The sequence below is a fragment of the Azospirillum sp. A29 genome (assembly GCF_042604625.1).
Classification (GTDB): domain Bacteria; phylum Pseudomonadota; class Alphaproteobacteria; order Azospirillales; family Azospirillaceae; genus Azospirillum; species Azospirillum palustre.
Genome location: NZ_CP170463.1, coordinates 135,001 through 250,343, shown reverse-complemented (window position 1 = coordinate 250,343; position 115,343 = coordinate 135,001). Strand labels below are relative to the sequence as shown.

Genomic DNA, 115,343 nt, shown 5'->3' with positions numbered 1-115,343 from the left:
GAGACATCGCTGGTCACCTTGGCCTTGGTGATCTGCTCTTCGAAACCGGGATTGCACCATCTTGCGATGTTGGCGCCGCCCGGACGCACCGCCCCGCAATTCAGGAGGAAATACAGGAAGTTGTCGGGATCGCCATTGTCGCCGGTCCAGCCGTAGAGCACCATGTCCTGCTCGCCCTGGGTCACCTGCCGGCGATAGTTGCCCCAGCTTTCGGTTTTCAGGGTCAGCTTGATCCCGACGCGTTCCAGATTCTCCCGGATCATCTCGGCGGCACGCTTGCCGTTGGGCAGGTAGGGGCGCGTCACCGGCGGGTACCACAGGTCAAGGGTGAAGCCTTCGGCATGCCCCGCCTCGACCAGCAGACGGCGCGCCTCGACCGGATCGAACGGGTGATCCTCGATGCTGTCATTGTAGGACCACATACCGGGCGGAATCGGGTTCTTGGCCGGCATCCCGCCATTCTGATAGACCGCATCGACCAGGGTGCGCTTGTCGATCGCCAGCGTGATCGCCCGCCTCACCCGCACATCGTCGAGCGGCGGCTTTTGGGTGTTGAGCGCCATATAGGCGACGTTCCGCCCGTCCTGCCGTTCCAGCACCAGATTCGGATCCTTCTCGATGTTCCCCAACTCGGCCGGGTTGGGGAATATCATCACGTGGCATTCGCCCGACCGCAGCTTGTTCAAGCGGACCGCAATATTCGGCGTGATCGAGTAGATCAGATTGTCCAGCGGCTGGCGCCCGCGCCAATAGCCGTCGAAGGCCTTGTAACGGATCGCCACATCCTTCTGGTAGGACACCAGCCGGAACGGTCCCGTTCCGATGGGCATCTCGTCGAACGACGTCTGCCGGCCTGACTTCATCAGGAAATCGGCATATTCGGCGGATTGGATCGACAGGAACGGCATCGCCAGATCGGCGAGGAAGGGCGCTTCCGGATGATCAAGGGTGATGCGGACTGTATGGTCATCCAACTTCACAACCGATTTCAACAGGCTCGGCAACCCCATATCCTTGAAGTAATCATAGGTTGCCGGCCCGACATTGTGATAGGGATGGCCGACGTTCCACTGCCGCTCGAAGGTAAACAGAACGTCATCGGCATTGAGCGGCCGGCTCGGGGTAAACAGTTCGTTGGAGTGGAAGTTGACATTCCGGCGAAGATGGAAATTATAGATCAGGCCGTCGGCCGAGATCGTGTAGGATTCGGCCAGCCCGCTGCCCGTGATTTGCCCATCCGCCCCCATTTCAACCAGATTGTTGAACAGCGGTGTGACCGCATTCACGGTGGTGCCGGAGGTCGAGAGCTGCGCATTGAAGCTCTGCGGATTTCCTTCGGTGCAGTAGACGAGAGACTTCTCCGCCATCGCCGCGCCGGGCATCGTCGCAAGTCCGAAAAGAACAGCCGCCCCCTTGGCAAGGATCCCCGTCAACGTCTTTGGCGGCAACGGCATTCACTGCTCCTGCGAGGCTGGCACTGCGGCGACCAACGTCATGTTATCAGTGGCAAATCTTCGTGGAAAGCGAATGGTGAACCGCACGCCTCTATCGGGAAGACTGTCCACCGCGATCTTTCCACCGAGCCGATTGACCACGAGGTTATAGACAATGTGCAGGCCGAGACCGGTGCTGCCCGCACCGCGTCGGGTAGTGAAGAACGGATCGAACACCCGCCCCAGATCGGCGGGGGCAATCCCGCGGCCATCGTCGGAGTAGACCAGCGTCACCATGTCGGCGCCCTGGGCCGCGGCGGCAATCAGCAGTTGCCCCCGCTGTCCTTCGCGATAGGCGTGAGTGATGGAGTTCATCACGAGATTGGTCAGGATCTGTGCCAGAACGCCCGGAAAACCGTCGATCTCGATGGTTTCCGGACAGTCCACCCGCAGGCTGTGGCCCGCCCGGCGCCAGGACGGGCTGAGGCTGGTCGCCAGGTCCTCCAGATAAGGCTTCAGCAGGAAAAGCCGCTCCTCGCCGCTGGTCTGGTCGGCGGCAACCTGCTTGAAGCTCTGCACCAGCTCGCAGGCCTGCTGGAGATTCAGCACCAGCAGCCGGGCAATCTCGTCCGCCGTCTCCTGGAACTCGGCGAAGTCGCTGCGGCGCAGATTGCCCCCGCTCGCCTGCCGCGCCAGGATCGCCAGCCGATCCTCCAGGTGGGTGGCTCCCATCAGGGCGTTGCCCAGCGGCGTGTTGATCTCGTGCGCCACGCCGGCAACCAGGCCACCCAGCGACGCCATCTTTTCCGCCTGGATCAGGTCGGCCTGGGTGCGGCGCAGATCTTCCAGGGCGCGGTCGGCGCGGTCCTTCGCCTGCCGGGCCGCCTGTTCGCGCAGGCCGATCTCACGGATGAAGAAGGCGGCGGCACGCGCCATCGCACCGAATTCGTCCTGGCGGCGCGTGCCGTCGATCGGGCCGGCCAGCGGGTCCTCGGCCAGCCGGGTCATCTGCTTTTGCAGGCGCAGCACCGGCCGGCTGATCGACCGCGCCACCACCGCCGCGGCACCGCCGCCCAGCAGCAGGCCGATGGTCGCCCCGATCACCAGGATACGGGTCAGCAGCTCGCCGATGCGCGCGGCTTCGTCCCGGAAGGTCTCGTCCAGCTGCCTTGCTGTTTCCACGAGCGCGCCGGCATCGCGGTCCATGGTGATCAGCAGCTGGTTGAGGCGGCGCAGCCCCTCGGCGGTGCGGCGCAGGCTGTCCCGCCAGTTGCGGATGGCCGACAGCACCTCGTCCTGCAACAGCGGCGACATGGGAAGGCCGCGCACCGTCTCCAGCAGGGCACCGGCATCGGCGACGATGCGGTCGGCCTCCTCCGCGTCACGCACCGCCACCGCGTCGGCGGCCCGCCGGCCGAGACGCAGGGCGACGACGGCGACGTTCTGCGTCTCCTGCTCGGTGTCGTTGGCCTGGATGGCGTAGGCGATCAACTGCACCACCTCGTCCTGGATCGCGGTGTAGCCGGTGGCCTTCACCATCAGGATGCGTGCGGTCAGCGCCTCGATGGCGGATGCCGCTTCCGCCCCGGCGCGCTGTGCAGCTTCGAGCGCCTGCTGGGCCGCGGCGGCCCGGGCCTGGACCCGGTAAAGCCCGTCCAGCGGCGCACGCAAGGACGGCAGCATGGAGGACAGGAAGGTCACGTCGGGCTGGCGGTTCAGCGTTCCGGTCAGCACCAGCGCCCGCACCACCGGCAGCGTGCGGATGACCTGCTCGGCCAGCATCCGCTCGCCCAGGGGACTGCTGATGGCCGGCCGCTCGGCATCGTCGCCCCCCGGCCCCGCTACAGCCTGCGCAGCCGTTTCGAAGCGGCTCAATGCCGCGTCGCGTTCGGCCTGGGCCGCACGCAGTTCGGCGACGGCGGCCTGCAATCCGTCCACCGTGGCGGCATAGCGGGCGGCAGACTGTTTCGCCGGATAGCGATCGACCAGCGGGTCGGTCCGATCCAAGGCCGACTGCAACCGGTCGGCGGTTCCAATCAGCCTGTCGATGGCGATGTGGAAATCGGCCAGGGTCAGGGGGCGACCACTGCCGAACAGCCCGACCCCGAACCCTAGGGCGGCGACATGCTGGGCCTCCGCCCGCTGCAAATCCAGCATCGCCTCGCGCAGCTCATGGGCGCTGTCGACCACGTCGCGGCTGTCCCGCAGGCGCCGGTCGGCCTCCGTCAGGGATCCGAGGGAATCGACGTTGGCGGCATGCTGGCGTTCGCGGGCGCGGTCGGTCAGCGCCATCAGGGTGGAGGCGTGAAGCCCCATGTCGGCCACCGCGGAGTCGTTCGCGGCGGTCACCTGGATGAAACTGCGCATCTGGTCGACATAGCGCGCCAGCACGGCGGTCGCACGCTCCACCTCCGCCCGGTGGGTGTTGGCCGATCCGGCCTTGTCCAGCTGGCGCAACTCGGCCGCCGCGGAGTCCGACATGCTCTCGAAACGGTCGGCGCGGCTGGCACGGTCGGCGGGAGCAACCTGAAGATAGTCGATGCGGGCTGCGGTCGCCGCCAGCACGTCGCGATAGACCGAACCCGCGAGCACCGCCGATTCGTAAACCCGCTCGCTGCGGGCCAGCAGCAGCCCGCCGGCCACCGCGATGACCGCCGCGACCATGACCGGCACGCCCCCGACGACCGCGATCCGCGAGCGAATCCTCATGCGCGTCCCGCCGCGCGATCACGCGCGCCGGCTGCCCGGTAAGAGTGCCGGGAGAGGGGCAGGCTCCCGGAAAAGGGTGAATGGCGATCCGCCACGAACGCTCCGCACTCAGGACCTAATGGGCCTTAGCAGAGCAATGGACTGTGGCAAAGGGATAAAGTCACCGGAAAGAAAGCGATAGGCCGGATGGGGCGAAACGCCGCTCCATCCCGCCCCATCCGATGCCCTTTACAACTTGGCCCGTTACGACTTGGTTGCGACGCCGAGCTTGGCCTGCACCGCAGCCAGACCGTCCTTGCCATCAATGGTGGTGACGCCCGACAGCCAGCTCTTCAAAACATCGGGATTCTTCTTCAGCCAGGCCTTGGCGGCGGCGTCCGGCTTCTTGTTGCCGTTCATGATGTCGTCCATCACGGCGTTTTCCATCGCCAGCGTGAAGGACAGGTTGGACAGCAGCTTGCCGACATTCGGGCATTCGGCGCCATAGCCCTTGCGGACGTTGGTGCTGACGGTTGCGCCGCCCAGGTTGGGGCCGAACCAGTCGTCGCCGCCCTCCAGATAGGTCAGCTCGAAGCTCTTGTTCATCGGGTGCGGTTCCCAGCCCAGGAAGACCACCCATCCCTTGTTGCGCGTCGCGCGCTTCACCTCGGCCAGCATGCCGGCCTCGCTGGACTCCACCAGCTTGAAGTCCTTCAGGCCGAAGGCGTCGGCCTTCAGCATCTTGTCGATGATCAGGTTGCCGTCGTTGCCGGCCTCGATGCCGTAGATCTTGCCGCTCAGCTTGTCCTTGAACTTCGCGATGTCGGCGAAGGTCTTCAACCCGGCCTCGGCGGCGTATTTCGGCACGGCCAACGTGTATTTGGCGCCTTCCAGATTGACGCGCGTCACCTCGACCGAGCCGTCTTCCAGCACCGGCTTCACGAAGGGCTCCATCGTCGGCATCCAGTTGCCGAGGAAGACGTCCAGCGACTTGGTCTTCAGGCCGGTGTAGACCAGCGGCACCGACGACATGGTGGTGGTCGGCTTATAGCCCAGCGCGTCAAGCGTGACGGAGGCGAGTGCCGTCGTCGCCGCGATGTCGGTCCAGCCGACGTCGCCGAAGCGCACCGCCTTGCAGGACGCCGGTTCGGCGGCCAGCGCCCCGCCGGCGCCCAGCGTCACGACCGCGGCGATGCCGGCACCCGCGATCCCCTTGGCCAGAGCCTTCCATCCGTTCATATCCTCAACTCCTCTTTCTTGTCGTTCGGGCTTGCTGTCTGGGCTTGTTGTTTGGGCTTTGCCGTCCGGTCCATCCGGTCTGCGTTACCGGGTCTGCCGATTTCGCCATCGACGGACCGGCGAAAATGGCGCATTTGTTGCGGTACAGGCCAAGGTGGCGGTGGAACCGCCTTGGCAAAACAGGACAGGAGACTGCCAGCCCCATGCCCAAAGTCGGAATGGAACCGATCCGCCGCCGCCAGTTGATCGACGCCACCATCACCTCGATGGGCGAGCATGGTCTGGCCGACACCACGGTCCAGACGATCAGCCGGGGGGCCGGCGTTTCGCCCGGCATCATCCACCATTATTTCGGCGGCAAGGACGAGCTGCTGTCCGCGACCATGCGCAGCATGCTGCAACAGCTGCGCGACGACGCGACCCAGCGGCTGGCGACCGCCGATTCGCCGCGCGCCCGGCTGGAGGCGATCGTCGACTGCAACTTCGCCCCCGGCCAGTTCGAGCCGCGGGTGGTCGCGGCCTGGCTCGGCTTCTGGGCGCAGGCGCCTCACAACCCGGCGCTGGCCCGGCTGCAACGGATCAATGCCCGCCGGCTGCATTCCAACCTGCTGCATGCCCTGCGCCCTCTGCTGCCGCCGGAACGGGCGGAGCGGGTGGCCGTCGGACTGGCGGCGATGATCGACGGGCTGTGGCTGCGCTTCGCCCTGACCGGCGCCATGGACGGCAGCGCGGCCCGGGCGGTGGCGCTGGGCTACCTCGATTCCGAACTGAACGCCTGACCTCACCGCCGCCACCAGCGCCGTCCGGCAGTCCCGGCGGTGGCCCGGCGGCGGCCGGCACCGCGACCGCTCACCCGGCCAAAGCTCTGCGTGATTCGGTCGAGCACGACGGCCAGCAGCACCACGGCCAAGCCGCTCTGCACGCCGAGGCCGATGTCCAGGCGCTGGATGCCCTGGAGCACCACGTTGCCCAGCCCCCCGGCGCCGATCATCGAGGCGACGACGATCATCGACAGCGCCATCATCATGGTCTGGTTCACCCCGGCCATGATCGACGGCAGGGCATTCGGCAGTTGAATCTTGAACAGGAGCTGATGGTCGCGGCAGCCGAAGGCGCGCCCGGCCTCGACCAGTTCCACCGGCACCTGCCGGATGCCGAGCGCCGTCAGCCGCACCGCCGGCGGCATGGCGAAGACCACCGTGGCGATGATGCCCGGCACACGTCCCAGACCGAAGAACAGCACCGCCGGGATCAGATAGACGAAGGCCGGCATGGTCTGCATCAGATCCAGCAGAGTCTTGCCCACCCCGTCGGCGATCTTGCTGCGCGCCATCCAGATGCCGAGCGGCACCCCGCCGATCAGGCTGAGCGCGGTGGAGGCGAGAACGAGCCCAAGCGTCGACACCGTCGGCTCCCACAGCCCCATCACGAAGATCCCGCCCAGCGACAGCAGGGTGAACAGGGCGAAGGCACGCCCGACCCGCCAGAGCGCGACCGCCGACAGCACCAGCGCCAGCAGCCAGGGCGGCACCCCCAGCAGCAGTCCGTCCAACGCCTCGCCCAACCCGTCCACCGTCGCGGCGATGAGCGTCAGCGCCGGCTGTCCATGGTCGAGGATCGTCGTCACCAGCCATTCGGCCCCGCGGGCGATGCCGCCGCCGATGGTCTCGTTCAGCCACTCGATATCCAGCAGCGCGATGTCAGCCATGCCGCACCTCGCGCCCGGCGGTCTCGCCGCGGTCGAGCGCCGCCAGCAGCGCCGCACGGGAAATCACGCCGACGAGCCGGCCGTCCGGCTCAACGACCGGCAGCGGACAAGGGGCTGCGGCAACCCGGCCGAGCAGGGCATGGATCGGTGTATCGGCCGCCACCGGCTCCAGCCCGAACAGGGCCGATGCGCCGTCGCCGGCCAGCACGCCGCGGAAACAGCCGGCCGCATCGGTGCGATAACGGAACCGTCCGGGCTCGCCCGCGGTCCCGTCGTCGGGCGGCCGGGCAAGGTCGCGGGCGCGCAGCACGCGCGAGGCATCGACGCCGCGGAAGAAGGCGCGGACATACTCGTCGGCCGGCGCGCGCAGGATGTCCGCCGGGGTGCCGATCTGGGCGATCCGGCCATCCTCCATCACCGCGATGCGGTCGGCGATCCGCATCGCTTCCTCGGCATCGTGGGAAATGAAGACGATGGTGCGGGCATCCTCGCGCTGGAGCCGCAGAAGCTCGTCCTGCATGTCGGTGCGGATCAGCGGGTCGAGCGCCGAGAAAGCCTCGTCCATCAGCATGATCGTCGGATTTTTCGCCAGAGCGCGGGCCAACCCCACCCGCTGCTGCATGCCGCCGGACAGCTCGTCCGGATAGCGGTCGGCATAATCCGCCAGACCGACTCGTTCCAGGGCGGCCAGCGCCGCCTTGCGCCGCTCGGCCCGCTTCACCCCGGCAACTTCCAGCCCGAAGGCGGCATTCTCCAGCGCGGTGCGGTTGGGCAGCAATGCGAAGGACTGGAAGACCATGCTCATGTCCCGCCGCAGCACCTCGACGAGGTCAGCGTAGGGAAGCGCGGTCAGGTCGCGCCCGTCGAGCCGGATTTCCCCCTCCGACGGTTCGATCAGGCGGTTCAGCAGCCGAATGATGGTCGACTTGCCCGACCCCGACAGACCCATGATGACGAATATCTCGCCCGCCCGGATGTCGAAGCTGGCCTCGGCGACGCCGACATTGACGTTCAGCCGCTGCAAGACCTCCGCCTTGGTCGCCCCGCGGCGCAGCATCTCCAGCGCCGGGCGGGGATCGTCGGCAAAGACCTTGCGCAGGCCGCGCACCGCCAGACGCACCTGTCCAATCGTCGCCGAAGACGAACCGGTGGGCGTGGGCAGAATCGTCGTCATGGGCAAGGCTTCCGGAACGCAACAGACCAGGGTTAAGGCAATCGGGCCGTAGATTGCCCCGAGACGAGGGGCGCGGTCGATAGCTGCGTTCACGAAACCTGCATTTTGATAGCGCCGTTGCGCAATTGGCCGCAGGGGGATGCCAATTTTATTTTGATTGATCGTTCAATGAAAAACCGGAGGAAAGCTTTTGGTACGGGCGAGCGATCCCGCCCGTACCTGCCCAAACCCTCAGACGCGCTCGAAGATGGCGGCGATGCCCTGGCCGCCGCCGATGCACATGGTCACCAGGGCATACCGGCCGCCGGTGCGGTGCAGTTCGTGGATCGCCTTCACCGTGATGATGGCGCCGGTCGCCCCCACCGGATGACCAAGCGAGATGCCGGAACCGTTGGGGTTCACCTTGGCCGGGTCGAAATCCAGCTCGCGGATCACCGCACAGGCCTGGGCCGCGAAAGCCTCGTTGGATTCGATGACGTCGAGGTCGCCGACCGACAGGCCGGTCCGCTCCAGCACCTTGCGGGTCGCCGGGATCGGGCCGATGCCCATGTAATCGGGCTCGACGCCGGCATGGGCATAGCCGACGAGACGGGCCAGCGGCTTCAGCCCCAGCGCCGCGGCGCGGCGGGCATCGGCCAGCACCACCGCGGCGGCGCCGTCATTCAGGCCGGAGGCGTTGCCGGCAGTTACCGATCCGTCCTTCTTGAAGACCGGCTTCATCTTCGCCAACCCTTCCGGGGTGACGTCGCCGCGGACATGCTCGTCGGTGTCGAAGACGATGGTGCCCTTGCGCGAGGCGATCTCCACCGGGACGATCTGGTCCTTGAAACGGCCCTCGGCGATGGCGTGGGCAGCACGGCGCTGGCTTTCCAGCGCCAGGACGTCCTGCGTCTCGCGGTCGATGCCGTAGCGGGCGGCGACATTCTCCGCCGTCACCCCCATGTGAATCTTCTGCCAGGGGTCGTGCAGGATGCCGTTCATGTAATCGACCAGCGCCCCGTCGCCCAAGCGGCTGCCCCAGCGGGCGCTCGGCACGAAATAGGGGCCGCGGCTCATCGATTCCGCACCGGCGCCGATGGCGACGTCGCAGTCGCCGAGCGCGATGGACTGCGCCGCCGAGACGATGGCCTGAAGGCCGGAGCCGCAGAGCCGGTTGACGTTGAAGGCGGGCGTACCGATGGGGATGCCGGCGTCGATGGCGGCGACGCGGCTGAGATAGGCGTCGTTGGTCTCGGTCGGGATGACGTTGCCCATCACCAGATGGCCGACGGAGTCGGGTGCGGCGCCGGACCGCTCCAGCGCCGCCTTGACCGCCACGGTGGCGAGCCGGGTCAGCGGTACATCCTTGAGGCTGCCGCCGAAGCCGCCGATGGCGGTGCGGGCGGCGCCGACGATGACGATGTCGTTCTGCATGGTTCGGTCCACTTCTCGGACAATGGGACGGTCAGCGGCCGGTGAAATCCGGCCTGCGCTTGGCGATGAAGGCGCTGACGCCTTCGATAAAGTCGCTGGTGGCGGCGGTGGCGAGGAAGCGGTCGCGCTCTGCGTCCAGCTGCCGGTCCAGCGTCCGGTCGAAGGACTGGCGCATCAGGTGGCGAACGCCGGCATAGGCGACGGTTGGTCCGGCGGCGAGCCGTTCGGCCAGCTTGGCCGTCTCCTCCGCCAGGGATGCCGCCGGCACCACCCGGTTGACCAGCCCGATCCGTAGCGCCTCCGCCGCGTCGATCACGTCGGACAGCATCGCCAGCTCCATGGCGCGGCGCAGACCGACGAGACGCGGCAGATGGAAGCTGCCCGACCCGTCGGGGGTGGCGCCGATGCGGGCATAGGCCATGGTGAATTTGGCATCGTCGGCGGCGATGCAGAGGTCGGCGGCGCTGGCGAGGCTCATCCCCGCCCCGGCCACCGGCCCATGGACGGAGGCCAGGACCGGCACGTCCAGCCGGTCGAGTACGCGTAGCGCCTCATGCAAATGGGCAATGATGGCGCCGGCCACCGCCGGTGCGGCGGCGGGATCTTCGGCGAAGCGGCCGACATCGCCGCCGGCCATGAAGCCGCGGCCATTGCCGGCGATCACCAGCACCCGCGTCGGCCCCGTCCCGCCCTCCTCCGCCACGCTGCGGCAGGCGTCGAGGAAGGCGGCGGCGGTCGGCTCGTCCAGCGCGTTCAGCACGCCGGGGCGGTTCAACCGGATCCAGGACACCGCCCCCTCGCGGACGAGTTGGACCGGCGATGGGGTGGCGGGCGCGGTGTCGGACATCCTGGCGTCTCCCGAATCTCTACCTGACGGAAGGTATGTTACTGATCGGTATGCCCTGTCAACGGTCCGGTTGACCCAACGGTCACTCACTCCTCCAGGTGCATCCCCGAGCGCATCTCTGCTCCCCGCCCCGGCGGCGGACCGAATCCATGGCTTGGCTGTTGGACCTTGCGACAGGTCGCATATCACCGCACGCAAACAGAGATTTGGAGCATCGCCATGCATCATCGGCCCCCAACCGGCCTTCCGGCCCTGACGCACTGACGGCGGCGGAGGATTTAGGGCATGCCACCGGTTGTGCGTTCGGTCGCCTCGCTTCTGCTGGGCGTCGCCTTTCTGATGCTGGCGAACGGAGCCATGTCGACCCTGATCGGGCTGAGGCTGTCGGCGACGGCGTCCGGTGCGACGGCGGTGGGGATGATCACCGCGGCCTATTATGGCGGGCTGACCCTGGGATCGCTCTATGCGCATCGGATCATCACCCGGGTCGGCCATATCCGGGCCTTCTCCGCCTTCGCCTCCGTCGTGTCGGTCGCAGCACTGTCGCACGCGCTGTTCGTCGATGCGCCGCTCTGGGCCCTGCTGCGCCTGACACAGGGGTTCTGCATGGCCGGTCTCTACATGTGCATCGAAAGCTGGCTCAACGGCACCGCCACCAACGAAAGCCGCGGGCAACTGCTGTCGGCCTACATGGTGACGCTCTATGGCGCCTCCGGCGTCGGGCAGCAGTTGCTGCGCCTGGACGACGAGACGGGCGTGCGGCTGTTCATGATCGTGTCGATCCTGCTGACGCTGGCGCTGGTGCCGGTGGCCCTGACGCGGACAACGCCGCCGCAATTGCCGAACGTCTCGTCCTTCGGCATCGGGCGGCTTTACCGAAGCTCGCCGCTGGGGGTGGCGGGGGTGTTCATCAGCGGGGCGATCACTGGGTCGATCTATGGGTTGGCCCCGGTGTTCGGCGCCTCCTCCAGCTTCGGCGTGTCGGGAACCGCACTGTTCATGTCGGCGCTGATCCTCGGCGGCATGGCGCTGCAATGGCCACTCGGCCGATTGTCGGACCGCTTCGACCGGCGCAGCGTCATCATCGCCCTGTCAGCCGCGTTGTCGCTGACCAGCCTGGGCATGATCGCCGCCGCCCGGCTGGACCAACCGCTGGCGCTGATGCTGGTGGCGCCGCTGTTCGGCGGACTGGCTTTCACGCTCTATCCGGTCTGTCTCGCCCACACCAACGATTACGTCCGGCGGGAGGACATGGTGTCGGCCAGCGGCGGCCTGATCCTGGCCAATTCCGTCGGCGCCATCATCGGCCCGCCGGTGGCGTCGGCATTGATGATCGCCACCGGGCCGGCCGGGCTCTTCAGCTTCGTCACCGGCGGCGCGATATGCGCCACCTTCTATGGCCTGTGGCGGACCCGCATGCGCCCGCCCCTGCCCGCCGAGGCGCAGGCCGCCTTCCGCCCCCTGCCGCAGACCACGCCCACCGTCTCACCCCTAGATCCAATGAGCGCGCTGAGAGCACGCTAAGAGCACACCCAAAGGACCAATGGCACACCGACGATTTTCGGGAATGCTCCGTTAAGAAGTTCAGGATAAGCTGCCGCCCGCAGGAATGCTGACTGGTGGTTGAATGCCGTTTTCGCGGGAGCCCCACGTGCCGGGGACGTTGGACAAGGACGGGGCAGGAAGGCCCGATGCCGACCAGTTCGGCGGGCTGGTCCATGCGGTGGCGCAGGATCGCGACCGCACGGCTTTCGCTGCGTTGTTCCGCCATTTCGCGCCGAAGATCCTGCACTATTGCCTGAAGCTCGGCGCCGACCGCAGCACGGCAGAGGAACTGGTCCAGGACGTGATGCTGACGGTCTGGCTGAAGGCCGCCAGCTTCGATCCGGCCCAGGCGACCGTCGGCACCTGGGTGTTCACCATTGCCCGCAACCGGCGCATCGACAGCCTGCGCAAGGAGATGCGCCCCGCCCCCGACCCGGACGATCCGGCGATGACCCCCGCCTCACTCGCCACCCCGGAGGAGAGCGCCCAGATGGTCCAGAGCAGCCGCCAGCTTCAGGATGCGATCGAAACTCTGGCGGCGAACCAATCCGAGGTGCTGCGCCGTTCGTATTTTCTCGAACAGACCCATGAGGAGATCGCCGAGGACACGGAGGTGCCCTTGGGAACGGTCAAGACCCGGCTGCGCCTCGCGCTCAGCCATCTGAAACGCAGCATGAGGGACAAGGCGTGACGGTGCCGTTCCACCATCCGGACGACCAGCTTCTGATCGGCTATGCCAGCGGGCAGGAGCGGGCCGGGAAGTCGCTGCTGGTGGCGACCCACCTCGCCTATTGCCCGGACTGCCGCCAGCGCGTCGCATCTTACGAAGCCTTGTGCGGGAACTGGTTCGAAGAGCTGCCCTGCGCGGGTCACGATGGGCTGGATGCACTGCTGGACCGCATGGACGGCCTGCTGACCGCCGCGCGGACGCCGTCGGAGTCCGCCCCCATCAAGCTGCTGACAGCCGGCCGGACATGCGGAAGTCTGGTGCCGGAACCGCTGCGCAGCTGGCTGCCGGACGCCATCGACACGCCGACCGATGACGGGTCCTGGCGGGAGATCTCCAAGGGGGTCTGGCTGTCGGGCTGGGAGCGCGCCCTGTCCGGCACGACGATCCGCCTTCTTCGCATGGCCTCGGGCGCCCCGGTTCCAGCGCACCGCCACACTGCGGACGAACTGCTGCTGGTCCTGCGCGGCGCCTTCCGCGACGAATATGGCAGCTACGGGCTTGGCGACGTCGCCCACTATGTCGCCGGCACCGACCATTACGCCCGCGGCGCCAGCGAGGAAGACTGCATCTGCCTCTTCCTGCTGGACGGCGATCTGATCTTCCTCGACGAGGATGGCAATCCGCTTTAGCCGACGAGGTCCTGATACTCCGAGTGGCGCTTGATGTAGGCCTCGATGAAGGTGCAGATCGGTAGCACCTTCATGCCCTGCGCCCGGATGTCGTCCAGCGTGCCCTTCGCCAGTTCCGACCCCACCCCCTGGCCGGTCAGGGCACCCGGCACCTCGGTGTGGGTCAATGCGATCTTGCCATCACGCATGTCATAGGTGACCAGAGCGGTCGAGCCGGCCACCGTCAGCTCATAACGGCCGAGTTCCTCGTTCTTCCGCACCTTCTCGTGCAAGCTCATGATGTCCTTCGCCTTGGTTGTTCGGTTTTGCGGTCGAGCCGCGGGATTGCGGATCGTCAGCCGACCATCAGGGATTCCGCCCCGTCGATCCAGACCGGAGTGCCGGTGATGTGCTTCGCGCGGTCCGACGCCAGGAACAGCGCAAGCTCCGCCACGTCGAAGCTGTCGCCGGACTTGCCGCCGGTCAGGGGCACCTTACCCTGCGGATACTCGATGGGGGTCTTCACCGATTCGATATTCCGCATCCTGGTGTTGTCGGGAATGTCCGTTTCGATGATGCCGGGGCAGATAGCGTTGACGCGGATGCGGCTCGGCGCCAGTTCCAGCGCCAGCATCTTCACCATGGCGAGCTGCGCCGCCTTGGTGCAGGAATAGGCGGTGGCGCCGGTGTTGCTGAACACCCGCGTGCCGTTGATCGATGCGGTGACAATCACCGAGCCGCCGCCGGCCTTCTTCAGGTGCGGAACCGCATGGTGCAGCGTCAGGTAGGTGCCGCGCAGGTTGGTGTTGATCGTACGGTCCCATTCGTCCGGCGTCAGGTCGTCGATGGGCGCCCAGACGCCGTTGATGCCGGCATTGGCGAAGACAATGTCGAGCCGCCCGAACTCCTCCACAAGCCGCTCGACCGCCTGCTGCATCGCCGCGTCGTCGCCGACATCCGCAGTCAGGGGAATCGCCTGTCCACGGGCGGCACGGATCTCCTCGGCGGTCTTCGCGATCTCGTCCGCGGTGTGGCTCAGCACGCCGACCGAGGCACCGGACTGGGCGAAGCGTATCGCCGACGCCTTGCCGATCCCGGACCCCGCACCGGTGACCAGCGCGACCTTCCCCGTCAAATCCATAACCCAACTCCAGCCAGTGACCTTCGACGCGAGTGCCAACCCGCGACCGCGCCGTTCGGTTCCCGCAGACGCCGTTTCGCCCAATAAATTCCGTATAGAGAAACTATATTCCGAAAACTTGATTCGGCTGGACTGTCTGCTAGACTGACGGTCCACCGGCCTCCGATCCCTCCTGCCGTCTGTGATCGGATCGGCCCGGACCTTTGGCTTTTCGGAGAGCGCCGATGCCGTCGCCGGCCCAGACTGAAGCGGTTCCGCCCAATCCTGTCCAGTATGCGCGCCAGGGACGCATCGGCGTCATCACCGTCGATTACCCGCCGGTGAACGCCGTCGGTCATGGCGTGCGCAGCGGGTTGGTTTCGGCATTGGACGCCGGGCTGGCTGACGACGGGGCGGAGGCACTGCTGATCGTCTGTGCCGGCCGCACCTACATGGCCGGCGCAGACATCCGGGAATTCGGCAAGCCCTCCGCCCCGCCGACCCTGCCGGAGGTGGTGGCGCGCCTCGATGCGGCCACCAAGCCGGTGATCGCCGCCATCCATGGCACGGCGCTGGGCGGCGGGCTGGAGGTGGCGCTGGCCTGCCATCACCGCGTCGCGTGGAAGTCGGCGAAGCTCGGCCTGCCGGAGGTCAAGCTGGGCCTGCTGCCGGGCGCCGGTGGTACGCAACGGCTACCGCGGCTGGTCGGGGCGGCCAGGGCGCTGGACTTGATCCTGTCCGGCGATCCGGTGGGTGCCGCAGAGGCGCTGGCCCTCGGCCTCGTCGATGCGGTGGAGGATGGCGCCTCCCCCCTGGAGGCCGGCCTGCGCGCCGCCGAGCGGCTTCTGTCCGACGGGAACCGCCCGCAGCCGGTCAGTGCCCGTACCGACCGCATCGCCGGCACCGATCCCGCCCTGTTCACGGCGAAGCGGGCCGAACTTGCCAAGCGCCTGCCGCACCTGTTCTCGCCCCACCGCATCGTCGACGCGGTCGAGGCCGCCGTCACCCTGCCCTTCGACGAGGGGACGGCGCGCGAGCGGGAGCTGTTCCTCGCCTGCATGGACTCGCCCCAGCGCGCCGGCCTGATCCACGCCTTCTTCGCCGAGCGCGAGGTGGCCAAGGTCCCCGGCCTGCCGGCCGGCACGCCGACGCGCGACATCCGCAAGGTCGGCGTGATCGGCGCCGGCACCATGGGCGGCGGCATCGCCATGTGCTTCGCCAATGCCGGCATTCCGGTGGTGCTGGTCGACAGCGCGCAGGAGGGGCTGGACCGCGGCATCGCCGCCATCTGCCGCAATTACGACTCCACCCTCCACAAGGGCCGCCTGACCGCGGCACAGCTGGACGAGCGGATGGCGCTGATCCACCCCACCCTGTCCTACGACGAACTGGCCGACGCCGATCTGGTGGTGGAGGCGGCCTTCGAGAGCATGGAGGTCAAGCAGGCGATCTTCCAGACGCTGGACCGGATCTGCAAGCCGGGGGCGATCCTCGCCACCAACACCTCGACGCTGGACGTGGACGCCATCGCCGCGGCGACCGGCCGGCCGCAGGACGTGCTCGGCATGCATTTCTTCAGTCCAGCCAACGTCATGCGCCTGCTGGAGGTGGTGCGCGGGGCCAGGACCTCCGACACGGTGCTGGCGACGGCGATGGGGCTGGCGCGCCGGATCGGCAAGGTCGGCGTGGCGGTGGGCGTCTGCTACGGCTTCGTCGGCAACCGCATCCTGCACCAGCGCGGCCGGGAGTCGATGGCCCTGGTCGAGGAAGGTGCCAGCCCGGAGCAGGTCGACCGCGTGCTGACCGAGTTCGGCTTTCCGCTCGGCCATTTCTCGATGACCGACCTTGCCGGGATCGATGTCGGCTGGCGCATCCGCGAGGAGCGGCGCAAGGCCGGCGATCCGGAGGCGCAGTCGCCCAACTGGCTCGACACCCTGGCGGAGCGTGGGCGCTACGGCCAGAAGACATCGGCCGGCGTCTACCGCTACGAGCCCGGCAGCCGTACCCCGATCCCCGATCCGGAGGTGGCGGCGGTGATCGAGGAGGACCGCCGCCGTCGCGGCATCGTCCCGCGTCCGGTCAGCGACGGGGAGGTCCGCGAACGCTGCCTCTATGCGATGGTGAACGAGGCGGCCAAAATCCTGGAGGAAGGCATCGCCGCCCGTCCGGTCGACATCGACGCCATCTGGGTGCACGGCTACGGCTTTCCGTCCTGGCGCGGCGGCCTGCTGTTCTGGGCCAACCAGGAAGGGCTGGGCAAGATCGCCGAGGCGGTCCTGCGTTACCACCGCGACATCGGCGGCCCGCAATGGCGGCCGTCGGCTTTGCTCCTGCAATGCGCCGCCGAAGGCCGGGCCCTCGGATGGTGAATCCGGAATGTGGATTTCAAACCGGAAACTAGTTTCCGTTACTGATTGTTAGGAATCTCCCCTATACTCTGTCCACAGGGATGCCCCGCTGCCCCCGACCGGCCCCCCAGCCGATGGGATCGACGGAGCGGACCTGACCCGAGGAAACCCGGACCACACCGAAGGGGAAAAGCATGAAGGACATGACCGTCGCAGCCACCGACTGGGGTCTCCACGCCGTCGCCTGCAGCGGCCTTCGTGACGTTCCTCCCTCCGTCTGGCTCGGGACGTTGCGCAACGCGCTGTCCGGTGCCGGCACCGGCCGCAATCTGTTCCTGGACCTGCGGGAGGTCGGCAATTCCCCCTTGCCGCCGTCCCATCTGGGAGCCCTGGCATCGGTCGTCGCACAGGCCGGTTACAGTGCGGTTCTGGTGTCGGACCTCCGGCTCGGCCATGCGCTGTGCGATGCGGTTCGCCGCAGCGGTTCGAATAGGGAAATGGCTGCCGGCCTGCGCGTGCTGTCAGCGGACGGACGCGACCGGGTCGCCATCGCCGCCGCCTACCAGTGGCTGTTGAACGGGCGGGAGCCTGCGGATGCCCTTCTGGTGTCCGACCGCCGCCCGTCTGTCCTGGTCTTCCCCGCAACCGTGGCGCACAGGCGGCCGACCTCCCCCGGTTCCGCCGATCTGCGCCACGCCTCGTAACCGTCCCTTCGTAACCGCTTTATTTCCGCAGTCGTCGTCGTCTCAACTGCCTTTTCGCCCCGGCCGGACCCGTCCCGCCGGGGCTTTTTATGTCGATCCGGATTTTTCCCGAAAAAACTGCGCCAGCTTTCGCCCGCCGTTCCGTGGATAGCCACAGAACGAACGGGGCGGCGCCAGCCCGCCGCCCATCCCGAAAAGCCATCGGCCTGAACCGCCGCGAAATCCCGCCCGGATTCCGCGAACGGGCCGCGATTGGGTGGAGAAGGCGATGCTGGTCGATTCCGTCAGCGCAACGACGTCAACGACGTCGACGAAGTCCACGTCGAGCAGCTCGTCAGCCACGAGCGCGACCGACAGCTATCAGACATTTCTGACACTGCTGATGAAGCAGCTCGAGGTCCAGGACCCGACCAACCCGGTCGACACGACCACCTTCACCACCCAGCTCGTCCAACTGTCCGGGCTGGAACAGCAGATGTCGATCAACGATAAGCTCGACGAGCTGAACAGCACGGTGTCCGACCTCAGCAGCACCCTGTCATCCTCCCTCGGGTCCGGCAGCGGCGCCGTCAATTACTACGGTAAGACGGTCGAGGCCGAGGGATCCACCACGCCATTGCAGGACGGCGAGGCGAGCTGGGAATACGATCTCGATTCCGCGGCGTCCTCGGTCAAGCTGACCATCACCGATTCAATCGGCAACACCGTCTACAGCGATGTCAGCTCCGCCACCGCCGCCGGCACGCACGAGGTGACCTGGGACGGCGTCGGCACCAACGGCAAGAGCTACAGCAGCGGCACCTACACCCTGTCGGTCGCCGCGCTCGACGCCAACGGCAAGGCCATCGATACCGCCACCCGCTTCAAGGGCACCGTGACCGCCGTGGACAGCTCGTCCGGCACGGCGGTGCTGAGCGTCGGCGGCGTCAGCCTGTCGGCCGACAAGGTGCTGACGGTTTCCTGACCCCTCCCCCGGACAATTCGAAAGACAGGTGCCGCCATGAGCCTCACCAGCGCAATGTACAGCGCCACGTCCGGGCTGACCGCCCAGAGCAAGGCGCTCGCCAGCATCTCCAGCAACATCGCCAATTCCAGCACCACCGGCTTCAAGGGGACGGTGACGGAGTTCACCTCCTACATCAACAAGACCACCACGGTGGACGAGCAGGTCGGCGGCGTCATCGCGTCCAACACCCGCAGCGTCAGCCGCCAGGGCGAAATCCAGTCCTCGGCGACCACCACCAACATGGCGGTCAACGGCGACGGCTTCTTCGTCGTGTCGGACAAGACGTCGAGCGGCGGCACTTACTTCACCCGCAACGGCTCCTTCTCCACCGATTCCAACGGCAATCTGGTCAATTCGGAGGGCTATTACCTCTATGGCTGGGCGGTGGGCGACGACGGCACCATCAAGGCCGGCAACAAGACCTCCACCGACAGCCTGCAGGCGACCAACCTGACCAGCATCAAGGGCACGCCCAAGGCGACCTCGACGCTCGACATCGAGGCCAACCTGCCGTCCGACGCCGCGACCGGCGACAGCTTCACCACCGACGTGGAACTGTTCGACGCCCTGGGCAACAGCCACTCGGTGACGATGACCTGGAGCAAGACGGCCGACAATGCATGGTCGCTCAGCGCGTCCGACCCGACCAGCTCGGCCGACGGCACGACCACGACCGGGACGATTTCCGGCTTCCCGATCTCCATCGCCTTCAACAGCGACGGCTCGCTCGCCAGCGCCACCCAGACCGACAGCAGCGGCGCCACCTCCAGCGTCGATCCCTCGGCGATCGGCTTTTCGGTCGGCGGCTGGACCACCGGCGCCGGCGACAGCACGGTGACGATGTCGCTCGGCAGCGCCAACAGCACGACCGGGCTGACGCAATACGCATCGGGCGAAAGCACCGCCGCCATCGGCGACTGGACCGCCACCGGCAACGGCTACGAGCCCGGCACCCTGACCGGGACCACCATCGACAGCAGCGGCGTGGTGCGCGCCAGCTTCGACAATGGCGAGACGCGGGCGATCTACCAGATCCCCATCGCGACCTTTGCCAATTCCAACGGGCTGGAGAGCGAGAGCGGAACCACCTTCACCCAGACCTACGAGTCCGGCAATTACCAGCTGCGCACCGCCGGCGACGGCAAGGCCGGCGAGATCGAAGCCAGCTCGCTCGAAAGCTCCACGGTGGAGCTGACCGACGAGTTCAGCCGGATGATCGTCGCCCAGCAGGCCTATTCCGCCGCGTCCAAGGTGATGACGACGGCGCAGGACATGATCGACACGCTGATTTCGATGAAGCGCTGACGCCATGGCCGCCGCACCCGACGAACGCTTCGCCTGCGCCGAGACCCTGCTGACGGAGCACCGGCGGCTGACGGTCCAGGCGCGGGCCTTGCTGGCGAGGACCGCCACGCAGGCCGAACGGCTGGCGATGGCCGACGATCTGATCGCGCTGATCGACGGGCTGGATGTGGAGAAGCGGGCGCTGGGAGCCCGGATCTACCGCGGCCGGGTCGCCAATACCGCGATGAGCGCCTATGGGCGGGCGATGGCGACGCGGCGGTAGGGGAAGCCGGCAACCGAAGCCGACGCTTCCTTCAAAAATCCCCGCCAGTTTTCGCACCACACGCCGTGGAAACAGAAATCCAGGAACCAGACATCCAATACCCGGAGCTATCGCCATGGCGCTCAAGCAGACCCTGCGCAAGCCGGCCCCGCCGAAGCCCGTTCTGACCAAGGTCCAGGCTCCCGTACAGCCCCCCGCCCAGTTCCCTGGCCAGACCGGCACGCCGGAAACCCCGACCATCTTCCTCCGCGTCGATGCGGTGGAGGTGCTGGAGGCCTTCGTCGCCGAACTGGACCGCGCTGCGACGCGCGCCGAGGCGGCGGTGCGCGAGGGACGGCCGCGCGATGCGCTGCTGGCGGCGGGCGACATGCAGACGCTGCTGCGGAGCTGGAAGGACCGGCTGACCGATGCGCTGGCGCAGACGCGCAGCAAGCGCGTTGCCCCTGCCGTGCGCGGCGCCGCCAAGGCCGCCGCTGACCGGGTCCTGCCGACGCTGGTCGCCCGCATGCGGGAGATGGAGGCGCAGATCAGGGTCCACCGCGCCCGCCAGAACGCCATCGGCGCCGCCCTGCGCGCCGCGTCCACCGCACCGGCCGGCGTCTATGGCGTCGCCTATGGCCCCGGCGCCCGTTATGGCGCGCGTGTGGCGATGCGCACCACCGGCCATGTCGTCGGCCTGACGGCCTGACCATTTGAGCGCGGAAAGCCGGAAAGGAGGCCCGCAATGTCGCTTCGCGTCGCCAGTTCCATCGCCTCATCGGCGCTGCGCACGTCCGAGGTCAGGATCGCCGTCGCCTCCTCCAACGTCGCCAATGCCGACACCGACGGCTACACCCGCAAGACCGCGTCCAACGTCACCCGCAACACCGGCGTCAACGTCGCCAGCGTCGACGTCACCGCGGTCAGCAGCAACGTCGACCGCTATCTGATGAAGACGCTCGTCTCGGCCCAGTCCGACCTCGGCTACACCGACACCCGCGACAGCTATCTCGACCGGATGCAGTCGGCCTTCGGCAGCGTCAGCGACGACGACAGCGGCGGTACCGACATCGGGTCGATGATCGACGCGCTGGCCGACACGCTGGGCACGCTGGCGACCTCCCCCGAAAGCGAGAGCGCCAAGGCCGCAACCGTGCAGGACCTGTCGGATCTGGCGGAGACGCTGCGCAACACCTCCTCGTCCATCCAGTCGCTGCGCGCCCAGGCCGACGACGAAATCGCCACCACCGTCGATACCATCAACGAGACGCTGAGCGGCATCGATTCCCTCAACGACCAGATCGTGAAGGGAAAGGCGCTGGGCCAGAACGTCACCGACCTGGAGGACCAGCGCAACACCGCGCTGAAGAGCCTGTCCAAGTCCATCGACGTCACCTATCAGGTCGACGACAGCGGGCTGATGCGCATCTCCACCGCATCCGGCAAGTCCCTGCTCGATACCAAGGTGCATGAGCTGTCCTACACGCCGGCCGCCTCGGTCAGCGCCAGCACCGTCTACAGTGCCGGCGGCAGCAGCGGCTTCGGCGGCATCATGCTGAACGGGGTGGACGCCACCGGCTCGTCGCTCGGCGGTTCGCTGGGCGCGCTGGTTCAGCTGCGCGACACCGACCTGCCGGCGCAGCAGGCCGGCCTGGACGAGCTGGCGACCACCCTGATGGACAGGCTGAACGCCATCCAGAACCAGGGCTCCTCCTACCCAGCCCCGCAAAGCCTGACCGGCACGGAGACCGTCTCGGCCAGCGACGCGCTGAAGGTGACCGGTGGCACGCTGCGCGTCGCGGTCACCGACAGTTCCGGCACGGCGGCGGAGGTTCTGGACATCGACCTGTCGACCAAATCGACCCTTCAGGACGTCGTCGATGCCATCAACACGATGAGCAGCGCCTCGGCCTCGATCTCCGCCGACGGCAAGCTGGTCATCGCCGCCACCGGCACCGGCAACGGCATCGCGTTGGGTGGTGACGCCAACGATGGCACGACCGGCGCCTTCTCCGACGCCTATGGCCTGAACGACCTGCTGACCGGTACCGGGGCCTCCGACATCAAGGTGGCGACCCGCATCGCCGGCGACAGCAACCTTCTCGCCACCGGCGCCCTGTCCTCCGCCAGCGGGCTGACCGCTGCCGGCACGGCGCTGACCAGTGGCGAGGGGTCGGTGGCGAAGGCGCTGTCGGCGGCCTTTTCCGCCAGCTACAACTTCGATGCCGCCGGGTCGTTGAGCGCCCGCAGCACGAGCTTCGCCGGCTATGCCGGTGCGGTGATCCAGGGGGCGGCGACGCTCGCCGACAAGGCATCCACCGCCTACGACAGCCAGAAAACCTACACCAGCAGCCTCGAATCGACCTTCTCGTCGCAGAGCGGCGTGAATGTCGACGAGGAGACCGCCGCGATCTCCACCCTGCAATCCGCCTACGAGGCCGCCGCCGCGGTCATGAAGACGTTGCAGGAGATGTTCAGCACGGCGCTCGACATGGTCCAGTAGAGGAGACCGCGATGGAACGGGTCGCGACCTACAACCATCAGAACACGCTCGTCCAATACATGATGAAGGCCGAGGCCAAGGTGGCCGCGGAACAGGTCCGCTCGGCGTCGGGGCTGAACTCCACCGACTACAAGGGCATCGCCTCAGACAGCGGCCGGCTGGTCAATCTCGAAAGCCATTACCGCCGGCTGGAACAGTATATCGACGAGGGCGAGGTGGTGAACGGCCGCATCCAGTCGATGTACGACGCCGTCGGCGGCATGTCGGACCTGACCTCCCGCCTCAGCGCGCTGATCACCGGCCTGCAAGGCAACAATGCGGCCGGCGTCGAAGGCGTGGTGGCGGAGGCCGGCCAGCTGATGGAGGAACTCGGCGGGCTGCTCAACACCCGGCAGGACGGCCGCTATCTGTTCGCCGGCGGGCGCACCGACCAGCCGGCGGTCGATCTCGACAGCTACAGCGCGGCGACCTATCCCTCCAGTGCCGACACCGGCTATTACCAGGGCGATTCCACCGTCGCCCATTTCCAGGCCGCCGACGATTTCGTGCTGTCCTACGGCGTCACCGCCGACCAGCCGGCTTTCGAAAAAGCCCTGCGCGCCTTCAGCCTGATCGCCAACATGTCGACCGATCCGGTCGACACCGATCTGCTGGCCGAGGCGACGCAGCTCGCTTCCGACGCCACCGACGGGCTGTCGATCGTGCAGGCCAAGCTGGGTGCCGCCAGCTCCTCGCTGGAGAACACCATCGACCGCCATGTGGACGAGCAGCTGGTGCTGCAAACCCAGGTGGAGGACATCCGCAGCGTCGATCTGGCCGAATCCACCACCAGACTGTCGCAGCTCCAGGCCTCGCTGGAGGCGACCATGAGCCTGATGAAGATCCTCGAAGAGAACAACCTGTCCAAATATCTGTGAGGGTCGGGACTCCGCAAAAAAGCGCTAACCCCATCGAAAAAGTCCGCCAGCTTTCGCCGCCTGCCCCGTGAGTCCCAGTGAGGGTCGCCGAAACGGCCCGGTTCGATCAGGAGACCACATCATGCCCGTCATCTCGACCAACACGGCTTCCAATTCGGCCCTTCGTTACCTCAACATCAACTCGACCAACCAGTCGGACTCGGTCTCGAAGATCGCCAGCGGTTCGCGCATCACCAAGGCGTCGGACGATGCCGCCGGTCTCGCCGTCGGCACCTCGCTGAAATCCGACGTCACGGTGCTGAACCAGGCGGCCACCAACGCCTCGCACGGATCGTCGATCCTCCAGACCGCCGATGGCGGCATGTCCAGCATCTCCGACATCGTGCAGCGCATGCGCTCGCTCGCCACGCAGTCGCTGTCCGGCTCGGTCACCGACAACGAGCGTTCCTACCTCGACGCCGAGTTCCAGCAGTTGCAGGATGAAATCGACGGCATCGCGTCCGGCACCCGCTTCAACGACGAATCCCTGCTCGACGGCGCGACCAATTGGTCCACCGGCGTTTCCTTCCGCGTCGGCACCACGTCGAACGACAACATTACGGTGCAGATCGCCGGCGTCACCACGACGGGGCTGGGCATCAACACGCTGGATGTCGGCACCTCCGCCACCGCCGCCGCCGCCCTGACGGCGCTCGACACCGCGGTCACCACCCTGTCGGACGCCCGCGCCGACGTCGGCGCGCTGATCTCGCGCTTCGAATTCCGCAGCGACATGATCGACACCACCATCGAGAACACCGAGGCCGCCCAGTCCAAGATCATGGACGTCGACGTGGCCGAGGAGCAGTCCAAACTGGCATCGGAGAAGGTCCTGACCCAGGCCGCCATCGCCGTACTGTCCCAAGCGAACCAGATGCCCGAGAATCTGCTCTCCCTTCTCCGCTGACGGTTCGCAAGGCCGCCGGGCAAGGGTGCCGCGTCCCGCACAGCCTCACACACTCGTGGGGCACGCCCCGCCGGCGGCCGTTTCCTTCCATCGTCAGCGCCGCAAAACCCAGCATCGCCGTGCCATCCGCCGCGCCCACCGCGGCCGGAACCGGGAGAGCCTTGCCATGACCACCGTCAGTTCCACCACCTCCAGCACGGCCGCGACGACGGGCTATTCGGCGCTGTCCTCCAGCGATTCCGGCACCGGGATCGACTATTCCCTGCTGATCGAGGCCAAGGTGAATGCCCGGCTGGCCAAGGCCGACCGCATCGACACCAAGATCACCGCCAACGAGGCGAAGATCACCGCCTACACCGACCTTCAGGACAAGCTGCAGGCGGTCAACGACGCCATCGACGGGCTGCGCAACCGCAGCGTCTCCACCGGCGCGTCCTCCAACCTGTTCGGTCAGCGGACCGCCTATGTCGGCGACGACGACGTGTTCAGCGCCACGGTGGACGACGATACGGAGGTCGGCACCTATTCGGTCGTGGTGCAGCAGCTCGCCACCAAGCACAAGATCGCGGCAGACGGCGTCGCCAGCAAGACAAACGCGCTCGGCTATTCCGGCAGCTTCACACTCCAGGCGACCGACGGCAGCGCCGTCACCATCGCGATGGACAGCGACGACAGCCTGACCGACCTGCGCGACGCCATCAACGCCAACAAATCGACCAGCGGCGTCACCGCCAGCATCGTGCAGGTCAGCGACAGCAGCTATCAGCTGATCCTGACCTCCAACAACACCGGCCAGACCATTTCCATGACCGACGGCGGCGATGGCGTCCTCTCGTCGCTCGGGCTGACCGACAGCGACGGCGCCATCAAGAACGAGCTGGTCGCCGTGCAGAAGGCAATCGTGAAGGTGGACGGCGTCACCATCACCCGCAGTTCCAACACCATCGACGACGCCATCGAAGGCGTGACGCTGACCCTCTACAGCGCCAGCCCGGACACGGCGATCCCGATGGAGGTGTCGACCGACCTGTCCTCCATCAAGTCGGCGATCACCGGCTTCGTCGATGCCTACAACGAATACCGCGACTTCGTGGTGACGCAGCAGGCGACGACCAGCGACGGCACCGCCTCCAGCGACGCCACGCTGTTTTCCGACAGCCTGCTGCGGCAGATCGTGCGGTCGGTGAACAGCGCGCTCAACACCTCCATCACCACCGTCGACGGCACGGTTCTGTCGATGGCCTCTCTGGGCATCAGCTTCAACAGTTCCAACGAGCTGGAGCTGGACGAGGACACGCTGAACAGCATCCTCAGCAGCGACATCAACGCGGTCAAGCAGTCGCTCGGCCTCAACATGACCTCGTCCTCCAGCCAGATGTCGCTGCTGCGCTACACCAGCAGCGCCTCGGCGCTGTCCTTCACGCTGGACATCGTACGCGGAGACGACGGGACGCTGGCCTCGGCATCGGTCGGCGGCGACAGCAGCCTGTTCACCGTCAGCGGCAACCGCATCATCGGTGCGACCGGTTCGGCCTATGAAGGCATCGTGCTGGTCTATTCCGGCAACAGCGGCAGCGTGGACATCGACTTCTCGAAGGGGCTGGCCGACAAGCTGTTCGGCGTCATCGACGATGCGTCGGCCACCTACGGCAGCGACCTCGCCACCGCCATCAACGATCTGGAAACCCGGGACACCGAGCTGGAAAGCCGGTCCACCGACATCAAGACCAAGGCCGAGACCTACCGCAGCACCCTGACCGCCTATTACGGCAGGCTGGAGGCGGCGGCGGAACAGGCGGCGCTGCTGCTGAAACAGCTGACCTACAAGGACAGCAGCAGCGACAGCTGACACCGGTCAAGGTCCATCCAACGATAAGGATTTGGCGCCATGCGCAATTCCGCCTATTCGAAGGCCCTGAACGCCTATGCCGTCGCCAACAGCGCGGTGCCGCCGCTGACGGCGGTGGTGCGGCTGTACGAGCGGGCGATGACCCATTTGCACGCCGCCCGCGACGCCGCCGCCGACCGCCGGTTCGAAGCGCACCACACCGCGATCCGAAACGCGGTCATGGTGTTCGCGGGCCTTGATTCCATTCTGGTTTTCGACAAAAATGAGGATGTCGCGCTGACGCTTCGCCGGTTCTACCACCGGCTGATCGCGCAGGCCGGCGCCGCCGCCAGCCGGACGGATCCGGTTGCGGCCTGTGACTCGCTCATCCGCCAGACGTCCTTCATGCTGAAGGCTTGGCAGGCCGTTGCCGCAGAACGCGGCGGGCCATCCACTGTCGTCGGTGCCACGGCCAAAGGGCCGCATGCATCCGTCGTCGGGAGAACGATGGATCATGCCAATGGCGGACTCTCGGCTTGACCGTCCTTGCGAGGATTCCGGTGCCGGGCGCTCCATGTCCGGGGATCTGAGCCGGGGGTCAACCTCAGGCGTCATCATCCCTGCGGACGAGGACAGCGACGAAGCGCTGATGGCGCAAATCCGCTCCGGCAGCCAGACGGCTTACCGGACGCTGGTTCATCGCCACCTGAAGCGCACCTACGCCCTGGCCCGTCGCCTGACCGGCAACGAGGCGGAGGCGGAGGATGTGGTGCAGGACGCCTTCCTCCAGGTCTGGCAGCGCCGCAGCCAATGGAGCGACGATGGCGGCGCCCGCTTTACCACCTGGCTCTACCGGGTGGTGGTGAACCGCTGCATCGACCACAAGCGCCGGCCGGTCGGCCAGGATCTGGAAACCGTGGCGGAGCCGTCGGACAGCGCGCCCGATGCGGTCAGCACCATCCATCGCCGGCAGGTCGCCGCCCGGCTGCTGGAGGCTCAGGACAGACTGACTCCGCAGCAGCGCGCGGCCGTGACCCTGTTTTATTACGAGAATTTAAGCAACGCCGACATCGCCAGCGTTATGCAAATCAGCATAGGTGCTGTAGAGTCGCTGTTGAAACGCGCGCGCCAGCAGCTCCGGCTGCTTCTGCGCGCCAGTGCGCAGGCGGCCAGGGATTCCTTCGATGACGGATGAGGAGTTTCGCGATCGGCTCGATCGTCATGGAGGCGACCTCGCCCTCTGGCCGACCGACGTGGCCAAGGACGCGCGGCGCCTTCTTCTGCGTTCGGTCAAGGCGCAGGCAATGCTGGACGAGATGGTGGCGATGGAACTGGCTCTGGGCCATTCCGAAGACCGCCCGCCGCCCGGTCTCGCCGACCGCATATTTGCCGCGGCTTTCCGCCTGCCGCCGTCCGACCGCGGCTTCGACGAGGATGGCGATCAGCCGCCCCGGTTGATGTAACCGGCTGATATAGCCGTCAGTTCGCCGCCACCCGACGCAGTTCCATTGCAATGCGCTCAAGCGCCTGTTCCAGCCCCTGGCCGCCCAGCGGCTGGAACAGGCGCATCGACGGGTACCAGGGCCGCCGGGCGGTGCCGAGCTGCGTCCAGTCGCGGTGACCGAAGCGCCAGACCGGCACACCCAGCGCACCGGCAAGCTCCGCCACCGAATTCGCCGGCGCGATGACGAGGTCGAGTGTCGAGACCAGTGCCGCCGTCTCTTCGAAATCGTCACGCAGGTCGAGCCCGGTCCAGCCATAGATCGGCTGCCCGAACCGGCGTTCCGCCGCCAGGATCTCGCGCTGGCACTCGTCATATTGCAAATTCACGAAGGTGACGCCGGGCACGGAGAAGACCGAGCCCCAGGCATCCAGCGGCAGATAGGCGTTGCGGCGGTCGGCGGTCATCACCTGGCTGCGCCAGCTGATGCCGACACGCAGGTCGTCGCCGGCGTCGTCCAGCCGCTCGCGCCAGTCGGCGACGCGGCCACCCTGGGCGAACAGCCAGCAGGACCGCGTCGGGAAGGCCGACAGCCGTTCCCGCAGCAGACGGGGGATCGAGCCGGCGGGGATGTGATAGTCGCAATCGACCGTCTCGGCTTCCATCAGCCCACAGGGCGGCTGCTCGGCCCGCAAGGTCGCCTTCGGGAAGGAGCGGGCGAACAGCGGCACCAGCCGGCGTTCGCATTCGATCACCACATGCCCCGCCATCTTGATCAGGTCGGGATAGCAGGACGCGAACAGGAACTCGTCGCCCACCCCCTGCTCGCGCCAGACGAACAGCCGCTTGCCGGCCAGCGGCTCGCCCGTCCATTCGGGAATGGTGAAGCGCCGTTCCGGGCGGACCCGGCCGGCCTTGAAGCGGAAGGCGTAGTCGGCCCAGCCGGCGCTCAGCGCGCCGCGCTCCAGCGACAGCAGGCCGCGGTTGAAGCGGGCCAGGGCATGGCCGGGGGTGGCGGCGACCGCACGCTCGAACCAGCGGCCGGCATCGGCACGGCCCTGCCGCTGCTCCGCCAGTCCCAGGGTGCAGAGCGGGTCGGCAAGCGACGGGGCCAGCGCCAGTGCCCGGCGACAGGCGGCATCGGCCTCGACCGGCCGTTGGGCGCCATTCAGCGCATAGGCCAGAACGGCATGCAAAGGCGCATGACCGGGCATCAACCGGATGGCACGGCGCACCTGCACGGTCGCTGGAGCAAAGGCTTCGCGGTCGGAGAGATCGGCGCCGAGATTGCCCAGCGCATCGGCAAAGGCGGGGTTGAGCGCCAACGCCCGCCTCCAGCAGGCTTCCGCCTCCACCGGACGCACCTGCGCCCTGCAGGCGTTGCCGAGATTGTTCCAGGCTTCCACCTGACCGGGGTCGCGGGCGATGGCACGGCGCTGCCAGCGCTCGGCACGGCCATACTCCCCGAGCGCGGCCTCCGCCAGCCCGAGATTGACGAGGGCCGGCACATGGCAGGGATCGAGCGCCAGTGCGGTCCGGAACCGCTCGCGCGCCTCTGCGTGACGGCCCAGCGCATGCAGCAGCAGACCCAGATTGTTGCGTGTCTCGGCGTGGTCGGGCTGGCGCCGCAAGGCTTCGCCATAGGCGCTTTCCGCCTCGGCCAGCCGGCCCGCTCCCTGGAGCGCGGCACCCAGATTGGCCCAGACCGATCCGGTGTCGGCCCCCAGCCCGATGGCTTCCCGATACGCGGCGGCGGCCTCGGCCACCGCGCCCCAGCGGCGCAATGCATTGGCCAGCGCGATCCGGGTGGCGGCATCCTGCGGCCGCAGCCTCGCCGCCAGACGGTAGCAGCCGATGGCGGCACCGGCCTGCCGCAGATCCTCCAGCGCGCGGCCCATGCCGAGCCGCGGCTCGGCCGCACCCGGCACCAGGCGGGCCGCCGCGCGGTAGCAGCGCAGGGCCTGCACCGACCGTGCCTGCCGGCCGGCGATGGCGCCCAGCAGGCACAGCGCATCGGCGTCGTCCGGGTTGACGGCGAGAGCCCGGCGGGCGCTGGCAAGCGCCGCGGTCACCCGCCCCTCCTCCATCAGCGCCTGCCCCAATGCCAGATGATAGGAGCCGACCAGCGCCTTGGAGCGTGCGGCGGTGTCGAACAGACGGGTGGCGTCGGTGCGCCGCCCATCCTGAAAGGCGATATGGCCCAGCAGATGGGCGGCGTCGCCATGCGTCGGGTCGATCCGCAGGATCTCGCGATAGAACCGCTCCGCCCGCTCGGTCTGTCCGGCATTGTGGTGCTGGACCGCAAGGCGCAGCAATCCGTCGGTACGCCGTGTCGCGTTCCCGTCCATGTCGTCGCCGTTCCGTCAAATGAACTGGTCAGCGGCATCCTGGGGCATCCGGGGCCGCGTCTGTTCCTTGTTACGGCGTCGTCACGGAACTCCTGCGCCGATCTGCAACTTTTCCGCTGTGCTGCCCGCCTCAATGTATCAGGCGAGTGAGGTGTGCGAGCAGACCCAAAGAACCCGCGCATCCCCCTCGCCACCCGAGATGCAGGCATGCCCCATGGCGCTGTCGAAATAGCAGGAATCGCCCTTGGACAGGGTCAGGGGCGTGTAGTAATCGCTGTGAACCGTCACCTCGCCTTCCAGCACATAGATGAACTCCTCGCCATCATGGCGGGAAAGCTCGCCGAATTGCTGGATGCTGCGTGCCTTGATCGTGGTCACCAGCGGCACGAACCGCTTGTCGGGCAGGTCGGCATTCACCGCCTCGTACCGGTACTGGTCGGTCTCGTGCACCGCGCCGCCACCGGCCCTGGTGACGCTGCGGCGGCCCAGCGGGGTCGGCTTCGCGACCTGACCGAACAGTACCCCCACCTCCACCCCCAGGCCGGAGGCCAGTGCGGCAATCTTCTCGTAGGTTGGCGACAGCTGTCCGTTCTCGATCTTCGACAGGGTCGATATCGAGACGCCTGACCGCTCACTCAGTTGCTGAAGCGTCAGCTGCGCGGCCGCCCGCAGGCGCTTCAGCGTCGGCGCAAGCATGCCCGCCGTACCGTTCGGCCCTGACCCATCCCGGCCGGTTCGCTGTGATGATCCGCCCACGCTGTCTTCCCGACTTGATGCAACCGGCTCGGCCGGCCAACAGAGTATAGCCAGCGGGAATTTTTCTTATACGAAAATTTTGTGGCGCATCGTCCGGGCTGCATATAGCGTGACGGTCCCTGACGCCCATCCGTCGCAAGGAGAGCACCGCCTTGACCACAGCCGCCCTGTCCATGCTGTCGCCCGCGGAAACGGCCGAACTCCTGCCTTTCGCTCCTCTGTGCGACGCCATCGCCGATGCTGCCCGCGACTATGCCGCCGGCCGGATCCACAGCCCGGAACGGCAGGTCCTGCCGCTGCCGCAGAACGGCGTCCTCCTGTCCATGCCGGCGACGGCCGGGGATGTCGGCATCCACAAACTGGTCAACGTCTGCCCTGGCAATGGAGCGCTCGGGCTGCCGACCATCCATGGCGTGGTTGCCGCCTATGACGGCGCCACCGGAGCCCCGCTGGCGATCCTCGACGGGCCGACGGTCACCGGCCGCCGCACCGCCGCCGTGTCGATGCTGGCGATCCGGACGCTCGCCCAGCGCCCTGCGCAGCATGTCGCGCTGTTCGGCACCGGCAAGCAGGCCGCGTATCATGTCGAGGCGCTGGCATCGCTCTACCCCGGCATCCGGGTCGACGTGCATGGCCGGCGGGAAGAGGCCTGCCAGTCCTTCTGCCGGACCTCCGGCGTGGCGGGGATCGATCTTCGTCCGGCCTCCGGGGTGGTGGACCCCGCCGTCGACGTCGTCATCACCCTGACGACCAGCCTCGTGCCGGTCTATGACGAAGCACCGCGGCCGGACCGGCTGCTGGTCGGCGTCGGCGCCTTCAAGCCGGAGATGGCCGAGTACGGTCCAACCTCCATCCATGGCAGCGACGTCTTCATCGACGACCCGGCCGGCGCGCGCCATGAGGCCGGCGACCTGATCCAGGCCGGCTTCGACTGGACGAGCGGACGCTCGCTGGCCGATGCGCTGGCCAACGCGCAGGACGGCACCGGCTTGACCGACAGGCCCCGCCTGTTCAAGAGCGTCGGCTGCGCCGCCTGGGACCTCGCCGCCGCGCGCTGTGCGCTGAGGAGCCGCGTTCAGGCGTGAGGCGCCGGCGCTATTTCTCGCCGATGAAGGCGCAGTAGGGAAAATTCTGGAAGTCGTAGCGGTGGATGCGCAGGTCGGGCCGATGGCGGCCCAACCAGTCCAGCACGGCCAGATGGGCCGTCTGGTCGAGCATCCACTGCGGCCGGCCCTCCAGCAGGAAATGGCCGATGTAGGCCGCCACCGTCGCCAGATACTGCCCGGCGAGTGGGGTGTCGTTGTAATAGACGAAACCGACGGGAACCTCGCGGAACGGCCCACGCCGGCGCCGGTCGTGCAGGACGCCGAGATCGAAGCCGGTCATATCGCTGGCAAGCAGCCGCAGATCGCTCCGGGTGGTGGCGTCCAGATCGACCAGGATCAGCGGCCGGCCAAGATGCCGGTGCCAGTGCTGGACGCGGATGAAACGCGCGCAGGCGTAATAGGTGACGCGCTGCGCGTGGGACCAGGCGGTGAAGTCCGGCTGCTCGGTCGACAATCCGATGGACAGCGGATACAGCCGCCGCCATTCGCCCAGCATCCCCAGCAGCGACGGCGTCGGCGAAACCACGTTCAGCACGACCGACGCGCCGGGACTGCGCTCGCCGATGGACCGGAAAAGGTCCGGTCCGAAACGGCGCACATAGGTCTCGTCGCCGCTCACCATGATGACCGGGCCGCGGCCCTCCGGCAGATCCGCCACGATGGTCATGTCCGGCAGCCGGGCGATGATGCTGTCCAGCGGGGGCAAGCGTTCGAAGAACGCATCGTCCGCCCGCAGCATCGACCAGGAGCCGAGTTCGCCGGCACCGTCCAGTTCCGCATCCGTAAAACGGGCGGCGAATCTCATCTGCAGCTTCGAGGCAAGGGTTAGGCGTCCCCGGCGATAGACGTGATAGCCCACAATCGAGGCGGCAAGGGCATCCGTTGGATCGCCGCGCAGGCGCCGCCACGCCGCCCGTGCCGCCCATGAAAGCCGCCGGTCGTCCAGAGCACCCAGTTGAAACAGGTCGAGCGCCAGCGCCAGCCACAGGCGCAGGCTGCCCGGTTCGTCGGGATGGACCGTCTGGACCCGGTGCAGATGATCGAAGGCCTTCACCGCCAGACCGAGATCGAGCGTCATCGCCTTGCCCGGCGTCCAGTCCAGCAGCCCGCTGCGGTACTGGAGCAGCCGGGCGAGGGCATCATGTCCGCGCACCGACTGCGGGTCGAGCGCCACAACACGGCGGGCGGCGACCTCCAATCGGCCGGCCTCCTTGCGGCGCAGAACCTCCAAATTGTTCCGCGCCTGCTTGTGGTCGGGCGCCACGGCCAGGATGCGCTGGTACCAGGCCGCCGACTCCAGGGGCGATCCGGTGCCGGCCGGCGGCGGGGCGGCGAGGAGATTCGCCAGATTGTAGGCTCCCGCCACATGGGCCGGCGCCAGTGCCAGGGCCCGCCGGCAGGTATATTCGGCATCCTCCGGCCGGCCGGCCCCGCGCAGCAGGGTGGCATAATTGGCCCACTGATCCGGGCTGTCGGGCTGGGCCGCCGCCACCTGACGGAAATGGTCGGCGGCCTCGGCGGGACGGCGGGTCTGCATCAGCAGCAGGCTCAGCATCTGGAGTGCCTGGAGATGGCCGGGCATGGCCGTCAGGAATGCGCGGTATCCCGCCTCCGCCTGTGTCAGGTCACCCTGCTGGTGACTGCGGATGATCTGACCGAGATCCATGCCCTCCCTTCCCCCCATTGCTCCGCGGCCTTTCACCGCCAAGCGGCGGTGATGGCGGTTTCGACCTGCGGGAAGGCATCGGGATCGATGCTCATCGTGCCGGCCGCCGGCGGAGCGAACCCTGCCATGGCCTGCACCAGCCGGTCCACCATGGAGTCCAGCAGCACGCTTCCGTCGGCTGTCTCGATGCTGTCCATATGATGCTCGGCACCGCTGTACCAGCCGGCGACGGTCACCTTGTCGGCCGTGCCGACCACCTGCACCTCCAGATCGGTGCCCGACTTTGTGAACCAGAGCTGATGGGCATCGATGCCGGCGTCGAACACCAGCCGGTCACGGTCGATGTCTCCGCTATTCTCGACGATGCGGTCGCGCCCGTCCCCGCGTCCGAACCGGTAGACATCGTCGCCCAGCCCGCCGACCAGCGTGTCGTCCCCGGCACCGCCGCTCAAGGTGTCGTCGTTGAGCACCGACCGGGCCACCATGACGCTGTAGGAGCCGAAACCGACGATGTCGGCGCTTCCATTGCCATCAACGTCCGCCAGTTCCCGCGGCATAGTGCTGTATGCGTTCCAGTAATCGTATCCAAACTCGTTACGACCGCGGAACACCCGACTGAAGGTTCCGTCCGCTTGACCCAGCGATACGTAATATCCAGACATATGGAAACCGACAATGTCCGCACGTCCATCGCCGTTGATGTCGGCAACTTGGCGAGGAACTTGGTTTGCATTCGGATAGTCCGCGTATCTGGAAAATGAGCCGTCGTTGGCAACGATTGCCGGGGCGAAGGTCCCGTCGGCCCGGCCCCGGGCGACATAGACCCGATTGTCCCCGAAACCGATGATATCGGTCATCCCATCGCCATCGACATCTCCCAGCTGGCGTGGATTATAAAATTCCTGCGACCAACCGGTGCCGATCGTGAAGCCGCCCTGGTAAGCGACCTGTGCACTGCCGAAGGTCCCATCGGCCTGTCCCAAGGCAGTCAGTACGGCGCCGCCAGAAAAACCGACGATGTCCGCCCGGCCATCGCCATTCACATCGCCGAGCAGGCGGGGATATTGCTCCGCACTGGTCCAGCCGCTGTTGTTGGTGAAGATACCGCTCAAGGCTGTTTTTGCCTGCGCAAAAGTGCCGTCCGCTTGGCCCAGGGCGATCAGCACCTCATTTTTTCCGAAACCGACGATGTCCGCCCGGCCGTCACCGTTCACGTCGGCCAGTTGACGCACGTTTTCGCTCTGGAGGCGCCAGCCGTAACTTTCCGTGAAGGATCCGTTATAGGCTTGCAGGGTCGGCCCGAAAGTGCCGTCACTCTGCCCAAGAGAGACTTGGACCGTGGTGCTGGAGAAACCGACGACATCGGCCCGGCCATCGCCATTCACATCCCCGAGCAGCCGGGGAGTGTAGCCGTCGATGCTCCATCCGAGGCTGCGGGTGTAGTTCTGGGTGAAGGCTGTCGTCGCAGGCTCGAACATGTCATAGGCGCCTCCCAACCCGGCATCGCCGATCAGGCTGTCGTTGCCGTCGCCGCCTTCCAGCACATCCCGACCGTTGCCTCCCACCAGCGTATCGGCGCCGGCGCCGCCGGTCAGCAGGTCATCGTCGTCATCTCCGGCAAGCACGTCGGCGCCGTCGCCGCCGTCCATGATGTCATTGCCGTCGCCGCCCGAGAGAGCGTCGCTGCCGTCGCCGCCCGACAGGCTGTCGTTGCCCTCACCGCCCGACAGGCTGTCGTTGCCGCCGCCGCCCAGCAGGGTGTCGTTGCCGCCTTCGCCATAGGCGATGTCGAAGTCGCCGGAACCGGCAACGTCGGCCCGGCTGTCCAGCAGATCGTCGCCATCGCCGCCATGCAGTTCGTCGCGGCCGGTGCCGCCGATCAGCGTGTCGTTGCCGGCATAGCCGGCCAGCACGTCGTTGCCGCCCTGTCCGTCGAGCAGGTCGCCGTTCGCATAGCCGAACAGCGCATCGTTGCCGGTGCCGCCGCTGAATTCCAGCCGCAGGGCGGGATCCGACAGCCGCACCTCCGTCCCGTCCTGGAAGCGGACAGTCTCCAGATAGTTGCTGCCATCGCCCCCACCGCTGAAGCGGTTGGAGATGACCACCTGCTCCGGCCGGTCGCGGAAGCTCAGCACCAGATTGTTGTCGAAACGCGCGATCTGAAGCTGGTCGGCCGCAAACCCCTCGCCGAACAGCAGCGTGTCGTTGCCGCCGCCGCCGATGATGGTGTCCCGGCCGCCGTCGTAGATCACCAGATCGTCGCCGGCGCCGCCGTCGATGTTGTCGTCGCCGGCACCGCCCTGGATGGTATCGTTGCCCGCCTCGCCATAGAGAAGGTCGTTGCCGGCACCGCCCTGGATGACGTCGTCCCCGTCGCCCCCCTGAATGCTGTCGTCGCCCGCCTCGCCATAGAGGAAATCGTTGCCGGCACCGCCGTTGAGCGTGTCGATGCCGTCGCCGCCATACAGTTCGTCGGAACTGTTGTTGCCCGCCAGTGCGTCGTTGCCGGTGCCGCCCAGCAGCGTGTCGGCGCCGTCGCCACCCGACAGGGCGTCGGTGCCGGCACCTCCGTCGAGCAGATCGTCGCCGGTGCCGCCGTAAAGGGTTTCGCCGCCGTCGCCGCCGCGCAGGGTGTCGTCGCCATCGTCGCCGGAAAGCGTGTCGTTTCCGTTGATGTCATCGCTGTTGTCGAGCAGGTCGTTGCCGGTGCCGCCGAACACCTGATCGCTTCCCGCCCCGCCATACAGGCTGTCGTCGCCGCCATAGCCATAGATGCTGTCGTTGCCACCACCGCCATGGATGGTGTCCGAAGCGGCATAGCCTTCCAGCGTGCGGGCCGCGGCATCGTCCCAGGTGTCGATGATGAGGCCCGGATTGCTCAGATCGACAGTCCTTCCATCGGCGAACAGCAGGGTTTGCAGGTAATTGGTGCCGTTGCCGGCACCGCTGAACCGGTTGGCGACGACGATCCGGTCGGTCTTGCTGTTGAAGCTGACATGCAGGTCGTTGCCGTAACGCTCGAACCGCAGATCGTCGCTGCTGTAGCCTTCACCGAAGGACAGCGTGTCGTTGCCGCCGCCGGTCACCGTGTCGGCGCCGCCCTGGTAAAGCACGAGGTCGTCGCCAGCCCCGGTGACGATCCAGTTGGCACCGGCACCGCCGGCCAGCGTGTCGTTGCCGTCCTCGCCGTAGAGTGAATCGGCATCGTCTCCGCCCGACAGGATGTCGGCACCGGCACCGCCATACAGCGTGTCGGCCCCCGCACCACCCAGAAGGCTGTCGTCTCCGGCGTCGCCATACAGGACGTCGTTGCCGTCGTCACCATACAGGGTGTCGTTGTCGGCGCCGCCATACACGGTGTCGACCCCAGCCCCGCCATGCAGGCTGTCCCTGCCGGCATCGCCCCGGATGAAGTCGTTCCCGGCATTCCCCTCGATCAGGTCGTCGCCGTCGCCGCCATAGAGCGCATCGTTGGCGGCGCCGCCATACAGCGTGTCGTTGCCCGCCTCGCCATAAGCGCTGTCGCCGCTGGCCGTGTCGTCCCGGCTGTCGATCAGGTCGTCGCCATCGCCGCCGTAAAGGGCATCGGCACCGGTGCCGCCATACAGCGTGTCGTTGCCGCCATAGCCATAGATCGCGTCGGTGCCGCCGTTGCCACGGATCACATCGCCGGCATTGTAGCCTTCCAGCACATGCCCAACGTCGCTGTCGCGCGTGGCGATGAACAGGTCGGTTCTGGACAGATCCACCGTTCCGCCATCGGCGAAGCGCAGGGTCTGCACATAGTTCGCCCCCTCGCCATTGCCGTTGAAGCGGTTGGCGACGACGATCCGCTTGCCGAGATCGTCGAAGACCAGATGGAGATCCTTGCCGTACCGCTCCAGCCGGAGGCCGGCCTGGCTGTAACCTTCGCCGAAGACCAACTCGTCACTGCCGCCGCCGCCGGTCACGGTATCGGCGCCGCCTTCGTAGACGATGCTGTCATTGCCGACACCGCCGTCGATGGTGTTGGCACCTGTCCCGCCAAACAGCGTGTCGTTGCCGGCACCGCCATTCAGGGTGTCGTTGTCGGCGCCACCGGACAGGCGGTCGTCGCCGTCCCCACCTTCGAGGGAATCGGCACCGGCGCCGCCGTCCAGCCGGTCGGCCCCAGTTCCGCCATACAGCGCATCGTTGCCGTCCCCGCCGATCAGCAGGTCGTCGCCGCCGTAGCCGTACAGGGTGTCGTTGCCGCCGGCACCGTCGATGGTGTCGTTGGCCCTGTAGCCGTAAATGGTTTCCGCGGTCGACTGCCCATAGGTTTCCATCACGATGGTCTGGGCGGACAGGTCGACGGTGCTTCCATCGGCGAACGTCACGGTCTGCACGAAATTCGCACCGTCGCCCTCGCCACTGAACCGGCCGGCCAGGACGATGCGGTCACCGGTATCGCGGAAGTTCAGATGCAGGTCGGTGCCGATGCGCGAGAGGTACATCCGCTCCCGGCTCAGCCCCGCCCCCAGCAGCAGCACATCGTTGCCGCCGCCGCCGGTGATGCTGTCCACACCGTCACCGGAGGTGAAGCGGATCACGTCGTCGCCGGCCCCGCCGTCGATGGTGTCGTTGCCGGCCCCGCCGTCCAGCGTATCGTTGCCGGCCTGACCGTAGAGGTAATCGGCACCGGCGCCACCGAAAATGGAATCGGCGCCGTCCTCGCCATAGAGATAGTCGGTGCCGCCGCCACCGTCGATCAGGTCGTCCCCCGCCCCGCCATAGGCCACGTCGACCCCGCCACCGCCATAGATGGTGTCGTTGCCGCTGCCGCCATAGGATGCGTCATTGATGCCGCCGGCGCTCGGATCGTCACGGTTGTCGATCAGGTCGTCGCCGGCACCGCCATGCATCTCGTCGGAACCGGAACCGCCCAGGATGGTGTCGTTGCCCGCTCCGCCGAGGATGGTGTCGTTGCCGCTGTCACCCGACAGCCGGTCGTCGCCCAGGCCGCCGCCCAGCGCGTCGTTGCCGTCGCCGCCGGTCAGGCTGTCATTGCCGGCGGGTTCGTTGGCCGATGGCGGCGGCGCGGCGGACCCGACACCCCACGTATAGCTGGCGCCCTCGGAAATCCAGCGAAGGGGCGTGGTTCCATCCGGATAGTACACGCCGTCGGTGCCAGGGAAAGGCACGCCGTTGATCTCAATCCCGGCGACAAAGACCCAAGCTCTGTCCTGAGGATTGTTGCCAGACTCCCGTGCAACGGAAATCGTAAGATTGGACACGGCAGACCGGTCCCGAAGCGTAAACACGAAATCGGAAACCTGACCTATGAACGGTCCGTCCGAGTAGGAGTAGGGGACAGTAATTCTCTGATAAAGAATCGTCGTTCCGTCGAGAGAGATCGTTGTCAGCGGCCATTTCTGCATGTAATGCGCACCCATTCGGATGCGGACGAGAACCACCTCGTTTCCGGTCGTCGAAATCTCGTCGCCCCACAGGCGATCCTCGCCGCTTCCACCGGAAACGCTGTCGTCGCCAGCGCCGCCATAGGCGAGATCGTTGCCGTCTCCACCATCGACGACGTCCTGGCCGGCACCGCCATGCAGATCGTCGTTGCCGGTTCCACCGGTCAGCGTGTCGTTGCCGCCATAGCCGTAGATCGCATCGTTGCCGCCCTGCCCATCGATGCTGTCATCGACGTTGTAGCCCTCCAGCTTCTCGCCTCCCGCCCCGCCGGTCGTCTGGATCACCAGATCCTTACGGGTCAAATCCTCCAGCGATCCGTCAGCGAAGCGCAGAGTCTGGGCATAGGCAGCACCGTCGGCGGCACCGTTGAAGCGGTCCTTGACGATGATCTGGTCGGTGCGGCCGGTGAAGCGCACATAGAGATCGTTGCTGAAGCGGGAGAAATAGAGCGCAGCCTTGTCGAAGGACGCATCCAGTTCGACGAGGTCGTTGCCGCCGGTGTTGTAGACGATGTCCTGACCGCCATCGAAGCGGATGACGTTGTTCCCGGTTCCGCCGTAAAGCGTGTTGTTGCCGGCCCCGCCGATCAGCGTGTCGTCACCGGCGTCGCCATGGAGCGTGTCGTCCCCCTCCCCGCCATCCAGCGTATCGAGCCCGTCACCGCCTTCCAGGCGGTCGGCACCGACCCCACCGCTCAACGTATCGTCGCCCGATCCGCCATAGAGCTGGTCGTTGCCGGCTCCACCCTCCAGCGTGTCGTTCCCGCCATAGCCGTAGATGCTGTCGTTGCCCTCGACGCCCTGGATAAGGTCGCCGACATTGTAGCCCTCCAGCTTTTCGGAACCGGCGGTCGCCAGCGTCTCCAGCTTCAGCGTTGGGTCGGTCAGGTCCGCCCGCTGCCCGTCGGCGAACAGCAGGGTCTGGACATAGCTCGCCCCATCCCCGGCGCCGTTGAAGCGGTTCTTCAGCACGATCTCGTCGGCCGCGCCGCGGAAGCGCAGATAGAGGTCGTTGCCGAAGCGGGCGTAATACAGGTCCTCCCGCCACAGGCCGCTGCGGATCTCCAGGACGTCGTTGCCGCCTTCGTTGGTGATGGTGTCCCGGCCGCCGGCATGGCGGATCACGTCGTCGCCCAGGCCGGTCAGGATGGTGTTGGTTCCCGCCTCGCCTTCCAGTGTGTCGGCGCCATCGCCGCCCTGGATGCTGTCGTCACCGGTACCGCCCGACAGGCTGTCGTCGCCGGCCCCGCCGGACAGCGTGTCGTTGCCGACCCCGCCCAGCAGGCTGTCGTTGCCCGCATTGCCCTCCAGCCAATCGTTGCCGGCGTTGCCCTCCAGCCGGTCGTCGCCATCCCCGCCGGAGAAGGTCTCGGCCGCGTCGCCGCCGAGGATGGTGTCATTGCCCGCTTCGCCATAGGCAACGTTCAGCGACGCCCCGGTGCCGGTATCGTCCCGGTTGTCGATCAGGTCGTTGCCGTCGCCGCCATAGAGCTGGTCGGCCCCCACGCCGCCGATCAGGGTGTCATCGCCGGCCCCGCCGGTCAGGCTGTCGTTGCCATCACCGCCTTGCAGCAGGTCGTCGCCATCGTCGCCGTTCAGCCGGTCGTCACCGGCCCCGCCGATCAGCGTGTCGTCACCCGATCCGCCGTAGATCTGGTCGTTGCCGGTCCCGCCATCCAGCGTGTCATTCCCGCCATAGCCATAGATCGTGTCGTTGCCGCCGACGCCCTGGATCAGGTCGCCGACATTGTAGCCCTCCAGCTTTTCGGAACCGGCGGTCGCCAGCGTCTCCAGCGTCAGCGTCGGGTCGGTCAGGTCCGCCCGCTGCCCGTCGGCGAACAGCAGGGTCTGGACATAGCTCGCCCCATCCCCGGCGCCGTTGAAGCGGTTCTTCAGCACGATCTCGTCGGCCGCGCCGCGGAAGCGCAGATAGAGATCATTACCGAAGCGGGCGTAATAGAGCTCCTCCCGCCGCAGGCCGCTGCGGATTTCCAGGACGTCGTTGCCGCCTTCGTTGGTGATGGTGTCCCGGCCGCCGGCATGGCGGATCACGTCGTCGCCCAGGCCGGTCAGGATGGTGTTGGCTCCCATCCCGCCTTCCAGCGTGTCGGCGCCGTCGCCGCCCGAAAGGAAGTCGTCGCCATCACCACCCTGGATGCTGTCGTTGCCGGCATCGCCATACAGCGTGTCGTTGCCGGTGTCGCCGGACAGGCGGTCGTCGCCCTCACCGCCTTCCATGTAGTCGGTCCCGGCCCCGCCGACGATCAGGTCGTTGCCCGCACCGCCATAATGGAGATCGGCATCGTCGCCGCCCTCCAGCGTGTCGTCGCCATCGCCACCTTCGAGCCGGTCGGCCCCGGCGCCGCCGAGCAGCCGGTCGTTGCCGGTGCCGCCGAGCAGAACGTCATTACCGGCCCCGCCATCCAGCAGATCGTCGCCGCCATAGCCGAGGATGGTGTCGGTGCCGCCAAGGCCGCTGATGGTGTCGTTGGCGTTATAGCCTTCCAGCGTTTCGTTGAACTCGGTCGCCACCGTTTCCAGAACCAGCGCGGGATCGGACAGGTCCGCCCGGTCGCCGTTGGCGAACAACACGGTCTGGACATAGCTCGCGCCGCCGCCGGCCTTGTCGAAGCGTCCGGTCAGAACCACCTCGTCGCTTCGGTTGCGGAAACGCAGATACAGGTCGTTGCCGAAGCGGGCGTAATATATGTCGGCCCGCGTCAGCCCGCCACCGATCTCCAGCGTGTCGGCGCCGGCTTCGTTGGTGATGGTCTCGCGCCCGCCGTCGAAGCGGATCGTGTCGTCGCCGGCTCCGGTGAACAGCCTGTCGGTGCCGCCGCCGCCAATCAGCGTGTCGTCGCCATCGCCGGCCAGCAGGCTGTCGTCGCCGTCGCCACCCTCCAGCAGGTCGTTGCCGCCCCCGCCATCCAGCGTGTCGGCCCCTGCCCCGCCGGACAGGCCGTCATTGCCGTCGCCCCCCGAAAGGAAGTCGGCGCCGTCGCCGCCGGACAGGGTATCGGTTCCCTCATCGCCATAGAGGCTGTCGTTGCCGCCGCCGCCCTCGATGCTGTCGTCGCCGGTTCCACCGGACAGGGCGTCGGAGCCACCGCCGCCGAGGATGGTGTCGTTGCCGGCCTCGCCGTAGGAGCGGTCGAAACGGCCATCGGTACCGGAATCGCCGCGGCTATCGATCAGGTCATTGCCGTCGCCGCCATACATCACCTCCCAGCCGGTATCGCCGATCAGCGTATCGTCGTCGCCATAGCCGAAGATGGTGTCGTCGCCGCCCCGACTGTTGATCCAGTCGCCGACATTGTACCCTTGCAAATACTCGCTGGCGTTGGTCGCATCGGTCTCCAGCGCGATATCGGTACGGGTCAGGTCGAAACCGGTGCCGTCGGCGAAGACCAGCCGCTCCACGAAGGACGCACCATCGCCTGCCCCGTTGAAGCGGCCGGTGACAACGATCTCGTCGGTGGACCGCCCGCGGAAGCGGATGTGGAGGTCGTTGCCGAAACGGGCGAAATAGAGATCGCCGCGGCCGATGCCGGGACCGAACTCGATGCGGTCGAGCCCGGCATTGTCTTGGACCGTATCGCGCCCGTCACCGACGCGGTAGACATAGACGTCGTCGCCGCCGCCGCCACGGATGGAGTCGGCACCGATCCCGCCGTCGATGGTGTCATCACCGTCCTCGCCGTCGATGCTGTCGTTGCCGTCGCCGCCCGACAGGCTGTCGTCGCCGGTACCGCCGAAGATAGCATCGGAACCGCCGCCACCCAGGACGGTGTCGTTGCCGTCGCGGCCCTGGATCACATCGCTCGCGCCGTCGGTGCCGGGGTCGTCGCGGCCGTCGATCAGATCGTCGCCCGTACCGCCATCGATGGAATCCGATCCGGTACCGCCGATCAGCGTGTCGTTCCCGGCATAGCCGAGGATCGTGTCGTTGCCGGCCGCCCCCTCGATCCGGTCGCCGACATTGTAGCCCTGGAGATACTCCGCCGCCGCGGTCGCCACCGTCTCCAGCGCGATGTCGGTGCGGGTCAGGTCGAAGCTGGTGCCGTCGGCGAAGGCCAGCCGCTCCACGAAGGAGGTGCCGTCGCCCGCCATGTTGAAGCGTCCGGTCACCACGATCTCGTCGGTCGGCCGGCCGCGGAAGCGGATGTAGAGGTCGTTGCCGAACCGCGCGAAATAGAGATCGCCGCGGCCGATGCCGGGACCGAACTCGATGCGGTCGAGCCCGGCGCTGTCCAGGATGTAATCGCGCCCGTCGCCGATGCGGTAGACGTAGACGTCGTTGCCGGTCCCGCCGTCCAGCGTGTCGTTGCCGATGCCGCCGATCAGCGTGTCGTTGCCGCCGCCGCCGCTCAGCCGGTCATCGCCGTCCTGGCCCAGCAGCAGGTCGTCGGTCGCCACCCCGGTCAGCAGGTCGCCGCCGGTGCCGCCCAGCATCGCCAGTTCGCCCAACGGCATGGTGGTGCCGTCGGCGAAGGTCAGCCCGGCCAGCCCACTGGTGCCGTCGCTGGCCGAGAAATGGTTGACGATGCGGATCTGCCGGCCGGTGGCGCGGACCTGCACGATCAGGTCGCCGCCGGACCGCGTCAGCACGACGTCCTTCCAGTCCAGCCCGTCGGGCAGGCCCACCGTGTCGCCGCTGCCGGGGAAGACGATCAGGTCGGTGTCGATGCTGCCGAAGCGGAAGACCGACGGGCCGTCGCCGCCGATGAAGACGTTGCCGGCCCCCAGCACCCACGGAATCCCAGCTGCGAAGTTGATCTCATCGAGCTGGTTCAGGAAATGGTTGAACACCAGCACGTTGATCGTGCCATCGGCCGAAACGATGCGCAGATCGTCATGCTCGCGCACCAGGCGCAGGTTGGCCGGCGGGATGCCGGCGCCGAAGACCAACCGGTTGTCGCCACCCGCCGGATGGATCGTCACCGGGCCGCTGGCGGAACCGACGCTGAAACTGTTGTTGCCGCGGCTGCCGATCAGAATCCCGTTGCCGGCAACCGCCCAGATCTGGCCGTCGTCGTAACGGACGGTGGACAGGCCGGACCCGCTGCCCGCCAACCCGGTGGGGCCGAAATGGTTGACCACCGTCAGGTCGACGCTGCCGTCGTCGGTGAAGATGTGCAGGTTGACGCCGTCGCGCTCCATCCGCACCAGCGCCGGGTCGATGCCGGGACCGAAATACAGCCGGTCGCTGCCGCCGCCGGGGAAGAGGTAGCGCTGGCCCTGGCCGGGCAGGATGGTGAAGTCGTCGGTTCCCTGCTGGCCGAACATCACGCTGTCGCCCTGCAGGTTGAGCGTCAGCCCGCCGGAGAAGGTGATGGCGTCCAACCCGCGCGCCAACCCATCGGTGGGAGCGGTGAAGTGGTTGACGACGCGCACGACACGTCCGCTGCCGATGAAGGCGACCACCAGATCGACGCCGTCCTGCCGCAGAGTCACGTCGCCTGGGGAAACATCCGGCCCAAAGACGATCTGGCTGCCGCCGCCCCCGGCATGGATGAACTGGGTGGCCGGACCGGTCTTGCCGATGGTGAAGCGGTCGCCGCCCCCGCCGCCGATCAGCGTGTAGGGCGAATTGAGGTCGAATACCCGCCCGTCGGAGAAGTCCAGCTGGCCGACGCCGCCGAAGTAGTTGAGGACGGTCACCACCTGCTGCGTGCGGTCGATGAAGACCTGCAGGTCGGACCCGGTACGGATCAGCCGCACCTCCGTGCTGTCGATGCCGTCGAACACCACGCGGTCGCCGCCTTCGGCATAGATGGTCTTCGACCCGCTGTCGGGACCGACCAGGAAGACCGTTCCGCCCTGGCCGCCGATCAACAGATTGTCACCGGTCAGCGGCAGCACCGAACCGTCGGGGCGCGTCAGCGAGTCCATCGGCGTGCCGGCGAAATGGTTGACGATGGTCAGCGCATCCGCCGTGCCGTCGATGGTGATGCGCAGATTGTCGCCGATGCGCGCCACCCGGATCTTGGATCCGTCCACCGTGTCGACGAAGCGCAGGGTGTCGTCGCCGGCGCTGTCGGGATAGACGATCACGTCGCCCATCCCGCGCTGGATCACGAACTGGTCGTGGCCGGTGCCGCCGATCAGCACCTTGCCGCCCTGGATGTTCCAGGTGGTGCCGTTGTTGAAGACCAGATCGCCGATGCCGTTCATGGCGAAGTGGTTGACGATGACCATCTCGTTCGGCTGGCCGACGATGGTCAGGTGCAGGTCGTTGCCGACGCGCACGATGCGGGTCTTGCCCGGATTGGCGTCGATGGCCAGATGCTGGCCGGGCGCGCCGGGATAGATGTACATCGGACCGGCGGGAATCGTCTCCGCTCCGCCGCCGCTGATGAAGATGTTGGTGCCGATGATCGGCCACACGACGCCGTTGGAGAAGACGATCTCGGGGATCGCCACCACGCCACCGGTGGCGAACTGGTTGACGATGGTCATGCTGTCGGCACCGGCGGTGACGCGCAGATCGTTGCCGACACGGGTCAGGCGGACGGTGGACGGGTCGATGCCGGGCGCCACCTCGATGCGGTCGCCACCGCCCTGACCGCCGCCGCCATAGACGACGACGGCGCCGGAGCCTGGCGACAGCAGGAACCGATCGGCGCCGTCCGTTCCGATGCGGGCGCCGGGGCCGCCGACCGTCCAGATCTTGCCGTCGGCGAAGGCGATGTCGCGCGCCTCGTTGTTCAGGAAGTGGTTCAGCACCTTGACCGTGTCGCTGCCGTCGCGCATGACGATCTCAAGGTCGTCGCCGACGCGGCGCACCAGCGTGTCCAGGCTGTCGAAGCCGGTCCCCAGCCGCAGGCGGTCGCTGCCGCCACCGGGGAAGAGCGACACATGGCCGATGCCCGGTGCGGCGGTGAAGGTGTCGGTGGCGCTGGTCCCCACCATGATGCTGGCGCCCCAGATGTTCCACGTGTCGCCGTCGATGAAGCGCAGCGTGTGCACGCCGCCGCTCGCTCCGCCGGAGAAGTGGTTCAGCACGGTCAGCTTGTCGGGCAGCGTGCGCAGGCCGATCACCAGATCGTCGCCCACCCGCTGCATGGTCACGCTCGCCTTGTCGATGCCGGGACCGATGACGATCTGGTCGTTGCCGCCGCCGGGCAGGATCGATTTGGCGCCGCCGCCGACCGTCAGGGTGTAGCTGTCGTCGCCGGCCCCGCCGATCAGCAGGGCGGGATCGGACAGGTTCCAGAAGCGCCCGCCGGCATAGACATTCTCAAGCAGCGACGCCCCCCAGCCGGTGGCGAAATGGTTCAGCACGGTGACCTTGTCCGTCGACCCCTTCACCGAAATGACCAGATCGTCGCCCTGGCGGGTGAAGCCCAGCTTGTCGGCGCCGATGGTGGACGCGACGTTCAGCGTGTCGATGCCCTTGCCGGCGAACAGCGTGACGGCCCTATCGCCCGGCTTGAAGGCGAAGACGTCGGCGGTGTCGCCGCCCATGCGGAATCCGGCCCCGCCGTCCAGCGGCCACACCGTCCCGTCGGCGAAGGTCAAGCTGCGCAGCACGCCGTTGCCGGCGCCCGCGTCGTTGAAGTGGTTGAGCACCACCACCCGGTCGTCGGCATTGCCGATCTGGATGACCAGCTTGTCGCCGTCCCGGCGCAGCGCCACCTGCGACGGAAGGATGCCGGCGCCCAGCACCAGCCCGTCGTGGCCGCCGCCGGTCGCGAGCACACGCTCACCCAGGCCCGCCGCCACCTCCACCCGCTCGTCGGCGGCTGTGCCGGCGATCAGGCGGGTGTTGTCGATGGACCATTCGGTGCCGTCGCCGAAGCGGATGGTCCGATAGCCGTCGGCATTGCCGTCGAACTGCTGCTTGATCAGCCAGGACGCGCCACTGCCGTCATAGGAGATGCGCAGGTCGTCACCCTCGCGGGTCAGCCGCATGCGGTCGGGGTCGATGTTCGACGCGAAGGCGATGGTATCGGCACCGGCGCTGCCGTAGAGAATCGTCTGCCCGCCATCGAGCCCGAAGACCATGCGGTCGTCGCCGCCGCTGCCGATGCGGATGTCGTTGCCGCGCACGCGCCAACTGCTGCCGTCGGCCAGTTCGATGGCCTCCACCCCGCCATTGCCGGCACCGGCCAGCGCCTCGGCCGAGAAATGGTTGAAGAGCAGGATCGAGCGGTCGGTGCCGGCGATGCGGATCTCCAGGTCGTCGCCCTTGCGCGACAGGCGCAGATCGTCGGCGCTCACGTCGGCGCCGAAGCGGATGACGTTCACACCGGCATTGGCATGCAGGCTGTGGCCGGCGAAGCCGGGCTCGATGGCGATGGTGTCGTCGCCGGTGCTGCCCAGCAGCAGGTCGTCGCCCCACACCGGCCAGACCACGCCGTCGGCGAACTGTATCTGACGGACGCTGCCGTCCCCCGCTCCGGCGGCACCGTTCGGGGCGAAATGGCCCATGATGGTGATGCGGTCGCGGGCATAGCCATCTTCCCCGGCCGGGCCGCCCTGCGCGTCGAACAGGATGTGCAGGTCGTCGTCGATCCGCACGAGATGCGCGATCTCATGCCGGAAGCCGGAACCGAGCCGCACCGTGTCGTTGCCGCCTTCGCCGAACACCACCACATGGCCGGCGCCCGACGGCGCGGTCAGGACGTCGTCCCCCGCGGTGCCGGTGACCACGAGGTCGCCGAACATCCGCACGCCGTCCTGCACATAGACCGTGGTCGCACCGCGGCTGTACAGGTTGTACAGCACGGAACCGACGGTCTGGCTGCCGCCGCGGCGCCAGCCGGACTCCTTGAAGGTCACCAGATCGTTGCGGTCGCCGGTGACGTAGAGCGGCGCCCCGCCGGTGTCGGCGACGATGCCCTGCTCGTTCAGGATCAGGGTCTGGCGGCCCGGATGGCCGAGGTCGATCATCTCGACGCCATGGACCCCGCCGGCATCGGCGCCGGTCACCACCAGCCGCTCGCCCTCGAAGCGCAGGGTGTCGAAGCCGCTGCCGCCGTCGATGCCGGCGAAGCCGTCGTCGAGCACCCGCAGCGTGTCGTCACCCGCCCCGCCGGACAGGCTGTCCGCACCGCCGCGGCCGTCCAGATAGTTGGCGGCGGCGTCGCCGGTCAGGCTGTCGGCACCGCCGGTGCCGATCAGGTTCTCCACACCGTCGAGCCGGTCGCCCTCGGCATGGCCGCCGCGACCGATGCCGGTGGCGAGATTGACCGACACCGCGGCATCCGACGCCGAATAGTCGGCGGTGTCGATCCCCGCCCCGCCGCTCAGGCTGTCGGCGCCGATCCCGCCGATCAGCGTGTCGTTGCCGCTGCCGCCGCGCAGGCGGTTGGCCCCGGCATCGCCGGTCAGTTGGTCGTCGGCGGCGGAACCGGTCAAATTCTCGATTCCCGACAGCACGTCGCCCGTGGCGTCGCCGCCGGCTGCAGTTCCATCGGCAAGGCTGACGGTCACCCCGGCGGCCGAGCCGGTGTAGTCGGCGTTGTCCGATCCGGCGCCGCCGATCAGTGTGTCGGCACCGGCGCCGCCGCGCAGGATGTTGTCCTGCGCATCGCCGGTCAGCAGGTCGGCACGGGTCGATCCGAACAGGTTCTCGACCCCGATCAGCACATCCCCCTCCGCCGTGCCACCGAGCCCGGTGCCCGCCGACAGATCGACCGTCACCGCCGCGCCGGACGCCGAATAGTCGGCGGTGTCGCTGCCGGCCCCGCCGATCAGCGTGTCGGACCCGGCCCCTCCCACCAGCGTGTCGTTGCCGCCGGCACCATCCAGGACGTTGGCTCCGCCGTCGCCGGTCAGCCGGTCGCCGAAGGCGGAGCCGGTCAGGTTTTCGATCCCGCTCAGCCGGTCGCCCTGGGCGTCGCCGCCGCTGCCGGTGCCGCTCGCCAGGCTGACGCTCACCGCGGCGGCGGAGGCCAGATACTCCGCGGTGTCGGTGCCGTCGCTGCCGATCAGCGTATCGGCGCCGCCCAGCCCGACGAGCGTGTCGTTGCCGCCGCGTCCGTCGAGCCGGTTGGCGGCCGCATCGCCGGTCAGCCGGTCGTCATGGTCGGAGCCGGACAGGTTCTCTATACCGGACAGCACGTCGCCCTCGGCGTCGCCACCCGAACCGGTGCCGCTGGCCAAGTTCACCGCGACACCACCGGCAGAGGCCGCATAATCGGCGCTGTCGATGCCGTCGCCGCCGATCAGCGTGTCGGCTCCGGCACCGGCGGACAGCCAGTCGTCCCCGGCACCGCCATCCAGCCGGTTGGCACCGGCATCGCCGGTCAGACGGTCGGCGCCGGCCGAGCCGGTGACATTCTCGATGCCGGACAGCAGGTCGCCTTCGGCATCGCCGCCAGCGCCTGTCCCTGCCGCCAGATCGACGGCGACACCGCCGGCCGATGCGGCATAGTCGGCGGTGTCCATCCCCTCGCCGCCGAGCAGCGTGTCGGAACCGGCGCCACCGGCCAGCAGATCGTCGCCCGTTCCGCCGTCGAGCAGGTTCGCGCCACCGTCGCCGGTCAGCGTGTCGTCATGGTCGGAGCCGGTCAGGTTCTCGATCCCGGACAGCACGTCGCCCTCGGCATCGCCGCCAAGCCCGGCACCGCTCGCCAGATCGACCGCCACACCCGCACCGGAGGCCGAATAGTCGGCGAGGTCGATGCCGTCGCCGCCGATCAGCGTGTCGGCGCCATCCAATCCGGCAAGCGTGTCGTCACCGCTGGCGCCGTCGAGGCGGTTGGCGCCGACATCGCCGGTAAGCCGGTCGCCGAAGGCGCTGCCGGTCAGATTCTCGATGTCGGACAGCCGGTCGCCGTCCGCGTCGCCGCCAATGCCGGTGCCGCTCGACAGATCGACGGTCACGCCGTCGGCCGATGCCGAATAGTCGGCAAGGTCGACGCCATCGCCGCCGATCAGCGTGTCCGCGCCGCCAAGCCCGATCAGCGTGTCGTTGCCGCCGCGGCCGTCGAGCAGGTTGCCGTTGGCATCGCCCACCAGCAGATCGTCGTGATCCGAGCCGGTCAGGTTCTCGATGTCCGAGAGAACGTCGCCCTCGGCATCACCGCCGGCCGCCGTGCCCGCCGCCAGATCGACGGACACCCCGGTGGCCGAAGCCGAGTAATCGGCGGTGTCGATGCCGTCGCCGCCGATCAGGCTGTCGCCGCCGCCGGCCCCCGCCAGCGTGTCGTCCCCGGCACCGCCATCCAGCACATTCGCCCCGCCGTCGCCGGTCAGCCGGTCATCCCGGGTCGAGCCGGTCAGGTTCTCGATGCCGGACAGGACATCTCCCTCGGCATCGCCACCCAGGCCGGTGCCGGCCGCGAGATCGACCGTCACGCCGGCTTCGGACGCGGAATAGTCCGCAGTGTCGGTCCCCTCGCCGCCGATCAGCGTGTCGGCGCCGCCGGCCCCGGCCAGCAGGTCGTCACCGTCGCCGCCCTCCAGGCGGTTGGCGGCAGCGTCGCCGGTCAACCGGTCGTCATGGGCGGAACTGACGACAGTCTCGATGCCGGTCAACCGGTCGCCCTCGGCATCGCCGCCGGCACCCGTGCCGGCCGCCAGATCGACGGTCACGCCCGCCCCGGACGCCGCATAGGTGGCGGTGTCGATGCCGTCCCCGCCGTCGAGCCAGTCGGCACCGCTGCCACCGTCCAGCAGGTCGTCCCCCGCTCCACCCGACAGGCTGTCGTCGCCGGCCCCGCCGGACAGGCTGTTGTCGCCGCCGTCGCCGGCCAGCGTGTCGGCACCGCCACCGGCCAGAATGGTCTCGATGCCCGACACGCGGTCGGCCATCCAGCCGCCGTGGCGCACCTCGCCGGTCGCAAGATCGATGGAGATCGCGCCGGTCTCGGCAGAGTAATCGGCGATGTCGATGCCGTCGCCGCCGTCGAGGACATCGTTGCCGCCGCCCCCCTTCAGCACGTCGTTGCCGGCGCCGCCCAGCAGGGTGTCGGCACCCAGCCCGCCGACCAGCGTATCGTTACCGTCGCCGCCATCCAGGTAATCGCCGGTATAGTCGGCGCCCACCGTCAGCCGGTCGTTGCCGGCCCCGCCGATCAGCGTGTCGCTGCCGAGGCCGCCGTCCAGCGTGTCGTTGCCCGCCCCGCCGTCGAAGCGGTCGTCGCTCCACACGCCGTCGCCGTCGCTGACCAGATCGTCACCGTCGCCGGCCAGCACGATGTCGCGGCCACCGCCGCCGATGATGGTGTCGTTGCCGCTGCCGCCCTCTATGCTGTCGTCGTTTTCGCCGCCGTCGATGCTGTCGTTGCCGGCGCCGCCGCTGATGACGTCGGCCCCGGTGCCGCCGCCGATGACGTCGTCGCCGCTGCCGCCGTCGAGCGTGTCGCTCACGTCGCCGCCCAGCAGCGTGTCGTTGCCGCTGCCGCCATAGAGCCGGTTGGCGTCGGTGCCGCCATCCAGCAGATCGTCGCCCATGCCGCCATAAAGCAGGTCGGCGCCGCTGCCGCCGGACAGGCTGTCGTTGCCGGTCCCGCCGTCCAGCGTGTCGTCCTCGCTGCCGCCGTCCAGCAGATCGTTCCCGGAGCCGCCGAACAGCCGGTCGCTCTGCGATCCGCCGCGCAGCGTGTCGGCACCCGATCCGCCGCGCAGGCTGTCTTCGCCCCAATCGCCGTTCAGCAGGTCATCGCCGGCCCCGCCCAGCAGCGTGCCGCCCCCACCGCCGCTGCCCAGCGTGTCGTTCCCGGCACCGCCATCGAGCGTCTCCGCCCGCCAGTCGCCCGTCAGCGCGTCGTTGCCGCCGACCTGCGCCTCGCCGGCCTCAAACGCCTGCTCGTCGGCCGGGGACAGCCCGTCGATGTCGGCGGCACCGTCGTTCCGGACCGCGGTGACGCCGATGTGGAAGACGCGATCGGTGCTGAGCCCCCCGGCATCGGTGACGCGGACGGTTACCGCATGGGCGGGAGCCTGTGCATAATCGAACTCTGCCCCGGCGGCGACGGACAACACCCCGGTCGCCGCATCGATCGCGAAGCGCCCGCCGGCATCGTCGGTCAGGCTGTAGGTCAGCGTGTCTCCATCGGGGTCGCTGCCGTGGGCGGTGCCGACGACGGTTCCGGCCGATGCATGCTCGGCAACGGCGACCCCGTCGAGCATCACGCCGGACGGAGCGTCGTTGACGCCGGCCAGCGTGACGGTGACCGTCTGGCTGGTTACCCCGCCCCGGCCGTCGGCCACATCGATGCGGAAGCTGTCGGTGCCGGCGTAGTCGGCATCGGCCCGGTAGGTGAAGCGGCCGTCGGCCTCCAGCACCAGCCGGCCATGGCCCGGCCCGGCGCCGACGCCATAGGTCAACGCGTCGCCGTCGGGATCGACCGCGCCGACCGAACCGGTGACCGGCGTATCCTCCGTCCCGCTCAACGCCTGATCGGCGGCGACCGGGGCCCGGTTGGGGGCCGCGACGACCATGCCGGCCAGATCGGCGACCGCCACCGTCCGGCCGTCCACCGTCACCTCGAGCACGTTCCAGTTGTTGGCGACAAGCCCGATCGCCTCACCGGTGAAGCTCTGGCCGTCGTCGCCATGGCGGCGGATAAAGTCCGCCAGTTGGACGAGATCGGCCGCGACGGCGGCGGTCACCTGACCGGCGGTCAGCGCCACCCGCAGCCGGTCATAGCCGGCACCGCCGTCCAGCGTGTCGTTGCCCGCCTGATCCGACAGGACATGGTCCAGCAGATCGTCGCCGCCGCCGGCCCGGACGAGGTCGGTCCCGGCGCCGTCGGCCAGCCGGTCGGCGCCCATCCCGCTGGTCAGCGTGTCGTCGCCGTCGCCGCCGTCGAGATAATCGCCGCTGTAATCGTCGCCGACGGTCAGCCGGTCGTTGCCCGCCCCGCCGATCAGGGTGTCGCTGCCGTATCCCCCCTCCAGCGTGTCGTTGCCGGCACCGCCGTCAAAGCGGTCGTCGCTCCACACCCCGGCGCCGTCCGTCACCAGATCGTCGCCGTCGCCGGCAGTCACCACGTCACGGCCGCCGCCGCCGACGATGGTGTCGTTGCCGCTGCCGCCGTCGATGCTGTCGTCGTTCTCCCCGCCATCAATGCTGTCGGCACCGTCGCCACCCCGGATCAGGTCGTTGCCGGTCCCGCCGGAGATCACATCGTTGCCGGCGCCGCCATCCAGCGTGTCGTTGTTGCTGCCGCCCAGCAGCGTGTCATTGCCGGCACCGCCGAACAGGCTGTTGTTGCCGGTTCCGCCATCCAGCCGGTCGTTGCCGTCGCCGCCATCCAGCCAATCGTTGCCGTCGCCGCCGATCAGGGTGTCGTTGCCGGCACCGCCGCTCAGCGTGTCGGCGCGCCAGTCACCGGTCAGCAGATCGTCGCCGTCGGTGGTCACGGTGCTGGTCATCGGCTTGTCCTCCGGAAATGTCGGCCCGGTTGCTCCGGGCCTCGCGGCTGGTGGGTCGGATCGGGAGAAAGGAAGTGAGCTTAGGATTTGATACTTAGGACCTGGGTCTTATCGCTCGCGCATCGCCTCGTGGATGTGGGCAAGCACCGGGGAGAGCAGGTAGTCGAGGACGCGGCGGCGGCCGGTCTTCACCTCCGCCGTCACTGCCATGCCGGGCGCCAGCGCGATGTCCTCGCCGGTCTCGCCGCGGATGGCGGTGCGCTCCAGCGCGATGCGGGCGGAGAATTTGGGGCCGTCCCGCTCGGCCGTGGCCACCGGCTCGGCCGCCCCGGTGCGTGCCGCCGCCCCGTCGGGCGGCAGGATCACATCGTGCGAAACCGACAGGACGGTGCCGGGAAGCAGCCCGTAACGGGTGAATGGGAAGGCATCGACCTTGATTTCCGCCGGCATGCCGGGATGGAGGAAGCCGATGTCCTTGTTTTCCACCTGCACTTCGACAATCAGGGTGCGGTTCGCCGGCACGATCACCATCAGCGGCTCCGCCGCTGTGACCACGCCGCCAACCGTGTGGACGGCAAGCTGCTGGATCATCCCGCCGACAGGCGCGGTCAGAAGCTGCCGCTCCCGCCGCCGTGCCGCCTTGGTCAGTTCCTGGCGCAAGGCGGCGGCACGCTTTTCGGCATCGGCGAGATCGGCCATCGCCTTGCCGTCGAACTCCGCGGTCACCCGCCGCCTCTCGTCCGCCAGCCCCTTCAGCGCCGCCTCGGCCTCGGCCTCGCGGTTCTTCGCGGCGACCGCGCCATATTCGACCTCGGCAAGCTCCTTCTCCAGCTCCAGCAGGTCGAAGCGTGGGCTGTAGCCGCGCTGGGACAGGTTCCGCTTGGCCTGCACCTGCTCCCGGATCAGCGGCAGGGTGGCGCCCAGCCGCGCCTTCTCGGCAGCCAATGCGGCGATTTCCGCCCGGCGCTGGCGTTCCTGGCTGCCGATGGCATCGAGCGCCGCGTCGCGGGCGGTCAGCTGGTTGACAAGGATCGAGCGCTGGAGCGCCACCAGCGCGGCGTCGGCGGCCGGCGGTGGGTCGAAGCTGCGCCGGTCGGCCAGCGCGGCCCGCAGGCGGGACGCCTCGGTCTCCGCCACCGCCAGTTCCCATTCGGCGCGTCCGGCGTCGGCCGCGCTGTCTGTGGGGTCGAGTTCCAGCAGGACCGCCCCCTGCTCCACCTGCTGCCCCTCGGTGACGCGGATGGCGCGGACGATGCCGGGCTCCAGCGTCTGCACCAGCTTGTTGCGATCGCTGGGAATGAGGCGCCCGCGGGTGACGGCGGTGATGTCGATGTGGCCGATCCAGGCCCAGGCAACGGCGATGACGGCGAAGGCGACGATCAGCAGCGACACCGCCCTGGCGAAGGGCGACGGCGGCGTGTCCATCGCCTCCAGTGCCGCCGGCAGGAATTCCAGCTCGTGCCCGCGGCGCGGGCGAGGGCGGGGCGGCACGGGAGGAGGTGCGGATGGTGGCTGTGGGGGCGATGCGACCGGAGCGCCGGGAGCCGGCGCCGCTTCGGCTGCGGTCTCAGGCGACGCCATGATCGACCTCCGCCTGTCCGCCCGCCTGCATCCACCACAGCGCCGCATAGCGTCCGCCGAGCCGGATCAGCTCGTCGTGGGTGCCCTGCTCGGCGATCCGCCCCTCCTCCACCGTGACGATGCGGTCGCAGCCGCGCACGGTGGACAGCCGGTGGGCGACGATCAGCACCGTGCGGTTGTCGCAGATGCGGCGCATGTTGGCCTGGATCGCCGCCTCGCTCTCGACGTCCAGCGCGCTGGTCGCCTCGTCGAAGATCAAAATGCGCGGATCGGTGGCGAGCGCGCGGGCGATGGCGACGCGCTGGCGCTGACCGCCCGACAGGCTGGAGCCGCGCTCGCCGATCACCGTGTCGTAGCCTTCCGGCAGGCCCAGGATGAAGCGGTCCGCCCCGGCCAGCCGCGCCGCCTCGACGATCCGCTCCATCGGCATGCCGGGATCGGCCAGCGCGATGTTGTCGCGGATCGAGCGGTTGAACAGCACATTCTCCTGGAGGACGACGCCGATCTGCCGCCGCAGCCACGCCACGTCCACCAGCGACAGATCCACGTCGTCGATCAGCACCCGGCCGGATTCCGGGACATAGAGCCGCTGCACCAGCTTGGTCAGCGTGCTTTTCCCCGATCCCGACGAGCCGACGATGCCGACCGTCTCCCCCGCCTCCACCGTCAGGTCGATGCCCTGCAAGGTGGGTGAGGCATCGGGGCGATAGCGGAAGCCGACCCGGTCGAAGCGGATGCGGCCGCGGATGGTGGGCAACGGCAGCCGGCCCGGCTTGGCCGCCGGCTCCGGTGTGGTGTTGAGGATGTCGGCCAGCCTTTCGACGGAGACGCGGGCCTGCTGGAAATCGTTCCACAGCTGGGCCAGCCGCAGCACCGGCGACGACACGCGGCCGGCCAGCATGTTCACCGCCACCAGCGCGCCGATGGTGAGCGCGCCGTCGATCACCTCCTGCGCACCGACATAGAGCAGGGCCGCCATGGTCAGCTTCGACACGAGTTGGACGCCCTGGCCGGCGACGACCCCCAGGCTGGTCGCGCGGAAGGCGGCGCCGACATAGGCGGCCAGCCTCTCCTCCCAATGGCGGCGCATCTCGGGTTCGACCGCCATCGCCTTCAGCGTCTCGATGCCGGAGATGCTCTCGACCAGAAAGGCCTGGTTCTCCGCCCCCAGGGCGAATTTGGCCTCCAGCCGTCGCCGCAGGACCGGGGTGACGGCAAGGCTGATCACGGCATAGACCGGCAGGGACGCCAGCACGATCCCGGTCAGGGCCGGGCTGTACCACCACATCACCGCCAGGAAGACGACAGTGAAGACCAGATCGATGACCAGGGTCAGGGCCGATCCGGTCAGGAAATCGCGGATCCGGTCCAGCTCGCGCACCCGCGCCACGTTGTCGCCGACCCGGCGCGCCTGGAAATAGGGCAGCGGCAGCGCCAGCAGATGGTCGAACAGCCGGGCGCCCAGCGTGACGTCGACCCGGCTGGTGGTGTGCGAGAACAGATAGCTGCGCAGTCCGCCCAGCACCGTTTCGAACAGCGAGACCACGACGAGGCCGACGACCAGGATGTCCAGCGTGGTCAGGCTGCGGTGGGCCAGCACCTTGTCGACGACGACCTGGAAGAACAGCGGGCTGATCAGCCCGAACACCTGCAGCATGAAGGAGGCGAGCAAGATTTCCGAAAACAGCCGCCGGTATTTCAGCAGCGCCGGCACGAACCAGCCGATGCCGAAACGGACCTGCGCCAGATCCAGCCCGGCCCGGCGCGCCATCAGCACCAGTTCGCCCGCCCAGGCCGGTTCGACCACCGCGCGCGGCAGGGCCAACGGCTTCGATTCGAGCGGGTCTTGGATCAGCACCCGGTCGCAGTCGATCTTGGCGATGATGAAGTAACGCCCGTCACGGCGCTTGGCGATGGCCGGCAACGGCGTGGCGGCCAGCCGATCCCAGCTTGTGGTGACGGATCGCGCCTTCAGGCCGAAGCGCTTCGCGGCACGCAGGATGTCCAGCGTCTCCATCGCCCGGCCACGAACGGCATGATCGTGACGGATCTGCTCCGGATCGGCGGGATGGCCCATCAGACGCAACATGAAGATAAGGCATGACAATCCGGTGTCGGGAGTCACGCTGTCCTCAACCAGACGCGGCATGCCTCGTTTCCTGATCTGGATACCGGCGCCGGCCCGAATCCGCGGACACGTCATGGGGAACGGACAACTCCGGAGGGATTGCCTGTTCGCTCACCCGATCTGCGCGCGCTTACTCGGTACGGAACGTCTTATTACGAGCGTATGAAACTTTAATACCACCAAATAGCAAAGCGGTTGCGTTGCAATCAAGATAAATTGCCGTTGCGGCGACCTTCTCTACCTAAGATGATATTCCCTTAATGGTATTAAGAGAATTTTACTAAAATTGCTTACGGCGACGCCCCGCCGTGCGTCCGGAAATGAGCTTCGAGCGCCTTTTTGGCGCGACCCTGATTGCGGGAGCCAGCCACATTCCGCTGAAAAATCCATTCATGTCGCGTTTATTCCCGCGGAATCGCGACAAGTTTCTACACAGTTGACCGCGCAACAGAATCATGTTCCCATATTTTCTAGTAGATTTATGGACATACGGGAGCATCGCCATGCGACAGTCAGGACGCCTCAACCGCCGTGCCTTAGCGGCGGTCGCCGCATCGGTGATGGGGCTGCTGGTGACGTCGGCCATCGCGACGCCCGCGGCCGCCGAAGGGCGCATCCGGATCGCCGAGCAATATGGCCTGGGCTATCTGCCGTTACATGTGCTGCGCCACAACCAGCTGATCGAGAAGCACGGCAAGGCTCTTGGCCTCGACGTCACGGTGGACTGGGTCCAGCTGTCCGGCGGCGCGGCGATGAACGATGCGCTGCTGTCCGGCAGCATCGATCTGGGGTCCGCCGGGGTCGGGCCGCTCCTGACCATCTGGGACCGCACCAAGGGCAGCGCCAACGTCAAGGCCATCGCGTCGTTGAACGACATGCCGCTGTTCCTGACCACCAACAACCCGAAGGTCAAGACGCTGAAGGACTTCACCGATGCGGACAAGATCGCGCTGCCGGCGGTGAAGGTCGGGGTGCAGGCCCGTGTCCTGCAAATGGCGGTGGAGAAGGAGCTTGGCGCCGGTAAGTTCGATGCGCTCGACAAGCTGACCGTGTCGATGCCGCATCCCGATGCCACGGCGGCACTGCTGTCGGGCAGCGGCGGCATCACCGCCCACCTCTCCGGCCCGCCCTTCCAATACCAGCAGCTCGACGATCCGAAGATCCACAAGGTCGTCAGCTCCTACGACGTGCTGGGCGGAGCGCACAGCTTCAACCTGATCTGGAGCAAGCAATCCTTCCGCGACGAGAACCCGAAGACCTACCGGGCCTTCCTCGATGCGCTCCGGGAAGCGATGGATCTGATCAACGCCAACCACGACGCGGCGGCGGACGCCTATCTGGCGCAGAACAAGGGCAGCCTGGACAAGGCCTACATCCTGCGCCTGCTGAACGACCCCGACATCCGCTTCACCGTCACGCCCAACCGGACGGAGGCCTTCGCCGATTTCATGCATAAGGTCGGCGCGATCAAGAACAAGCCGGCCTCGTGGAAGGATTACTTCTTCGACGATCTGCATGACGGCACCGGGAGCTGACGCGATGAACGCGCTGACCTACCCGCACAGCGTCGACAGCGACGGCCTGTCCGAACGGCCGCTGCTCGACGTGTCCGGCGTCACCCTGCAATACAAGACGCGCCGCCACCTCGTCACCGCGACCTACCGCGTCGATTTCCAGGTGTTCCAGTCCGAACGCTACGTCCTGCTGGGACCGTCGGGCTGCGGCAAATCCTCCCTGCTGAAGGCGGTCGGCGGCTTCCTCCAGCCGGTGGAGGGGGCGATCCGCCTGAACGGCCGCACGGTGACGAAGCCCGGCCCCGACCGCATGATGGTCTTCCAGGAATTCGACCAGCTTCCGCCCTGGAAGACGGTCAAGGAGAACGTCATGTTCCCCCTGCTGGCCAGCGGCAAGGCCAGGCGGCGGGAGGCGGAGGAAAAGGCGCTCGACTGCATCGCCCGGGTGAACCTGACCAAGTTCGCCGATGTCCACCCGCACATGCTGTCGGGTGGCATGAAGCAGCGCGTCGCCATCGCCCGCGCCATGGCGATGGAGCCCGACATCCTGCTGATGGACGAGCCCTTCGCGGCGCTCGACGCGCTGACCCGGCGCAAGATGCAGGAGGAGCTGCTGCAGCTGTGGGACGATTTGCGCTTCACCGTGCTGTTCGTCACCCATTCCATTGAGGAGGCGCTGGTCGTCGGATCGCGCATCCTGGTGCTGTCGCCCCATCCGGGGCAGGTGAAGGCGGAGGTCAACTGCGACGGCTACGACCACGGCGCCGTCGGCGGGGCGGAGTTCCAGGCGCTCGCCAACCGCATCCACACCATGCTGTTCGCCGAGGATGTCGAAGGCGGCGTGAAGGGGGCCCACGCGTGACCGACCTGTCCTTTTCCCCGCGTCCCCTTCCCCCCGGCGGCCGGCGCGAGCCGCCGCTGCGCCCGGAGTATGAGCGCACCGTCACCGCCACCGGCCCCATCGGCGATGTCGCCCGCCCACTGTCCCTGTGGGAGCGGCTCGGCAATTTCACCGCGCTGCGCCGGCTGCTGGTCCTGGCTGCGGTCGCGGCGCTGTGGCAGGCGGCGGCGGTCTGGCAGAACAACCCGCTGATGTTCCCGACCTTCACCGACACCGCGGCGGCGCTGTGGGACGGCATCCGCCGCGACAATCTGCTGTCGATGGCCTGGACCTCGCTGGCGGTGCTGCTGAAGGGCTATGCGATGGCGGTGGTGCTGGCCGTGCTGCTGACGACCGTCGCCGTCTCCACCCGCATCGGCAACGATTTGCTGTCGACGCTGACCTCGATGTTCAACCCGCTGCCGGCCATAGCATTGCTGCCCATCGCCATGCTGTGGTTCGGGTTGGGCGAGGTCAGCCTGATCTTCGTGCTGGTCCATGCCGTGCTGTGGCCGCTGGCGCTGAACACCCATGCCGGCTTCACCTCGGTGTCGGAAACGCTGCGGATGGCCGGTCGGAACTACGGGCTGGGCGGCCTGCGCTATGTCGTCACCCTGCTGATCCCCGCCGCCTTCCCGGCGATCCTCACCGGCCTCAAGGTCGGCTGGGCCTTCGCCTGGCGGACGCTGATCGCGGCGGAGCTGGTGTTCGGCGTGTCCTCCGGCAAGGGCGGGCTCGGCTGGTTCATCTTCCAGAACCGCAACGAGCTTTACATCGACAAGGTCTTCGCCGGCCTCGTCACCGTCATCCTGATCGGCCTCCTGGTCGAGAATGTCGTCTTCCGTTGGATCGAAGTCCACACGGTCCGCAAATGGGGTATGGTCCGCTAAATGGCTTTCCAAGACATCAACCCGGTGCGCTTCGATTCCAACCTGACGGTCGAGCGCCCGACCTTCGTCACCCATCTGGAATGCGCCTATACCGGCGAGCGGTACAAGGCCGACACCGTCCACAACCTGTCGCGCGCCGGCAAGCCGCTGCTGGTCCGCTACGACCTGAACGGTGTGAAGCAGGCGCTGACCAAAAGCTCGCTGTCCGAACGCCCGCAGGACTTGTGGCGCTACCGCGAACTTCTGCCCGTCCGCAAAGTCGAGGACATCGTGAGCCTGGGCGAGGCGGTGACCCCGCTGGTGCCGCTTCCCCGGCTGGCGAAGCGGCTGGGTGCGGCGGAACTGCTGGTGAAGGACGAGGGGCGGCTGCCGACCGGTTCCTTCAAGGCGCGCGGGCTGGTGATGGCGGTGTCGATGGCGAAGGCCTTCAACATCAAGCACATGGCGATGCCGACCAACGGCAATGCCGGGGCGGCGTTGGCCGCCTACGCCACCCGTGCCGGCATCCGCACCACCATCTTCTGCCCGGCCGACACGCCGGAGGTGAACGTGTCGGAGATCGAACTGCAAGGTGCCACCGTCTACCGCGTCAACGGCCTGATCGACGATTGCGGGAAGATCGTCGGCGAGGGCAAGGCGAAGGTCGGCTGGTTCGACGTCTCCACCCTGAAGGAGCCCTACCGGATCGAGGGCAAGAAGACGATGGGTCTGGAGCTTGCCGAGCAGCTGGGCTGGGAGGTGCCGGACGTCATCTTCTATCCCACCGGCGGCGGCACCGGCCTGATCGGCATGTGGAAGGCCTTCGCCGAGCTGGAGGCCATCGGCTTCATCGGCGCGAAGCGTCCGCGCATGGTGGCGGTCCAGGCCGCAGGCTGCGCGCCGATGGTCCGCGCCTGGGAACAGGGGGAGGAGCATGCCCCGCGCTGGGAGGACGCCCACACCATCGCGTCCGGCATCCGCGTGCCGCAGGCGGTCGGCGATTTCCTGATCCTGCGCGCCGTGCGCGAGAGCGGCGGCTTCGCCATCGCCGTGCCCGACGACGCCATCCAGGCGGCGTTGAACGAGGTGGCTCGGGAGGAAGGCTTCCTGCTCTGTCCCGAAGGGGCTGCGACCTACGCCGCCTATAAGCAGGCTCTGGCCGAAGGCCAGGTCGGCAAGGAGGAGCGCGCCGTCCTGTTCAACTGCGCCACCGGCCTGAAATACCCGCTGCCGCCGGTACACCGCACGCTCGACCGCACCCAGCCCATCGACTATTCGCTCTTCGAGGAAACCGACCGATGAGCGAAGTCCGCTACCGCCCGGACCGGCTGGTCGCGACGCTCGACGCCATCCTCCGCCACAGCGGCAGCTCGGCGGAGGAGGCGGCCACCGTCGCCGCCAATCTGGTTGAGGCCGACGCCCGCGGCCATGCCAGCCACGGAGTCTGCCAGATCGCCGTCTATGCCCGCAGCCTTGAACTGGGCCATCTCCAACCCAACCGCCATGCCCGCATCGTCCGCGACGAGGCTCCCTTCCTGGTGGTGGACGGCGACGTCGGCTATGGGCAGGTGATCGCGAAAGAGGCTACAGACCTCGCCATCGAGCGGGCCAGGGCCGGCGGCGCCTGCATTCTGGCACTGCGCAACGCCCACCATATCGGCCGCGTCGGCTCCTATGGCGAGCAGTGCATCGCCGCCGGGCTGATCGGCCTGTTCTTCGTCAATGTGGTCAGCCGGCCGCTGGCGGCGCCCCATGGCGGCGGCCGGCCGAGGCTGGGCACCAACCCGGTCTGCATCGCCGTTCCCGGCACGCCGGGCTATGCGCCCTTCCTGCTCGATTTCGCCACCAGCGCCATAGCCGCCAACAAATGCCGGGTCGCCGCCTCGCTGGGCAAGGAGGTTGAGGACGGCCTGCTGCTCGACCCGGACGGACGGCCGACGCGCGATCCGGCCGTGATGTTCACCGAGCCGACCGGCGCCATCCTGCCCTTCGGCGGCCATAAGGGCTACGGTCTGGCACTGGCTTGTGAAATTCTGGCGGGTGCCCTGGCCGGCGGCCTGCCCGCCCTGCCGGAGAATCTGCGGCCGGGCCGGGTGGTCAACAACGCACTGGCCTTCGTCATCGACCCCAACCGGGTCGCCGGGCCGGAATGGCAGACCCTGACCGACGCCGTGCTCGACCATGTCGCCGACACGCCCGTCGCCCCCGGCAGCGACGGCGTCAGCATTCCCGGCGAACCGGAGGCGCTGCACCGCATGGCCGCGATGGACCGCGGCATCGCGCTCGACCCCGACACGGTCGCGGCACTGTACCGCATCGGCGGCGGGCTCGGGCTGGATGTGCCGGCGTTGCTGGAGGGCTGAACGGGGGGCGGCCCCAGCCCCGCCCCCTGCTCCGCCTCCTGCCCCACGCTCCGCCCCATCCGGTCAGGCGGTGATCCGGTTCCGCAGGACGCCGTCCTCCAGGAACAGCCGCACCGTCTCCGCCGCGTTGCGCCGCATCTCCACCGCCGCCTGATCGGAGTGGAAGGCATTGTGCGGCGTCACCACCAGCCGCCCGGCGAGCCAGTCCTCCCGCGCCCGCCACGCATCCAGCAGCGGGTGCGGGGCCGGCGGCTCGACCGGCAGCACGTCGGTCCCGACGGCGGCGAGCCGGCCGCTGCGCAGGGCCGCCTCCAGCGGAACCAGCCCGGCGAACAGCTCGCCGCGCGCGGTGTTGACCAGGATGGCGCCCGGTTTCATCGCCGCCAGGGTGGCCTCGTTCAGCAGGCCGCGCGTCTCGCCGTTCAGCGGGCAGTGGAAGGTGACGATGTCGGATTCGGCGAGCAGCTCCTCCAGCCGGCGGACGCGGCGATAGCCGACCGCCTTCTCGTGCCCGGCCGGCTGAAACGGATCGTAGCCCAGGATGCGGTGTCCGAAGCCCTTCAGCCGGTTCACCACCGCGGTGCCGATCCGCCCGACCCCGACCACCCCGACCGTCGCGGCGTTGGACCGGTGCAGCGGGGTCAAGGTGTTCGCTTGCCACGTCATCGTGTAGCCGCGGGCGCGGGCATCATGCTCCCACAACCGGCGTTGCAGCGACAGGATCATGGCGACGGCGTGGTCGGCGACCTCCTCCGTCCCGTAATCGGGGTTGTTGCAGAACGGAATCCCGGCGGCCTCCAGCGCCGCGACATCGACCCGGTCATAGCCGACGCCGAACCGCACGACGATCCGGCAGCGCTTCAACCGCTCGACGGTGGCAGGGCCGATGCGCGTGCTCCACACGAGCAGGGCATCCAGGCGGGCGAGGCGGTCCGGGTCGAGATCCTCCTCCCGCCGGCAGTCGAGAAAATCGACCTCCGCAAACCCGTCCAGCACGGCGGCTTCAAGATCGGGGGGCGGAATCATGTGGTCGGTGATTCCGACGACCAACCGCCCGGCGCTGTGCTGCCCCATCCCCATCGCTCCCGTCACCGTTCGAACCAAGTGTCCGTATTTTCCCATGCCGCACTGGATTTTCAAAGCCGATTGCCGCTTTGCGTAATAGGAAATGGCCGCCTCGCGCGGAAGGCTCCGGTTTCACTTGCGCGGGCGCAGGAAGAACAGCATGGCGAGACCGGACAGCAGGATCGACAGCATCACCCACCAGAAGGCGTGCGGCGAGACATGATCCTCGATGGCGCCGACCCCCGGCACCCCCGCCACATTCATGCCGAAGATGCCCGAGATCAGGGTCATCGGCGCGAAGATCACGGTCACCACCGCCAGCACATGCAGGCTGTGGTTCTGCTGGTCGGCGACACGAGCGAGAAGCTCGTCCTGCAAAACCTTGGCCCGGTCCTGCAACGCCTCGATGTCGTAGAGCACCCCGGCGAATTTCTCGACCGAATGACCCAGGCGGGCACGATCATCGTCGTCGATCCAGGGCACCCCGCTGGTGGCGAGCCGGCTCAGCGCCGCGCGCTGCGGCGAGACATGGCGGCGCAGCCGGACGATCAGCTGGCGTAGCTGGCCCAGCCGCTGCCGGGCGAGCTGATAGCGTTCGGCCAGCACGGTGTCCTCCACCTTGTCCAGATCGGCTTCGGCCCGCGTCACCACCTCTCCCAGCGTGTCGGCCAGCATGTCGATCAACTCGGCCATCAGGGCGGCGGTGCTGCCGTAGCAGCCCTGGTCGTGCAGGGACTTGCGCAGGCGGTCGATCGCCTTCAGCGGATGCCGCCGGCAGCTGACGATGCGGCGTTCGTCCATGAACAGGCGCAGGGTGCCGATGTCCGACGGCTCGAACTTGAAGTCGTAATGCATGTCGCTCAGCACGGCGAGGAAGCCGTCGTCGAACGGCTCCAGCCGCGTCCGGTCGTCCTTGGCGTCCAACAGGATCTCGCGGGCGAACTCGTCGAGCCCGCTCTTGCGGTCCAGCCAGTCGCGCGCCCGCGCCGAGGCAAGGTTGAAGTGCAGCCACAGCACGCCGCCGCTGCGCTGCTGCGCTGCGTCGATCTCATCGAAGGACACCGGCACCGGCGGCGCATCGGGGGTGAGGAAGTAACCGCAGATCAGGTCGGTCCCGGTATCGAGCTTGATTGGAACTACCATATCCGGCGAACCTTCCATTGCCTCTTCGCCGGCCGGGGGGGCCGGCCGGCGGGCAGGATACGCCGGCGGACGTGCGGCGCAACCTCGTCCTTGGGCGCTTGGAGCAACTGCAACAAGCCCGTCTTGAAACCGTCATCACCCTGTCGCGCGTTTGCGGCATCAACGCGCGGGCGTCACCATTCGACAGGGGCATGACCGTGAGGACCGAGACCGCCGCCGGCGCCCACGACATGGACGCCTGCGATTTTACCCGCCATACCCAAGACTCTGTCGGCCGACTCCGGTCCGACTCGCAGCATCCCGTGATCCGCCAATCCACCGAGGCGGACGTGCCGGCCATGCTGGAGATCTACGGCTACCACATCCAGCACGGCCTCGGCCCCTTCGACATCGAGCCGCTGCACCCGGAAGAGCTGAAGCGCCGGCGCAAGGCGATGCTGAAGCGCCGCCTGCCGCATCTGGTGGCCGACCTGAGCGGCGCCATCGCCGGCTACGCCTATGCGGCCCCCTTCCGCAAGCGCCCGGCCTACCGCTACACGGTCGAACACTCGATCTACGTCCACAAGGATTTCCAGGGCCTTGGGATCGGCCGCCAACTCCTGTCGGCGCTGGTCGATGCCTGCACCGTCGCCGGCTGCCGGCAGATGGTCGCCGTGGTCGACAGCGCCAACGCCCCGTCGCTGCGCCTGCATGAGTCCTGCGGCTTCGAGCAGGCCGGCGTTCTGCGCTCGGTCGGTTTCAAATTCGGCCGCTGGACCGACAGCGTCTTCCTCCAGCGCGCGCTCGGCCCCGCCGACGGCGCGCTGCCCGACGACCATCGCGGCGGCACCGTCCAGGCCGGCGACTGACAGCCTTCCATCCCCCGGAGTTCCCCCATGGATTTCTTTCGACGCTTCTCCTTCCTCGTCTGTGCCCCGGCCTTCGATGCCGACGAGCTGGAGGGCGTGCGCGTGCAGCAGATCGTCGCCGAGGTCGAGCGCATCGGCTTCGAGGTGGTGCGGACGCGCCGCGTCGAGGATGCCGAACTGGCGATCCGCACCGACGCCGCCATCGGCTGCATGATCGTCGATTGGGGCAAGCGCGGGCTGGAGGGCAAGCCGGCCTCGCTGATCGCGCTGGCGCGCAAGCGCGGTCTGGAGATGCCGATCATCCTGCTGGTCCGCCGCCAGCGGCTGGAGAACATTCCGGTCGATGTGCTCAATCAGGTCGACGGCTATGTCTTCTTGGCCGAGGAAACGCCGGAATTCATCGCCAAGAACCTCGTCTCCCGCCTCAAGCAGTATGCCGAGACGCTGAAGACGCCCTTCTTCGGCGAACTGGTGGATTACGCCGAGGAAGGCAACCAGCTGTGGACCTGCCCCGGCCACAATGGCGGCATCTTCTACAGCCGCAGCCCCATCGGCCGCATCTTCGTCGAGCATCTGGGCGAGGCGGTGTTCCGCGACGACATCGACAACTCGGTGCTGGAGATGGGCGACCTGCTGGTCCATGAGGGGCCGGCGCTGAAGGCGCAGAAGGAAGCCGCCAAGATCTTCGGTGCCGAGCGCACTTACTTCGTGCTCAACGGCACCTCTGCCTCCAACAAGATCGTCCTGTCGGCGCTGGTGGCGGAGGACGACCTCGTCCTGTTCGACCGCAACAACCACAAGGCCGCCCACCATGGCGGGCTGTTCCTCGGCGGCGGCATCCCGATTTTCCTGGAGACCGACCGCAACCCCTACGGCCTGATCGGTCCCATCGACCACGAGGCGCTGGACGAGGAACGCATCCGCGAGAAGATCCGTAAAAACCCGCTGGTCAAGGATCCGGACGCCTGGAAGCGCGAGCGGCCCTTCCGCGCCGCGGTGATCCAGCAATGCAGCTACGACGGCACCATCTACAGCGCCGAGACCATCCTGGCGAAGATCGGCCATCTCTGCGACTACATCCTCTTCGACGAGGCGTGGGCCGGTTTCCTGAAGTTCCACCCGCTGTTCAAGGGCCGCTTCGCCATGGGGCTGGACAGCCTGCATGACGGCCACCCCGGCATCATCGCCACCCAGTCCACCCACAAGCAGCTGGCGAGCTTCTCCCAGGCCTCGCAGATCCATGTGAAGGACAGCCACATCAAGGGGCAGCGCCGCCGGGTGGAACATCGCCGATTCAACGAGACCTTCCTGCTGCACGCCTCGACATCGCCCTTCTACCCGCTGTTCGCCTCGCTCGACGTCGGCGCGCAGATGATGAAGGGCAGGTCCGGCGAGGTGCTGTGGGACGACACGATCCGGCTGGGCATCGAGCTGCGCAAGAAGCTGCGCGCCATCCGCCGCGAGTTCGACGAGCGCGAGAGCGACCCGGCGCGCCGCTGGTTCTTCGACCCCTTCGTGCCCGACCGGGTGGAGGTCGGCGGCACCACGACAGCGTGGGAGGATGTGCCGACCGACGCGCTGGCCTCCGACGTGCGGCATTGGGAATTCGTGCCGGGGGCGGACTGGCACGGCTTCCGCCATGTGGCGGCCGGCTATGCGATGACCGACCCCAACAAGCTGACCCTGCTCACCCCCGGCTTCGACCGCCGCACCGGGGCCTATGAGGACCACGGCATCCCGGCGCCGGTGGTGGCGCAGTATCTACGCGAGAACCGCATCGTTCCGGAGAAGAACGACCTGAACTCGATCCTCTTCCTGCTGACGCCCGGCGTGGAATCGAGCAAGGCCGGCACGCTGCTGAGCGCCCTGGTGGCGTTCAAGCGGCTGCACGACGACAATGCGCTGCTGGAGGACGTGATCCCGGAATTCGTCGCCCGCCGCCCCGCCCGCTACACCGGCCGCCGGCTGCGGGACCTGTGCGCCGAGATGCACGCCTATTACCGCGAGCGCGGCACCAACGACCTGCAGCGCCGCATGTTCCGCCCCGACCATCTGCCGGCGATGGTGATGCCGCCGCGCGAAGCGGTGCGGCATCTGGTGCGCAACGACGTGGATTACCTGCCCATCGACCGCATCGCCGGGCGGATCGCCACCACCCTGTGGGTCGTCTACCCGCCGGGCATCGCCACCATCGTGCCGGGCGAGCGGCTGGACGACCATGCCCGGCCGATGATCGAATATCTCCAGGTCTTCCAAGAGGGCGCCAACCGCTTCCCCGGCTTCGACAACGAGATCCAGGGCCTGTACCGCGAGACGGAGCCCGACGGGTCGATCCGCTTCTACACCTATGTCGTGCGCGAACCCGGCGCGGACTGAACCCGCGCCGGGATTTGGCGGAGGCGGTTCGAACCGCCTCCTCTCCAATCTTCAATAGGGCCGGTCGCCCAGAACGGTGGCGCGGTGCATGATGCGCCGGTGCGGCGAATAGTCGTTCACCGCGTAATGCTGGGTCGACCGGTTGTCCCACAGCACCAGATCGTCCTCTTTCCAGCGCCAGCGCACGGTGAATTCCGGGCGGCTGATGTGGTCGTACAGGAACTCAAGGATCGCAGCGCTTTCCCGGTCGCTCAGCCCGACGATGCGGGACGTGAAGTTCTCGTTCACGAACAGGGCCTTGGCACCGCTGACCGGATGGGTGCGGATGACCGGATGCACCACGGCCGGATGCTTGTCGCGCGCCGTCTTCCAGCGGGCGTGGGTCTCGGGATCGCCGTTGTGCCGCCATTCCGGGAAGGAGCGGGTGAAGTCGTGCAGCGCCTTCAGCGGCTCCAGCAGGCGGCGGATCGGCTCCGACAGGCCGTTGTAGGCGGCGATGTTGCTGGCCCACACCGTGTCGCCGCCGATGGGCGGAATCAGCTTGCCGGACAGGGCGACGATAGCCGGCGGCGTTTCGATGCAGGTGACGTCGGTGTGCCAGACGTCGTTGTCGGTCGGGTTGTGCGGCCCGGTGTCCAGCACCATGATCTCCGGCTGCTCGGGCACCTTCGGATAGATCGGGTGGACGTGCAGCTGGCCGAAACGGGCGGCGAAGTCGCGCTGCGCCTGTGGCGTCAGCGGCTGGTTCTCGAAGAACAGCACCTGATGGGCGACCAGCGCCCGCTCCAGAGCCGCCGCTTCGCTGTCGGACAGCGGGCGGGAGAGGTCGATCCCCTCCACTCGCGCGCCGATGGCGGGGCTGACGGGCGTGACGGTCAGGGCGGACAAGGCGATGTCTGGCATGGCGGTTCCCCAATCTTTTTGTATGGCGATTTCTGGAATTCCGGCGGTCTGCCGTCCTCAGGACTTGCCCTTCCATGGCACCAGCCACGCTTCCAGCAGGCGCATTCCGTAGGAAAAGGCGAAGGCGAAGACCGCGATGATGCCGATGCCGACGAAGACCACGTCGGTGGCGAGGAAATGCGAGGCGGACATGATCATGAAGCCGATGCCGCGGGTGGCGGCGATCAGTTCCGCCGCGACCAGCGTGCTCCAGCCGACGCCGATGCCGATGCGCAGGCCGGTCAGGATCTCCGGCAGGGCGCTGGGCAGCACGATGGTGCGGAACAGCTGCCAGCGGCTGGCGCCCAGCGACAGCGCGGCGTTCACCCGTTCGATCGGCAGCGCCCGCACCCCGGCCTGCGCCGACAGGCAGACCGGCGCGAACATCGCCAAAGTCAGCAGGACAATCTTCGACACCTCGCCGATGCCGAGCCAGATGATCATTAGCGGCAGATAGGCCAGCGGCGGCAGCGGCCAGTAGAACTCGATGGGCGTGTCGAAAACCCCCTTGGCCCAACGGTTCAGCCCCATCGCCAGCCCCAGCGGGATGCCGAGCGAGGCGGCGATGACGGCGGCCGAAAAGATACGGAACAGGCTGGCCGACACATGCTCCCACAGGGTGGCGCCGGCATAGCCATCCTCGAAGACCGCCAGGAACTGGGTCGCCACCTCCTGCGGGGTCGGCAGGAACAGCGGCGGCACCAGCCGGTAATGGGTCACCAGGAACCATGCCGCCAGCAGCAGCAGGGCGGTGGCGAGGCTGATCGGACCGGTGCGCGCGCCGTCCAGCCCGAAGGGGTGGAGCCGGACGATCTTCGGCCGGGCCGCCGGGCCGACGACTTGGTCGCCAGGACGGGCGATGTCGGTCATTGCAGCACCGTCCGGCGGGACTCCGCCTCGGCATGCGGGCGATGCACCAGGGACCGGATCTCGTCATAGAGATCGGCGAACTCCGGCGCCGACAGGATGGCGCGCACGTCGCGCTCGGCGGCGAAGCGGCGGACGAAATCCAGATCGAAACGGGCGACGATCCGGCCGGGCCGCGGCGACATCACCACCACCGTGGTGCCGAGGAACAGCGCCTCCTCGATGGAATGGGTGATGAAGAAGATGCGTTTTCCGGTGCGCGCCCAGACGTCGATCAGCATTTCCTGCATCTGTTCGCGGGTCAGGCTGTCGAGCGCGCCGAACGGCTCGTCCATCAGCAGGATCTTCGGGTCGGTCGCCAGCGCGCGGGCGATGCCGACGCGCTGACGCATGCCGCCCGACAGCTCGTGCGGGGAAGCGTCGGCGAAGCTTTCCAGCCCGACCAGTCCCAGCAGCTCCTCCGCCCGTTCGCGCTGCTCCCTGGCGGGAACCCCGGCGAAGCGCAGGCCGAGCGCCACATTGTCGGCGACGCTGCTCCAGGGCAGCAGGGTATCCTTCTGGAACACCACGCCGCGGTCGGCGCCGGGGCTGGCGACCGGCTGGCCGTCCAGCGTGATCGATCCGTCCGACAGGGGCAGGAAGCCGGCGATGGCGTTCAGCAGCGTCGACTTCCCGCAGCCCGAAGCCCCCAGCGCCACGACGATGCTGTTGGCGTCGATGTCGAGCGATGCACGGTCCAGCGCATGGACCACCCGGCCGTCACGGGCAGAGAAGAAGATGCTGGCGTTGCGGACCTGGAGCATGGGCGCTCTCCTGTCGGCGATTAAATTAGCGGACGTCCTTGACGTAATCGGCGGTGACGAAGCCGCCGTAGCTGGGCAGCACGGTGGTGATCTTCTTCTGCTCCTTCAGGAACTCCGCCGTGTCCTTCAGGATCTTGCCCGCACCGCTTCCCTCGCCGCCGGCCAGCCAGGCGGTGGAGGCCTGCACCTCCGCCGGGACCAGCGACAGGTTGGTCAGCGCCGACGCTTGATCGGAGGGCGTGCCGCCCAGCAGCTTCGCCAGCGTCTTCGCATTCTCAGAATCCGGCCCCCAGGCCGCCTTGTCGTTGCGGAAGGAGGCGCTGTAGCGCTCGATGGTGCCGGCGAAGCCCTTGAGGAAGGCGGGATTGTCCTTGGCGAAGGCGGCGGTCGCCACCCAGGCGCTGAAGGTCGGGGCGCCACGGTCGGCCACCTCGCGCGAGGTCAGCAGCACCTTGCCGGTCTTCTTCAGCTCGGTCAGGGCGGGATCCCAGACGAAGGCGCCCTCCAGGTCGCCGCGGTTCCAGGCGGCGACGATGTCCGGCTGCGGGATGGCGAAGACCTGGGCGTCGCGTTCCGTCAGCTTCTCCTGCTTCAGCACGGCGAGCAGCTGGTAATGGTCGGTGGAGACGGGAGCCGCCGCCAGCTTCTTGCCCTTCAGGTCCGACGGCTTTTCGATGCCGGAGCCGTTGCGCACCACCAGCGCCTCGTCGGTGCCGGAGATGGTCGCGAGATGGAAGGCCTTCACGTCCAGCCCGCGGCTGACCGCGGCGGCGAAGGGGCTGGAGCCGACATAGCCGACCTGCACGTCGCCCGAGGCGATGGCGGCGAAGATCTCCGCGCCCGAGTTGAATTTGCGGAAGTCGATCTCGGTGCCGGTCGCCTTGGCGAAATCGCCGTTGGCGATGGCGACCGAGGAAGGCAGCGCGTCGGTCTGGTAGCCGACCACGACCTTGCCGGACGCGGCTTCGGCGACGGTGGAGGCGGCAAAGGGGGCGACCGCCGCCAGCGCGGTAGAGAGGAGGGTGGGCAGAATGGGCTTCATCGTCGTTTCCCCCGTCACGGTGTGAATGCCGGCCTGCGAGCGCCGGAAATCCGAATGTCCGTGAACCTTAAAGCGACGCTCGCGCCGTTGTCATCATAAAATCTACATCTCTACAGGGAAATAGTTTATATATACAAAAATCAGATGCTTAATAACGTCGGCGGTGCCTACCGGATCGAGTGGGACGCTGGATTTTCCCGCCATCGGCTGGACAAGAGCGGTACCGTTTCCGCTGAAAATATCGGCGGATACGAAGCTGACCCTTGACCCCGACGTTTTTTCCCACTTTCCTATAGACAATAATATATTTAAACAGACTCCATCTGTTATATCTGCCTACCGGTGGGAAGCGCCACGCCCCCAAACCATCTGACCAAGGAGTTGCGCCATGCAGGGTTTGAGTGATTTCGACCGGATGGTGATGGCGTCCCTCTGCCCCTCGGGCACGCTGGTTCTGCCGCTCCTGCCGCCCGACGGGCAGATGGCAGACCCGGCAGACGGAATCCGGGGCGATGAGCCTCCGGACCGCGGCCTGCTTCCCCTCGGCCTCGGCATCATCTCGGCCATTCTCCTGGCATCGCTGGCGGCGCTGGCCTGATCCGGCCGGCAGCGGCCGCCAAACTCTCGAAGGATAAGAAAAAGTGGCGGTTCAGGACCATGACGCATACTGGCAGCCCGGTCTGGAAACCCAGAGCCGTGCCGACTGGCGGCAATTGCAGCTCGACCTGCTGAAGGATCATCTGCGGCACGCTTACGATGGCTCGCCCTACTACCGCGCCGCCTTCGATGCGCAGGGGGTGTCACCGGGGGACCTGCACACGCTGGACGACCTGCGGCGTTTCCCCTTCCTGGACAAGGCGACCATCCGCGACCGCCAGGTCGCGGTGCCGCCCTTCGGCGATCTGGTCGCCGTGCCGGAACGGGAGATCGTCTACATCTCCGCCTCCAGCGGATCGACCGGGGTGCCGACCGCCTCGCCCTTCACCGCCAAGGATTTCGAGGAGTGGATCGACTATGAGGCGCGGCAGTTCTGGTCGAGCGGCCTGCGCCCGACCGACCGCTACGCCCATGCGCTGAACTTCTCGCTGTTCGTCGGCGGCCCCTGCGTGCTGGGCGCGCAGAAGCTGGGGGCGCTCAGCATCCATGCCGGCACCCTGCCGTCGGAACGGCTGCTGGCGGTGCTGAACCAGTTCAAGGCGACGGCGCTGTGGACGACGCCGTCCTACGCCTGGCACCTCGGCGAGACCGCCCAGCGCGAGGGCATCGACCCGGCCCGCGATCTCGCCGTCCGCCGCCTGTTCGTGGCGGGCGAGCCCGGCGGCTCGATCCCGGAGACGCGCGAACGGATCGAGGCGCTGTGGGGGGCGGAGGTCTACGACTATTACGGCCTGTCCGACATCTTCGGCTCCTGCGCCGGCATGTGCGTGGAGAAGGACGGGCTGCATTGGGCCGAGGACCATATCCTGGTCGAGGTGCTGAATCCCGAAACGCTCGAACCGGTGGCGGAGGGCGAGCGCGGCGAGCTGGTGCTGACCACCCTGCGCAAGCGCGCCCGCCCGATCATCCGCTTCCGCACCGGCGACATCGTGTCGGTGACGACGGAGCCCTGCCGCTGCGGCCGCACCTCCCTGCGGCTGAAGGGCGTGCATGGGCGGCTCGACGACATGCTGATCGTCAAGGGCGTCAACCTGTTCCCCGGCGACGTGGAGGCGGTGGTGCGCCAGGACCCGGCGCTGACCGGCGAATACCGGCTGGTGCTCGACCGGGTCGAGCGGCTGGACCGCCTGACGGTCGAGGCGGAACACACCCAGGGCTTCAACGGCGATCTGGAAGAGCTGCGGGGCCGGCTGCGCCGCCAACTGAAGGCCGCCACCGGCGTCGGGGCGGAGGTTGCCCTGCTCGCCCCCGGCACGCTGCCCCGTGCCGTCCACAAGGCCAAGCGAATCGACGACCGCCGCCAGCATGTGTGGTCGTGACCCAATCCCCTGACGGAGCCCGCTCCCATGCCGGACACCCATAATCCCGTCGCCGAACAGCGTCCCGACGACATCGCGCCCGAACACATTGCGCTGGCGACCGACCGCCTGTTCCTCAACGCCCGCACGCCGCAATCCTGGTCCGACCGGCCGGTCCCGGTGGAGACCCTGCATCGCCTCTACGATCTGGTCCGGCTGGCGCCGACCGCCTTCAACGGCAGCCCGGCGCGCTTCGTCTTCCTGACCACGCTGGAGGCGAAGGAGCGGCTGCGCCCGGCATTGAGCCGCGGCAACCAGTCCAAGCTGGCGGCCGGCGCCATCGCCATCGTCGCCTATGACCGCCGCTTCTTCGAACATCTGCCGCTGCTGAGCCCGCATTACGACCCCTCGCCGATGTTCGTCGACGAGCCGTCGCTGGCCGAGACCACGGCCTTCCGCAACGGGTCGCTCCAGGCCGGCTACCTGATCCTGGCCGCCCGGCTGCTGGGTCTGGATGCCGGGCCGATGTCCGGCTTCGATGCCGAAGCGGTCGATGCGGAGTTCTTCGCCGACGGCCGGCTGCGCACCAACCTGCTGGTGGCTCTGGGCCATGCCGACGGGCCGCCATCGCGCCCGCGCGCCCCGCGGCTGGACGCGTCGAAGGCGGTGGTGATCCTTTGAGCCCAACGCCGTAGCGGCCGACAATTCCCGGCCGAACGGGAGATCGATCATGAGCGTGAACGACACGGCCGCCGCCCTGCCGGCGGCCAACGGCGGAGCCTTGCCAATCGGCGGCGGCCTGCCGTCCAACCTCCTCCTACGGTTTTCCGCCGCCGCCCTGCTGTGGTTCGCCGCCTCCGGGGTGACGGCCCTGTGGCCCGACGCCGCCGACGCCCAGGAGTGGGAACGCACCGGCGAGTTCGCCAGCCTGCTGGTGGTCACCGCCGGGCTGCTGGTGCTGGCCGCCCTGCTGGCCGCGGCGGTCCGCCCGGCGCCGCGCAGCCGGCTGGAATCTGCGATTGCCGGCCTCTCGGCGTCCGTTCCCTGGCTGATCGCCCTGGCGCTGGGCGTCACCGGCTGGGAAATCCTGACCGCCAAGCTCAATCTGCTGCCGCGGCCCTTCTTCGTCCCGCCGCAGGCGCTGCTGGAGGTCTATCTCGATGACTGGCCGCGGCTGCTCGACTGCTTCGCCGCGTCGCTGAGGCTGCTGGTCACCGGCTATGCCGTGGGTTCGATCCTCGGCGTGGTGACCGGCGTCGCCATCGGCTGGTCGCGTGCGGTCGGCTATTGGGTCCACCCGGTTCTGCGGCTGATCGGTCCGCTGCCGGCCACCGCATGGCTGCCCATCGCCTTCTTCGCCTTTCCGACCAGTTGGAGCGCCAGCGTCTTCCTGATTGCGCTGGCCAGCGGCGTGCCGGTAACCGTCCTCACCTGGTCCGGCGTGGCCGGGGTCAACAGCGCCTATTACGACATCGCCCGCACGCTGGGCGCCTCCCCGCGCTTCCTGGTGCTGAAGGTCGCCGTCCCGGCGGCGATGCCGCATGTCTTCGTCGGGCTGTTCATGGGACTGGGCGCCTCCTTCGCCGTTCTGGTGGTGGCGGAGATGCTGGGCGTGAAGTCCGGGGTCGGCTGGTACCTGCAATGGGCCCAGGGCTGGGCCGCCTACGGCAACATGTATGCGGCCCTGCTGGTGATGGCGCTGCTCTGCTCCGGTCTGGTGACGCTGCTGTTCCGCGTCCGCGACCGCCTGCTCGCCTGGCAGAAGGGAATGCTCAAATGGTAGCGCTCGAAAACACCGGCACGGCGGGAATGACGATCGACGTGCAGGCGGTCAGCCACAGCTTCGAACTGCATGGATCTCCGCTGCCGGTGCTGGACGGGGTGGAACTGCGGGTCGAGCCGGGCGAACTGGTCGCCCTGCTGGGGCCGAGCGGCTGCGGCAAGTCCACCCTGCTGCGGCTGGTCGCCGGACTGGAACCGCCCAGCCGCGGCAGCATCCTGGCCGATGGCCGCCCCATCGACGGTCCCGACCCGTCCCGCGTCGTCGTCTTCCAGGACCCGACGCTCTATCCCTGGCGCACCGTCCGCGACAATGTCGCCCTGGGACTGGAGGCGCGCGGCCTGCTGCGCTCGCAAGGCCATCGGATCGACAAGGCGTTGGCCCTGGTCGGGCTGACCGGTTTCGAGAAGGCCTATCCGCACCAGTTGTCGGGCGGCATGGCCCAGCGCGCGGCGCTGGCCCGTGCGCTGGTCAACGACCCGCGCCTGCTGATCCTCGACGAACCGCTGGGCAAGCTGGACAGCCTGACCCGGCTGGCCATGCAGAGCGAACTGGTCGATCTGTGGCGCAGTTCGGGCTTCACCGGCCTGCTGGTCACCCACGACATCGAAGAGGCGCTGTTCATGGCGACCCGCGTGATCGTGTTCAGCGGCCGCCCGGCCCGCATCAAGGCCGATCTGCCCGTGGACCGTCCCTATCCCCGCCACCGCGGCGATCCGGTTCTGACCGGGCTTCGCCACCGCATCCTAGAACTGCTCGGCCTTGCCGAGACCTGGTGAGGACACCCGACCATGCCCGACAACCTCCCACCCGATACCGCCACCCCGAACCTTCCCCGCCTGCGCGGTTTCATCGCCGACTTCACCCGGCTGGTGGAGCGGCATGGCGACGACGAGGCGGCCGTGCTCGATGCCGGCCGTGCCCTGCTGGCCGGGCTGATCGCCGTCGACGACTGGCTGCCCGACGCCTATGCCCAGCCCGACCCGGTGCATTACCGCCAATATCTGCTGCATTGCGACCCGTACGAGCGCCTCTCCGTCGTCAGCTTCGTCTGGGGACCGGGGCAACGGACGCCGATTCACGACCACACCGTCTGGGGCCTCGTCGGCATCCTGCGCGGGGCGGAGCGGTCGCAACGTTACGACCTCCAGCCGCTGGGCGGCCCGCCCGTCGCCTCTCCGCCCGAAATCCTGAAGGCCGGGTCGGTCGAGGCGGTGTCGCCCCGCATCGGCGATGTCCATGCGATCTCCAACGCGCTGGCTGACCGGCCATCCATCAGCATCCATGTCTATGGCGGCAACATCGGCGCCGTCCGGCGGTCGGTGTTCGACCCGCTGACCGGCCAGCGCAAGCCGTTCATCTCCGGCTATGCCAACAACGCCCTGCCCAACCTGTGGGACCGCTCGCAGCCCGTCCCCCACGCCGCCTGAGGATCCGTCACCGCCATGACCGCAGCAGTCACCGCAGCCGCCCCGCTTGCCACCCGCCGCCCCGCCGACATCCGCCGCGCCTGGATCGAGCGCGACGAGGTCGCCCTGCTCGACGCGCGGGAGGAAGGCCCCTATTCGCTGTCCCACCCGCTGTTCGCCGTCTCCGTCCCGCTGAGCCGGGTCGAGCTGCTCGCTTACGACCTGCTGCCGCGGCGCGACGTGCCGATCACCGTCTATGACGATGGCGAGGGCTATGCCGAGCCGGCCGCCCGCCGGCTCCAGACGCTGGGCTACAGCGACGTGACCCTGCTGGAGGGTGGCTTGGCCGGCTGGATCGCCGCCGGCTTCGAGGTCTACCGGGACGTGAACGTGCCGAGCAAGGCCTTCGGCGAGTGGGTCGAGCATCATCGCCACACCCCCTCGCTGCCGGCGGCGGAGGTCAAGGCGCTGCTCGACGCCAAGGCCGATCTGGTCATCCTCGACGCCCGCCGTTTCGAGGAATACCGCACCATGTCGATCCCCGGCGGCATCAGCGTGCCGGGGGCAGAACTGGTCAAGCGCGTCCACGACATCGCCCCCGACCCCGAGACGCTGGTGGTGGTCAACTGCGCCGGCCGCACGCGGTCGATCATCGGCACCCAGTCCCTGGTCAATGCGGGCATACCCAACCGGGTCGCCGCCATGCGCAACGGCACCATCGGCTGGACGCTGGCCGGGCTGACGCTGGACAGCGGGCGCGAGGGCCGCTTCCCGGAGGTCTCGGCAGAGGGCGACGCCGCCGGCCGCCGGGCGGCGCGGGCGGTTGCCGACCGGGCCGGCGTCGGCCGGATCGACGCGAGGACGCTCGACCGCTTCCGCGGCGACGAGCGCCGGACGCTCCATCTCTTCGACGTTCGCACGCCGGAGGAATACGAGGCCGGCCATCTGCCGGGCTTCCGCCACGCTGCCGGCGGCCAGCTGGTCCAGGCGACCGACGAGTATGTGGGGGTGCGCGGCGCCCGCATCGTCCTGGCCGACGATCCCGCCGGCGGTGGCGGTCCGCGCGCCGACATGACCGCATCCTGGCTGTCGCAGCTCGGCTGGGAGGTCCATGTGCTGGAGGGCGACGTCTCCGACCTGGGCAGCGAGAGCGGCCCCGACCGCCGCCGCCTGCCGCCGGAACCGGAGGTGAGCGCCGAGATCATAGCGCCGCGCGACCTGCTGGCCTTGCTGGAGAATGGCGAAGCGGCGGTGATCGACATCACCCGCAGCCCGCGCTACCGCGCCGGCCACATTCCGGGTGCACACTTCTCCACCCGTGCCCGGCTGGCCGGCACCATTGCCCGCCTGCCCAAGGGGGTCCGGCCGGTGCTGACCTGCGGCGACGGCACGCTGACCCGCTATGCCATCGCCGATTTCCCCGCCGGCCAGCGTCCGCTTCTGCTGGCGGGCGGCACCAAGGGCTGGGTTACCGCCGGACTGCCGCTCAGCACCGATCTCGACCGGCTGGGGGGCGAACCCGACGACGTCTACAAGCGCCCCTACGAGGGCACCGACAACAGCGCCGCCGCCATGCAGGGCTACATCGATTGGGAGCTTGAACTGGTCGATCAGCTCAAGCGCGACGGCGCCCACAATTTCCACGTCATCTAACGCACCGGATGGGACAGCTCATGACCAAGCCCTTTTCCATTCGGCGGCGGATCCTGCTGGGCACGGCGCTGCTTCTCGCCGGCGGGATCACCGCCTCGATGCCGCAGGTGGCGCGGGCCGAGGCGACGGAGGTTCACTTCGCCCGCAATCTCGGCCTCGGCTATCTGCCGCTCTATGTCATGCAGGACAAGGGGTTGGTCGAAAAACAGGCCCGCGCCGCCGGGCTGGGCGAGGTGAAGGCCAGCTACACCCCGCTCGGCAACCCGACGACGATCACCGAAGCCACCCTGTCCGGCAACGCCGATTTCGGCGCGGCCGGCGTGCCGGCCTTCATCATCGCCTGGGATAAGACGAAGGGGAACGCCAACCTGCGCGGGCTGGCGGCGCTGAACGCCCAGCCGGCCTATCTCAACACCAACCGGCCCGAGGTGAAGAGCCTCAAGGACTTCACCGAGAAGGACCGCATCGTCGTCCCCTCGGTCCGTGCCTCGTATCAGGCCATCGTGCTGCAGATCGCGGCGGAGAAGACCTTCGGTCCCGGCCAGCATGCGAAGCTGGACCCCCAGACCGTCTCGCTGGCCCACCCCGACGGCACCGCCGCCCTGCTGTCCGGCAAGACGGAGATCACCGCCCATTTCACCAGCCCGCCCTTCCAGGACCAGCAGCTGCGCGATCCCAAGATCCACAAGATGCTGAGCAGCTACGACGTTCTGGGCGGCCCCGCCTCCTTCAGCGCGCTGTGGACCTCCACCGCGTTCCACGACGCCAACCCGAAGCTGACCAGAGCGGTGCTGGCGGCGCTTGAGGAAGCCGTGGCGCAGATCAAGGCCGACCCGCAGGAGGCGGCGCGCGCCTACATCCGCATCGAGAACTCCAAGCTCGGCGCGGAGGAGGTGGCGGCGATGATCGCTCATCCGGAGATCTCCTACGATCTTACCCCGCGCGGCATCGGCATTTTCACCGACTTCATGGCGCGCATCGGCTCCATCCGCAACCGGCCGGCCGACTGGCGCGACCTGTTCTTCGCCGATATCCACGACCGCGCCGGCAGCTGAGGTCCCGCCATGCCAGACACCGATTTCACCATCCATCCGGTCTCGCCCACACTGGGCGCCGAGATCCGCGGCCTCGACCTGTCGCAACCGCTCCGCCCGGCGACGGCGACGGCCCTGGCCGGCGCGCTGGACCGCCATCTGGTGCTGGTCTTCCGCGGCCAGACCCTGTCGGACGCCGACCTCATCCGCGTTTCCGGCCATTTCGGTCCGCTCGACAAGGCGCCGATCACCGAGAACGGCCGGCTGCATGCGCCGGGCCATGAGGAGGTCTACGTCATCTCCAACATCACGGAGAATGGCCGGCCCATCGGCGCGCTGGGGGCGGGAGAGTCGGTGTGGCACGCCGACATGACCTATCTGGAGACGCCTCCCTATGCCAGCAGCCTCTATGCGCTGGAGGTGCCGGCGGAGGGCGGCGATACCGGTTTCCTCAGCATGTTCGCCGCCTTTGACGCCTTGCCGGAAGCGCTGAAACGGCGGGTGGAGGGTCTGTCGATCAAGCATGACAGCACCACCAACAGCGGCGGCTATCTGCGTCAGGGTTTCGCCACGCCCACCGATGTCGCCACCTCGCCCGGCACGGTGCATCCGCTGGTCATCGCCCACCCGGTGACGGGCGCCAGGGCATTGCTGCTGGGTCGCCGTCCCCATGCGCACATTCCCGGCCTGTCCGTGGCGGAGAGCGAGGCGCTGCTGGATGAAATCTGGGCGGCGGCGGTGCGCCCGGAGCTTGCCTGGCACCACCGCTGGCGCGTCGGCGACCTGGTGATGTGGGACAACCGCTGGACCATGCACCGCCGCGACCCCTTCCCCGACGACCAGCGCCGCCGCATGCACCGCACCCAGATCGCCGTGCCGGCGGACCGTCGGCAGGACCCACGGCGGACGGTGGCCGCATGACCGTCACCGCCGCCCTGCGTCCGCTGGCGAAGGCACCGGCGGAGGCCCTGGCCCGCGTGCGTTTCGTCCTGACCGACATGGACGACACCCTCACCCACCGGGGCCGCCTGTCCGTCCGCACCTACGACGCCCTGGAGCGGCTGCGCGATGCCGGGATTCCGGTGCTGCCGGTCACCGCCGCCCCCGCGGGCTGGGCCGACCAGATGGCGCGCATGTGGCCGGTTGACGGGGTGATCGCCGAGAATGGCGGCCTGTTCCTGCGCCGTACCGCCGATGGCGATGTCGAGCGCCGCTATTGGCACGGGGAGGAGGAGCGGACGGTGGCCGCAAGGCGGCTGGAGCGGTTGCGGCAGGCCATCCACGGCGTTTTGCCCGAGGCGAAACTGGCGAGCGACCAGCCCTTCCGCCTGTGCAGCCTCGCCTTCCGCCTGCCCTCCGATCCCGCCTTGCGAACGGCGCTGGTCCGTCACTTCCGCAACGCCGGAGCGGAGGTGACTGTCAATTCGCTGTGGGTGCTCGGCTGGTTCGGCGGCTACGACAAGCTCGGCATGGCGCGCCGGGTGATGCGCGAGGTTCACGGCCTCGACATCGACGCCGCACCGGAGGCCGTCGCCTATGCCGGCGATTCGGTCAACGACGCGCCGATGTTCGCCCATTTCCCGACCTCCGTCGGCGTCAGCACGGTCATCGACTTCCTGTCCGACATTCCCCGGCCGCCGGCCTGGATCACGCGCGGCCCCGGCGGCGACGGCTTCGTCGAGCTGGCCGACGCGCTGCTGGCGGCACGGACCCTGCCCTCCCTTATCCCGGAGCCACGCTCCGCAGGAGACCATCATGAGCCTTGATCGACCGTTCTCCCTCACCCGCCGCCATGCTCTCGGCCTCGGTGTCGGCGCGCTCGCCGCCGGGTTCGCGCCCCTGCGGCCGGCGAATGCTGCCATTCCCGCCGGCACCGTGCTGAAGGTCGGCGACCAGAAGGGTGGCGTCCAATCGGTGATCGAGGCCGCCGGGCTTCTGGCCGACCTGCCCTACCGCATCGAATGGAGCCAGTTCCCGGCCGCCGCCCCCCTGTTGGAGGCGCTGAATGCCGGCGCCATCGAGGTCGGCTATGCCGGCGACGCGCCGACCACCTTCGCGCTGGCCGCCGGCACCTCGGCCAAGATCATCGGCGCGGTGCGTTCCAACCCGCAGAGCACCACCATCCTGGTGCCGGGCTCTTCCCCCATCCGCAGCGTCGCCGACCTGAAGGGCAAGACCATCGGCACCGGGCGCGGCTCCATCGGCCATTACCTCGTGCTGGCGGCGCTGAAGGCGAACGGGTTGAAGCCGGACGACGTGAAGATCGCCTTCCTGCTGCCGTCGGATGCCAAGTCGGCGCTGGCCGCCGGCTCCATCGACGCGTGGTCGACCTGGGGCATCTATGTGTCGCAGGCGCTGCTGGTGGACGGTGCCCGCGCGGTCGTTACCGGCACCGGCCTGATGAGCGGCCTGTCCTATCAGTCCGCCACTTTGGAAGCCATCGCCACCAAGCGCGAGGCGTTGACCGCCCTGATCCGCCGCTTCGCCGCCGCCCGGCTGTGGGCCCTTGAGAACAGCGACGCCTATGCCGGCATCTGGGCCAGGACGGTCGGCGTCGATCCCGCCATCGCCCGTCACACCTTCGGCGTCGAGCGGGCGCGGCCGGTCGCCATCGACGCCTCGGTCATCGCCGACCAGCAGGCGACATCCGACGTCTGGCGCGAGTTCGGCATCATTCCCAAGCGGCTGGACGCGGCGGCGATCTTCGATCCCGGCTTCAACAGCGCGCTGCCGGCCTGACGACGGCGAACCGCAGGAAGGCGATGCGGGATGGCGATGCTTCCGACCAACCTCGACATGGACGTGCTGCGGGCGCTGGTGATCGCCATGGAGCATGGTGGCTTCGCCCGCGCCGCCGAACGGCTGGGCCGGACCCAATCGGCGATCAGCCTGCAGATGAAGAAGCTGGAGGAGCAGGTCGGCCAGCCGCTGTTCCGCAAGGCCGGCCGCACGGTGGCGCTGACCGATGCCGGCGACCTACTGCTGGGCTATGCCCGACGCATCGTCGCGCTCAACGACGAGGCCCTGTCCGCCGCCCGCGGCCGGGCGATGGACGGCACCGTGCGGGTCGGCTTTCCCCAGGATCTGGCGGAACGTTGGCTGCCATCCGTGCTCGGCTCCTTCCACCGCGCCCATCCCCGCATCCATGTCGAGGCCCAGGTCGGCCGCGGGCGCGAGTTGCGCGAGCGGGTGGCGCAAGGGGCGCTCGATCTCGCCCTCGCTTTCGGCGAGATCGGCGGCGATTCTGCAAAGACGACGACCGGAGCGGCCACTCTGGCCCATCTGCCGGTGGCCTGGGTGGCACCAGACGGCTTCCGTGCCGACCGGGACAGCCCTCTGCCGCTGGCCCTGCTCGACGCGCCCTGCATGTTCCGCCAGCATGGTATCGAGCGGCTGGACGGCGGCGGGCGCCCGTGGCGCATCACCTTCACCAGCCCCAGCCTGTCCGGCTTGTGGGCGGCGGTGGAGGCCGGGCTGGGCGTCACCATCCGTACGCCTCTGGGCCTGCCCGACACGCTGGCGCCCCTTGAGCCGCATCATGACCTGCCGGAACTGGGCTCGGTCCCGCTGGAACTGCATCGCGCGCCGTCCGCCGCCAACCCGGCGGTCGATCGTCTGCACGGGATTCTGGCGGACTCGCTGGCCGCGGTCCTGCGCGACGCGGGCGCACAGTAATAACAAAAAATTTTCGTTACTTAAGTTTTTCTCAACAGTGTAGTTTGTGTTTTTTGTTTTTCCTATTCACGCAATAGGAATAGGCTTTCTCCCGTAGCCACCGCAATCGAACGGCCTCGGGAGGGATCATGACGGCAGCCACCGCGACCCAACGGACGGGAACCCGATCCCGGAGATGGACGCGTCCGGCAGGGACGCTTCCGGCGGGTCTGCGCCGCTGTGCGGTGCCGCTGGCGCTGCTGGTGTTGTGGCAGACCAGCGTCGGGCTGGGCTGGATTTCCACCCGCACCATCCCCTCGCCCGGCCAGATCCTGACTGCCTTCTGGGACCTGACGGTCAGCGGCGAGCTGGCGGTGCATCTGCTGGTCTCGCTCGGCCGGGTCAGCGCCGGGCTCGCCATCGGCGTGTCGGCCGGCACCGTCTGCGCGCTGATCGCCGGCCTGTCGCGGCGGGGCGAGGATGCGCTGGACGCGCTCCTGCAGATGCTGCGCACCCTGCCCCATCTGGCGCTGGTGCCGCTGTTCATCCTGTGGTTCGGCATCGGCGAGACGCCGAAGATCGCGCTCGTCGCGCTCGGCACCGCCTTCCCGATCTACCTGAACCTGTTCGCCGGCATCCGCACCGTCGACGCCAAGGTGGTGGAGGCCGTCTCCACCCTCGGCCTGACGCGGTGGGAGCTGATCGCCCAGGTCATCCTGCCGGGCGCCCTGCCCGCCTTCCTGACCGGCCTGCGCTATGCGCTCGGCGTGGCGTGGCTCAGCCTCGTGGTGGGCGAACAGATCAACGCCTCCAGCGGCATCGGTTATCTGGCGATGACGGCGCGGGAGTTCCTGCGCACCGACGTGATCATCGTCGCCCTGATCGTCTACGCGATCCTCGGCCTGCTCGCCGACCTGATCGTCCGCTTCATCGAACGCTCGGCGCTGGTCTGGCGCCCGGCCTTCATCAAGGAGTGACCCTCCATGAGCCACACCCTTTCCCGCATCGCCGCCTCCCAGTCCACGACCGGCAAGCCTGTCGTCAGCGTCCGCGGCCTCGTCCGCAACTTCGGCAACGGCAATGTGCTGGACGGCCTGTCGCTCGACCTTCAGCCGGGGTCCTTCACCGCACTGCTCGGCCGGTCCGGCTGCGGCAAGTCCACGCTGCTACGCACCCTGGCCAAGCTGGACCCGGCGCCGGAGGGCACCGTGCAGCTGCCGGAGGAGCGCGCCGTGGTGTTCCAGGAGCCGCGGCTGGTGCCCTGGATGCGGGTGCTGCGCAACGTCACGCTGGGCCTGCGCCGTCCGGATGCCGAAGCCCGTGGCCTCGCGGCCCTGGTGGAGGTCGGACTGTCCCACCGCGCCCGCGCTTGGCCGCTGACCCTGTCGGGCGGCGAGGCGCAGCGGGCGGCGCTGGCCCGCGCCCTGGTCCGCGAACCGCGCCTGCTGCTGCTCGACGAGCCCTTCGCAGCGCTGGACGCGCTGACCCGGATGCGCATGCAGGGCCTGGTGGAGACCCTGTGGCGCGCCCATGCCCCTGCCGTCCTGCTGGTGACCCATGACGTGGACGAGGCGCTGTTGCTGGCAGACCGCGCCGTGGTGATGGCCGACGGCAAGATCGCCGCCGACATCCCGATCCCGCTTGCCCGCCCGCGCCGCCATGGCGACCCCGGCTTCATCGCGCTGCGCTCCCGCCTGCTGGCCGAGCTTGGCGTCGACGAGGAGCATCTGGCCGCACGGGACCCGCAGCGCACCGACGCCACGGCAGCCGACACCAGGACAAGCGGCGCCCAGGCAGCCGGTGCAAGACCCGGCGGCTACGGCCTGCCCGCCGGTGCCGCCGCTGCGCCCAGCCTCTGACCCTCGACGCCGACGGACCCGCCGCCATGACGACCGATTTTGTCCGCCTCCCCTCCACCCCGTTCGGCCGCCGCAGCCTGTTGCGCGGAGCCTGCGGCGCCCTGGCGCTGGGCGCCCTGCCCAGCCTTTCGCAGGCCGCCTCCGGCCCGGCCTCCGAAACCGTCCTGCGCGTCGCCGACTACAAGGCGCTGGACGGGCTGGCGCTGGACGCGTCCGGCAATGCCGGGTCCAGCTTCCGGTCGCAGTTCGCCGAATTCGCGTCGGGCAACCTAATCGTCGAGGCGATCAATGCCGGCTCCATCGACGTCGGCTCCAGCAGCGAGATCCCGCCCGCTTTCGGCATCGCCGCCGGCGCCCGCCTGTCCATCGTCGCCGTGGTCAAGGACGACGTGAACTGGCAAGTGGTGCTGGTGCCGCCCGGCAGCCCGATCCAGTCGGTCGCCGACCTCAAGGGGAAGCGCGTCGGCTATGTCCGCGCCACCACCACCCAGTACTATCTCGCCAAGATGCTGGGCGAAGCCGGCCTGCGTTTCACCGACATCCAGGCGATCAGCCTGACCCCGTCGGAGGGACAGGCCGCCTTCGAGCAGGGCGCGCTCGATGCCTGGGCGATCTACGGCTACTCGGTGCCCTTCGCCATCAAGAAGGGGGCGCGGGTCCTCGTCACCTCCAACGGCTACCTGTCGGGCAACTACCTGTATCTCGCCTCGCCCGACGCGCTGGCCGATCCGGGCAAGTCCGCCGCCATCGGCGACTATTTCCTGCGGCTGCGCCGCGCCTTCGCCTGGCGCGCCGCCAATCTGGAGCGCTGGGCGCAGGTCCATTCCGCCGCCATCGGCGTGCCGGTCGAAACCGACCTGGAAATCCTGCGCAAGAATTCCCGCCAGCGCGATCTGGCGCCGATCGCCGATGCCGACGTCGCGTCCGCCCAGAACGTCGCCGACACCTTCCACCAGTTGGGCGTGCTGCCCAAGCGCATCGACATCGCCCCGGCTTTCGACCGCCGCTTCACCGACATCCTGTCGCGTCCGCTCAGCTGACGGGCAGGCCACGAAAATCCCTTTCCCGACTCCGGCCACGCAAAAAGAGGAACGCCGCCATGACCGCCACCCAGACCTCTTCCGCCCACCCGCTCCGCTTCGTCGGCTTCGTCGGCAACCACAATGCGTCGGAGATCATCCCGCGCCAGGGTCCGGTGGTGGACCGCGACTACATCGAGACGGTCGCCAAGGCCCATGAACTGGGCGGGTTCGACTCCGTGCTCCAGGCCTTCCACGCAGATGCACCGGACAGCCTCCAGGTCAGCCAGCACATCACCAGCGTCACCGACCGGCTGGGCGTGCTGATCGCCCACCGCCCCGGCTTCCAGGCGCCGACCATCCTCGCCCGCCAGCTCGCCACGCTCGACCAGCTGAGCCGCGGCCGCGTCGCCATCAACGTCATCACCGGCGCCGAGCGCAGCGAGCTTGCCCGCGACGGCAACATCGTGGACGACAAGGACGACCGCTATGCCCGCACGTCGGAATTCCTCGACATCGTCCGCGCCGAATGGACCAGCGACAAGCCCTTCGACTATCAGGGCCGCTTTTATCAGGTCGAGAAGGCCTTCTCGCAGGTGAAGCCCTACAACGCGTCGGGCATCCCGGTGTGGATCGCCGGCGCCTCCGCCGCGGCCGTCGAGGTGGCGGGACGCCATGCCGACACTTATGCGGTGTGGGGGGAGACCCACGATCAGGTGCGCGAGCTGCTGGCCCGCGTGCGCGCCGCCGTCGCCAAGGCTGGCCGTCCGCAGCCGGCCTTCAGCCTGTCGCTGCGCCCGATCCTGGCGGAGACCGAGGACGCCGCCTGGGCCAAGGCCGAGAGCATTTACGAAAAGGCCAAGGCGCTGCTGGAGAAGACCGGCTTCACCCGCGGCGATCTGCCGAACAACGAAGGCGCCCGTCGCCTGCTCGCCATCGCCGACAAGGGCCACCGTCACGACAAGCGCCTGTGGACCGCCATCGCCTCCCTGACCGGGGCGAAGGGCAACTCCACCTCGCTGGTCGGCACGCCGGATCAGGTCGCCGACGCCCTGCTCGACTATTACGACCTCGGCGTCTCCACCTTCCTGATCCGCGGCTTCGACCCGCTGCCCGACGCCATCGCCTATGGCCGCGACCTGCTGCCGCGCGTCCGCCAGCTGGTGGCCGAACGCCAGCGCGCCCAGGCCGTCGCGGCGGAGTGACCGCAAGGTGGCGATCCGCTCCCCGGTCATCCTCAACCAGTTGGGCCCCGCGGTGGGAGAGCGGATCGCCGCCCACCCCTCGCGCCCCACGGTGCTGGACCATCGGGCCGGCCACGCCCCCTGGGACCTGCCGGCCGACGTTGAGGTCCTGCTGACCCGTCCGCTGATCGGGTGGGAGGCGGCTCCCGCTGCCCCTCCCCCCGGCTGGGGCAACGGCTTGCGCTGGATCCAGTCGGCCTCCACGGGCATGGATTTCTACCCGCCCTGGCTGCTCGACGGCGCCCCGGTCGTCACCTGCGCCCGTGGCGTATCGGCGGTCGCCATCGCCGATTACGTGATGACGGCGATCCTGAGCGTCGAGAAGCGGTGGGACGCCATCCGCCTCACCGGACCGGAGGACTGGCGGCGCGAGACGCTGGGCAGCCTGTCCGGCAAGCGGCTGGGGCTGGCCGGCTTCGGCGCCATCGGCCGGGCGGTGACCGAGCGAGCGCTCGCTTTCGGGATGACCGTCGGGGCGGTGCGCCGCTCCGGCTGGGCCGAACCGGAAGCGGGCGTGGAGCCGTTCGACCGGCTGGAGGAGCTGGCGGCGGTCAGCGACCATCTGGTGCTGGCCCTGCCGCTGACCGCCGCCACCCGCGGGCTGGTGAGCGCAGACCTGCTGGCGCATGCCAAGCCGGGGCTGCATCTGGTCAACGTCGCCCGCGGCGCGCTGGTCGATCAGGACGCCCTGCTCGCCGCCATCGACCGCGGCCGGGTCGCAAACGCCACGCTCGACGTGACCGACCCCGAGCCGTTGCCCGCCGGCCATCCCTTCTACCGCCATCCCGCGATCCGGATGACGCCGCATGTCTCATGGTCCGCCCCGGACTTCGACCGGCGGCTGGCCGACCGCATCCTCGCCAACCTCGACGCCTACGCGCGCGGCGAACCGCTGCGCGACGTGGTGGACGCCGGCATCGGCTACTGACCCTTTTGTAACGGAGCCCCGCCTGATGACCCACATCCAGCCCAGACCCCTTGGATCCGAAAGGCGCAAGTTCTGGCCGCCGGTCGATCCGGTCAGCTACACCAGCGTCGAGGAGGAGCGGCAGCACCGCAAGCAGCGGCTCGCCGCCACCTTCCGCCTGTTCGGCCGCTACGGCTTCGACCAGGGTCTGGCCGGCCATGTCACCGCCCGCGATCCCGAGCATCCCGACCGCTTCTGGATCAACCCGCTGGGCCAGCATTTCCGCACCATCCGGGTGTCGGACCTGCATCTGGTCGACGGCGACGGCACCATCCTGCAAGGCGACCGCGCCATCAACCAGGCCGGCTTCACCATCCATTCCGCCATCCACCGGGCGCTTCCCGACGTGGTGGCCGCCGCCCACACCCATTCGACCTACGGCAAGGCATGGTCGGCGCTCGGCCAGCCGCTCGCGCCGCTGAGCCAGGATGCGGCCGCATTCTACGAGGATCAGGTGATCTTCGATCCCTATTCCGGCGTCGTCCTGACCGAAGGCGAAGGCCGGCGGCTGGTGGAGGCGCTGGGCGACCGGAAGCTGGCGATCCTGAAGAACCACGGCCTGCTGACCGTCGGCCCCAGCGTCGAGGCCGCCGCATGGTGGTTCATCAGCGCCGACAACGCCGCCCACACCCAGTTGCTGGCCGAGGCCGCCGGCCGGCCCCAGCCCATCGACCATGAGACCGCGCTGCTGACCCGCTCCCAGGTCGGCACCCACCAGGGCGGCGCCTACAACTTCCACCCGCTGTGGGACTGGATCGTGGCGGCCGAACCCGACCTGCTCGACTGACACTGTCCCGTCCCACCTTTCGCGAAAGCACAAGACCAATGACCGCGAATCCGGCCCCTGCCCTTTCCCGCCCCTTGGCCCGCCCCCTGTCCCGCCGCGGCCTGATCGCCGCCGGCGCCGTCACCCTCGCCGCTCCGTTCGTCCTGCGCCGCCGGGCGGTGGCGGCGGAACCGCTGCGCCTGTCGTGGAACGCGGGGGCCGTCTGCTTCTCCGCCGTGCCGCTGGCCTTCCAGCTCGACCTGTTCAAGAAGCACGGGCTGGAGGTCGAGCTGGTCAACTTCACCGGCTCCACCGATCAGCTGCTGGAGGCCATCGCCACCGGCAAGGCCGATGCCGGCGTCGGTATGGCGCTGCGCTGGCTGAAGCCGCTGGAGCAGGGTTTCGACGTCAAGATCTCCGCCGGGCTGCATGGCGGCTGCATGCGGTTATTCGGGGCCAAGGCGGCGGGGGTGAAGACCGTGCTTGACCTGCCGGGCAAGGTGATCGGCGTCAGCGACATGGCCAGCCCGTCGAAGAACTTCTTCTCGGTCGTGCTGACCAAGTTCGGTCTCGATCCCAACAAGGACGTCGAATGGCGCCAGTTCCCGGCCGACCTGCTTGGGCTGGCGGTGGAGAAGGGCGAAATCCACGCCATCGCCGACGGCGACCCGCTGGTCTGGAGCCAGACCAAGAACCCGCAGATGGTGGAGATCACCAACAACGTCTGCGGCGAGTTCGCCACCCGCACCTGCTGCCTCGTCGGCGTGCGCGGCAGCCTGCTGCGCGACAACCGCCCGGCGGCCAAGGCACTGACCGCCGCCCTGATCGAGGCGCAGCACGCCGCCTACGCCGACCTGCGCGCCGCCGCCGCGGCCTATGCCCCCTTCGCCCCGAAATTCCCGGTGGAGGAGCTGGAAGCGATGCTGCGCAGCCATGCCCACAACGTCACCCCCATCGGCGACGAGTTGCGCCAGCAGCTGGCGCTCTACACCGACGAACTGAAGAGCGTGTCGGTCATCAAGCGCTCCACCGACAGCCAGCGCTTCGCCGGGCGCATCACCGTCGACCTCGCCTGAACCGGCTCCTTTGTAGCGGGATTGCCTGCCATGCCCTTCGATGACCTGCCCTTTCCGGCCTCTCCGTTCGCCGGGACCGCCCCGGCCCCGGCGTCCGACCCGTCGCTGATCGCCGCCCTGTCGGCGGAGTTCGCGACGCGCGCCGCGGAGCATGACGCCGCGGCCAGCTTCCCCTTCGAGAATTTCGAGCGGCTGGCATCGTTCGGCCTTCCGGCGCTGGTCACACCAGAGGCGGCAGGCGGAAAGGGCGGCGGGCTGCGCGATGCGCTGGCGGTGGTGAACGGGATCGCCGCCGGCGAGCCGTCCACCGCGCTGGTCCTGGTGCTGCAATATGTCATCCACAACCAGCTCTGGCGCGGCTCCGCCTGGCCGGAGGCGCTGCGCGAGCGCATCGCCCGCTCCGCCGCGACCGACGGCGCGCTGATCAACATCCTGCGGGTGGAGCCGGAACTGGGCACGCCGCACCGCGGCGGGCTGCCGGCGACGGTAGCGCGCAAGGTGCCGGGCGGCTGGCGCCTCTCGGGCACCAAGATCTACTCCACCGGCATTCCGGCCCTGTCATGGCTCGGCGTCTGGGCCCGCACCGACGATGCGGAACCGCTGGTAGGCACCTGGGTGGTCCCGCGCGGCACCGGCCTCGCCGAACAGGGGATCGAGGTGCGGGAGACCTGGAACCACATCGGCATGCGGGCGAGCGGCAGCCACGAGGTGGTGTTCCACGACGTCTTCGTCCCCGACGATCATGCCGGCGAATTGCGCCCTCCCGCCGGCTGGGCCGCCCCCGACGCGGTCGCCACCGCCTGGATGGCTGCCCTGTTCAGCGGCGTCTATGACGGCATCGCCCGCTCCGCCCGTGACTGGCTGGTCGGCTTCCTGCACGCCCGCAAGCCGACGGGGCTGAACGGTGCATCGCTCGCCACCGTCCCCCGCCTGCAAGAGGCTCTGGGCGGGATCGAGGCGCTTCTGCTGACCAACCGCATCCTCCTGCGCTCCCTGTCGGCGGCGGTGGACGGCGGCACGCCGCCGTCGCAGAGCGACGCCCTGCTGGTGAAATACACCGTGACCAACAACGCCATCGACGCGGTGGCGCGAGCGCTGGAGATCACCGGCAATCCCGGCCTGTCGCGCGACAACCCGCTGGAGCGCCATCACCGCGATGTCCTGTGCGCCCGCGTCCATGCCCCGCAGAACGACATGCTCCTGACCGGCGCCGGGCGCGCCGCCCTGTCGCGGTAATCGGGGGGATCGGCGAGGCATCGGAGCAACTCAGGCGGCAAGCGCTCATTGCAGCGCGTAGCGAATGGGAAGCGTGATGTCGATCTGGGCGCGGCCCATCCCGGCAGGGATCGGCGGAAGCGGCGACGCCCGCTGGATCATCTCTTCCGCGGCCTGATCGAGGCTGCCGTGCCCCGATCCCTGGACGACCGCCCAGCCCGTTATGGTGCCGTCGGCGACGATGGTGAAGCGGACCAGCACGGTGCCTTCCTCCCGCCTCAGGCGCGCGGCCTGCGGATAGATTTTGTGACGGGCCAGCCTTGCCTGGATCGTGCCGAAGTAATCGGCCGACTGCCTGTCGGAGTTAGCCGGCGGGTCCGAGGATGGCGCCGAAACCGCCGCCGGCGCGGATGGTTGGGTCGCCGGTGCGGATGACGCCTGCATCGCCGGCTCCGCGACGCGTCTGGGCCTGTCCGTCGGGAGGATTGCCGCCGGCAGAGCCCTGGCGGGAGACGGGGTACGCTGCTGGAGGCCGGGCGATGGCCGGCGTGCTGGAATGGGCGGCCGGATGGGCGGCGGCGTTTCCTCCTTGAGCGGCTCCGCCGGAACCGGCGCGGACGGCTCCGCGACCGGTGTGTCGGCGACCGGCGGCATCGGGGCATCGGGAGGCGATTCCGTAGTGGCGTCGCCGGTGTCGGGCGGCGGCTCCGGTTCCGGCTGCCGCGGCGGCTCGGACGGAGGGTCCGGAACCGGCTCCGGCCGGGCACCGTCCTCCGCGTCCATGATGCTTTCCGCAACCGGCACCGACGGCGACGGTGGTTCCGCCGCAGCCGCGACGAAGGAAAGCTCCACCGCAACCACCGCCGGCTGGGGAGCCGGCGGTGCATGCAGACCGACCGCAAGGGCGATCACCCCCGCGTGCAAGGCAAGCGAAAGCGGCAGGCTCCACCGCGCCGCCGGGGTCCGGGCGGTCGATGGAACGGGTGCCGTCTCCGCGGCAAGACGGCGCGAGGGGGCAATCGTCCGGTGCTCGGGCATGGGGCGGACCTTCGACGGGGTGAGGCGCGGTGCGACGGACGGTCCGCCTTAGAACTTCACCGTCATGCCGGCGATGAAGGACCGCCCCGCCCCCGGCAGTGCGCCGACCGTGCCCCGGCTTCCCCCCGCCCGGAAATCGGCATAGTCGACACCGCCCAACGGCAAATAATACCGCCGGTCGAACAGGTTCTCGACGCCGGCATCGACCCGGACGTTGCCCCACTCGTATCCCGTCCGCAGATTGACCAGCGCATAGCTGGGTGTCTTCGGTTCGTTGCGCGCCGCTTCCACCCGGTCCTTGCGGGCGGTCGCCTGCAACTCGACGGCACTGTTCCAGCCACCCAGCCGGTGTTCCATCGTCAGCAGGGCGTTCAGCGGCATGATGTGATAGAGCGCGTCGCCGGTGTCGAGGTTACGGCCGTGCACCCAGCCGACCACGCCGGACAGGCGGAAGGAGCCGATCCTGTCATCCTCGTACAGCCCGGCCGCCGCCGACAGGTTGGCGCCGACCAGGATGGCGTCATGGTTGGCGAAGCGCAGCTTGACGAAGCCGTTGCTCAGCGTGCCGATCCGCTCGACGTCGATGAAATCCTGCACATAGGTGTAATAGGGGGTCAGCTTGACCTCCCAGAATTTGCGGGCGGCATCGTGCAGCGACAGGGTGGTGCTGATGATGTTGGCGATCTCCGGCTTGAGGTCGGGGTTGCCGACATAGCCGTTGGCGTCGCCGAACCAGCCGTTCATGATGCTCGACATCCCGCCGGTGCCCCAGGCGTAGCGCTCGTAGAGGTTCGGCGAGCGGGTCTTGCGGGCATAACCGGCTTCGATCGCGCTGGTGTCGGAGGGGGTGTAGCGGACCAGGGCCGTCGCATCAAGATTGACGTCGGTGCGGCCACGGCCGCGGGCGTTGAAGGCGCGCGCATCGGCCGCATCCGGGTTGGCCATCGGCATCATGCCCCCCATGCCCATACCCAGGCTGTTCTGCCAGAAATAGGGCTGCACCGCGCCGGTGTCCATCCACACCACGTCATTGCGCACGCCGAGCAGCGTCGTCCAGGCCGGCGACCAAGTCGCCTCCCACTCGGCGAAGGTGCCGAGGCGGTTGCGGGTGCCGTCCTTGACGTTCCAGTAGGTCAGCGGACTCATCATGCTGCTGCCGGCCACGGGGTCCCACCAATCGTCGAGACGGGTGTGGCGAAACTCGTTGCCGACGCGCAGGGTATCGCGCGCCGACAGCGGCAGCGTCGCATTGACCGAATAGCCGGCGTCGGTGGTCAGCGTGTCCATCGGCATGCCGCCGCCGGCGCTGCCGCCCTTGTCCTCCAGGAAATTCATGGTGTGCCGCGTCCGCCGCCAGTTGGCGCGGGCGTCGAGAGTTCCCCAGTCGAAGGCCCCTTCGTACCGGCCGTTCAGGAAGGCGGTGCGGTTATCGGTCAGATCCATGCGCTGGGTGGGAAAGCCCTGGTAGGGCATGGTCTGGATGCCGCCCTGCAGCGTGACCTGATGCCCGTCGCGCCGCGCCCCGAACGTCACCGCATTGTCCTGCACGTTGTAGAGGGTCGAGCGGACGGCTTGGCCGTCGCCGGCCTTGTAGTTCCCGGCCCGGCTCCAGGATCCGCTGTAGCCCAGGCTGAGGCTGTCGGTGGCGATGGACGCCTCGGCGGCCCCCGTCACGCCGCGGCCGTTGGACCGGTAGGAGGCCGACAGTTTGCCCTCGGTATGCACCGCCTCGCCCGCCGGAGCGAAGACCGGAGGCGCGCTTTCGGCGGCGATGGTGCCGGCGATGCTGTCGCCGCCGGCGCTGACCGGCGTGATCCCAGCCAGCACTTCGATTTTGGACAGGCGCGTCGGCGTGATGGTGGACAGCGCCGGGTTCATCTGGTTGGGGCAGGCGGGGGCGACAGGCGCGCCGTCGACCAACACATTGACGCGGTCGGCGCCCAGCCCGTTCAGCGCCGGCAAGCTCGACACGCCGCCATTGCCATAGAGGCTGACGCCGGGCAGGCCGCGCAGCAGGGCCGCGACGTCTCCGGTGGCGGGCCGACGGGCGGCCAGCCCATCCCCGCCCAGGGCGGTGCCGGCGGCCAGGGCATCGTCCGGGCCTGCGATCACGGAGATCGCCGGAAGCGATTGGGCAAGCGGCGGAACAATCTGGGCGGACACGGCGGCGGGGAACAGTGCGGTGAGGGCTGCACCGGACAGCAGGGCGGCGCGCAGGGCGCCGGCCGCGGCGAAACGCAACGTCATGATTTATCTCGATCTGAGGCCAGCCGAACACGGCCCCACGCCATCGGCGCGAAGGATGTGCAAGGCTGCGAACAGGGAAGGTCGGCAAGGGCGGATCGACGCACGGAGATCCCGCGCGGCGATCCCACAATTCCGGCCTCAGACCGGTGGCGCGCGGGCCTGGAGGGTGGAGAGGAACCAGCCGGCGGCAATCACGTCGCCGGGCAACGCTTCGGGGCTGTGGCGTCCGACCGACGCGCGCGTCATCCGCAGATCCGGCGGCGGCAGCGCCAATCCGCCGATCAGCGGACAGAGCGGACAGGAACCGCCGGACATCAGCAGATCGCCTTGGAGCAGATCGCCTTGGCCCAAACCGCTTTGGCCCGAATCGTTCTTCGCCGAATCGCTCTCGTCGCCTGCCGGATCGCCTGCCATTCCGTGGTCGTCCATAACCACGGTCTTGAACCCATCCGGCGTGCAGATAACGATCCGGCTGCTCTCGGCCGCAGTGGCGGATGCGATGACGGCGGGCATCCAGGCCCAGGCGACGACCTGCAACAGCAGCGCAATCGCACCGGCCGCAAGGCCGGCCCGTCGCGTGGGTCGCAGTCTGTCCTGGGTCGCGTTCATGCCGATCCGTGCATCAATCCATCGCACGTGCAACCGCACGCATTGGGTGCGGCACATTAGCCGAAGTGCCGCAGTCGGGATCAGCGGCATTTTCCCGCAGGCCCCAGATCGGACGCCCAGATCCGACGCCAAGATCCGACGGCGAACTTCTCCTTGCAGGTCGTACGACGACACGATATGTAACGTTATAACATTGCATTTCTGATGTGAACTCTCCGATGCTCTCGTTCGTTCGCAAAGCTTGACCGGGGGCGCCGCGTCGCTCATGAATGATCCCGGTTCTGGTTCTTCCGGCGGTTCGCCGCCGGAAGCTAAGAGGGAACCCGGTGAGCCGCCGACCCTGCGAAGGGAAGTGCGGTAAGGCCGGGGCTGCCCCCGCAACTGTGAGCGGCGAGCCGTACCGTCATTTCAAGCCACTGGCGCCCATCGGCGCTGGGAAGGCCCGACGGAACGGCGACGACCCGCAAGCCAGGAGACCTGCCAGCACCACAACGAAACGTCCTCGGGCGGGGTGTCCCGGTGGAACGCTTGCCATGCGTGTGCCCGGACTCCGCTCCGGTCGCGCCGCGTGCTCCGCAAGACGTCCGCCATGCCTCCCCGTCCGCAAAGACAGGAAGCACGGATGGCGTCAGCGCCCTTCCCCACAGAGGCATCGGCCCCTCCCCCCGCCATCGCGGTGGAGCGGCTGGGCTGCCGGCTCGCCGGCCGCATGGTCCTGTCGGACATCGGCTTTTCGGTTCCCGGCGGTGAAATCCTCGGCATTCTCGGGCCCAACGGCTCGGGCAAGACCACGCTGCTGCGCTGTCTCGCCGGCCTGCAACCCCCGTCCGCCGGCCGGGTCCTCATCGACGGCGACGATCCGCGCGCCCTGCGGCCGGTCGAACTGGCCCGCCGGCTGGCGCTCCAGGCGCAGGATTCCACCGCCGCGCTCGGCCTCACCGTGCGTGACGTGGTCGGCATGGGACGGCTGGCCCACCGCCGCTCCCCTTTCGCCGGGGCCGGGGCGGAGGACCGCGCCATCGTCGAGGACGCCCTGGACCGCTTGGAGCTGTCCGGGCTGGCCGTGCGGGCGGTCGAACAGCTGTCGGGCGGCGAACGCCAGCGGGTGATGATCGCCCGCGCCCTGGCCCAGCGCCCGCGCATCCTGCTGCTCGACGAACCGACCAACCACCTGGATATCCACCACCGCTTCGCCGTGCTCGATCTCGTGCGCTCGCTCGGCATCACCGTGGTGGCGACGCTGCACGACATCGAGCTGGCGGCACGCTGGTGCGACCGCATTCTGCTGCTGGCCGACGGACGGCTCCAGGCCGATGCCGCGCCGGAGGACGCACTGACCCCCGACCGGCTGACCGCCGTCTACCGCGTCGCCGCGGCGGTGGACCGCCGCCCCGATGACGGCCGGCTGCGCATCGACCTGTCGCCCCTGACGGAGTCACCACGATGAGACGCATTCTCCGCGGCGTTCCGCCTTTTGCCCTGACCTTGGCCCTCACCCTACAAGCCGGCGGCGCCCTCGCCCAATCCTACCCGGTCGAGGCCGCCAACTGCTTCGAGACCGCCCGCTTCGCCGCGGCGCCGAAGCGGCCGATGGTCCACGACACCAACATGACCCAGACCATGCTGGACCTCGGCCTCGCCGACCGGCTGGTCGCCGTTTCCGGCATCGAGGGGGTGGAGCACCGGCTGATCGCTCCGCCGGGCGTGGTCGCGGCGCTGCCCCGGCTGCCCGACCGCTCGCCGACGCTGGAGGCGGTACTGTCGGTCAATCCCGACTTCCTGTTCGCCGGCTGGAGCTATGGCTTCAACGAGGCGCGCGGCCTCACCCCGGCCCGGCTGTCGGAGATGGGCGTGGCGACCTACACGCTGCGGGAAAGCTGCATCCGCATCGGCCCGCGCGAGCCGATCGGCATGGACACGCTTTATGCCGATCTGCTGGCGCTGGGCGTCATCTTCGGCGTGACGGAGCGTGCCGAAGCCATGGTCGCCGATTTCCGCCGCCGGGTCGCCGCCGTCACCGAGCGTGTCGGCGCCGTCGCCGACCGGCCGCGCGTAATGTATTGCGATCAGTGCCACACCGACGCGGCCCCCTTGTCGGTCGGGCGCGAAGGGATGACCAGCCTGCTGATGGAGCTGGCCGGCGGGCGCAACATCTTCGACGACATCCCCGACAGCTATGTCCGGGTGAGCTGGGAGGAGATGGTGCGGCGCGATCCGCAATGGATCATCGTCAGCGCCCACCGGATCCCGGCCGAGGACGCCATCCGCCATCTGACCTCGGCACCGCAGCTGGCCGACGTCGAGGCCGTGCGCAAACGGCAGTTCATTGTGCTGACCTATGCCGAGCAGACGCCCTCCACCCGCAATGTCGAGGCGCTGGAGCGGATGGCGCGGACCCTGCACCCGGAGCGCTTCACGCCATGAACCGCTCCCGCCTGCTGGGCCTGTCGTTGCTGCTGGCCGCCGCGCTGACCGTGTCCGCGGTGGCCGCCGTCGGCTTCGGCGCCGCCCGCGTCCCCATTCCCAAAGTCTGGGCGGTCGTCATGCACGAGCTGTGGCCGGCACTGGCCGCTCCCGCCGACGCCAGTCGGGCCGAGCGCAACATCGTCTGGGAATTGCGGGTGCCGCGCGTGCTGCTGAGCGCGCTGGCCGGCGCCGGACTGGCGGCGGTGGGGGCGGTGCTTCAGGTGCTGACGCGCAACCCGCTGGCCGACCCCTATCTGTTCGGCGTGTCGGCCGGCGCCTCGGTGGGGGCGGTGACCGTTCTGCTCTATGCCGGCGCGGTCGCCGGAATGCTGGGTCTGCCGGTCGCCGCCTTCTTCGGTGCGCTCGCGGCGATGCTGATTGTCTTCGCCGCGGCACGCGGGCGCGACGGCGTGGTGACCGGCGAAAGGCTGGTGCTGACCGGTGTCGCGGTCGCCTTCATCCTGCACGCCGTCACCAATGTTCTGATCGTCATGGCGACGGATCGCGGCGCCGACGCCGCGTTGTTCTGGATGATGGGCGGCTTCGGCACCGCGCGCTGGAGCGTGCTGCCCGTCCCGGCGGGTCTGGTCGTCGGCGGGCTGCTGTGGCTGTGGCTGCGGGCGGAGACCGTCAACACGCTGGCCCTGGGCGACGACGCGGCCCGCTCGCTCGGCACCGATCCGGGCCGCCTGCGGCTGGAGCTTTTCCTCGTCACCGCCCTGATGACCGGGGCGCTGGTGTCGGCCTGCGGCGGCATCGGCTTCGTCGGGCTGGTGGTGCCCCACATCGCGCGGATTCTGGTCGGCGGGCATCTGCGAGCGCTGCTGCCGGTGGCAGCGCTGGGCGGGGCGCTGCTCCTGCTGTGGGTGGACGTCGTCGCCCGGTCCCTGTTCGCCCCGCGCGAGATTCCGGTCGGCATCGTCACGGCACTGGTCGGCGGTACCTTCTTCCTGTGGCTGATGCGGCGGAGAGGCACGCCATGACGCAATTCCCGGCGAACCCGCCATCCAGGCGCGCCATCGTCCTCTACGGGCGCGCCTCATTCGACCATGGGCAGAACCTGAAAGCGCTCGCATCGGCTTTGGCCGCCCGGCACGCGGCGCGCGGCGAAGCCGTCACGGTGGCGACCGCCCATGCCGACCTGTCCGGCCCCGCATTGCCCGGCGTGCTTGCGGATCTGGAGCGGGACGGCGTGACCGAGGCCCTGGTCATTCCCGCCATGGTTCCGGCCGATCCCAGCCTGTCGGCATGGCTGCCGGGCGCGCTCAACCATTGGGCCACGGCGACCAGCACCGCGATGGCCGGCACCGCGATGGCCATCCGGCTGGCGCCGCCGGTGGAAAGCGCACTCGACCTGCCCGCCGCCCTCGACCGCATCGCCCTCAACTCCATCGCCGGCGAGCCGACGGACGCCCCTGCACAGGATGTCCGCAAAACAGAGCCCAGCCTCGGCAAACCCGGCTGGTCGGCCATCCCCGAACATGGCCGGCAGCTCTTCGTCTGTGTCGGCGCCCGCTGCCTGCATCGCGGTGCCGAGCCGCTGTACCAGCATCTGCGCGCGGCGATGAAAGGGCACCGCGCCCTGAACGCCGGTCCGCGCCGGGCGATGTGCGCGCGGACGAGCTGCCTCTATCCCTGCAACCGCGGACCGCTGCTGGTCGTCCAGCCCGACGCCGTCTGGTACGGCGACCTGACGCCCGCGAAGATCGACCGCATCGTCGCCAGCCACCTGCTGTCCGACGCCCCGCCCGCCGCCGACATCCTCCACCGCAATCGCCCGGCGGAGCGGGCGGAGGACGACCCGATGGGGTGATCCGGCCTCCCTGATCTCCAGCCGTCCGGTTTTTCCATCTCAACCGAACGGCGCCGTCCATCCAGCACCCCGCACTCCCATCAGCCGCGAAGCACCGACTTCGCGGAATGCCGTCTCTCGTCTTTTTCCATCCTGAGGAATTGTCCATGCTTCCCGCTCATCCTTCCCGCATCATCTCCGGCCGGCACAATCGCCAGCGCTCCGGTTCGCTGGCGACGCTGCTCCTGGTCGCCGCATCCTTCGGCCCCGCGGCGGCCGGAGCGGCCGAATCCGAACCGCCGGTCACGCTGAACCCTGTCACCGTCACCGGCCGGGCGGCGGACGCTGCCGCCGGGCTGGTGCTCGACCGGTCGAACACCGGCGGCAGCCGCCTCGGCCTGACGCCGCTGGAAACCCCGGCCAGCGTCGAGGTGATCGATGGCCGGACCATCCGCGACCGCGGCCAGACCAGCGTGACGGAGGCCGTCACCCAGAACGCCACCGGCTTCACCTCGCTGGCGGCTCCCGGCAACGGCGGATCGTCGCTGGCGACGCGCGGCTTCGCCGGCCACGGCTCGGTGATGCAGCTTTATGACGGGACGCGGCTCTATGTCGGGTCGGGCACCGTCACCTTCCCGTTCGACGCCTGGTCGGCCGAACGCATCGAGGTGCTGCGCGGTCCGGCCTCCGTCCTCTATGGCGAGGGCGCCATCGGCGGCGTGGTCAATGTGGTGCCCAAGCGCCCGACCACCGATCTCCGCAACGAGGCGACGGTCGCCATCGGCACCGACGGCACCCGGCGCGCCGCCTTCGGCAGCGGCGGTCCGGTTGGGGAAAAGCTGTCCTACCGGCTGGACGCCAGCGGCAACCGCTCCAACGGCTGGGTGGATCGCGGCGACACGAAGACTCTCGCGCTGTCCGGCGCGGTCAAGCTCCAGGCGACACCGGATCTCGCCGTCACCCTGTCCAACGACTATGGCGACCAGCAGCCGCAGGAGTATTTCGGAACACCGCTGATCGCGGGCAGCCTCGACCGCGCGCTGCGGCACCGCAACTTCAACGTGGCCGACAGCGACATCCGCTATCGCGACAACTGGACCCAGCTGAAGACCGAATGGGCAGTATCAGACGCGCTGACCCTGCGCAACACCGCCTACCACCTGACCAGCCGCCGCCACTGGAAGGATGTGGAGAGCTACGCCTGGAATGCCGCCACCCGGGGCATCCAGCGCAGCAGCTACATCGAGATCTACCACGACCAGCGGCAGGTCGGCGACCGCTTCGACGCGACCTGGCGCAACAGCGTCTTCGGCATGAAGAACGAGTTGGTCGGCGGCTTCGACCTGAACCGGATCGAATTCAAGCACACCAACAATTCGCCCTATGGCGGGTCCAGCACCGTCGATCCGTTCGACCCGGCACCCGGCCTGTTCCTCAACAGCGCCGGCACCTCCCCGCGCAGCCGGTCGCGCACCCGCCAATATTCCCTATTCGCCGAGGACCGGCTGGCGGTGACGCCGCAGCTGTCGCTGGTCGGCGGCATCCGCTACGACGCCCCCACCGTCGAGCGCTGGGATCTGGTGGCGGGAACCGCCTATACCAAGGACTTCCGGGCCACCAGCTGGCGGACCGGCGCGGTGTACGAGGTCGTTCCCGGTCTGGCCCTCTACGGCCAGTACGCCACCGCGGTCGACCCGGTCGGCAATCTGATCTCGCTGTCGCCGACGCAGAAGGACTTCGATCTGTCCACCGGCCGGCAGATCGAGATCGGCGTCAAGCAATCCTTCCTCGAAGGGCATGGCGAGTGGACGCTGGCCGCCTACCGCATCGTCAAGGACAAACTGCTGACCACCGACCCCAACCAGCCGGCGGTGACGGTGCAGGTCGGGCAGCAATCCTCGCGCGGGCTGGAGGCGTCCCTGTCGCTTGGCCTGTGGGAAGGCGTGCGGGTGGACATGAACGGCGCGCTGCTGCGGGCGAAATATGACGACTTCACCCAGACGGTGTCGGGCCGCGCCGTGTCCTACGCCGGCAACGTGCCGACCGGCGTGCCGGAGCGCACCGCCAATGTCTGGGCGAACTGGGCCTTCCTGCCGGGCTGGGAGGTGCGGGCCGGCGTGCAATATGTCGGCAAGACCTACGCCGACGCCGCCAACACCAGCATCCGGCCCTCCTACACGGTGGTCAATGCCGGGCTGGATTACCGGCCGACCGACAACACCAAGTTCAGCCTGCGCGCCTTCAACCTGTTCGACGAGGTCTATGCCGTGACCGGAAGCACCGGCAGCTGGGTGCTCGGCCGTCCGCGCTCGGCGGAGCTGGCCTTCTCGATGACCTTCTGACCCCTCGGCATTCCGCCCGGTCCGATCGCCGGAACCGGGCGTCCCCTGCCCGTCACACCCTGCGGTGCAGACCACGGGGCACGCACACGCGCATGCCGGCATCGCCGACCGGCAGCACATCCACCTCCGCACCATAGACCTCGCGCATCATCTCCGCGGTGATCACGTCCGCCGGCGGGCCGAAACGGGCGAGCCGGCCGTCGTGCAGCAGGGCCACGCTGTCGGCGACGGCGAAGGCATGCTCGGGATGGTGGGTGGAGAAGACGACCGCAAGACCTCCCTCGTCGGCCAGCCGGCGCACCTGCTCCAGCACCCGCAGCTGGTTGCCGAAATCGAGGCTGGCGGTCGGTTCGTCCAGCACCAGCACGCGCGGCGCCTGGGCCAGCGCCCGGGCGATCAGCGCCAGCTGCCGCTCGCCGCCGCTGATGCGCAGCCAGTCCCGCCCGGCCAGATGGGCGATCCCGAGACGGTCCAGCGCAGCCCCGGCGGCATCATGGTCGCCGGCGGACGGGGCGGCGAACGGGCCGCGGTGGGCGGTGCGGCCCATCAGAACCATCTCGCCGACGCTGAAGGGAAACTGCCCGGCGCCGGCCTGCGGCACATAGCCGAAGGCCAGCGCGCGGCGGCGCGGGTTCCAGCCGCCGACATCCTCGCCATCGACCAGGATGCGGCCGCCATGCGGGGGAAGCAGGCCGAGGATCGTCTTGAACAGCGTCGTCTTGCCGCCACCGTTGGGGCCGAGCAGACAGAGAACCTGCCCGGCCGCCACGGCGAACCCGACGGCGGCGCCGATGGTCCGCTCGCCATGGCCGAAGGCCAGATCCTCGACGGCAAGCCGTGCGCTCATGACCAGCCCCGGCGGCCGAAGGCCAGCAGCCAGAGGAACACCGGCGTGCCGATCACCGCGGTCAAGACCCCCAGCGGCAGCTCGACCCGGCCGATCCCGCGCGCCAGCGTGTCCACCGCCAGCAGATAGGCCGCCCCCAGCAGCACGGCGGTGGGCAGCAGGCGCACGAACGCCGGCCCGACCATCAGCCGGGCGAGATGCGGCACCAGCAGCCCCACCCAGCCGACGATGCCGGCGACGGAAACGGCGGCGGCGGTCATCAGCGTCGCTGCCGCGATGACCACGGCACGGACGATGCGCACCGACACGCCGAGCGAGGTGGCCTCCTCATCGCCCAGCGTCATCACATCCAGCCGCCAGCGCAGCAGCACCAGCGGAACCAGCGCCACCGCCACCGGCGGCGCCAGTGCGGCAAGATCGGCGCGGTTGACCGCCGACAGGCTGCCGAGCAGCCAGAAGGTGATGGCCGGCAGCTGGTTGTACGGATCGGCAAGATACTTGAGCAGGGCGACACCCGATCCCAGCAGGGCGCCGATGACCACCCCGCCCAGCACAAGGACCAGCACCGGATCCCGCCCGCGCACGACGGAGGCGAGCCCATAGACCGCCGCCACCGCCACCAGCCCCCCGGCGAAGGCAAGCCCCTGGATGGCGATCACCGGAAGCGAGGCGAAGATGCCGAGCGCCGCGCCCAGCGCTGCCCCGGACGAGACGCCCAATATGTCCGGCGAGACCAGCGGGTTGCGGAACAGCCCCTGATAGGCGGCCCCCGACGCGGCGAGCCCGGCGCCGATCAGCATGGCGGCGAGCACGCGCGGCCCGCGGATTTCCCAGATCACCGTCTCCACCGTGCGCGGGACATTCATCGAAGCTCCCGTCGCCTTCGCCCACAGGAGTGCCGCGATCTCGCCCGGCGACACGGGGAAGGCGCCGACATGGAAGGCGACGAATACAGCCGCCAGCAGCATGGCGGCAACACCCCCCAGCACCAGGGCGAAAGGCAGCTCACCCCGGCGGGCGCGAACCGGCGAGGAGGTCGTCGATCTGCCGGTCGTCCGGTGCTCGGTGGTAGAAGAGGGCATAGAAGCGTCGCGTCTCCTCACGCAGGTCTTCCGGGAAAAGGTCAGGGTACAACACCTTGCCGAGCCAGCGGAGACCGAGCAGCCGGTTGGCGGAGGGCGGTGAATCGACCCAAGTGAAGGGCAGTCCCGGCGACAGGTAGACACGCCGTTCGCGCACCGCCTTGACGCCCTGCCACAGCGGGTCGGTCCACACGCTGTCGTAAAAGCCGGGGTCGATGGTGACGATGGCATCGGGCTGCCACGCCAGCACCTGCTCCATGGAGACATTGACGATGCCGCCGTCGCCCAGCGCTTCGGCAGCGACGTTGCGCACCCCGGCGACGTCGAGCGCCTCGACATTGATCGAGCCGCGGATGCCGGTCTGCAACCCGCGCGGTCCCCGCGCCATATAGACCTTCAGCCGCCGGTCCGCGGGAATGCTCTCCATGCGCCGGCGCACCTCGGCCAGCGTTTCCTCGGCGTAGCGGGCCAGCCTTTCCCCATGCTCCGGTACGCCGAGCAGCCTGCCCACGGTCCGGAAGGTCCCGGCCGATTCTGCCAGCCGCCCGTCGATCAGCACGGTCGGCACGCCGGTCTGCTCCTGAACGCGATCCGCGAGCGACACGAAGGTCGGAGCCGTGCTGCCGATGTCGAGGACGATGTCCGGCCGGGCGCCGACGACCGCTTCCAGGTTGACGGTGTTGCCGCGCCCGGTCAGCCGCCCCAGTTCCGGTAGATCGGCGAATCCTTCCGGCAGGAACGGACGCTCCGGAGGACTGATGGCGCGGGTCCAGCCCAGCAGCTTGTCGGGCGCCAGCATGTAGACGATGACCGAGGCAGGCGGACCGGCGGGAAACACCCGCTCGACGCGGGGCGGCAGGGCGACCCGACGCCCGACCGAATCGACGACCGACTCCTCCGCCGCAGCAATGGGCTGGGCAACGGGCTGTGTGGCACAGACTCCAGGAAAGAGCCCGAAGCTCAGCCAAAGCACGGCAAGCCGGGGGCGAAATGGTTTGGCACGACCGGGCCGCATGATCGCTCCGGATGGTGGACATGTGTCGGCCCAAGACGATGGGGGCTCGTCGCCCCGTCGTCCATAGGCCAATGGAGTTGAGCGGCGGCGATGGGAGCGGTGGCGCTGCTCGTCTTCGGCCTCGTCAGCCGGTCGCTGGACCGCAGCGCGATGAAGGCGAGGCTGCACGACACCATGGTGGTGACCGGCGCGCTGTTCGCCCTGTTCGCCGGTGCCACCACCTTCACCCTGATGTTCCGCGACAGGCGGTGGTGCTGGGCGTGACGCTGGCAGTTCCATCCCTCATCCATGTAATAGACCCGCCGGACGACCCCAATGCCGCCCCGGCGCTGAGCGACGAGGACGCCAAGGACCAGTTCCGCTCCATGATCCCGGTGCCGCCGGACGACGATTGACGGGGCTGGGCCGCGTTCCGGATGCCCGGCTGCCTCTGCGGATTCAGAACGGTCCGATCACGCTGCACCCGCCGCCTTCTCGGACTGCGGTTTGCCGGGCACAGGCCGTTCATCGTGATCGGGTTCGGAATGGCCGATGACCCGGACGATGTCCGGCCAGCGGCTGCGCAGGTCGCGTTCCAGGGCGTCGATTGCATCGTGCACCGCCACCACGGTGGTGCCGGGCGCCACATGGCTGTGGAAGGTCACGACCAGACCGGCGGCGCTGCGGCGAACCCGCAGATTGTGGACGTCCCGCAACGGACCGGCCATCGGAAGGGATGCGGAGAGATGCGCCCCGATGGCCCGCAGCAGATCGGGTTCGGCGTCCACCCCGGTCAGGCCATTCTCCTGCAACGGCTCGATATGGCTTTTGACCTTGATGTCCGTGCCCAGATCCTCCCGGATCGAATCCTCCAGCCGCGAGGACAGCGCATGCGCCGCCTCGACCGGCAGCGACCCGTCGACCTCCAGGTCGAAACGACCGCAAGGCGTCCTTACGACCGGTCCGCCACAAACTTTATGGCCGCCGTCCAAATCGCCGCAACCGTCGCATACTGGTTATGAGTCCGGACCCTGGCCTTTACCGAACACGCGTTCTTCGTTGAGGAATGGACCAATACACCTCAATCAAATCAACCTCCGGCGAGTCCGGCGCGGTTCCCCCGTCACAGGCCGCTGAACCAGTTGTATCCCTGATCCTCCCAATAGCCGCCCGGGTTGTCGTTGGTCACAAAGATCTCGACGATGTGCTTGGGATTCTTGAAGCCGAGCTTGGTCGGCACCCGCAGCTTCAGCGGATAGCCGTATTCCGGCGGCAGCTCCGCCATCGTGAAATCCACCGTTCCGAAATCAAGGGTGAGCTGGGTTTGCGGGTGCAGGGCGGTCGGCATATCGAGGCTGGTGTAATAGCGGTCGGCGCATTTGAAGCCGACATATTTCGCGGTCGGATCGGCGCCGACCCGCTGCAGAAAGCTGCGGAAAGGCACGCCGCTCCACTGACCGATGGCGCTCCAACCCTCGATGCAGATGTGGCGGGTGATCTGGCTCTCCTGTGGCAGGCGCCGCAGGTCCTCCAGGCTCCAGGACCGGCGGTCGCCGACCAGACCGGAGACGGCCAGCCGGAAATCCGACCCGTCGATCTCCGGCACGCTGTCGATCGGGTAATAGGCGTTGAAGGGAAAGGGGGTGGTCAGGTCGGCCATGCCATAGGTGGGGGCCATCCGGTCGGGATCGAACAGCCAGGCCTGGACGCGGTCGTTCCAGCGCGACATCGCCCACAACATCCGGTCAACCGTGTCGCCGTCCTGAAGCGTGCAGCCCGACAGCAGGGCGACGGCGCCAAGCGACAGCGACGAACGCAGGAACAGCCGTCGCTCCAGCCGCCGCAGCCCGCTGCGGTGATCCGCCGGATCGATGCGCACGCCGTCGCGGCGCCCGGCCGCCGGCTCCTGTACTTTGCGATCATTCATCGTCTTTGCCCCCGACTGTTTTTCTACGCCGCCCGCGAGCACGCCCCAGGATCATCGGCGGCAGGGTCGCCGGAACGATCGCCACCATGACCACGTGGAGAAGAAGGAAGGCGAGGATGCCGGCCATGCCGAGAAAATGAACGACGCGCGCCGCGGCAAAGCCGCCGAACAGGGCGGTCAGGCCGGCGAACTGGACCGGCTTCCAGATGGCGAGGCCGGAAGCCACCATCAGGACGCCGGCGAGAAGAACCCCGATATAGAGGGCCTTCTGGATATTGTTGTAGCGGCCGGGCTCGTGCCGCAGCCGTAAGGCAAGGGCGAGCCGCAGATCGTGCAGCCCGTCGCCCAGCCGCAGCGGCGTAAGACGGCGGCGCAGATGCCCGCTCGCCAGCCCATAGGCGAGGTAGACCGCCCCGTTGGCGACCAGCAGCCACATCACCGCGAAATGCCAGACCGTCGAACCGCCGAGCCAGCCGCCGAGCGTCGCCCAGGCCGGAACCGGCCAGGGCAGGATCGGGTGGGCGTTGTGGATGCCCAGCCCGCTCATCACCATGCCGGCCATCGCCGGCACGTTGATCCAGTGGGTGGCCCGCAAGATCAACGGCTGTCTTGGCGGCGGATGATCGGACGGCGAAGGATCGGACATGTGGGGGGTGCCGGGCATCGCTCGCCGCTCACATCGGTGGGGTGATGCCATCCTTGCCGACGCTGACCGACAGGGCGGACAGCGTGCCGTCGTTGCCCTTGGCGGCCTGCACCACGACCTTGGCACCCGCCACGAACAGCGACGGGTCGGCCGGAACGATGTTGACGACCGGAACGTCCGGCGGAATGACCACTTTCTTCTCGCCATTCTGATACTTGACGGTGACGACCCGGCCATCGGTCCCGACAATGCTGCCGATGGCGCCGTTGGTCATCACGCTGTTCGGCTGCAAGTCCCAGGGGCGGGAGCCGTCGCCGGCGCCGCGCATCGCGGGCGGGAAGACGTGGACTTCCAGCGCCTTCAGCGTGCCGTCCGGCTGGGGTGCCGCCGCCGTGCCGATGTAGCTGTCGGGCTTGATCGCGTCGAGGCCGGTCAGTTCGATCGACGCGACGCGGGTGCCGGCGGTGACGGCCACCGGAACCTCCTTGCCGTCGCGCGTCCGGATTTCCAGCCGGTCGGCGGTCACGGCGGTGATGACGCCGCGCAACCGGGTCGTCATCTGCTGCTGGGGCTGCTGCTGGGCGGCGGCATCGCCGGTCACGGCGGTGAGCGTCAGTGTGACCATCATCACCGAGACGGCACCGGTCACGGCGCTTTTCCAAGGGGTCCGCATAACGTGTCTGTCCTCTCAAACCCTCGACGGATATGGGGGGCGAGGATAAAGGGGAAGGAGGCCAGCGGGATGACCCGATCATGACATTCTTGTCATGGCACGGTCAGTGCCGAGACCGCCGGATTCCGGCAAGATCGGCAAAACAGGGGGCGGGCGTGAGCATCCTCATCATCGAAGACGACGCCAAGACTGGGGATTATCTGAGAAAGGGCCTGCGCGAGCATGGCTACAACGTGGATCTGGCGCGCAACGGCGTGGACGGCCTCTATATGGCGCTCGACCAGGATTACGAGCTGGTCGTCCTCGACATCATGCTTCCCGGTCTCACCGGGTGGGACGTGATCCAGCAGCTCCGGGCCAAGCGCGACGTGCCGGTGATCGTCCTGTCGGCCCGTGACGAGGTGAGCGACCGCATCCGCGGCCTGCGGCTCGGCGCCGACGACTATCTGGTCAAGCCCTTCTCCTTCGTCGAGTTGGAACTGCGCATCCGCACCATCCTGCGGCGCGGTGCCGCGCGCGAGACGGAGGTCTTCGAGGTCGCCGACCTGCGGCTCGACCTGGTGCGCCGGCGGGTGACCCGCGGCGGTGTCGAGATCGCCCTGACCAACAAGGAATTCCTGCTGCTGCACCTGCTGTTGCGGCGTGAAGGCGAAGTGCTGACACGCACGCAGATCGCCTCGGAGGTCTGGGACATGAATTTCGACAGCGACACCAATGTCGTCGATGTCGCCGTCAAGCGGCTGCGCGCCAAGATCGACGGCCCCTTCGAACGCAAGCTGATCGCCACCATCCGCGGCGCCGGCTACAGCCTGCGGGCAGAACCATGACAGAGTCCGCCGCACCGCCACGCCGCCGCCGGCCCGGCATCTCGCTGACCGGCCTTTCACTGACCGTGCGCGCGGCGGTGCTCAGCGCGCTCATCCTCTGCTCGGTCACCGTGATGCTCGGGACCTATTTCTACCAGTCGGTGAAGTCGGCGATGGACCGCCGGGTGGAAATCCTTCTCGCCAGCCGGCTCGATCATTTCTCCCGGCTGATCCGTGAGATGTACACCGTGACAGAACTGCGGGACCGGCCGTTGCTGATCGCCAACATGCTGGGCGCCGAGCGCGATGTCCTGGTGTTCCGGGAAATCGACGGCACCGTGCTGACGGCGGTCAATCCCGATGGTCTGCCGCTGCCCACGCTCCCCCCTCCTGAAGCACCCTCCGGGGTGGCGGCCGGGATGGCGAACGCCGGGGAAAGCGGTTCCCTGCGCACGACCCTGCCCAATAGCGTGCCGATCGTCTGGGCCTGGGCGCAGACACAGGCGGTGGAGGATGGGCGACTCATCCAAATCCTCGGCGGGCATCCGATGGCCGGCGAACGGCAGATGCTCAACGCCTACCGGGCGCGCATCGTGGTCGCCACGCTGGTTGCCCTGCTGGTCGGGTCGGCGCTGGCCTTCGCAGCGCTCCGGCACGGGCTGCGGCCGGTACGCACCATGGCGGCTCGGGCGGCGGACATCGCCCCTGGCAAGCTCGACCTGCGCTTTGACGTCGCCACCGCGCCGGGAGAATTGCGCGCCCTGGCCGGAGCGATCAACGCGATGCTCGACCGGCTCGCCTCCGGTTACCGCCATCTGTCGCAATTCTCCGCCGACCTTGCCCACGAGATTCGCACGCCCCTGGGCATCCTGATCGGTCAGACCCAGGTGGCGCTGGCCCAGCCACGGACCATCGACGACTATCAGCAAATTCTGGAATCAAACCTGGAGGAGTTGGACCGGCTGCACCGGCTGAGCGAAAATCTGCTGTTCCTCGCCCGTGCCGACAATGCCAGCGCGCCGCTGGAACGCCAGGATCTGTCGCTGGCGATGGAACTCCGGAAAATCGCCGACTACTTCGAGGGACCGGCAGCGGAGCGTGGCATCCGCTTCGCGATCGAGGCGGCGGGGACGGTCTGCGCCAACCCCGACCTTTGCCGTCGCGCCATCAGCAATCTGGTGGTGAATGCCGTCCGCCATGGCGCCGGGGACGAGGTCGTGCGGCTGGTGGGGACGGTCGAGGAAAAGCACGCCCGCATCATTGTTGAGAACCGGGGAAGCTCTTTGAACGACGATGAGATGGGGCGCCTGTTCGACCGCTTTTACCGCGCCGATCCCGCACGCAGCGTCGCCACCGAGTCCCACGGGCTGGGATTGGCGATCGTCAAGACGATCATGGTCCGCCATGGCGGCCGGGCCGAGGCATCGCGCCCGCAGCCGGGACTTTTCCGGATATGCCTGACATTTCCGCAGTGAGCCGGTCGTCGTGGTGTTGGTGCGGTTCCGTCAGCCTTCGGGCCTGCTTGCCCGGCGCCGCGGGGCTGACGTAGAGGATCACCTCCACTCTGGAGGTGGCGCTGCCCACACTGCCACTCGAGCAGGACGACGGAGCGTTCGGATGGGACGGCCCACCGCTACCGCCGCTTCCGCTGCCGAGAATGGGGACGCGGTTTCAACGAGCGCACCGGCTCGGCGCTGAACCGCCTGCGGCTGCCTTCCGACGTCGTTTTTCTGATCGTGCTGTGGCGGCTCCGGTTCAAGCTGAGCCTGCGTGATCTGGCCGAGATCCTGCTCCGGCGCGGCTTGGTCTTCTCGCACGAGGCGGTGCGTGACCGGGAGACCGAACTGGCGCCGTTGCTCACCAATGCCCTCCGCCTGCGACGGACGGGCAAGATCGGCCACAGTTGGTACGTGGATGAGACGTATCCGAAGGTCGGCGGGCGCTGGCAGTACCTCTACCGCGCCATCGACAGCGACGGCAAGCTGGTCGACGTCTATCTCAGCGAAGCCCGCGACCAGGCTGCTGTCGAGGTGTTCTTCCGCTCGGCCATTGCGGTGATGAGCATCAGGCCAGCCATCTCTTCAAGGTGATCGCGAGCACGGTCTTAATTGAATCGGACAAGCTGATCCGCTCGCCCACCGACGCCTGAAAAGGCAGCGTTGAAGGGGGCATTGTCACGTTAACTTGGATTGGACACACGAAGAGGCCGAATGGCCGTAAGTCGGCGGTTTCACGGACAGTCAAAACAACAGAATGGGCGCCAGCTGGAACACCGATCAGCAGCGCGTTTTCGTAGACTCTATGCCAAAGGGTCAATGACGATAGGAAAGCGGTGCTCTGTCGCGCGTTGCGTTACATTTCGGTGGTCATGTGTTCCGGTCGGAATCGATGTCCACAGAATTACCTCTCTCTACTGATCCTCCACCCCATCCCGGCGCCGTGCTGGGTAACCACGTGTTGCGGAAGCTTCGGCTGACGGTGACCCAGGCCGCTCAGGAGCTGGCGATTGCCCGCCAGACACTCCACCGCGTACTCGCAGGTACCGCCGCTGTCACGCCCGAGATGGCTGCCCGGCTGGCCCGGCTCTGCGGCAGATCCACCCATTTCTGGCTCGACGTTCAACTGGCGCATGACCTGTGGCATGCGCAGCGTGCCCTTGCCGAAACCTTGGACCGCATTCCGGCGCATGCACTGCCCGACACCCTCAAGACGGATATCCTTGCCCACCATGCCCGCTCCCGCTGAACTGCCGCCCAAGGCGAGAACCGGTGTTACCGGTCTTGACGACATCCTCGCCGGCGGTCTTGCCCGTGACCGTGTCTTCCTGCTCGAGGGAAGCCCCGGTACCGGCAAGACCACCATTGCCCTGCAGTTCCTGCTGGACGGCGCAGCGGCCGGTGAAACCGGGCTCTACATCACCCTGTCGGAAACCGAAGGTGAACTTCGCGACGCTGCAGCCGCCCATAATTGGACGCTCAACGAGGCGATCACGGTGTTCGAACTGGTTCCGCCGGAGAGCCTGCTCGACGAGGCGCACCAGCAAAGTCTGCTTTACTCCTCCGATCTCGAGCTCGGCGAGACGACCAAGCTGATGTTCGAGGCGATCGGGCGCAGCAAGCCGATGCGGATCGTTCTCGACAGCCTGTCGGAGATCCGGCTGCTGGCGCAAAGCTCGTTGCGATATCGGCGCCAGATCCTCGCCCTCAAACATTATTTCGCCCGGCACGGCGCCACCGTGCTGCTGCTCGACGATCTGACCACCGACACGATGGACAAAACGGTCCACAGCATCGCGCACGGCGTGATCCGTCTGGAGATGCTGACGCCGGCCTACGGCGCGGAGCGGCGGCGCTTGCGGGTGCTGAAATACCGTGGGCAGGCCTATCGCGGCGGCTACCACGACTGCACGATCACCACCGGTGGCTTCCAGGTGTTCCCCCGGCTGATCGCCGCCGAACATCGAACCGGTTTTTCGGGGGAACGTTTGGTCAGCGGCATCGCCGAACTCGATACGCTGCTGGGCGGCGGCATGGAGCGTGGATCGAGCACCCTGATCATCGGCCCGGCCGGTACCGGAAAGTCGCTGCTGGCACTTCAGTTCACGGTGGCCGCCGTCGCACGGGGGGAGCGGGCGGCGTTGTTCGTGTTCGACGAGGAGCTTGGCCTGCTGTTCGCCCGGACCAGGGCGATGGGCTTCGATCTCGAAGCCATGCGGGATAGCGGTAGTCTGATCATCGAGCAGGTGGATGCGGCGGAATTGGCGCCTGGCGAGTTCACCCATCGGGTTCGCGCCTGCGTCGACGATCACCAGATCCGCACCGTGGTGATCGACAGCCTCAACGGCTATCAGGCGGCTATGCCGGAAGAGCAGCTTCTGGTCCTGCATCTTCATGAATTGCTCCTGTACCTGAACCGCCAGGGCGTGACGACCTTCCTCACCATCGCGCAGCATGGCCTGATCGGTGACATGCAGGCGCCGGTCGACGTCACCTATCTGGCCGATACCGTCGTGCTGCTGCGCTATTTCGAGGCGCTGGGCCGTGTCCGGCGGGCGATCTCGGTGATCAAGAAGCGCGCCGGCCCGCACGAGGACACGATCCGCGAGTACCGGGTCAACGGCAGCGGCATCAGCCTGGGGCCGCCGCTGGATGCGTTCCAGGGGGTGCTGCGCGGCGTGCCAATCTATGTCGGCCAAGGCGGACCTCTGATGCAGGACGATCCGGCTTGAGCGAATCCGCCATCATGGAGCGCGCGCTGATCCTGGCGCCGCGTGGACGTGATGCCACCGTTGCTTCGGCCTTGCTGGGCGAGGTCGGGATCGCCGCGCACGCCTGTCCCGACCTGCCGGCACTTTGCACGGCGCTGGGAGATGGAGCCGGTCTGCTCATCCTGGCGGAGGAGGCGGTGCGCACCGCCGATCTCCAGGGTCTCGTCGCCTGGATCGGTGCGCAGCCGCCATGGTCGGACCTTCCCGTCATCCTGCTCACACTGCGGGGCGACGGTGCCGAGCGCACGCCGGAGGCCGCGCGCCTGACCGAACTGCTTGGCAACGTCACCTTCGTGGAGCGCCCCTTCCACCCGACTACCATGATCAGCGTCGTGCGGACCTGCCTGCGCGGCCGGCGCCGGCAATACGAGGCGAGGGCGAGGCTGGTGGAGCGCGAGCGTCTGCTGGCGGATCTCGCCGACGAACGGGCACGCTTCGAAACACTGGTGGAGCACCTGCCGGTGGGGGTGAACCTAATGGACCGCAACGGCCGGACCTTGTTGTCCAATCCGGCCTTCCGGAGCTTTCTTCCGAACGATGTCATTCCCTCCCGGCAGCCGGAAGGTGAGGAGAGTTGGATTGCCTACGACGCGAATGGCCACCGTCTGTCAGGCGATCGCTATCCCGGAGCGTGTGCACTGCGCGGCGAGACCGTCACCGGCATCGAGTTCATCCATCGTCCCGCCGGCGGTCAGCCGGTCTGGACCCGTGTCAGCGGCCTGCCTGTGCGGGATTCTACCGGCAAGGCAGCCGGAGCGCTCGCCGTCATTGTCGACATCACCGACCAGAAGGCGGCGCAGGAGGCGCTTCGGCGGCTTACGGAGACGCTGGAATCCAAGGTGCAGGAACGCACCCGCGAATTGAAGGCGACGCTGGACCAGCTTCGCGACGAGATCCGCGACCGCGAACGCGCCGAAGAGCAACTGCGCCAGACGCAGAAGCTGGAGACGCTCGGCCAGCTCACCGGCGGTGTGGCACACGACTTCAACAATCTGCTGATGGCGGTGCTCGGCAATCTGGAATTGCTGCGCAAACGCCTGCCCGCCGATCCGACGACGGAACGCCTGTTCGATGGCGCCATGCAGGGGGCCCAACGCGGAGCGACACTGACCCAAAGGCTTCTGGCTTTCGCCCGTCGCCAGGATCTGCAGCCGCAGGCAGTGGACCTTGCCGGGCTGCTGGCCGGCATGAAAACGCTGTTGGAGCGTTCGGTCGGCCCACGCGTCGTCATCCGCATCGACGCCCCCCCTGCGACGGCGCCGGCGCTGATCGATCCCAACCAGCTCGAACTGGCGATCCTGAATCTTGCCGTGAATGCCCGCGATGCCATGCCCGACGGCGGCACGCTCACCGTGACCGTGGACGAGGCGCCAGCCCCCGTCACTTCGGGACTGCCGCCGGGCTTCTATCCGCACGTGAGCGTGCGGGACACCGGCACCGGGATGGATGAGGAAACGCTGGCGCGGGCGATCGAGCCGTTCTTCTCGACCAAGGGCATCGGCAAAGGCACCGGGCTGGGGTTGTCGATGGTCCATGGTCTGGCGGTGCAGTCCGGCGGCGCGTTCCGGCTGTCGAGCGTTCCAGGCCAGGGGGCGCTGGTGGAGCTGTGGTTGCCAAAGGCGACGACACCGGCCCAGGCGGCCGAGTTGCCGACGACCACGGTGGCCGACGTGTCTCCCGCCGTTGTCCTCGTGGTCGACGATGACGCGCTGATTGCCATGAGCACTGTCGATATGCTGGCCGACCTTGGGCACACAGTCATCGAAGCGAGTTCGGGGAGCGAAGCCCTGGAACTTCTGCGCAGCGTCCAGGCGGTCGATTTGCTGCTGACGGACTATGCGATGCCAGGGATGACTGGTGTTGAGCTTGCGGAGGCGGCCCGTATCATGGTCCCGGACCTGCCGGTGTTGCTGGCGACGGGGTACGCCGACCTGCCGGAGGGCGTCATCGCCGACCTGCCGCGTCTTGCCAAGCCGTATACTCAGAATCAGCTAGCCGTCGCGACAGCCAAGCTGTTGGCCGGGAGGGCAGGAACTTCGGCATCTGCCGAGCGGAGCGATGGTCTTCACTCTGGTTAGATGTTTAGTCCCGGCATTTGATGGTGCATCCTACGTGCAGGACTTGAGGGATGCACTATGGGCCAAGTACTCCATGGGAGCGCCACGA

89 protein-coding genes, 1 pseudogene and 1 riboswitch (1 of these 91 running past the window's edge) are annotated in these 115,343 nt (G+C 68.3%); of the genes and pseudogenes, 58 read left to right on the top strand and 32 right to left on the bottom strand.

Annotated elements, in window-relative coordinates:
* The 3 genes from ABNQ38_RS09650 to ABNQ38_RS09640 form a co-directional block, all read right to left on the bottom strand.
* Positions 1-1,454, bottom strand: the 5' portion of a protein-coding gene (locus ABNQ38_RS09650) for an ABC transporter substrate-binding protein (protein WP_377807265.1). 169 nt of this gene lie to the left of the window's left edge; the window shows 1,454 of its 1,623 coding nt (coding positions 1-1,454); the start codon lies at positions 1,452-1,454; its stop codon lies beyond the left edge, outside the window.
* Positions 1,455-4,142, bottom strand: a complete 2,688-nt coding sequence (locus ABNQ38_RS09645) for an ATP-binding protein (RefSeq protein WP_377807264.1) — start codon at positions 4,140-4,142, stop codon at positions 1,455-1,457.
* 243 nt (positions 4,143-4,385) lie between these two features.
* Entirely contained in the window at positions 4,386-5,360 is a 975-nt protein-coding gene (locus ABNQ38_RS09640) for a choline ABC transporter substrate-binding protein (RefSeq protein ID WP_377807263.1), read from the bottom strand.
* Between the two features lie 203 nt (positions 5,361-5,563).
* Here ABNQ38_RS09640 and betI point away from each other — a divergent pair, with 203 nt between their 5' ends.
* Positions 5,564-6,139, top strand: a complete 576-nt coding sequence (gene betI / locus ABNQ38_RS09635; RefSeq protein ID WP_377807262.1) for a transcriptional regulator BetI — start codon at positions 5,564-5,566, stop codon at positions 6,137-6,139.
* Positions 6,140-6,141: 2 nt separating this feature from the next.
* Here the strand turns inward: betI and ABNQ38_RS09630 are convergent, their stop codons facing one another.
* The 4 genes from ABNQ38_RS09630 to ABNQ38_RS09615 form a co-directional block, all read right to left on the bottom strand.
* A complete protein-coding gene (locus ABNQ38_RS09630; RefSeq protein WP_377807261.1) occupies positions 6,142-7,068 on the bottom strand; it encodes an ABC transporter permease in 927 nt (308 codons plus the stop codon).
* Positions 7,061-8,242, bottom strand: coding sequence for a glycine betaine/L-proline ABC transporter ATP-binding protein (locus tag ABNQ38_RS09625; RefSeq protein WP_377807260.1), 1,182 nt, complete (start codon positions 8,240-8,242; stop codon positions 7,061-7,063). The genes ABNQ38_RS09630 and ABNQ38_RS09625 overlap by 8 nt, the downstream gene beginning before the upstream one ends.
* 231 nt (positions 8,243-8,473) lie before the next feature.
* A complete protein-coding gene (locus tag ABNQ38_RS09620) occupies positions 8,474-9,655 on the bottom strand; it encodes an acetyl-CoA C-acyltransferase family protein (RefSeq protein ID WP_377807259.1) in 1,182 nt (393 codons plus the stop codon).
* Positions 9,656-9,686: 31 nt separating this feature from the next.
* Positions 9,687-10,502: an enoyl-CoA hydratase/isomerase family protein gene (locus ABNQ38_RS09615; RefSeq protein WP_377807258.1), complete on the bottom strand. Its 816-nt coding sequence runs from the start codon at positions 10,500-10,502 to the stop codon at positions 9,687-9,689.
* 285 nt (positions 10,503-10,787) lie between these two features.
* Between ABNQ38_RS09615 and ABNQ38_RS09610 the strand changes: the two genes are divergently transcribed.
* The 3 genes from ABNQ38_RS09610 (at position 10,788) to ABNQ38_RS09600 (ending at position 13,406) form a co-directional block, all read left to right on the top strand.
* Positions 10,788-12,026, top strand: coding sequence for an MFS transporter (locus ABNQ38_RS09610; protein WP_377807257.1), 1,239 nt, complete (start codon positions 10,788-10,790; stop codon positions 12,024-12,026).
* A 127-nt stretch (positions 12,027-12,153) separates the two neighbouring features.
* A complete protein-coding gene (locus tag ABNQ38_RS09605) occupies positions 12,154-12,738 on the top strand; it encodes a sigma-70 family RNA polymerase sigma factor (RefSeq protein ID WP_377807256.1) in 585 nt (194 codons plus the stop codon).
* On the top strand, positions 12,735-13,406 hold the full coding sequence (locus tag ABNQ38_RS09600; RefSeq protein WP_377807254.1) for a cupin domain-containing protein: 672 nt from the start codon (positions 12,735-12,737) through the stop codon (positions 13,404-13,406). The genes ABNQ38_RS09605 and ABNQ38_RS09600 overlap by 4 nt, the downstream gene beginning before the upstream one ends.
* Here the strand turns inward: ABNQ38_RS09600 and ABNQ38_RS09595 are convergent.
* Positions 13,403-13,684 carry a GNAT family N-acetyltransferase gene (locus ABNQ38_RS09595; RefSeq protein WP_377807253.1) on the bottom strand — a complete coding sequence of 94 codons (282 nt, stop codon included), beginning with the start codon at positions 13,682-13,684 and terminating at the stop codon, positions 13,403-13,405. The two genes, ABNQ38_RS09600 and ABNQ38_RS09595, sit on opposite strands and share 4 nt — an antisense overlap.
* 56 nt (positions 13,685-13,740) lie before the next feature.
* Positions 13,741-14,526 (bottom strand): SDR family oxidoreductase, encoded by a 786-nt coding sequence (locus ABNQ38_RS09590; RefSeq protein WP_377807252.1) that lies wholly within the window; start codon positions 14,524-14,526, stop codon positions 13,741-13,743.
* Positions 14,527-14,750: 224 nt separating this feature from the next.
* On the opposite strand from ABNQ38_RS09590, the gene ABNQ38_RS09585 reads away from it, so the two are divergent.
* Both ABNQ38_RS09585 and ABNQ38_RS09580 read left to right on the top strand, forming a co-directional pair.
* The gene (locus tag ABNQ38_RS09585) at positions 14,751-16,874 is read left to right on the top strand and encodes a 3-hydroxyacyl-CoA dehydrogenase NAD-binding domain-containing protein (protein WP_377807251.1); all 2,124 of its coding nucleotides are present in this window, start codon (positions 14,751-14,753) and stop codon (positions 16,872-16,874) included.
* 173 nt (positions 16,875-17,047) lie between these two features.
* Positions 17,048-17,557 (top strand): hypothetical protein, encoded by a 510-nt coding sequence (locus ABNQ38_RS09580; protein WP_377807250.1) that lies wholly within the window; start codon positions 17,048-17,050, stop codon positions 17,555-17,557.
* Between the two features lie 87 nt (positions 17,558-17,644).
* Here ABNQ38_RS09580 and ABNQ38_RS09575 read toward each other — a convergent pair whose 3' ends face one another.
* Positions 17,645-17,899 carry a hypothetical protein gene (locus tag ABNQ38_RS09575; RefSeq protein WP_377807249.1) on the bottom strand — a complete coding sequence of 85 codons (255 nt, stop codon included), beginning with the start codon at positions 17,897-17,899 and terminating at the stop codon, positions 17,645-17,647.
* On the opposite strand from ABNQ38_RS09575, the gene ABNQ38_RS09570 reads away from it, so the two are divergent.
* The 11 genes from ABNQ38_RS09570 to ABNQ38_RS09520 all read left to right on the top strand — a co-directional run bounded on the left by ABNQ38_RS09570 (position 17,826) and on the right by ABNQ38_RS09520 (position 27,766).
* The gene (locus tag ABNQ38_RS09570; protein WP_377807248.1) at positions 17,826-18,521 is read left to right on the top strand and encodes a flagellar hook assembly protein FlgD; all 696 of its coding nucleotides are present in this window, start codon (positions 17,826-17,828) and stop codon (positions 18,519-18,521) included. The two genes, ABNQ38_RS09575 and ABNQ38_RS09570, sit on opposite strands and share 74 nt — an antisense overlap.
* A 36-nt stretch (positions 18,522-18,557) precedes the next feature.
* Complete coding sequence (gene flgE / locus ABNQ38_RS09565; protein ID WP_377807247.1) at positions 18,558-19,868, top strand: flagellar hook protein FlgE; 1,311 nt, start codon at positions 18,558-18,560, stop codon at positions 19,866-19,868.
* A gap of 4 nt (positions 19,869-19,872) precedes the next feature.
* Positions 19,873-20,130: a hypothetical protein gene (locus tag ABNQ38_RS09560; protein ID WP_377807246.1), complete on the top strand. Its 258-nt coding sequence runs from the start codon at positions 19,873-19,875 to the stop codon at positions 20,128-20,130.
* A gap of 115 nt (positions 20,131-20,245) precedes the next feature.
* Positions 20,246-20,818: a hypothetical protein gene (locus tag ABNQ38_RS09555; protein ID WP_377807245.1), complete on the top strand. Its 573-nt coding sequence runs from the start codon at positions 20,246-20,248 to the stop codon at positions 20,816-20,818.
* 36 nt (positions 20,819-20,854) lie between these two features.
* Positions 20,855-22,612: a flagellar hook-associated protein FlgK gene (flgK, locus tag ABNQ38_RS09550; RefSeq protein WP_377807244.1), complete on the top strand. Its 1,758-nt coding sequence runs from the start codon at positions 20,855-20,857 to the stop codon at positions 22,610-22,612.
* Positions 22,613-22,623: 11 nt separating this feature from the next.
* Positions 22,624-23,529 carry a flagellin gene (locus ABNQ38_RS09545; RefSeq protein ID WP_377807243.1) on the top strand — a complete coding sequence of 302 codons (906 nt, stop codon included), beginning with the start codon at positions 22,624-22,626 and terminating at the stop codon, positions 23,527-23,529.
* Positions 23,530-23,650: 121 nt separating this feature from the next.
* A complete protein-coding gene (locus tag ABNQ38_RS09540; protein WP_098736547.1) occupies positions 23,651-24,475 on the top strand; it encodes a flagellin in 825 nt (274 codons plus the stop codon).
* A gap of 166 nt (positions 24,476-24,641) precedes the next feature.
* Positions 24,642-26,324 (top strand): flagellar filament capping protein FliD, encoded by a 1,683-nt coding sequence (fliD, locus tag ABNQ38_RS09535; RefSeq protein ID WP_377807242.1) that lies wholly within the window; start codon positions 24,642-24,644, stop codon positions 26,322-26,324.
* Between the two features lie 39 nt (positions 26,325-26,363).
* The gene (locus ABNQ38_RS09530) at positions 26,364-26,843 is read left to right on the top strand and encodes a flagellar protein FliS (RefSeq protein ID WP_377807241.1); all 480 of its coding nucleotides are present in this window, start codon (positions 26,364-26,366) and stop codon (positions 26,841-26,843) included.
* Positions 26,844-26,877: 34 nt separating this feature from the next.
* Positions 26,878-27,498, top strand: coding sequence for an RNA polymerase sigma factor (locus tag ABNQ38_RS09525; protein ID WP_377807240.1), 621 nt, complete (start codon positions 26,878-26,880; stop codon positions 27,496-27,498).
* A complete protein-coding gene (locus ABNQ38_RS09520) occupies positions 27,488-27,766 on the top strand; it encodes a hypothetical protein (protein WP_377807238.1) in 279 nt (92 codons plus the stop codon). The genes ABNQ38_RS09525 and ABNQ38_RS09520 overlap by 11 nt, the downstream gene beginning before the upstream one ends.
* Before the next feature lie 16 nt (positions 27,767-27,782).
* Here the strand turns inward: ABNQ38_RS09520 and ABNQ38_RS09515 are convergent, their stop codons facing one another.
* Positions 27,783-30,092: a tetratricopeptide repeat protein gene (locus ABNQ38_RS09515; RefSeq protein WP_377807237.1), complete on the bottom strand. Its 2,310-nt coding sequence runs from the start codon at positions 30,090-30,092 to the stop codon at positions 27,783-27,785.
* A 138-nt stretch (positions 30,093-30,230) separates the two neighbouring features.
* Positions 30,231-30,788: a helix-turn-helix domain-containing protein gene (locus ABNQ38_RS09510; protein WP_377807235.1), complete on the bottom strand. Its 558-nt coding sequence runs from the start codon at positions 30,786-30,788 to the stop codon at positions 30,231-30,233.
* 212 nt (positions 30,789-31,000) lie between these two features.
* Between ABNQ38_RS09510 and lhpI the strand changes: the two genes are divergently transcribed.
* Positions 31,001-31,933, top strand: coding sequence for a bifunctional Delta(1)-pyrroline-2-carboxylate/Delta(1)-piperideine-2-carboxylate reductase (gene lhpI, locus ABNQ38_RS09505; protein ID WP_377807234.1), 933 nt, complete (start codon positions 31,001-31,003; stop codon positions 31,931-31,933).
* Positions 31,934-31,943: 10 nt separating this feature from the next.
* Here the strand turns inward: lhpI and ABNQ38_RS09500 are convergent, their stop codons facing one another.
* From ABNQ38_RS09500 to ABNQ38_RS09485, 4 genes are all read right to left on the bottom strand, one after another.
* Positions 31,944-33,620: a hypothetical protein gene (locus tag ABNQ38_RS09500; protein ID WP_377807233.1), complete on the bottom strand. Its 1,677-nt coding sequence runs from the start codon at positions 33,618-33,620 to the stop codon at positions 31,944-31,946.
* Positions 33,621-33,652: 32 nt separating this feature from the next.
* Positions 33,653-53,389 carry a calcium-binding protein gene (locus ABNQ38_RS09495; protein WP_377807232.1) on the bottom strand — a complete coding sequence of 6,579 codons (19,737 nt, stop codon included), beginning with the start codon at positions 53,387-53,389 and terminating at the stop codon, positions 33,653-33,655.
* A 108-nt stretch (positions 53,390-53,497) separates the two neighbouring features.
* The gene (locus ABNQ38_RS09490) at positions 53,498-54,970 is read right to left on the bottom strand and encodes an HlyD family type I secretion periplasmic adaptor subunit (protein WP_377807231.1); all 1,473 of its coding nucleotides are present in this window, start codon (positions 54,968-54,970) and stop codon (positions 53,498-53,500) included.
* Positions 54,957-57,119 (bottom strand): type I secretion system permease/ATPase, encoded by a 2,163-nt coding sequence (locus tag ABNQ38_RS09485; protein WP_377807230.1) that lies wholly within the window; start codon positions 57,117-57,119, stop codon positions 54,957-54,959. Before ABNQ38_RS09485 ends, ABNQ38_RS09490 begins: the two co-directional genes overlap by 14 nt.
* A 482-nt stretch (positions 57,120-57,601) precedes the next feature.
* On the opposite strand from ABNQ38_RS09485, the gene ABNQ38_RS09480 reads away from it, so the two are divergent.
* Genes ABNQ38_RS09480 through ABNQ38_RS09460 form a run of 5 tightly spaced genes read left to right on the top strand, consistent with a single transcriptional unit; the run spans position 57,602 to position 62,724 of the window.
* Positions 57,602-58,633: an ABC transporter substrate-binding protein gene (locus ABNQ38_RS09480; protein ID WP_377807229.1), complete on the top strand. Its 1,032-nt coding sequence runs from the start codon at positions 57,602-57,604 to the stop codon at positions 58,631-58,633.
* 4 nt (positions 58,634-58,637) lie between these two features.
* Positions 58,638-59,474: an ABC transporter ATP-binding protein gene (locus ABNQ38_RS09475; protein ID WP_377807228.1), complete on the top strand. Its 837-nt coding sequence runs from the start codon at positions 58,638-58,640 to the stop codon at positions 59,472-59,474.
* Positions 59,471-60,382 carry an ABC transporter permease gene (locus ABNQ38_RS09470; RefSeq protein WP_377807227.1) on the top strand — a complete coding sequence of 304 codons (912 nt, stop codon included), beginning with the start codon at positions 59,471-59,473 and terminating at the stop codon, positions 60,380-60,382. The genes ABNQ38_RS09475 and ABNQ38_RS09470 overlap by 4 nt, the downstream gene beginning before the upstream one ends.
* Complete coding sequence (locus tag ABNQ38_RS09465) at positions 60,383-61,663, top strand: threonine synthase (protein WP_377807226.1); 1,281 nt, start codon at positions 60,383-60,385, stop codon at positions 61,661-61,663.
* On the top strand, positions 61,660-62,724 hold the full coding sequence (locus ABNQ38_RS09460) for a malate/lactate/ureidoglycolate dehydrogenase (protein ID WP_377807225.1): 1,065 nt from the start codon (positions 61,660-61,662) through the stop codon (positions 62,722-62,724). The genes ABNQ38_RS09465 and ABNQ38_RS09460 overlap by 4 nt, the downstream gene beginning before the upstream one ends.
* A 63-nt stretch (positions 62,725-62,787) precedes the next feature.
* On the opposite strand, the gene ABNQ38_RS09455 is transcribed toward ABNQ38_RS09460, so the two are convergent.
* Entirely contained in the window at positions 62,788-63,798 is a 1,011-nt protein-coding gene (locus ABNQ38_RS09455; protein WP_377807224.1) for a C-terminal binding protein, read from the bottom strand.
* A gap of 123 nt (positions 63,799-63,921) precedes the next feature.
* Positions 63,922-64,932, bottom strand: a complete 1,011-nt coding sequence (locus tag ABNQ38_RS09450) for a CorA family divalent cation transporter (protein WP_377807223.1) — start codon at positions 64,930-64,932, stop codon at positions 63,922-63,924.
* A gap of 191 nt (positions 64,933-65,123) precedes the next feature.
* Here ABNQ38_RS09450 and ABNQ38_RS09445 point away from each other — a divergent pair, with 191 nt between their 5' ends.
* Both ABNQ38_RS09445 and ABNQ38_RS09440 read left to right on the top strand, forming a co-directional pair.
* The gene (locus tag ABNQ38_RS09445) at positions 65,124-65,780 is read left to right on the top strand and encodes a GNAT family N-acetyltransferase (RefSeq protein ID WP_377807222.1); all 657 of its coding nucleotides are present in this window, start codon (positions 65,124-65,126) and stop codon (positions 65,778-65,780) included.
* Between the two features lie 27 nt (positions 65,781-65,807).
* Positions 65,808-68,156 carry an Orn/Lys/Arg decarboxylase N-terminal domain-containing protein gene (locus tag ABNQ38_RS09440; RefSeq protein ID WP_377807221.1) on the top strand — a complete coding sequence of 783 codons (2,349 nt, stop codon included), beginning with the start codon at positions 65,808-65,810 and terminating at the stop codon, positions 68,154-68,156.
* 51 nt (positions 68,157-68,207) lie between these two features.
* Here the strand turns inward: ABNQ38_RS09440 and tauD are convergent, their stop codons facing one another.
* From tauD to tauA, 4 genes are read right to left on the bottom strand one after another with little or no spacing between them, the layout of a single operon-like run.
* On the bottom strand, positions 68,208-69,059 hold the full coding sequence (gene tauD, locus ABNQ38_RS09435; RefSeq protein WP_377807220.1) for a taurine dioxygenase: 852 nt from the start codon (positions 69,057-69,059) through the stop codon (positions 68,208-68,210).
* A 57-nt stretch (positions 69,060-69,116) separates the two neighbouring features.
* The gene (locus ABNQ38_RS09430) at positions 69,117-69,968 is read right to left on the bottom strand and encodes an ABC transporter permease subunit (RefSeq protein WP_377807219.1); all 852 of its coding nucleotides are present in this window, start codon (positions 69,966-69,968) and stop codon (positions 69,117-69,119) included.
* Positions 69,965-70,768 carry a taurine ABC transporter ATP-binding protein gene (locus ABNQ38_RS09425; RefSeq protein WP_377807218.1) on the bottom strand — a complete coding sequence of 268 codons (804 nt, stop codon included), beginning with the start codon at positions 70,766-70,768 and terminating at the stop codon, positions 69,965-69,967. Before ABNQ38_RS09425 ends, ABNQ38_RS09430 begins: the two co-directional genes overlap by 4 nt.
* Positions 70,769-70,793: 25 nt before the next feature.
* Positions 70,794-71,810 (bottom strand): taurine ABC transporter substrate-binding protein, encoded by a 1,017-nt coding sequence (gene tauA, locus ABNQ38_RS09420; protein WP_377807217.1) that lies wholly within the window; start codon positions 71,808-71,810, stop codon positions 70,794-70,796.
* A gap of 388 nt (positions 71,811-72,198) precedes the next feature.
* Between tauA and ABNQ38_RS09415 the strand changes: the two genes are divergently transcribed.
* The 20 genes and pseudogenes from ABNQ38_RS09415 (at position 72,199) to ABNQ38_RS09320 (ending at position 91,462) form a co-directional block, all read left to right on the top strand.
* A complete protein-coding gene (locus ABNQ38_RS09415; RefSeq protein WP_377807216.1) occupies positions 72,199-72,408 on the top strand; it encodes a hypothetical protein in 210 nt (69 codons plus the stop codon).
* A gap of 43 nt (positions 72,409-72,451) precedes the next feature.
* Positions 72,452-73,786, top strand: a complete 1,335-nt coding sequence (locus tag ABNQ38_RS09410; RefSeq protein WP_377807215.1) for a phenylacetate--CoA ligase family protein — start codon at positions 72,452-72,454, stop codon at positions 73,784-73,786.
* 27 nt (positions 73,787-73,813) lie between these two features.
* The gene (locus tag ABNQ38_RS09405) at positions 73,814-74,446 is read left to right on the top strand and encodes a malonic semialdehyde reductase (protein ID WP_377807214.1); all 633 of its coding nucleotides are present in this window, start codon (positions 73,814-73,816) and stop codon (positions 74,444-74,446) included.
* A 49-nt stretch (positions 74,447-74,495) separates the two neighbouring features.
* Positions 74,496-75,548, top strand: coding sequence for an ABC transporter permease (locus tag ABNQ38_RS09400; RefSeq protein WP_377807212.1), 1,053 nt, complete (start codon positions 74,496-74,498; stop codon positions 75,546-75,548).
* Entirely contained in the window at positions 75,542-76,324 is a 783-nt protein-coding gene (locus tag ABNQ38_RS09395; RefSeq protein ID WP_377807211.1) for an ABC transporter ATP-binding protein, read from the top strand. Before ABNQ38_RS09400 ends, ABNQ38_RS09395 begins: the two co-directional genes overlap by 7 nt.
* Positions 76,325-76,336: 12 nt before the next feature.
* Positions 76,337-76,975, top strand: a complete 639-nt coding sequence (locus ABNQ38_RS09390) for a cysteine dioxygenase (RefSeq protein WP_377807209.1) — start codon at positions 76,337-76,339, stop codon at positions 76,973-76,975.
* A 15-nt stretch (positions 76,976-76,990) separates the two neighbouring features.
* On the top strand, positions 76,991-78,607 hold the full coding sequence (locus ABNQ38_RS09385; RefSeq protein ID WP_377807208.1) for a rhodanese-like domain-containing protein: 1,617 nt from the start codon (positions 76,991-76,993) through the stop codon (positions 78,605-78,607).
* A 20-nt stretch (positions 78,608-78,627) separates the two neighbouring features.
* Positions 78,628-79,662 carry an ABC transporter substrate-binding protein gene (locus ABNQ38_RS09380; protein ID WP_377807207.1) on the top strand — a complete coding sequence of 345 codons (1,035 nt, stop codon included), beginning with the start codon at positions 78,628-78,630 and terminating at the stop codon, positions 79,660-79,662.
* Positions 79,663-79,671: 9 nt separating this feature from the next.
* Positions 79,672-80,562, top strand: a complete 891-nt coding sequence (locus ABNQ38_RS09375) for a TauD/TfdA dioxygenase family protein (protein ID WP_377807206.1) — start codon at positions 79,672-79,674, stop codon at positions 80,560-80,562.
* Positions 80,559-81,407, top strand: a complete 849-nt coding sequence (locus tag ABNQ38_RS09370) for an HAD family hydrolase (RefSeq protein WP_377807205.1) — start codon at positions 80,559-80,561, stop codon at positions 81,405-81,407. Before ABNQ38_RS09375 ends, ABNQ38_RS09370 begins: the two co-directional genes overlap by 4 nt.
* Entirely contained in the window at positions 81,397-82,380 is a 984-nt protein-coding gene (locus ABNQ38_RS09365; RefSeq protein WP_377807204.1) for an ABC transporter substrate-binding protein, read from the top strand. The genes ABNQ38_RS09370 and ABNQ38_RS09365 overlap by 11 nt, the downstream gene beginning before the upstream one ends.
* 30 nt (positions 82,381-82,410) lie before the next feature.
* Positions 82,411-83,316: a LysR substrate-binding domain-containing protein gene (locus ABNQ38_RS09360; RefSeq protein WP_377807203.1), complete on the top strand. Its 906-nt coding sequence runs from the start codon at positions 82,411-82,413 to the stop codon at positions 83,314-83,316.
* A gap of 128 nt (positions 83,317-83,444) precedes the next feature.
* Positions 83,445-84,272, top strand: a complete 828-nt coding sequence (locus ABNQ38_RS09355) for an ABC transporter permease subunit (protein WP_377807202.1) — start codon at positions 83,445-83,447, stop codon at positions 84,270-84,272.
* Between the two features lie 6 nt (positions 84,273-84,278).
* Positions 84,279-85,010: pseudogene (locus tag ABNQ38_RS09350) on the top strand (ABC transporter ATP-binding protein); the annotation flags it as partial.
* A gap of 170 nt (positions 85,011-85,180) precedes the next feature.
* A complete protein-coding gene (locus ABNQ38_RS09345; protein WP_377807201.1) occupies positions 85,181-86,194 on the top strand; it encodes an ABC transporter substrate-binding protein in 1,014 nt (337 codons plus the stop codon).
* A gap of 59 nt (positions 86,195-86,253) precedes the next feature.
* A complete protein-coding gene (locus tag ABNQ38_RS09340; RefSeq protein ID WP_377807200.1) occupies positions 86,254-87,378 on the top strand; it encodes an LLM class flavin-dependent oxidoreductase in 1,125 nt (374 codons plus the stop codon).
* A 7-nt stretch (positions 87,379-87,385) separates the two neighbouring features.
* Entirely contained in the window at positions 87,386-88,345 is a 960-nt protein-coding gene (locus tag ABNQ38_RS09335) for a D-isomer specific 2-hydroxyacid dehydrogenase family protein (RefSeq protein WP_377807199.1), read from the top strand.
* A 25-nt stretch (positions 88,346-88,370) separates the two neighbouring features.
* Positions 88,371-89,171 carry a class II aldolase/adducin family protein gene (locus tag ABNQ38_RS09330; RefSeq protein ID WP_377807198.1) on the top strand — a complete coding sequence of 267 codons (801 nt, stop codon included), beginning with the start codon at positions 88,371-88,373 and terminating at the stop codon, positions 89,169-89,171.
* 38 nt (positions 89,172-89,209) lie between these two features.
* Entirely contained in the window at positions 89,210-90,226 is a 1,017-nt protein-coding gene (locus ABNQ38_RS09325; RefSeq protein WP_377807197.1) for an ABC transporter substrate-binding protein, read from the top strand.
* A gap of 30 nt (positions 90,227-90,256) precedes the next feature.
* Complete coding sequence (locus ABNQ38_RS09320; RefSeq protein WP_377807195.1) at positions 90,257-91,462, top strand: acyl-CoA dehydrogenase family protein; 1,206 nt, start codon at positions 90,257-90,259, stop codon at positions 91,460-91,462.
* 45 nt (positions 91,463-91,507) lie between these two features.
* Here ABNQ38_RS09320 and ABNQ38_RS09315 read toward each other — a convergent pair whose 3' ends face one another.
* From ABNQ38_RS09315 to ABNQ38_RS09305, 3 genes are all read right to left on the bottom strand, one after another.
* Positions 91,508-92,479: a TonB family protein gene (locus tag ABNQ38_RS09315; RefSeq protein ID WP_377807194.1), complete on the bottom strand. Its 972-nt coding sequence runs from the start codon at positions 92,477-92,479 to the stop codon at positions 91,508-91,510.
* Positions 92,480-92,527: 48 nt separating this feature from the next.
* Positions 92,528-94,726 (bottom strand): TonB-dependent receptor, encoded by a 2,199-nt coding sequence (locus tag ABNQ38_RS09310; RefSeq protein ID WP_377807193.1) that lies wholly within the window; start codon positions 94,724-94,726, stop codon positions 92,528-92,530.
* 138 nt (positions 94,727-94,864) lie between these two features.
* Positions 94,865-95,335: a hypothetical protein gene (locus ABNQ38_RS09305; protein WP_377807192.1), complete on the bottom strand. Its 471-nt coding sequence runs from the start codon at positions 95,333-95,335 to the stop codon at positions 94,865-94,867.
* Between the two features lie 265 nt (positions 95,336-95,600).
* Positions 95,601-95,835: riboswitch (cobalamin riboswitch) on the top strand.
* A gap of 122 nt (positions 95,836-95,957) precedes the next feature.
* Between ABNQ38_RS09305 and ABNQ38_RS09300 the strand changes: the two genes are divergently transcribed.
* The 5 genes from ABNQ38_RS09300 to ABNQ38_RS09280 all read left to right on the top strand — a co-directional run bounded on the left by ABNQ38_RS09300 (position 95,958) and on the right by ABNQ38_RS09280 (position 101,935).
* Positions 95,958-96,782: an ABC transporter ATP-binding protein gene (locus tag ABNQ38_RS09300; RefSeq protein WP_377807191.1), complete on the top strand. Its 825-nt coding sequence runs from the start codon at positions 95,958-95,960 to the stop codon at positions 96,780-96,782.
* Positions 96,779-97,759: an ABC transporter substrate-binding protein gene (locus tag ABNQ38_RS09295; protein WP_377807190.1), complete on the top strand. Its 981-nt coding sequence runs from the start codon at positions 96,779-96,781 to the stop codon at positions 97,757-97,759. The genes ABNQ38_RS09300 and ABNQ38_RS09295 overlap by 4 nt, the downstream gene beginning before the upstream one ends.
* The gene (locus tag ABNQ38_RS09290; RefSeq protein ID WP_377807189.1) at positions 97,756-98,784 is read left to right on the top strand and encodes a FecCD family ABC transporter permease; all 1,029 of its coding nucleotides are present in this window, start codon (positions 97,756-97,758) and stop codon (positions 98,782-98,784) included. The genes ABNQ38_RS09295 and ABNQ38_RS09290 overlap by 4 nt, the downstream gene beginning before the upstream one ends.
* On the top strand, positions 98,781-99,614 hold the full coding sequence (locus tag ABNQ38_RS09285; protein ID WP_377807188.1) for a ferredoxin: 834 nt from the start codon (positions 98,781-98,783) through the stop codon (positions 99,612-99,614). Before ABNQ38_RS09290 ends, ABNQ38_RS09285 begins: the two co-directional genes overlap by 4 nt.
* 146 nt (positions 99,615-99,760) lie before the next feature.
* Positions 99,761-101,935: a TonB-dependent receptor gene (locus ABNQ38_RS09280; RefSeq protein ID WP_377807187.1), complete on the top strand. Its 2,175-nt coding sequence runs from the start codon at positions 99,761-99,763 to the stop codon at positions 101,933-101,935.
* Positions 101,936-101,987: 52 nt separating this feature from the next.
* Here ABNQ38_RS09280 and ABNQ38_RS09275 read toward each other — a convergent pair whose 3' ends face one another.
* From ABNQ38_RS09275 to ABNQ38_RS09265, 3 genes are read right to left on the bottom strand one after another with little or no spacing between them, the layout of a single operon-like run.
* Complete coding sequence (locus ABNQ38_RS09275; RefSeq protein ID WP_377807186.1) at positions 101,988-102,782, bottom strand: ABC transporter ATP-binding protein; 795 nt, start codon at positions 102,780-102,782, stop codon at positions 101,988-101,990.
* Positions 102,779-103,864, bottom strand: a complete 1,086-nt coding sequence (locus ABNQ38_RS09270) for a FecCD family ABC transporter permease (protein ID WP_377807185.1) — start codon at positions 103,862-103,864, stop codon at positions 102,779-102,781. Before ABNQ38_RS09270 ends, ABNQ38_RS09275 begins: the two co-directional genes overlap by 4 nt.
* A complete protein-coding gene (locus ABNQ38_RS09265) occupies positions 103,788-104,879 on the bottom strand; it encodes an iron ABC transporter substrate-binding protein (protein WP_377807183.1) in 1,092 nt (363 codons plus the stop codon). The genes ABNQ38_RS09270 and ABNQ38_RS09265 overlap by 77 nt, the downstream gene beginning before the upstream one ends.
* Positions 104,880-104,978: 99 nt before the next feature.
* Between ABNQ38_RS09265 and ABNQ38_RS09260 the strand changes: the two genes are divergently transcribed.
* Both ABNQ38_RS09260 and ABNQ38_RS09255 read left to right on the top strand, forming a co-directional pair.
* The gene (locus ABNQ38_RS09260; RefSeq protein WP_377807182.1) at positions 104,979-105,143 is read left to right on the top strand and encodes a hypothetical protein; all 165 of its coding nucleotides are present in this window, start codon (positions 104,979-104,981) and stop codon (positions 105,141-105,143) included.
* Positions 105,140-105,274, top strand: a complete 135-nt coding sequence (locus ABNQ38_RS09255; RefSeq protein WP_377807181.1) for a hypothetical protein — start codon at positions 105,140-105,142, stop codon at positions 105,272-105,274. The genes ABNQ38_RS09260 and ABNQ38_RS09255 overlap by 4 nt, the downstream gene beginning before the upstream one ends.
* A 57-nt stretch (positions 105,275-105,331) precedes the next feature.
* Here the strand turns inward: ABNQ38_RS09255 and ABNQ38_RS09250 are convergent, their stop codons facing one another.
* From ABNQ38_RS09250 to ABNQ38_RS09235, 4 genes are all read right to left on the bottom strand, one after another.
* On the bottom strand, positions 105,332-105,787 hold the full coding sequence (locus tag ABNQ38_RS09250) for a cation transporter dimerization domain-containing protein (RefSeq protein ID WP_377807408.1): 456 nt from the start codon (positions 105,785-105,787) through the stop codon (positions 105,332-105,334).
* Positions 105,788-105,981: 194 nt separating this feature from the next.
* The gene (locus ABNQ38_RS09245) at positions 105,982-106,785 is read right to left on the bottom strand and encodes a molybdopterin-dependent oxidoreductase (protein WP_377807179.1); all 804 of its coding nucleotides are present in this window, start codon (positions 106,783-106,785) and stop codon (positions 105,982-105,984) included.
* Positions 106,778-107,431 (bottom strand): cytochrome b/b6 domain-containing protein, encoded by a 654-nt coding sequence (locus ABNQ38_RS09240; protein WP_377807407.1) that lies wholly within the window; start codon positions 107,429-107,431, stop codon positions 106,778-106,780. The genes ABNQ38_RS09245 and ABNQ38_RS09240 overlap by 8 nt, the downstream gene beginning before the upstream one ends.
* Positions 107,432-107,459: 28 nt before the next feature.
* A complete protein-coding gene (locus ABNQ38_RS09235) occupies positions 107,460-108,080 on the bottom strand; it encodes a hypothetical protein (protein WP_377807178.1) in 621 nt (206 codons plus the stop codon).
* A gap of 179 nt (positions 108,081-108,259) precedes the next feature.
* Between ABNQ38_RS09235 and ABNQ38_RS09230 the strand changes: the two genes are divergently transcribed.
* From ABNQ38_RS09230 to ABNQ38_RS09205, 6 genes are all read left to right on the top strand, one after another.
* Positions 108,260-108,931, top strand: coding sequence for a heavy metal response regulator transcription factor (locus tag ABNQ38_RS09230; protein WP_377807177.1), 672 nt, complete (start codon positions 108,260-108,262; stop codon positions 108,929-108,931).
* Positions 108,928-110,385, top strand: a complete 1,458-nt coding sequence (locus tag ABNQ38_RS09225; RefSeq protein ID WP_377807176.1) for a heavy metal sensor histidine kinase — start codon at positions 108,928-108,930, stop codon at positions 110,383-110,385. Before ABNQ38_RS09230 ends, ABNQ38_RS09225 begins: the two co-directional genes overlap by 4 nt.
* A 261-nt stretch (positions 110,386-110,646) precedes the next feature.
* Positions 110,647-111,000, top strand: coding sequence for a DDE-type integrase/transposase/recombinase (locus tag ABNQ38_RS09220; protein ID WP_377807175.1), 354 nt, complete (start codon positions 110,647-110,649; stop codon positions 110,998-111,000).
* Positions 111,001-111,298: 298 nt separating this feature from the next.
* Positions 111,299-111,655, top strand: a complete 357-nt coding sequence (locus ABNQ38_RS09215) for a HigA family addiction module antitoxin (RefSeq protein ID WP_377807174.1) — start codon at positions 111,299-111,301, stop codon at positions 111,653-111,655.
* A complete protein-coding gene (locus ABNQ38_RS09210) occupies positions 111,639-113,138 on the top strand; it encodes an ATPase domain-containing protein (RefSeq protein ID WP_377807173.1) in 1,500 nt (499 codons plus the stop codon). Before ABNQ38_RS09215 ends, ABNQ38_RS09210 begins: the two co-directional genes overlap by 17 nt.
* A complete protein-coding gene (locus ABNQ38_RS09205) occupies positions 113,135-115,255 on the top strand; it encodes an ATP-binding protein (protein WP_377807172.1) in 2,121 nt (706 codons plus the stop codon). The genes ABNQ38_RS09210 and ABNQ38_RS09205 overlap by 4 nt, the downstream gene beginning before the upstream one ends.
* Positions 115,256-115,343: the final 88 nt, after the last annotated feature.

Bases quoted from the DNA above. Each gene is read 5' to 3' on its own strand.
- betI (WP_377807262.1), top strand. From the start codon at position 5,564: ATGCCCAAAGTCGGAATGGAACCGATCCGCCGCCGCCAGTTGATCGAC.
- ABNQ38_RS09515 (WP_377807237.1), bottom strand. From the start codon at position 30,092: ATGGACGGGAACGCGACACGGCGTACCGACGGATTGCTGCGCCTTGCG.
- ABNQ38_RS09450 (WP_377807223.1), bottom strand. From the start codon at position 64,932: ATGGTAGTTCCAATCAAGCTCGATACCGGGACCGACCTGATCTGCGGT.
- ABNQ38_RS09500 (WP_377807233.1), bottom strand. From the start codon at position 33,620: ATGGATCTCGGTCAGATCATCCGCAGTCACCAGCAGGGTGACCTGACA.
- ABNQ38_RS09475 (WP_377807228.1), top strand. From the start codon at position 58,638: ATGAACGCGCTGACCTACCCGCACAGCGTCGACAGCGACGGCCTGTCC.
- ABNQ38_RS09315 (WP_377807194.1), bottom strand. From the start codon at position 92,479: ATGCCCGAGCACCGGACGATTGCCCCCTCGCGCCGTCTTGCCGCGGAG.
- ABNQ38_RS09495 (WP_377807232.1), bottom strand. From the start codon at position 53,389: ATGACCAGCACCGTGACCACCGACGGCGACGATCTGCTGACCGGTGAC.
- ABNQ38_RS09345 (WP_377807201.1), top strand. From the start codon at position 85,181: ATGACGACCGATTTTGTCCGCCTCCCCTCCACCCCGTTCGGCCGCCGC.
- ABNQ38_RS09325 (WP_377807197.1), top strand. From the start codon at position 89,210: ATGACCGCGAATCCGGCCCCTGCCCTTTCCCGCCCCTTGGCCCGCCCC.
- tauA (WP_377807217.1), bottom strand. From the start codon at position 71,810: ATGAAGCCCATTCTGCCCACCCTCCTCTCTACCGCGCTGGCGGCGGTC.
- ABNQ38_RS09355 (WP_377807202.1), top strand. From the start codon at position 83,445: ATGACGGCAGCCACCGCGACCCAACGGACGGGAACCCGATCCCGGAGA.
- ABNQ38_RS09545 (WP_377807243.1), top strand. From the start codon at position 22,624: ATGGAACGGGTCGCGACCTACAACCATCAGAACACGCTCGTCCAATAC.
- ABNQ38_RS09445 (WP_377807222.1), top strand. From the start codon at position 65,124: ATGACCGTGAGGACCGAGACCGCCGCCGGCGCCCACGACATGGACGCC.
- ABNQ38_RS09270 (WP_377807185.1), bottom strand. From the start codon at position 103,864: ATGCCCTCTTCTACCACCGAGCACCGGACGACCGGCAGATCGACGACC.
- ABNQ38_RS09330 (WP_377807198.1), top strand. From the start codon at position 88,371: ATGACCCACATCCAGCCCAGACCCCTTGGATCCGAAAGGCGCAAGTTC.
- ABNQ38_RS09540 (WP_098736547.1), top strand. From the start codon at position 23,651: ATGCCCGTCATCTCGACCAACACGGCTTCCAATTCGGCCCTTCGTTAC.
- ABNQ38_RS09360 (WP_377807203.1), top strand. From the start codon at position 82,411: ATGGCGATGCTTCCGACCAACCTCGACATGGACGTGCTGCGGGCGCTG.
- ABNQ38_RS09620 (WP_377807259.1), bottom strand. From the start codon at position 9,655: ATGCAGAACGACATCGTCATCGTCGGCGCCGCCCGCACCGCCATCGGC.
- ABNQ38_RS09215 (WP_377807174.1), top strand. From the start codon at position 111,299: ATGTCCACAGAATTACCTCTCTCTACTGATCCTCCACCCCATCCCGGC.
- ABNQ38_RS09405 (WP_377807214.1), top strand. From the start codon at position 73,814: ATGCCGGACACCCATAATCCCGTCGCCGAACAGCGTCCCGACGACATC.
- ABNQ38_RS09305 (WP_377807192.1), bottom strand. From the start codon at position 95,335: ATGAACGCGACCCAGGACAGACTGCGACCCACGCGACGGGCCGGCCTT.
- fliD (WP_377807242.1), top strand. From the start codon at position 24,642: ATGACCACCGTCAGTTCCACCACCTCCAGCACGGCCGCGACGACGGGC.
- ABNQ38_RS09245 (WP_377807179.1), bottom strand. From the start codon at position 106,785: ATGAATGATCGCAAAGTACAGGAGCCGGCGGCCGGGCGCCGCGACGGC.
- ABNQ38_RS09320 (WP_377807195.1), top strand. From the start codon at position 90,257: ATGCCCTTCGATGACCTGCCCTTTCCGGCCTCTCCGTTCGCCGGGACC.
- ABNQ38_RS09280 (WP_377807187.1), top strand. From the start codon at position 99,761: ATGCTTCCCGCTCATCCTTCCCGCATCATCTCCGGCCGGCACAATCGC.
- ABNQ38_RS09455 (WP_377807224.1), bottom strand. From the start codon at position 63,798: ATGGGGCAGCACAGCGCCGGGCGGTTGGTCGTCGGAATCACCGACCAC.
- ABNQ38_RS09310 (WP_377807193.1), bottom strand. From the start codon at position 94,726: ATGACGTTGCGTTTCGCCGCGGCCGGCGCCCTGCGCGCCGCCCTGCTG.
- ABNQ38_RS09295 (WP_377807190.1), top strand. From the start codon at position 96,779: ATGAGACGCATTCTCCGCGGCGTTCCGCCTTTTGCCCTGACCTTGGCC.
- flgK (WP_377807244.1), top strand. From the start codon at position 20,855: ATGTCGCTTCGCGTCGCCAGTTCCATCGCCTCATCGGCGCTGCGCACG.
- ABNQ38_RS09520 (WP_377807238.1), top strand. From the start codon at position 27,488: ATGACGGATGAGGAGTTTCGCGATCGGCTCGATCGTCATGGAGGCGAC.
- ABNQ38_RS09510 (WP_377807235.1), bottom strand. From the start codon at position 30,788: ATGCTTGCGCCGACGCTGAAGCGCCTGCGGGCGGCCGCGCAGCTGACG.
- ABNQ38_RS09370 (WP_377807205.1), top strand. From the start codon at position 80,559: ATGACCGTCACCGCCGCCCTGCGTCCGCTGGCGAAGGCACCGGCGGAG.
- ABNQ38_RS09530 (WP_377807241.1), top strand. From the start codon at position 26,364: ATGCGCAATTCCGCCTATTCGAAGGCCCTGAACGCCTATGCCGTCGCC.
- ABNQ38_RS09560 (WP_377807246.1), top strand. From the start codon at position 19,873: ATGGCCGCCGCACCCGACGAACGCTTCGCCTGCGCCGAGACCCTGCTG.
- ABNQ38_RS09390 (WP_377807209.1), top strand. From the start codon at position 76,337: ATGCCCGACAACCTCCCACCCGATACCGCCACCCCGAACCTTCCCCGC.
- ABNQ38_RS09485 (WP_377807230.1), bottom strand. From the start codon at position 57,119: ATGCCGCGTCTGGTTGAGGACAGCGTGACTCCCGACACCGGATTGTCA.
- ABNQ38_RS09365 (WP_377807204.1), top strand. From the start codon at position 81,397: ATGAGCCTTGATCGACCGTTCTCCCTCACCCGCCGCCATGCTCTCGGC.
- tauD (WP_377807220.1), bottom strand. From the start codon at position 69,059: ATGCCAGACATCGCCTTGTCCGCCCTGACCGTCACGCCCGTCAGCCCC.
- ABNQ38_RS09275 (WP_377807186.1), bottom strand. From the start codon at position 102,782: ATGAGCGCACGGCTTGCCGTCGAGGATCTGGCCTTCGGCCATGGCGAG.
- ABNQ38_RS09640 (WP_377807263.1), bottom strand. From the start codon at position 5,360: ATGAACGGATGGAAGGCTCTGGCCAAGGGGATCGCGGGTGCCGGCATC.
- ABNQ38_RS09225 (WP_377807176.1), top strand. From the start codon at position 108,928: ATGACAGAGTCCGCCGCACCGCCACGCCGCCGCCGGCCCGGCATCTCG.
- ABNQ38_RS09590 (WP_377807252.1), bottom strand. From the start codon at position 14,526: ATGGATTTGACGGGGAAGGTCGCGCTGGTCACCGGTGCGGGGTCCGGG.
- ABNQ38_RS09465 (WP_377807226.1), top strand. From the start codon at position 60,383: ATGGCTTTCCAAGACATCAACCCGGTGCGCTTCGATTCCAACCTGACG.
- ABNQ38_RS09400 (WP_377807212.1), top strand. From the start codon at position 74,496: ATGAGCGTGAACGACACGGCCGCCGCCCTGCCGGCGGCCAACGGCGGA.
- ABNQ38_RS09375 (WP_377807206.1), top strand. From the start codon at position 79,672: ATGCCAGACACCGATTTCACCATCCATCCGGTCTCGCCCACACTGGGC.
- ABNQ38_RS09555 (WP_377807245.1), top strand. From the start codon at position 20,246: ATGGCGCTCAAGCAGACCCTGCGCAAGCCGGCCCCGCCGAAGCCCGTT.
- ABNQ38_RS09630 (WP_377807261.1), bottom strand. From the start codon at position 7,068: ATGGCTGACATCGCGCTGCTGGATATCGAGTGGCTGAACGAGACCATC.
- ABNQ38_RS09615 (WP_377807258.1), bottom strand. From the start codon at position 10,502: ATGTCCGACACCGCGCCCGCCACCCCATCGCCGGTCCAACTCGTCCGC.
- ABNQ38_RS09210 (WP_377807173.1), top strand. From the start codon at position 111,639: ATGCCCGCTCCCGCTGAACTGCCGCCCAAGGCGAGAACCGGTGTTACC.
- ABNQ38_RS09585 (WP_377807251.1), top strand. From the start codon at position 14,751: ATGCCGTCGCCGGCCCAGACTGAAGCGGTTCCGCCCAATCCTGTCCAG.
- ABNQ38_RS09395 (WP_377807211.1), top strand. From the start codon at position 75,542: ATGGTAGCGCTCGAAAACACCGGCACGGCGGGAATGACGATCGACGTG.
- ABNQ38_RS09385 (WP_377807208.1), top strand. From the start codon at position 76,991: ATGACCGCAGCAGTCACCGCAGCCGCCCCGCTTGCCACCCGCCGCCCC.
- ABNQ38_RS09340 (WP_377807200.1), top strand. From the start codon at position 86,254: ATGACCGCCACCCAGACCTCTTCCGCCCACCCGCTCCGCTTCGTCGGC.
- ABNQ38_RS09460 (WP_377807225.1), top strand. From the start codon at position 61,660: ATGAGCGAAGTCCGCTACCGCCCGGACCGGCTGGTCGCGACGCTCGAC.
- ABNQ38_RS09300 (WP_377807191.1), top strand. From the start codon at position 95,958: ATGGCGTCAGCGCCCTTCCCCACAGAGGCATCGGCCCCTCCCCCCGCC.
- ABNQ38_RS09285 (WP_377807188.1), top strand. From the start codon at position 98,781: ATGACGCAATTCCCGGCGAACCCGCCATCCAGGCGCGCCATCGTCCTC.
- ABNQ38_RS09625 (WP_377807260.1), bottom strand. From the start codon at position 8,242: ATGACGACGATTCTGCCCACGCCCACCGGTTCGTCTTCGGCGACGATT.
- ABNQ38_RS09240 (WP_377807407.1), bottom strand. From the start codon at position 107,431: ATGTCCGATCCTTCGCCGTCCGATCATCCGCCGCCAAGACAGCCGTTG.
- ABNQ38_RS09525 (WP_377807240.1), top strand. From the start codon at position 26,878: ATGTCCGGGGATCTGAGCCGGGGGTCAACCTCAGGCGTCATCATCCCT.
- ABNQ38_RS09490 (WP_377807231.1), bottom strand. From the start codon at position 54,970: ATGGCGTCGCCTGAGACCGCAGCCGAAGCGGCGCCGGCTCCCGGCGCT.
- ABNQ38_RS09595 (WP_377807253.1), bottom strand. From the start codon at position 13,684: ATGAGCTTGCACGAGAAGGTGCGGAAGAACGAGGAACTCGGCCGTTAT.
- ABNQ38_RS09425 (WP_377807218.1), bottom strand. From the start codon at position 70,768: ATGCTCCAGGTCCGCAACGCCAGCATCTTCTTCTCTGCCCGTGACGGC.
- ABNQ38_RS09380 (WP_377807207.1), top strand. From the start codon at position 78,628: ATGACCAAGCCCTTTTCCATTCGGCGGCGGATCCTGCTGGGCACGGCG.
- flgE (WP_377807247.1), top strand. From the start codon at position 18,558: ATGAGCCTCACCAGCGCAATGTACAGCGCCACGTCCGGGCTGACCGCC.
- ABNQ38_RS09580 (WP_377807250.1), top strand. From the start codon at position 17,048: ATGAAGGACATGACCGTCGCAGCCACCGACTGGGGTCTCCACGCCGTC.
- ABNQ38_RS09265 (WP_377807183.1), bottom strand. From the start codon at position 104,879: ATGCGGCCCGGTCGTGCCAAACCATTTCGCCCCCGGCTTGCCGTGCTT.
- ABNQ38_RS09480 (WP_377807229.1), top strand. From the start codon at position 57,602: ATGCGACAGTCAGGACGCCTCAACCGCCGTGCCTTAGCGGCGGTCGCC.
- ABNQ38_RS09440 (WP_377807221.1), top strand. From the start codon at position 65,808: ATGGATTTCTTTCGACGCTTCTCCTTCCTCGTCTGTGCCCCGGCCTTC.
- ABNQ38_RS09610 (WP_377807257.1), top strand. From the start codon at position 10,788: ATGCCACCGGTTGTGCGTTCGGTCGCCTCGCTTCTGCTGGGCGTCGCC.
- ABNQ38_RS09645 (WP_377807264.1), bottom strand. From the start codon at position 4,142: ATGAGGATTCGCTCGCGGATCGCGGTCGTCGGGGGCGTGCCGGTCATG.
- ABNQ38_RS09570 (WP_377807248.1), top strand. From the start codon at position 17,826: ATGCTGGTCGATTCCGTCAGCGCAACGACGTCAACGACGTCGACGAAG.
- ABNQ38_RS09290 (WP_377807189.1), top strand. From the start codon at position 97,756: ATGAACCGCTCCCGCCTGCTGGGCCTGTCGTTGCTGCTGGCCGCCGCG.
- ABNQ38_RS09430 (WP_377807219.1), bottom strand. From the start codon at position 69,968: ATGACCGACATCGCCCGTCCTGGCGACCAAGTCGTCGGCCCGGCGGCC.
- ABNQ38_RS09415 (WP_377807216.1), top strand. From the start codon at position 72,199: ATGCAGGGTTTGAGTGATTTCGACCGGATGGTGATGGCGTCCCTCTGC.